We start from the raw sequence: 111,932 nt of genomic DNA, 5'->3' as shown, positions 1-111,932 counted from the left end.
CCAGCACACCCAGGTCCGCTACACGGGTGTTGGCACCCTGTTTCAGCTGGTTCGGGTCGGCCCCCATGGTGGCGGCTACCGAACGCAGGCGGGTGAACATCTCGCTGGGCGAGATCATGCCTTCGTTGGCGGCGTCCAGAATCTGCTTGAGTACGTCGCTCAAGTCGCTGAGCTGAGCTTTGGTCAGCAGCACACGCACATCGGTGGTCGGCAGATTCTGCTTGATCAGGTCACGGTCGCTGATCCAGGCCTGGAACACGGGGGGGGCCTGGGTTCCGGTGGTTTTACCGAGATAGGCGAGCTGCATGGCATGGCCGATCAGCGCGGCGTCTTCGAGCATCTTCTTTTCGCTCGGATCGGCTTTGGCATTGGTTGCACTGCCAATCGCGTCTTCGCCCATGTAGGCCGACTTCACCTGTTGGGTAATGGCGGCGGCGAGGCCGTCCACCTTGCGCCCGAACGCATCTACATCGCCAGCGTTAACCGGATAGTAGAGGGAGGTGTTGGTTCCCGGGTAGTTCGACAGTGCCCGGTACTGTGCCTCGGCGCTGCTGTGGTTCTTGGCACCGCTTGGGGTTTTCAGGTGCAGGGTATAGAGGGCGACACCAGGGTTGCTGGCCTCGATCTTCACCTGTTCCGCACCCAAACCAGTGCCCGACAGTTTGTCGCCACCGTCGATGGCGCCAGCATCGGTGATCAGCACCACATAACGGGCACCGAACTGGCTCCAGTCGACTTTGTCCACCGCGTGCATGACGCCGGAGTAGGCGTCTTCGTCGAAGGTGCTGCTGGAGACCTTGGCCTGTTTCAGGTCAGCGACCTTGGCCATGAAGTCGGCCCCGTCTTTGACGGTGTTTGGGTCGGCGTACATTTTACTCACGTACTCCAGGCCCGGTACCGCCTTGGTACTGGAACGGTAAGCGACCAGGCCAAACTTGACCTGCTGACCGAGGTTCTCCTTCTCGATCTGCTCATAGACGCGCTTGATCGCCTCACGGGTGCGATCAATGTACGGGTCCATGGAGATGGTCGAGTCGATGACGAACACCACCGCCGCGCTGAAGGCCTTGAGTTGGGTCTTGGCATTGCCTGGCGTATTCGTATTCGCCGCAGCGCTACTGCTGGCGTCTGCCTTGCTCACCGAGGCGACGTTGAGGATTCGCGTACGGAAACCTTCCTCGGTCATCACCTCTTCGCCGCTCAACACCGGCAGCAAGTAGAAGTTCTTCTGCAGGTCGATGAAGTACTCCGGCTCCTGAGCCAACACGCCGGGCGCCTCGCTGCCTTTCTTGAGCTTGGCCCGCAGTGGTGCGACGTGACTGACCGGATCGGGTGCGTCGAGAATCCCTTCGAGCTGATTGCGTTCCTTGAAGAACAGCAGACGGTCACGGTTGGCAGGGTTGGTGAACGCCAGCGTGAGCTGCATTTTCCACTCGACAGTACATTCGTCCGGTAACCAGCCGATGCTCTTACCCTGGGTGTCGGGGCCAACCCGCAACCACTCGCGGTTGTCGACCTGAGCTCGTTCATACACGTAAAAACGGCTGAACGCGGGTTGGGCGGCGCCGCTGGAAGCACCTGCCGCGTTACTGAGCTGGCAGCTAGGCGTGGTCAGGACGCGTTGGAACAGGGTTTTCTTACCCGCTTGCAGCAGAGGCTTGTCCGCTGCTTGCAAGGCCGGGCTGAGACTCAAGGCTAGCAAGGCAGCCGTCAATCCGCGCAGACGCATACTCATTGTTTGAGCTCCTCAAGACGCGCCTTGGCATCGGCATTGTTCTCGTCGAAGCTAAGGATGGTCTCGTACCAGTAGGCGGCAGTGGCGTTGTCGGGTGCTTTGAAACACTCGCTGGCCTGGTGGTACTTGGGGTCATACTCGTGGGCGTAGGCTGTGGCGATCTGTACGTCGCCGCCCTGAGCGCGGTTGGCGTACAGGCGCTGGGCGACGCCGCAAGTGCTATTGGCCTTGGCGACGTTGATCACTTCCAGCAGCGCAGTGCTGTCCGGCGCCTGCTGGATGCAGCTCTGCACGAAGGCCAGTTCCGACTGGCTCTTCATGCTTTCCAGCGTACAAGGCTGGGCTGTCACCGCGGGCTCGACCTGTGCAGGCTTCTCCGGCTCTGCAGGCTTGGGTGCGGCAGGTTCCGGTTGCTGTTTGAACCACCACCAGGCGCCTGCCGCGATGGCGGCCAGTAGCACCAGTAGCAGTACCGGCAACAGCCAGCGGTTCTTTGTTGTCGGCGTTGTGGCTGCCAGAGCTGGAGCCGGGGTAACCACTTCGGGTTCTGCCAGGGTTTCGGCCGGAGCGACCGTCGTCGCCTGGGCTGGCGCCTGCTCCACTACCGGCGCAGTTGCCGGTACGTCCAGCGTGCCGCCGTTTGCGCTTGTCGGGGTGCTCCCTTGCGACAACGAATGCTGCAGGTCCTTGGCCAGCCGCAGGACGGTTTCTTCGCTCAGGCCCGAGCCCTTCAGCTCAATGCGGAACATGGCGTTGTTGCTGAGTTCCAGCAAGGGGTCGAGCAACTCCGGCCCAATCCGGGTCTCGAAGGCTTGTGCGTCGTCTACGGGCTCCAACTGCGTGATTTGGAACCAGTAGGGGCTGCTACTCCACTGTGCTTCCTTCTGCAGGAAGTGTTGGCTTTGGCTGCTTTGCACCGAAAACTCGAGGCTGTCGGTGGTTTCGCTCCAGCCACTGACTCGAACGCGTGCGTGGCCTGGAACGTTGCTGCTCAATGACAGCACGTCAACTCTGATACCCATGGGTTAACTCGCTTCAAATGTGTTCAGCAGGACGGCCAGTTGGCGTCGCTGCTCGGTGGTAATTTCGGGGTCCGCGCCACTCTTGGCGTTTTCCTGGGTAAGCCAGGCCAGCCCCGACAACCAATCCACCAAATACAGTTGCTCTTGATGCGAGGGCTGTTCAGGCAGCACGGGCAGTTCGCCGACAGCCACCGAGCGGTAGAAGCTGAACAACGGCTCGCGAGCACCCAACAGGCTGTTGGGGCGTGCGCTTACGGGTTTGCTCAGCAGGCCGAACCAGGAGATGAAGTCGCGCATCACCAGTTGCACGGCCAATACCTGACGCTGCACCATCTGATCGCGTCGTGTGCCGCTTTGGGCGCGACGGGTCACGGCTTCGTCCAATTCAGTGAGGAAGCTTGGGCTTCGCACGGCACTGATCAGCTCCTCGGTGAGGCTGTCGACCACGCTTTTGTTCAGCCGCAGGCTATTGAGCAGCAGTGTGCGTGAACCCAGCTCGCGCATATGCTTGATCCAGGCTTTGAGGGCCGCCCGGGCAAAGCGTTGCTCTGAGGTGAGTCGCCGTGTCAGCGGCTTCGCTGGCGCTGCTACTGGCTCTGCGGCGGGGTTGGCAAACAGGTTGCCGAAATTGATCGCAGGGGCCTTGTTGGCCGGGGCCTTGGCGCTATGCTCCGGCTCTTGTTCCGCATCGTCGTCCAGCCCGTCGATGTCATACACACCGCCCAGGTACAGCTCGCGCAATTCGTCGACCGGCAGTTGGAGCTCATGGATCAACTCGCCCAATACATCGGGATCAGCGCCCAGCTGGTTGAGGAGCATCTGCGCCTTTTCGCGCTTCTTCTCCAGCACTTTCTCAAAGTCTTCTTCACGCCAGGCATACAGGCCGTTTTCAAGCAGCTCGGTACGGCACTCTTCCAGTTGTTCTTCGATCCGGGTGAGCTTGAAGTCGATGTTGGCAACGCCCTTGAAGCTGCTGCTGAAACGGCTGATGCCGCCATCATTGAGCTCAAGCATGGCTTTCCAGGCGGTGTCTGGGTCTTTCACGTGACGCTGCACTGAAGGGCTGGCGGCGAAGCACTGGCCCAACTGCTCCAGGCGCTGCGTATGTCGATCAGTGAATGCAGTTTCTTCACCGGTACCCGCGTCACGTTCGATGAAGGCCGTGTCCAGGCGAGGCTTGCGCACCAGGTAGGTGTTGTTGAACGGAGTACTCGACCAGTCCTTCATCCATTCCTGAGTTCCGAAGCGCTCGATCATTGTCAGTTTCATCATGTTCTCGCAGCCTTCGGGCAGTTGCCCTTCGCTCAGGCCGAGTGTGTTGCTGATGAAACCGTCGAGCATGGTCAAGGCCCAGATCAGACCTGGTTCACGCTGGCCGCGCTCTTTCGGTGTACGGCCTTGGGTGCGGTGAATCCAGCGGGTGAGCACAGGACCAACGCTGACCACTTCGCTTTGCTTGAACGAGCTGGTGCAGAGCACCAGGGCATTCATTTGTTGCGAGTCGGTGTAGCGTTCAAACAGGTAGGCCACCTTGCCCCGAAGGATCAGGGTCGAGGCCGGATTGACCTGCTCGACCGCATCCGGGTCGGCCGCGTCCTCGATGCGTAGCAGTTTCTGCCGGGTGCGATAGCCTGGGAAATCGAGCAAGTCGACTTCCTCAACGACCGGGTCTTGCGGCCGATTGATCAGGCGGAAGGTCATCTCGGCGGTCAGCGCGGCGAGTTGGGCGATGCTCAGGCCTACGCTGCTCTGCAGTTTGCCGTCGCACAGTGGCAACACGTTTACCGGCAGGTCACGATTAGTGCCCAGGCGCCCCAGGATATCGACGTTCATGATGCTGTTGGCTTGGGTGTAGACGCCGTTGTCGTCTTTCACCAGTACGCTCAACGGTGCGAACACGGTCTCGGGGAAGCCCATTTTGTGCAGGCCGCCTACCAACTGTTCGTAGACTTCAGTGAGCAGGTGCTGCTCGCCCCACAGCACGGAAAACAGCTTGGCCCGCTGACGGTAGTTCAACCGTGGTGCCAGCTTCATTACGCGCGGCCAGTAAAGCTCACTGAGCTTGCGCACGGACTTTTCGTAATTGCCTTTCAGGTAGTCCCACAGGGCCACCACATCGTCGGCGGTGACCCCAGGCTGTACCTGTTCATGCTCCTGGCCTTCGAAAGCCTTGAGTACATCCTGAATGCGGGCGTCAGTGAAGGCGTAGTCGAGCTTTTCTTGATCAAAGTCCTCGAACCAGGCGTTAGCCAGAATCTTCGCCACTTCGATCTCACTGAACAGCTTCAGCTCTACCGGAAAATTGGCATCGGGGCTCGGTTTGGCCCAGCGACTGAAGCGTGTCACAAGCCCGGTAGCCTCTTTGCCGAGGCCCGTGGGGTTTACGTGCTCGATGAAGTCGAGGGTCTTGCCGCCGAAGTCGGTTTCCAGGCGGCCACGGCTGTCGGCTGCCAAGGCGGAAATCAGGTACGACTTGCCGGCCTGAGACAGGCCGAAGAAGCCGATCACCATCGGCGTGCCTGCCGCGCGTTGCAGGTCTTTGGCCCGGTTGCGTGCCTGGTGCAGCCGGAGGTTGAGGGCATCGCCCTCGGCCTCGACGCTGGCGGCATTGCCGCGCACCTGTTGAATCCACTCCAGCGCCTCGTTCGCACCTTTGTGAACGGCACCCCAGGCACCCATCAGCTGCTGTTGCTTTGGCGTTAGATTACTCATTTTCCTTTGACGTTCCCGCTGTCGAGCCAATAGTCACTGTCACTCAGGCTCATGGTCGGCATGGTGTTGAGTGAGAGCTCAAGATCCCTTTCAAAATCGAAATCGGCATCCTGGATATTCGATTGCAGCTCAGCGATGACCAGCTTGTCGCTGATCAGGCCCTGCTCCAGCAGTTGGTCCGAAGGCTCGTCCACGGCCAGGCGAATACGCAGCACTGGCGTTTCACCGCCCTTGCCGATGGCGCTTGAGAAGTTACGACTGCCTCTGGGGGTAAAGCGCAGTGTGTAGAGTGGCGATGCGGACCAGCGCTCAGCGGCCAGTTGGCGGTAGCCCAGGTGCATGTCGCCGCGCATCTCCAGCCATGGCGTACCGCGTTGTTCACCTTCGCCCACAATCGGCAGTTGAATGCGGCCTTTGTCGGAGGTCAGGTTGTGGTAGAGCACATCACCGTGTTTGATCGTGCCGGCGTTATCAATCTGGCCGAAGTGCTTGATGGTCGAATACGGTTTGAGTGCCGCCGTGCGGAAGTAGAAGTTCGGCACACTGTGCTTGGAGCACAACAGGCAGATCATTGCACCCACCGAGGCGGTACTTTTCGGGTCGTCGATCAGGCCATTTTTGTGGAATGGGTACCAACCGCCAGTGCGGTAGTTCTGCAGCGGCAGAATGCGCCCTGGTGGCAGAGGCAAACGCTGGCGAATGAAGGCTTGAATGCCCGGCAGGCGCGAAGGGCGGCCCGTCAGCAACAGCGCGTCACAGGGGTAGTGGAAGATCACTTCGCACAGTTCGGCGAGGATCTTGGTGATGTTGATCTGGCCACCGAGGAACGCCGTATGCACCTGTTCGAGATCAAAGGCGATAGGGGTTTTCAGCAGGTCCAGGGTGCCATCACGGCCAACATCACGGCGCACGGCGGCATACACGTACTCCAGCACGCTGTCGTTTACCACGGCATCGCCCAGTACTTCTTGCCATGAGCGCTCAACAACCTCCACTGGGGTTTCAGGGTCATACTGCTCATAGGCTTTAAGCAACGCCAGACCCAGCGGCATGAACACCTGCAGGTTGAGCTGCTGACGCAGAATCCGCTCCTGGGCGCTGGCATCGCCGTTGCCGCACAGGCGCGACATCAGGGCATCCGGGGCGTACACCCCGGCGTTCTGCAGTGCCTGCTTGAAACTGGGCAGGATGAACTCTTGAATCACGTCCAGCAGGATATCGTCGCCTGCGATCTTGAATCCGTCGCGGAAACGCTGGTTGGGCACAATGTGCACGTTACTGCCTGTGCCGCCGTTGCTGCCACGGTCCAGGTGGTAGTCGGTGATCACCAGATCTGTGGTGCCGCCACCAATGTCGATGGTGGCCAGGGTGATTTGCTCGGTTTCACTTTTGTCCGGACGCGCCAGGGCTGCGAAAAATTCTTCCGGGTGCCCGGCGAAGTTCTCGTTGACCTCGTTGTACAGGTACACCAGTTGCCCGCAGCTGGCCTCGTCCCATTCAACGCGAATGCTCGGCAGCGGTGTGAGCGGTTTGACCGACTTGTCCTTGAACGGGTTGCTCTCGCCCTCATGCCAGCCAAGGCTCTTCCACACCAGGCCGACGGCCTCGTTCATGCGGTTGTTGAGGATGCTGCGTTCAGCCTGCGGCATGCCTGGCGGTACGGTAAGGGTGATGCTGTTGAGCTGGCGCGGGACCCGCGCATGACCCTGGCGTGAACGCTGGGCCGGGCTGTTGATCTGCGACAGCGCCTGGGTGACCACTTCGGCCAGCATGAACGTCATCAGGCTGCTGCGTGAATAGCGCGGTGTGAACACCGGCATGTCGTTCTTTGGCGGCAGGTACAGCGCCTGGCCGAGGTCGTTGATCAAGTGCGAGAAAGGTGCGGCGGTCGCCAGCGGCTCCTTGTCGGTTTTGACGTACGAGGCGTTGAAGCGCCAGCCATGACCATAGGCCTTCTCATCCCACAGGTAGCGTTTCGGGCTGGACAGACCGGTGGAACCTTCGGTGCCGCGACGGCGGCTGGCCAAGCGTCCGGCCTCGCCGCCTACGCGGGCAATCGTGGCCCACTGGAAGGCATTGTGACGGCCGCTCTTGACCGAAAAATGGTCCTTGCCGAAATAAGCCTGGGCAAACTCGACGCGGCTCTCAAAGGCCTGGTTGTAGATCTTCTCGGGTTCACTGAGGTCGCGCAGCTCCAGCACATAGTTGTGCTTCATGCCCGAACCCGACTGGCCATGATCTTCAATCAGAATGCCGCAGGTGCGCGAGTTACCGACGTCCAGCACCAGGTCCACCGGAATCGGACGCACGACGCCCAGGGCGTCATTGGCGACGACCTTGATCTCGGGGATCTCGACCTTGGGCTTCTCTGTGCTCTGCTCGGCAGGTGTCGGGCGGCGCAGCAAGCTCAGCAGGTTCAGGTAATGCCCGAGGTGGCGGTTGCCCTTGAGGTCTTTGTCCAGGCGCTCGCGGGTCCAGTCTGCACGGGCTTCGGCGTACAGCTCACTGAGCCATTCGCGGATCCAGCTGTGAGTCAGGAACCAGCCGTACTCACGGGCGCTGCAGGCGATCTTGAAGGCTACACCGGAGCGCACGTCTTCTTCGTTTGGCGCCAGGTAGGCGGTGCCGCTGACGGACGGCATGATACGGCTATCAAAGGCCAGCGTGAGACGGTGCGTATTGCCGTCGATATCGGGCTCGGCCAGTTTGACCAAGCGCATCCGCGACCAGTTGTTCGGCCCCTCGTCGAAGCGATAGGGCGGCATGAAGCGCAGAAACGGAATGGGCAGCCAGATACCGTCAAACAGTTTCAGGCTCTCTTCCATACTCAGCCGGAAGTGGTTGTCTTCGCTGGAATCGAACTCTACCGGCACGACTTTGTCGGGCTCCGGTTCGTAGAAATCCTTGTATTCCTTGGACCACAACAGGCGCGTAGGCACCAGGCCGTTGTTGAGCTGCACGAATTTGCCGGCTTGCTCGCCATCCGGGCCCAGGCGCAGGGCGAAGTCCATAAACTGAATGCCGGTATCGCTGATCAGCGTGACCGTTTCTTCGAACTGGGTGATTTCAGGCAACATCTTCTGCGCTTCTCGTGTTATTGGCCGGCTTGCTTCATCAGCATCGGGAACGCTTCGGTGCCGTAGCTACCGCTGCAGTCGGCGATGTGCTTGGCGCCTGGTTTGCAGTTCACTTGGGGCAGGTCATAGCTGCTGCCATCGGCACAGGCGGCCTGACCATCGCTATTGATCGACAGATTGCCGCCGTTCATTGCCGCGACCACCGGGGCGCTGCAGCGCACGCCGTCGGAGCGGCTGACCGTGGCGTTACCCTTGCCGTCCTGGAAGTCATACTTCAGGCGCAGCGGCTTACCGGTGCCGACCTCCTGGATGCCGGCACCGCTCCAGTCGCCGTTGAGGAAGTTGGCTGTGCCGTCTGCGGCATCTGCGGGAATACTCAATAACGGCGAAGGCTGGGTGCCCTCCACAAGCGCTGGCGGTTGTGTCGACGAGGCGTTGGCTGGGCCACCTGCGCTTGCGGGCGGCGTTTGCGCCGCACCGGCGGGCGCCTCGTTTGGCGCTGCTGGCGGTGTAGTGGTGGGCTCCGGCGCGGTGTTGGCGGCAGGATCTGTACCGGCACCCTCGTTGGCTGGCGCCGCTACGCTACCTGGCGCGGTAGTCGGCGTGCCCGCTGCGCTACCGGAAACGTTCAGCCCGCTACCTGGTAAGGCTGCGCCGCCAGGCAGGGTGACGCCGGGTTGCCCGCTCAAGTAGGGCGTATTCATAGACGGCACTTCAACCTGCGGCATACCCGGCAAACCTGGCAGCGTAGCGTTGGGCAGGCAGCCACGCAGGCCAAACAGCAGCAACAGCAGGAGCAACAGCAACAACGGCAGTAGCCACCACCAGCGGCGCCACCAGGAGGGTTTGGCTGCCTGGCTGAGCAACGGCGCTGCGGCGGGTGCTGCCAGCGGTGCGACCGGTGCGGGCGGCACGAGTGGTGCCGGTTCGGCAACTTTGGCTGTGCTTGGGTAGAGGCAGTGCAGTGGCTGGCGGCTGCGCTCGGCACCGGCGTGGACGAAGCCCCAGAACGTCAGGACTGGCCGACCATCCACCAAGTACACGAAATTTTCGTCGGGGAACGGCACCACGCAGGTCAGCAGCTTGCCGAATACCGTCCGATCACCCTGGGCGCCTGGCTTGCTGCCGGGAAGCGGCTGACCATTGGCATCCAGGCCCAGCAGGTCATTGCTGAGCTCATCGATCTTGCGCTGCAGCACTTCCAGTTGCGCACGGGCGGGCCCCCGTTCTTCTTCGGTGGCGCTGCTCCAGGGGATGACATCACCCGGCCGATCGCTGTACCAGTCGATGGTACTGCCGCGCTCGTCGGTTTGCGGAATGGCGAGGTGCTCGACCAACTCAGGTTGGCCGGGGTTCTTGCGGCGGATGGCCTCGCGCAATTGCAGCGCTGCCCGGTACACCGGTTGGCCTGTTTCTCCTAGTGCGGTGAAATCTTCACTTTTGCCGCTACGTAGCAGTACTCCGCGCATCATCCCTACCTTGGTCACTCATCCATAAGTATTGAGTGCCTCCATTGCTGGCACCCAAAAAGTGCAGCCACACTAACGGCAAACTCGACATGCCGTCAATTCAAATGGGTGGCAATGTGCTATTGGCTTGTCTAATGGGTGAACCTTCGCTGGAAGGCACGGTTTTCGTGGCTTGGCGCACACCGACAGTGCGTCAGCCTGATCGTGTGGCGCGGATCGCCGCGGTCCATGAGTACCTGTAGACTGCCCGGCATACCCTCAGGTTGACGGTTACGGTTGACCGGTTGCCAGGTCGTCTGTGGACGGCCTTTTCATTGATGAAGAGTTAAAAAAGGGATAGACGATGAGTCTCTGGGATGAGCTGAAGCAAAAAGCCGTCAACGCCAACCCTGAACTGGCCGCCAAGGCTGCTCAGGCACTGAACAAAGCCAAGGATCTCGCTGTTGAAGCAGGGCAGAAGGCCGCGCCGGTGCTGAAAGAAGCTGGTGAAAAGGCTGCGGCCTATGCTCAGGAAAAAACACCGGTACTGAAGGCTCAAGCACTCAAGGCCATTGATGATGCCAAGGTCCGGCGCGCCGAGCTTCAAGAGCAGGCCAAGCACGACAAGGCAGCCCGCGATGAAATGATCCGGACCATGTACGACATCAGCTTGTCACCCGAAGAGGTGAACTTCATCGACGAACCGTTCAACCACTATGGGCGTCAGTTCTACTTCTTTGTCGTGACCGGGCGGGTACTGGACACCCAGAAGCGCAATCAGGTGCACTTGGCTGCCGGCCACTCGCATCATTCCAGCGGTGGTTATCTCATTAATGGCTACGGCTCGACCGGGAGTAGCTCGTCATCGTCCTACGTCAGCAGCCGTAACGTGCAAGAGCACGAGTTCTGGGTGAAGTTGCGCGATGGTAAAGAGGCCTGCTTCCAGTTCGCCGACAAGGCGGTTCGGATACGCGAAGGCCAGGACATTACCATGCTGTTTGCTCGACCAGCGGAGAGCCAGACCGGCGAAATGGTTGCGCTCTACAACCACAGCTCCGCTGAAAACTTCATCATCGCCGCACCGGCGGAGATCAATCAGATGTTCAACATCTATACGGTTGAGCCCGGTTTCTTCAACAAGAGCGAAGTACTGAGCACACGCAATCGGCTGCTGCTTGAGCTGGAGCGGCGCCTGCAGCAACTTGGCACTTATTCGGCCATACATGGTAAAGCGGCAATTCAGGCCCAGGCTATCGAAGGCGAGCACGAAGCCTGAGTATTGCCCCGCATGAGGCCGCCCGTTCAGACAGTATCTGCACCACGGCCAAGGCGGGTTTCTACCGGTGCCCCCAGCATGCGTTTCATCCGCCACTCAAATGCCAGGGTCAGGCAGATCGCGGCGCATGCCAGCCCCAGTGCCAGGCCCCACCAGACACCGACGGCACCGCCGTCGAGTGGGAAGGCGAACAGCCAGGCGGCGGGTGCACCAATCAGCCAATAGCAGACAAAGCCGATCAGGAAGGTAGTCTTGGCGTCCTTCAGGCCGCGGATCGAACCCATGGCAATGGTCTGGGTGCCATCGAACAGCTCGAACCAGGCGGCAACCATCAGCAGGCTGACCGCCAGTTGAATGACCTCGGCAAACGCCGGGTCACCCTGGTCGAGGAACAGTCCGATCAAGGCCTCTGGCAGCAGCCAGAACAACACCGCAAACGCCAGCATCAGCGAGGCACCAAAACCGATCCCGACCCGGCCGGCATGCCGTGCAGCAAGCAGGTTATCGGCACCAAAATGCAGGCCGACCCGCATGGTCACGGCATAGGACAAGCCCGCTGGGATCATGAAGGCGGTCGACACGATCTGCAGGGCAATCTGATGCGCTGCCAGCTCGGTACTGCCCATGGTGCCCATGCACAGCGCCGCAAAGGCGAACAGCCCGACCTCTACCGTGTAGGTGCCGCCAATCGGCAGGCCAAGCCGCCACAACTCGCTCAAGGCAGGCCAGGATGGTCGGCTCAGCCGGTGACGGATGGCATAGGCGTCATAGGCCGGGTGCCAATGAATATGCAGGGCCAGCGCCACCGCCATGCCAGTGGCGACGATGGCCGTGACCAACCCGATCCCTACCAGCCCGAGTTTTGGCAGGCCAAAGAGGCCTTCGATCAGCGCATAGTTGAGCAGGAAGTTGAGCACGGTACCGACCAGGCTGATGACCATCACCGGCGCCGAACGCCCCAACGCACTGGTAAAGCCGCGCAAGGCCATAAAGGTCAGGTAGCCGGGCAGGGCAAAGGGCAACAACAGCAGGAACTGGCTGGCTGCCTTGACGTTGTCTGGTGTCTGGCCAAGCAGCAACAGCACTGGCGACAGGTTCCACAGCACCAATGCGGCAACCAGCGCCATGACCCAACCGAGCCACAAGCCCGCCTGGGTCAGGCGCGTGGCGCCTTCGGTATCGCCAGAACCTTTGCGAATGGCAACCAACGTGCCGACTGCGGCAATCACGCCCAGACAGAAAATCGACACAAAGGAATAGCTGGCTGCGCCGAGCCCACCACCGGCCAGGGCTTGTGGGCTAATCCTGGCCATCATCAGGGTGTCGGTGAGCAGCATCAGCATGTGTGCCAACTGAGAGGCAATCAGCGGCCCGGCCAGCCGTAGCAACGCCTTGAGTTCTTTAGATGGCACGGCTTGCATGGTGATCGTCCTGGTCGCGAGCAAGGTAAGGTGAAGCCATTGATTCTCGTGCTTTGGACGATGTTGCACAAAAGGATAATAACGATCATTGGCATGATTAAAACTCATGCGAGTAAGATCACTCATCACGTATTGGGGCGTTGTCGGGAGTAGGGTCATGTCAGGTCGTTTACCGCCGCTGTATGCACTGCGTGCGTTCGAGGCGGCAGCCCGCCATAGCTCGTTCACCCGGGCGGCACAGGAACTCTCGATCACCCAGAGTGCCGTCAGTCGACACATTCGTACGCTGGAGGATCACTTCGCTTGTCGGCTGTTTGTGCGCAATGGCCGCACGTTGCAGTTGAGTGAAGCCGCCCGATTACTGTTGCCTGGCGTGCGTGAGGGGTTCGCCGCGCTGGAGCGCGCCTGCAACACACTGCGCACGGAAGACGACATCCTGCGCATGAAAGCACCATCGACCCTCACCATGCGTTGGCTACTGGCCCGCCTGAGCCGCTTCCGCCATTTGCAACCCGGCAACGAGGTGCAACTGACCAGCGCCTGGATGGATGTCGATCATGTGGATTTCAATCAGGAGCCGTTCGATTGTGCCGTGCTGTTGAGTGATGGGCGTTTCCCTCCGGACTGGGAAGTCAGTCGGCTGTTCTCCGAGCTGCTGGTGCCGGTCGGTGCGCCCGGGCTGCTCAATGAGGGCCCCTGGGACGTGCAGCGTCTGGCATCGGTGGAGCTGTTGCACCCGACCCCGGATAAGCGCGACTGGCGCAGTTGGCTGGCCTGCATGCACCTTACCGAGCAGATCTCGCTCAAGGGGGGCCAGGTCTTCGACACACTGGAGTTGGGCATGATCGCTGCAGCGCGTGGTTATGGCGTATCGATGGGCGACCTGCTGATGGTGGCCGAGGATGTGGCTCAAGGACGCTTGAGTCTGCCGTGGCCGACGGCGGTGGCCAGTGGTCTGGATTACTACCTGGTATGGCCAAAGACTCGCCCCGGTGGCGAGCGGCTGCGGCGGCTCAGCGATTTTCTGCAACATGAAGCCCGCGTCATGAACCTGCCGGATGTGCAGGTACTGAATGCGCGTGAAGCGACGCCGCCAGGCTGACCAGCATCGCTGGCAAGTCTGCCCCCGCGAATCCCGTACCTAGGCGGTCTTCGTGGGGGTAGACAAGGCTGTTCAGCGGCTTACAACGAGGTCAGGTTCAACGCTTCGGCACACGCCTGCAGCGAGCGACGCTCACTCTGTGCGTACAGCGCCAATTCATCCTGGACCGACTTGCCCAACGCCTGTTCAAACGCGTCGCGGTTGGCGTTGCTGCCGTACTGGCTATGGCTGTCATCACCCAGATTGGACTGGAAGATGCCTGCGGCACTGACCGGCAGGAAGTCCTCGTAGACCAGCGCTTCAAAGTGAATGTGCCCGGCTTCGATCAACGCGTCCAGCGAGGTCGGTCGTTGCGCGGCGTCACGTGCGGCCATGCCCTGTTTAGTCGGGAAGTAGCGGAAGTAGGCCAGGCCTTGTTGACGCATTTGCCCCAAATCGTCCGGGAAGGCCTGGAACTGTTCTGCCAACAGGCTCATGTAGCGCTCAGCGTTCGCTTCTGCGGGGACACCGCCCAGGCGTTCGCGTGTGGCATCGAGCAGGTGGTCATACAGTGCACGCCCTTTGGGTGTCAGTGCGGCGCCGCGTTGTTCAATTTCACCGAAGCGGGCGGTATGGCTGCCACCCGCCGTGGCGTCCTGGTCACTAAAGGCAACCTGCTCCTGAAGAGCCTTGAAGCTGGTCTGGCGCAGCAGGATCGGGCAGCGCCGACGGGGTGGGCCTTCGATGACCGCCTTGGGTGGAATGCCCTTGGCAGGCATGCCGACCTGAATGGCATCGATGTCCAGTGTGCGCGGGGTCAGGTGGTTGATGTGCGGGCCTTTGAAGGCCACCACATCGGCGATCAAGCGGTGTTGATCATGCAACTGACGGTACTGCTCGGCGGTGACCGTGGCGGTGTTGTGCCAGCGGAAGGTATGCAGTGCCTGCTCGACAAACTCGCGGGCATCGACTTCGTTCAGACCACCATCACGCTCGAACTGCTCGATCAGGCTCAGCGCACGTGGGGTGAAGATCTGCCGTTTGGCGAGGATGCCGCGGGCCAGTTCGCGCAACTCCGGATTGTCGATCAGTTCCAGGCGCAGCAACGAGGTAAAGACGCGGAACGGGCTGACATGCAGCGACTGTTCGTGGACGGCCCGGAAAGCTGTGGAGTGCACCGGCACACCGGCGGGGCTGAGGTCGTAGTAGCCCACCGGTTGCATGCCCATGACCGCAAACAGACGACCAATGGTGGCCAGCTCTTCAGCCGTGCCCACGCGGATGGCGCCGTGGCGCTCCTGGTCGAGGCGTTCGATTTCGCCGGTCCAGCGCAGGGCTTCGGCGATGTCGGGATGCTGTTGCATCACCTGGTGATTGGTCTCGCTCACCAACTCCAGCAGCGTGCCGTACAACGGCACCTCCTGCTTGTACATCTGCGACATGGCGGCCGAGAACTGTGCGCGAATACTATCCGGGCTGACGAAATCTTGAGCGGTCATCGAAAGCTTCCTGGTGAAAAGTGCAGGCTTACATGAAAGCGAGGAATGCTGTTCCGACACAAGCGAAAAAAAGTCGAGCCATCATTCCTGAAATTCAGGAATCGTCGTTGCTCACACGTGTTCGCGAATCCACTCCACCAGGCTGCGTACCTTGGGCACTTCTGCAGCATGTTCGGAGAACGCCAGGAAATACGCGCCGTTGCTTTTCATCGCATGCTGCCAAGGGACGACCAGCTTGCCTTCGGCCAACTCTTGAGCCACCAGATAGCGCGGCACCAAGGCTACGCCGCAACCGGCCTGGGCGGCACTCAGGCACATGTAGAACGTGTCGAAGCGCGGTCCGTGATAGCTGTTCGCCGAATGCAGGTCCTGCTCAAGGAACCACTCGTGCCAGGCTTCCGGGCGCGAGGTGGCTTGCAGCAGCACCAGGTCGGCCACTTCACTGGCATCGTTCAGGGTGCGCCCCTGTAACAGTTCCGGCGAGCAGACCGGCACCATCTCCTCACCGAACAGCTCGATGCAGGTTGCGCCGGGCCACGTGCCCTGGCCAAAGAAAAACACCACATCGGCATTACCCTGGAGCAGGGCGAAGGGTTCCATCTCGTTGCGGATATCCAGGTGGATGTTCGGGTGGCGTTTGCCGAAGCCCTTCAGGTTCGGGATCAGCCAGCGCACGCCGAAACTTGGCTGGGTGGCGACCTTGAGCACTTCGGTCTGTTCGCCATAGGAGAGGATGTAGCGGCTCGACATGTCGACCTGGGTGAGAATCTTGTTCACTTCGGCCAGGTACAACGCACCGGCCGGCGTCAATTGCAGGCGTCGCCGTATACGCAGGAACAGGTGATGGCGCAGCATGTCCTCCAGCTGTGCTACTTGTTTGCTGACAGCGCTTTGAGTCAGGTGCAGCTCCTCGGCCGCGCGGGTAAAGCTCAAATGACGGGCGGCCGCTTCGAAGCATTGCAGGGCGGCCATCGAGGGCACGAGGCGTTTGGACATGGCGATCTCGTTAATCATTACCTGGCGGAATGATGTGCTGAGTAAAGGTCGTTTGTTGTGCCAGAGTAATCGGATTAATACTGACCTCCGTCATTGAAATCAACTACTCATCGTATGCAGGAGAACAAAAATGGTTGATGGACTGCTTGATCGCCTGGGTGTACCGGCCAGTGCCTACACCAATGGCAACCATCCCATTCACACCCCCATCGATGGCAGCGTCATTGCCTCGGTTCACCTGGAGAGCAAAGCCCAGGTCGTGGGCAAGATCGACCAGGCTGAAAAAGCCTTCCAGGCCTGGCGCAATGTCCCAGCGCCACGCCGTGGCGAGTTGATTCGTCTGTTCGGCGAAGTGCTGCGTGAGCACAAGGCGCAGCTCGGCGAACTGGTGTCTGTCGAAGCGGGCAAGATCACTCAGGAAGGTCTGGGTGAAGTACAGGAAATGATCGACATCTGCGACTTCGCGGTTGGCCTGTCGCGTCAGCTGTACGGTTTGACCATCGCCTCCGAACGCCCTGGCCACCACATGCGTGAAACCTGGCACCCGCTGGGTGTGGTCGGTGTGATCAGCGCGTTCAACTTCCCGGTTGCCGTGTGGGCGTGGAACACCGCGCTGGCCCTGGTCTGCGGTAACGCCGTGGTCTGGAAACCGTCGGAAAAGACGCCACTGACGGCCCTGGCTTGCCAAGCGCTGTTCGAGAAAGCCCTGAAAGCCTTCGGCGATGCACCGGAAGGCCTCAGCCAGTTGATCGTTGGCGACCGCGAAGCGGGCCAGGTACTGGTCGACGACCCACGCGTACCGCTGGTCAGCGCCACCGGCAGCACCCGCATGGGCCGTGAAGTCGGCCCACGTGTGGCTGCACGCTTCGGTCGCAGCATCCTCGAGCTGGGTGGCAACAACGCCATGATCCTGGCGCCAAGCGCCGACCTGGACCTGGCTGTGCGTGGCATCCTGTTCAGCGCCGTCGGTACTGCCGGCCAGCGTTGCACCACCCTGCGCCGCCTGATCGTGCACCGCTCGATCAAGGACGAGGTCATCGCCCGTGTCAAAGCCGCCTACGGCAAAGTACGCATCGGTGACCCACGCAAGGACAACCTGATTGGCCCGCTGATCGACAAGCAATCCTTCCAGGCCATGCAGGACTCCCTGGCCCGTGCCCGTGACGAAGGCGGCATTGTGTTTGGTGGCGAGCGCCAATTGCAGCAGGACTACCCGAACGCCTACTACGTGGCCCCGGCCATCGTCGAAATGCCGGCCCAGACTGAAGTCGTGCGTCACGAAACGTTCGCGCCGATTCTCTACGTGCTGGCCTACGACGAGTTCGAGGAAGCCCTGCGTCTGAACAACGAAGTGCCTCAAGGCCTGTCGTCATGCATCTTCACCACCGACCTGCGTGAAGCCGAGCGCTTCCAGAGTGCAGCCGGCAGTGACTGCGGCATCGCCAACGTCAACATTGGCACCAGCGGTGCGGAAATCGGTGGCGCCTTCGGTGGCGAAAAAGAAACGGGCGGTGGCCGTGAGTCGGGTTCCGATTCCTGGAAGGCCTACATGCGTCGTCAGACCAACACCGTGAACTACTCGCGTGAGCTTCCGCTGGCGCAGGGTATTGTGTTCGACTGATAGCCACTCAGGCCCCCATCGCCGGCAAGGCCAGCCCCTAATGGGCGCTGGCGTTGCCGGCGATGGGGTTTCCACCGACTAAAAAGATCAATAAAGCGGAGCCGACCATGACCGACCTGCGTCAAGAGTGTCTATGGGAGTTCGTTACACCGGCGGCGGCCCCGTCTGCCGAGTTGAGCGCGGACATCAAGGCCGATGTGTGCATCATCGGCGGCGGTATTACCGGCTTGTCCGCTGCGATCCATTTGCTGGAACAAGGCAAGCGCGTGGTGCTGCTGGAGGCCTGGAAGATCGGCCACGGCGGCTCGGGACGCAACGTTGGCCTGGTCAACGCCGGCACCTGGATTCGTCCGGATGACGTTGAAGCGACCCTCGGCCAGCAACAAGGCAGCCGCCTGAACAAGGTACTGGGCGAAGCCCCGGCTGAGGTGTTTGCCACCATCAAGCGTCTGGGCATTGATTGCCAGGCCCGTAACGAAGGCACGCTGCACATGGCACACAATGCCAGCGGTGTGGCCGACCTTGAAGCCCGGCATGCCCAATGGAGCCGCCGTGGTGCCGACGTCGAGCTGCTCACGGGTGCTCGTTGCCAGGAATACTGCGGTACCGACAAGATTTCCGCCGCGCTGCTCGACCGCCGCGCCGGCACCATCAACCCGATGGGTTATACCCGTGGTCTGGCCGCTGCCGTGCTGCGCCTGGGCGGGCAGATTCATCAGCAGTCCGCGGTTCAGGGATTGGTGCGCGAAGGCCGCGCCTGGCGGGTCAAGACCGCCAAGGGTTCGGTCTGCGCCGACAAGGTCATCATCTCCACCGGTGCCTACACCGAAGGTGACTGGACCGACCTTCAGCGCAACTTCTTCCGTGGTTACTACTATCAAGTGGCGTCAGTGCCGCTGAGCGGTGCCGCTGCGGACAACGTGCTCAAGCATGGTCAGGGGTCCTGGGACACACGCACCGTGCTCAGCAGCATTCGTCGTGACGATCAGGGCCGCCTGCTGCTGGGCAGCCTGGGGCGGGTCGACAACAAACCGACCTGGTTTATCCGCAGTTGGGCTGACCGCATCCAGAGCCATTACTTCCCGCAACTGGGCAAGGTTGAGTGGGAAATGCACTGGACCGGTTGCATCGACTTCACCCCTGATCACCTGATGCGGCTGTTCGAACCTGCTCCGGGCATTGTGGCGGTGACCGGTTACAACGGGCGTGGCAATACCACCGGTACAGTGATTGGCAAGGCCTTTGCCGAGTACCTGCTCAGGGACAACCCGGACGAACTGCCGATTCCATTCTCGCCGATGAAACCGGTGACGGGTGCTTCGCTGCGTACTGGCTTCTACGAGACCGGCTTCTCGCTGTACCACGCCGGTCAGTGCCTGCGAGTCGTGCTTTAGTGCGGCTTTAGCCAGCTCAGGAAGCCGCCTTTCTTGACCGCAGCCGGTCGCTGTAACAACAGCGACTGGCTGGCTTGCTGACGATGGCGCTGCAACTTGCTCAGCGCGCTTTTCACCTCTTCGCGTTGCTCCAGGCAACTGCGTACGGCCGTTTTCTCGATCCGGTAGAGCAGGCAGGTAGTCAGGCTGCGGAACTCCACATTGGAGTCATTACCGTCCAGCAGGCCCTCGACACCGAGAATCTCCCCCGGCCCCATCCGCCCCGCTTCGACACTACGTTCCCCGTCGCGAATTGACGCCGAGACCACCCCTGTACCGATCACCAGCAGGAAATCAGAGGCCTCATTGAGCCCCAGAATCACCTGGTCGGCCAGGTACTCAACCGGCATCATGCGTTGGCTCAGGCTGTCCTTTTCTTCATCGCTCAGCGAGCGAAAAATGCGCACATCTTCCAGCAAACTGCGCTGACGACTCCAGGGCTTCGGCACGGCGTCCGGGTTCCAGTTGACCCCTGCTGCCTCCAGATGGCGGTGGGCGAGGTCGAACAAGTAATTGCGCGTCTCGGTTTTCGTACCCATGGCCGCGACGAAGCCACTGGCCTCGTACTCCACCGATTCCAGGCTGACGCTCTTTACCGTGGCCTTGGCTTTGGGGTTGGCGAGTAGGGCGCTGGTGCCCTGCAGGGCCTTTTCCAAGGCATCGAGGACGCGTCGCGGGCGAATCTGCGAGGGCACCACGACACTGATCGATACCCCGTGAACATCGTTCGGGCGACTGAAGTTCAGCAGTTTGGCCTTGGCCGCTACCGAGTTCGGAATCACCGCCATACTGCCGTTGGCCGTGAGCAAACGGGTTGCCCGCCAGTCGATATCCAGCACCTTGCCTTCGGTGCCGTCGATGGAGATCCAGTCATCGATTTGATAGGGCCGGGTGGTGTTCAACACAATCCCGGAGAACACATCGCTCAGGGTGCTCTGCAAGGCCAGGCCGACGATGATCGCCATGGCGCCTGAGGTGGCCAACAGGCCTTTAACCGGCAACTGCATGACGTAGGCGGCCGCCGCGACGATAGCAATCAGGAAAATGATCGCTCCCAGCACATCCTGCAACAGCCGACCGGTATGCCCGCTACGAACAATCAACATCAACCCGAGCACAACCGTCAGCGTACGTGCGGCGAACAGCCACCAGACGATTTCCAGTACGGTTGCCAGTAAATTGCGCGGTACATCCTCAACCCAAGGGGCCGGTTGCAGCGGGCTCATCCCCGCACTGATCAACACCCAGCTGAACAATAGAAAGGCCAGCAAGCGTGCCGTGATGCGCGCATTGCGCCGCTCTGCCGGAATCGCGCGCCAAAGCAGCAGGTCGATCAGCAGCAGGGTCGCACCGATCAGCAAAGGCCAGTTGTGGATAAGTTCAAACATGCGCGTCTCGGCTCGGTGAGCTGCTGAAAGTAAAGAGCAGAATCCGGGGAAATCCAGAGTGATCCGGGGGAAGCCATCTTGCCTGCGAGGGTATCAGTGAAGTGTGCGGTGGTGTGTGGCTTCTGCAGGGCTGTAGCTGTTTTCTGTCAGAGGCTTCTGAATCATGTCCTGCGGGCCATTACTCGGTTGCGGCAACCTTGTTCGCTGCCTACTCTGCGATCACTGTCGCCGACGCGACGACCAGATGGAGTCGCCAAGCGAGTAACTGAGTGCGCCTATTTTTCGGTCCTTTCTTCACCGCGTCATGGCGGTTGTACGCAGGGCACTTTTGGGTGCGCCGGTTCCTATGCCCGGTCTGCTAACCCGCGTACGGCCGCCACCCATTTCGTTTCGCAGCAAACGTTACAGCGAACATGCATTGATGCAGGCCAATAGGTTGCTCGCCTGAGTTTGAACACAGGACGTTGGTGATGAGCGCGATGCTCCACGATCTGTATGGTGAGCAGGCTTGCCTGCGAGGGTATCAGTGAGGTCTCCGAAGCTGTGCCGCATCTGCATGGCGACTGCTGTCGCAATGACCAGATTAAGCGGCCAGGCGGGTAACTCAGCGCCCTTACTTCTTGGTCTTGTCATCACTGTGTTATGGCGGCGGTACGTGGGGCACTTTCGGGTGCGCCGGTTTCTATGCCCGGTCTGCGAACCCGCGTACAGCCGCCACCTTTTGTGCTAAAGCTCAGCCGCTAACAGCAAATCGGAAGGCCTGCACTGCATGGCAACTGCGATGCGGACGATGTTCAGGAAGGTGACGTTCCGCTCTCCGCGTTCGATTTTCCCCATGTGCGCACGATCAATCCCTGCTGCATCAGCGAGGGCTTCCTGGGACAGGCCGAGTGCTTTGCGTCGAGCACGCACCGCAGCACCCAATCTCATGAGACTGCTGTCTTTATCGTGTTCTACCGAGATTCTTGCCATGCCTTCGAGGGTGTCGTTATGATGCTTAAAGGACCACGGTATTTACGACCCATAGGCGGGTGCGGCGAAGACGCATTGATGCATGCCAGTGTGCTGCTCAGCGTTGTCGAGGCCACCGCCAGCGACGCCGCCGACCACTTGAGTTTGAACGATAAGGCGTTGGTGTTGAGCATTGCCCAACACGCGGAAATGGCGCGAGCGCTGGTGAATGCGGTGTTGGAGGGGGCGGGCTCGGTAGGGGTGTAGTGCGGTGGTTGGCAAGGCCGGCTTTTCACGATCTATGTGGTGAGCAGGCTTGCCTGCGAGGAGATCCGTGAGGTGTCCGGCGGTGCACGGTCTCTGCATCGCTGGCAAGCCCGCTGGCCTTACTGCGTTGCCGGACGATACTGCAGGGCTTCGGCCAAGTGTGCGCGGCTGATGTGTTTGGCCTGCTCCAGGTCTGCGAGGGTGCGCGCCACCTTCAGCAGGCGGTGGGCCGAGCGTAATGACAGGGTCAGGCGTTCGCACGCGCTTTCCAGCCAGCGTTCGTCGGCTGTGGATAACGGGCAATGCGTGCGCAGGCCGGGCAGGTCGAGGAAGGCATTGGCGCAGCCTTGGCGTTGTTGCTGCAGTGTGCGGGCGGCGGCGACGTGGGCGGCGGCGTTGGCGCTGTTGTCGTCACTGCGGGCCGTTGGTGCCAGCGCCGTGGCTTCGCGGGCAACGGTCAGGTGCAGGTCGATACGGTCCAGCAGCGGGCCGGAGAGTTTGTTGCGGTAACGCTGGACCTGCTCGCTGCTGCAGCGACAGCGCCCATTCGGGTCGCCCAGGTAGCCGCAGGGGCAGGGGTTCATCGCCGCCACCAGTTGAAAGCGCGCCGGGAAACGAATTTTGTCACGGGCCCGGGCAATCACGATTTCGCCTGACTCCAGGGGCTCGCGCAGCACCTCAAGTACACGCCGCTCGAACTCCGGCAGTTCATCGAGAAACAACACGCCATGATGGGCTAGGGTGATTTCACCGGGTTGTGGTCGACTGCCACCGCCCACCAGTGCCGCTCCGGAGGCCGAGTGATGTGGGTGGCGAAACGGGCGCTGCGGCCAGCTGTTCAGCGGCACTGGGCTGGCCACCGACTGGATCGCCGCCACCTCCAACGCCTCTCGCTCGTCCAGCGGTGGCAGCAGGCCAGGCAAGCGGCTGGCGAGGAGCGTCTTGCCGGTGCCGGGCGGGCCGCTGAACAGCAGGTTATGCGCCCCGGCTGCGGCCACCAACAATGCGCGTTTGGCAGCAATCTGGCCTTGCACTTCACTCAGGTCGGGGTAGGGCCGGCTTTGCAGGATCAGGCCGTTGGCGCGGTAGGGCGAGAGCGGCTCCTGAGCGTTGAAGTGTCCGACCAGCTCCAGCAGGTGTTCGACGGCGAATACGGTCAGCCCGGAGGCCATGCAGGCTTCTTCGGCATTTTCTTTCGGTACCACCAGCGCCCGCCCGGCATCACGTGCAGCCAGCGCGGCCGGGAGCACGCCTTGCACCGGGCGAATCGCCCCGGATAACGCCAGCTCGCCAAGGCACTCCACGTCATGCAGTGCCATGATGGGGATCTGCCCGTTGGCAGCGAGAATGCCCAGTGCGATGGCCAGGTCGAAGCGCCCGCCATCCTTGGGCAAGTCGGCAGGGGCGAGGTTGAGCGTGATTCGTCGGGCAGGAAACTCCAGGCTGGAGTTGAGTATCGCGCTGCGTACCCGGTCCTTGCTTTCCTTGACCGTGGCTTCGGGTAGCCCAACCAGGGTGAGTGTGGGCAGGCCGTTGGCCAGGTGCGCCTCGACGGTAACGGCTGGAGCCAGTACGCCAACCTGGGCGCGGCTGTGAACGATAGCAAGAGACATGTTCGCTCCATGATCAGTACGGGGCCGCGTCCTGCGGCTAAGGCAAGGATAGTGGTGCAGGGCGGGGATGCCGTCGGCAGAGTGATGCTGGAGATTGCGGCGTAGGGTGCGGTCCATGGCTGATACCGGCCCCAAAAGACAACGAAGGCCGTGCACTGCTGCAAGGCCTTCGTTTTTGAGCGCATCAAGGCACTACTTTTTGTGTAGCTCCCATGCATCGGCAAACGGCGCCGTGCCTTTGTCGTATGGCTTGAACAGGGTCATGTAGAGCAAGCCGAAGACGATCACGACGGCGGCGGTCAGCAAGATGCCGTAGTTGCTGTACCAAGGCGCATCCGGGGTGCGTGGCCAGGACATGTTGGCGACCGCCAGCAAGCCGTAGATCAGCGCCAGGATGTTCACGATCCAGCCCCAACCGCCCAGGGTAAACTGACCTGCCGGTTTCCAGCCGCGGATTCGCGCGAACAGCGCCCCGCCCACGATCATCTGGAAGGACAGGTAAATGCCGATAGCGGCGAAGCTGACGATGATTGCGATGGCATTTTCCAGGAAGAACCCTGCACAGACGATGAGTGCCGGGATCACGCCGCAGGTGATCAGTGCGGCCGTTGGCACACGTGTTGTCGGCGAAAGACGCTTGAGTACACTGCTGCCCATGACCATTTCGTCCCGTGCAAAGGAGTAGAGCAAGCGGCTGGCGGCAGCCTGCAAGCTCAGTACGCACGACACGAAGGAAATGGTGATGACCGCAGTCACGACGCGCCATCCGGTTGGCCCGAACGCATTGGCCATGATGGTCGACATCGGGTCCTTGTCATCGCCCGAGAGCACCTTGGCGATGTCCGGGACCGCCAGAATCAGTGCCAGTGCCGCAAAAATCGCTGCGCCACCACCAATGTAGATGGTCATGCGCATGGCTTTGGGAATGCGTTTGCTCGGGTTCGGTGTTTCTTCCGCGACGTCACCGCACGCTTCGAAGCCGTAGTAAAGGAACATGCCTGCCAGCGACGCGGTCAGGAATGCCGGCCAGTAGCTGCCGTCGATGCTGATGTCGAAGGTGTTGAACAGCACCGAGAACGGTTGGTGACGCTCGAAGATCAACAGGTAACCACCGATGACAATGGCGCCCAGCAGTTCGCAGATGAAACCGAACATGGCGACTTTCGCCAGCAGGCTGGTCCCGCTCAGGTTCAATACGGTGGCCATTGCGGTGAGTGCCAGTGCGATCAGGGTGTTGGTCACCGGGCTGGGCTCAAAGCCCAGCATGGCGGCAATGTAGGGCCCTGCGCCCAGCGATACGGCGGCAATGGTCACGCACAGTGAGACGGAATAGATCCAGCCCACCATCCAGGCCCAGCGCTTGCCCACCAGACGACGCGCCCACGGATAAACACCACCGGAAATCGGGAATTGCGAAACGACCTCGCAGAAGATCAGGCACACCAGCATTTGCCCGAGACCGACCAGTAAATACGACCAGAACATTGGCGGCCCGCCCGCCGCCAAGCACAGGCCGAACAGCGTATAGACGCCGACCACCGGGGAGAGGTAGGTGAAGCCCAGGGCAAAGTTTTCCCAGAGGCTCATGCTTCTTTCAAAGTTGGACGTGTAGCCAAGCGCCCTTAACTGGGCGGCATCGCTATCAGCCATGGAAAATTCAGAGCTGTTCATGTTGTTGTCCTGAAAAGTGTGTCCTGCCGGCTGTTTTTTGCTGTTGTCGTGCTGCCTTACAACTTGATCCAGGTCGCCTTCAGTTCGGTGTACTTGTCGAAGGCATGCAGCGACTTGTCACGGCCATTGCCCGACTGTTTGAAGCCGCCGAATGGTGCGGTCATGTCACCGCCGTCGTATTGGTTGATCCAGACACTCCCCGCGCGCAAGGCCTTGGCGGTCAGGTGAGCCTTGGAGATATCGGCGGTCCAGATGGCTGCTGCCAGGCCGTACGGGGTGTCATTGGCGATCCGGATGGCATCGTCGACGCTATCGAAGGCGATCACCGACAGTACCGGGCCAAAGATCTCTTCCTGAGCGATCTTCATGGCGTTGCTGACGCCGTCGAAGATGGTCGGTTCAACGTAGGTGCCACCGGTTTCCTGCAGGATGCGCTTGCCGCCGGCCACCAGTTTGGCGCCCTCGGTATGACCCGACTCGATGTAGGACAGCACGGTGTTCATCTGCTGGGTGTCGACCAGCGCGCCCACAGTGGTCGCCGGGTCCAGTGGGTTGCCTGGCTTCCAGTACTTGAGGGCCTCGATCACCAGCGGCAGGAAGGCGTCCTTGATCGAGCGCTCTACCAGCAGGCGTGAGCCGGCGGTGCAGACTTCGCCTTGGTTGAAGGCGATGGCACCGGCGGCAGACTCGGCAGCGGCTTGCAGGTCCGGGGTATCGGCAAAGACGATGTTCGGGCTTTTGCCGCCAGCTTCAAGCCAGACGCGTTTCATGTTGGACTCGCCAGCGTAGATCATCAGTTGCTTGGCGATTTTGGTTGAGCCGGTGAACACCAGTGTGTCCACATCCATGTGCAGGGCCAGCGCTTTGCCGACGGTGTGGCCGAAGCCTGGCAATACGTTCAGCACGCCTGCCGGAATACCTGCTTCAATCGCCAGCTGGGCAATGCGAATGGCGGTCAGCGGTGATTTTTCCGAGGGTTTGAGGATCACCGAGTTACCGGTGGACAACGCCGGGCCCAGCTTCCAGCAGGCCATCATCAGCGGGAAGTTCCACGGCACGATGGCGACCACGACACCGACGGGTTCGCGCGTTACCAGGCCCAATTGATCATGGGGGGTTGCCGCCACTTCGTCGTAGATTTTGTCGATCGCTTCGCCGCTCCAGCTCAACGCTTGCGCTGCTTGCGGTACATCGACTGCCAGTGAGTCGCTGATTGGCTTGCCCATGTCCAGGGTTTCCAGCAGCGCCAACTCGTCGGCGTTGGCCATCAGCAGGTCGGCGAAGCGAACCATGATCTGTTTCCTGTCCGCTGGCGCCATGCGCGACCAGACGCCAGAATCGAACGTGGCGCGGGCAACGCTGACCGCATGGTCGGCGTCGGCGGCGGTGCAACTGGCGACTTTGGTCAGCAGCCGACCGTCGACCGGGCTCAGGCAGTCAAAGGTTCCGCCTTCGATCGCGTGGGTGTAGTCCCCACCGATAAAGGCCCGTCCTTCTATCTTCAGTTCTCGCGCTCGGGTTTCCCATGTGCTTAGCGTTGGATTCGTCATGATCTGCCATTCCTCTGTGTCGATGCCAATTGCCCCTCAGCGCTATCGGTGAGTCGCGGAGCCGGGCTGCTTGTTAAACATTTAAAACCATATCTTATGAATTTATGTCTGCCAATTGACGTGTCGTTTTTGCCAAAAAACGACATTTGCGCGACTGGTTTTTGTTTGGCTCGTGCATTTCTGTTGAGTTTTTGAGCAGATATGGATAAAAGAAATCTAGTTCCATATTTTTAACGGCGAGTAGATGACTCAACTGAATAAAGTGAACCGCCTATCCCTGCTGCAGGTCAGCCAGGAAGGCAAACCCGAGGAAGTGGCTCGCCGATTGATCGAGGTCATTGAGCTGGGGCTGATTGGCGAGGGTGAGCAGTTACCCAGTGAAAATGAGCTGGCGACGCGCTTTGGCGTGGCGACCGTGACATTGCGCGATGCGTTGGCCATTTTGCGTCAGCGGGGTGTTGTCGCAACAAAGCGCGGCAGAAACGGCGGCAGTTTTGTCTGTGCACCCGTGGAGGTTTCCGAGGACTTCCTCAAGGCCAGGCTGACGGCAATGAGCTCACTGGAGCTTCGCGACTTGTGTGACGAGCAGATCGCTATTTCAGCTACGGCTGCGGGTTTGGCGGCGAGTCGATCTTCCAGTGCCCAGCATCAAAGGCTGGAGCATTTCGTGACGGCACTCCAGGAGGCCACGACCCGACGTGAGCTTCGACGGGCGGATGCACGGTTCCATATCGAGGTTGCGGTTGCCGCGCAGTCGGTGCGCTTGACGCATGCAGAAATGCGTCTGCAATCCCAAATAGGCGAACTGCTATGGATAGCCATGACGGATGTTCAAAAGAGCACGGTCATTGCTGAGCACCGGGCGATTCTGCAGGCCGTGATGGCCGGGGAATCGAACCTGGCCAGTGCCCTGACAGAAGCCCACGTCAAAGAAGGCATAAAGCGTCTGATGGATTTGCGTTTCGCCCTGCTGGGGCTGCAAGAGGCTACATCACCATGATCACCGTAGAACAAACCGACGAGCTTCATCAGTGCACCCAGCGACTGGAAGCAGTCCTCAGCACGCTGTTCGAGCAACTCAACACACTGGCCGCAGAGGTGGTGACCGTGTGGGAGGCGTTGGATGCCGAAGGCAGAAAGCCGACGTCCAAAGACCTCGCTTTCCTTCAGGCCACCATTGAAGCGCGACTGTTGGCAAACGACAACTACATCCACGGGACGGGTGTGGTGCTAGAGCCGGGCGAACTCGCGGATCAAGAGCTGTTTCTTGAATGGTTCTACCGTCCCTCCAGCGGCAAAATCGCCCCGATGATGCTGAACTTCAATCGCCAGAGTGAGAGTTTCTACAATTATCAGGGCATGCCTTGGTTTACGCGTCCCAAACTGACGGGCGAAGCGTCGGTGGAAGGACCGTTCGTGGACCTCTACGGGACAGAGCTTTACATACTGGCGTTTTCTGTACCGATTTTTGCCAAGGGGCATTTTGTCGGCGTTGCCGCAGCGGATATCGCCTTGCATGAGTTCGATCAACTGCTCACCCGGTGCCTGCTACGGATGAAAAACGAGGCATTCATCATCAACGGTGAAGGTCGAATCGTTGCAGCCAATTCGGCCAACTGGTTCGTGGGGAACATCGCCAGTCGCCCTGCTGCCGCCCGCGTGCACAAGCTCAAACCGTTATCGATCGAGTGGTCATTGGTTGAGCTGCCGGTTCCGCGATAAGCCCTGGCGTACGTCGCTGTCGCCACGGCTACCTGTTTCCGTCTCTACCACAACAGCAACAAACGAAGAGGAAATACCATGCGTCGACTATCGATACGTCTGATTAGCTTCCTGACCGTTCTCTTGTTCGCCCAGTTGTCGATTGCGGCGGAAAAACAGAACACCCTGAGCATCGTCAACGCGTACATGAGTGCGTGGAACAAACACGACCCTGACGCGGCGGCGCAATACTTTGCCGAAAATGGGGAGTTTCTGGACGCGTCCGTTGGGATCCCTCAGGTCGGTAGGGAGACGGCCAGGGACAAAGTCATCAAGCTGTTTATCGATGCGGTGCCTGATTTGAAGTGGCAAATGGTGGGTCAGCCCATCATTGAGGGCGACAACATTGCTTTTGAATGGCAGTTCGACGGCCACAACACCGGTGCCTGGGCACCTGAGACCCCTGCGACCAACAAGCCGTTGAGCTTTAAAGGGGTCAGCTTTATCCGCCTGAAGGACGGCAAGATTGCGACGCAGCATGATTACTATGATGCGTTGTCCTTCAACAAGCAGTTGGGCTGGTAACCGGACAGGGAACAAGGCTGGTCAGCGCAGGCACTGCGTACTTAATGCGCCTCGCGTAGGTACTATCGCAGGCAAGTCTTGTTCCCTCGTCCCACGCAGTTCGCTCGGTATCAGCCGCTGCGTGTGGGTGATTACTGCTCGGAAGCCGTTTCTACCGGCGGTGTCATCCGCGCTTCCAGTTCCAGCACTTTGGCCTCCAGCGCCTCCAGGCGGGCGCGGGTGCGGGCCAGTACCACCATCTGGCTGTCGAACTCTTCGCGGCTGACCAGCTCAAGCTTGCTGAAACCGCTTTGCAGCAGAGCCTTGAACTGGCTTTCCAGTTCGCTGCGAGGTTGCGAAGTATCGCTGCTGAAAAGGCGCGAGGCCTGGTCGCTCAGGGCATCGAGAAAGGCTTTGGGCGCGAGCATGGGCAGTATCCAGAAAATTCCACAAGGCCCGCAGTGTATCACGCAAGGAAACCGGGCTCGCATTGCACACTTTTTGCGCATCGCGGCGCAATGCCGCGCACCGTAGTTGTGCGTCCGTACCTTGCTGGCGAATGGCCAAACTGACCGGATTGCCGTAAGTCTTTGTAATTGGTGAATTTGTCGGACATGGCAAGGTTTCTGCTTAGACCAACGTGACCCATGCACCGATGCTGCCGCTGTGACGATGCAGTGCGCAAACGGAGCGAAGGACGTGTTTCGTAAGACGTGGTTTGTGGCGTCGACATGAGGATGAATGGTCGACGACGCGTTACAAAGCCAGGCGCTGCGCTTAGACTTGAGTCGGGTTTGTTTTCCTGGGGCAAGTCCACCAATTCGGGAGAAAGTTTCATGAAGCTAGTCACTGCCATCATCAAGCCGTTCAAATTGGACGACGTGCGCGAGTCGTTGTCTGAAATCGGCGTGCAGGGCATTACCGTCACCGAAGTCAAAGGTTTCGGTCGGCAGAAAGGCCATACCGAGCTGTATCGCGGTGCGGAGTATGTGGTCGATTTCCTGCCAAAGGTGAAGATTGATGTCGCCATTGACGACAAGGATCTGGACCGGGTCATCGAAGCCATCACCAAGGCAGCCAATACCGGCAAGATCGGTGACGGCAAGATCTTTGTGGTGAATCTGGAACAGGCTATCCGTATTCGTACCGGCGAAACCGATACCGACGCGATCTAACAAAAAGCCGCCCCAAACCCAACGCCCCAGGAGATAACATCATGACTCTGCGTCAGTTCGCAGGGCTAGGAGCCCTTTTGTCCCTCATAATGCCTGGCCTCGCCCTGGCAGAGGACGCAGCACCTGCGCTCAACTCTGGCGATACCGCCTGGATGTTGACCTCTACAGCTTTGGTGCTGTTCATGACCATCCCCGGCCTGGCGCTGTTTTACGGCGGCATGGTGCGGTCCAAGAACGTACTGTCGGTGATGATGCAGTGCTTTGCGATCACTGGCCTGATCAGTATTCTCTGGGTCGTTTATGGCTATAGCATGGCGTTCGATACCACCGGTATGGAACAAGGCGTAGTCAACTTCCATTCATTCGTCGGCGGCATGTCCAAGGCGTTTCTCGCCGGTGTGACGCCTTCCAGCATGACCTCTGCGACGGCCTTGTTCCCGGAATCCGTGTTCATCACCTTCCAGATGACCTTCGCGATCATTACCCCCGCACTGATTGTCGGTGCCTTTGCCGAGCGTATGAAGTTCTCGGCCATGCTGATCTTCATGGCTATCTGGTTCACCGTGGTCTACGCACCGATTGCCCACATGGTCTGGAGCGGCAACGGCGGCCTGTTGTGGGATTGGGGCGTACTGGACTTCGCGGGCGGCACCGTGGTGCATATCAACGCTGGTATCGCGGGCTTGGTGGCGTGCCTGGTCTTGGGCAAGCGTAAAGGCTTCCCGATCACCCCAATGGCGCCCCATAACCTGGGTTACACCCTGATGGGTGCGGCCATGCTCTGGGTCGGCTGGTTTGGCTTCAACGCCGGTTCTGCGGCCGCCGCCAACGGCACCGCCGGTATGGCCATGCTGGTCACCCAGATTGCCACTGCCGCCGCTGCGCTGGGCTGGATGCTTTCCGAGTGGCTGACGCACGGTAAACCAAGCGCCCTGGGTATCGCTTCGGGCGTGGTTGCAGGCTTGGTAGCCATTACCCCTGCCGCAGGTACCGTAGGCCCGATGGGGGCGCTGGTGATCGGTCTGGTTGCTTCGGTGATCTGCTTCTTCTGCGCCACCAGCCTCAAGCGCAAACTGGGTTATGACGACTCGCTGGATGCCTTCGGTGTACACGGCATCGGCGGTATTGTCGGCGCGCTCCTGACTGGTGTGTTTGCCGCGCCCTCCCTGGGTGGTTTCGGCACCGTCGAGGACATCGCCGCACAAGTCTGGATTCAGGCCAAGGGCGTAGGCTTCACGGTTATTTACACTGCAATCGCCACCTACGTGATCCTCAAGGTTCTGGACCTGATCATGGGGCTGCGGGTCAACGAAGAAGAAGAGTCGGTCGGCCTCGACCTGGCTCAGCACAACGAGCGTGGTTACGCGCTGTAATCGCCACGAAAAAATCTGCCCGGTTCGCCGGGCATTTTTTTGCCTGCGATTTGAGCGGGAAATTACACGCAAACGGTTTCCTCAAATACTTGCACAGCTACTGCCAGAGATCGTTTGCCCTAAAGCTCAAGGCTTACAGCGATGAAGGATATTTAGACACTTTGTTTTTTCCCACAGCACGCTAGAATGCGCGCCGAAGGGTGCTTATCAGTGGTCCGCACACTTCGGTACCCTTTGCTAGGCTTGTCAGTGGGCATGCCCATGACGCCAGGGTAGGCCGGCGCGGTTTTCGCCGGTAGCTCTTTACTTTTTGTCGGGCTCGGTGTTTGTCGGGCTCGCACGGCGTTTGCCTGTAGGGCGAGCGTTTCGGGTGATGGGTTACCCATCATTCTTGAATTTTACCCAGCGGCTTCGCTATTGGCGCCGCGGGTCTATAACTAACGTGCTTTTCGCAAGTCATGAGGTAGAACATGAGCGACGACGATCTGGAAAATGATGACCTCGAAGTAGGCGACGAAGACGAAGGCGACGAAGGCCTGGAAGCAGCAGCCGAAGACGTGGCAGACGACGGTGACGACAGTCCCGTACCGGTCGCCAAAGGCAAATCCAAGGCGGCTGTCTCGGTTGACGAGATGCCGAGCATGGAAGCCAAGCAGAAAGAGCGTGATGCCTTGGCCAAGGCCATGGAAGAGTTCCTGGCTCGTGGTGGCAAGGTGCAGGAAGTTGAGCCGAACGTGGTCGCTGACCCGCCCAAGAAGCCGGACAACAAGTACGGTAGCCGCCCTATCTGAGTGGTTGTTGCAACAAAAAGCCCGCTGTCGCTGCGGGCTTTTTTGTGTGCGGGCTCCTAGCGCCAGCGGGACAGGATTTCGGGTAGCTGCGACAGGCGCCGGATTTCAGCATCCGGGTGTTGTTCGGCCTCCCAGGTCTTGCCTTGGGGGTTGAACCAGATCGCCCGCAAACCTGCCTGTTGGGCGCCCGCGATATCGTCGCCGGGGTGATCGCCAATATGGACGGCTGCACTGGCTTCCACCTGGCCACGGCGCAGGGCTTCCAGGAAGGGCTGCGGGTCGGGCTTGCCTATCCCCAGGTCCTCTGCGCACAAGGTGAACTTGAAGTAGTCGGCCAAGCCCAGGCGGCGTACATCCGCATTGCCGTTGGTGACGACGCCCAGGCTGTAGTGACGGCAGAGCAACTCCAGCACCGGCTGCACTTCCGGGAAAATGTCGATTTGATGGCGGGCATGCAGGAAGACTTCAAAGCCCTCGTTGGCCAGTTCCCGGGCGTGCGCTTCGCTGTAGCCAACCTCTTCCAGTGCATGGAACAGCACCCGGCGCCGCAGTGCGCTGATGCGGTGCTTGAGCCCCGGTTCGGCCTGCACCACGCGCTCGCGAATGGCATACAGGTGCTCGACCGGCACAGGCCCCAGGTTGGGTGCATTGGCCGCCAGCCAGTCTCGCAGGACGGCTTCGGCGCTGACGATAACCGGAGCGGTGTCCCACAGGGTGTCGTCCAGGTCGAAGGTGATCAGCTCGATACTCATGTGTCGCTGTCCTTACTGCGCTTGGCCCGTGGATGGGCGCTGTCGTAAACCGCAGCCAAGTGTTGGAAGTCCAGGTGAGTGTAGATCTGCGTGGTGGCGATGTCGGCATGGCCGAGCATTTCCTGGACGGCGCGCAGGTCTTGGGAGGACTCCAGCAGGTGGCTGGCAAAAGAGTGCCGCAACATGTGTGGATGCAGGTTCTGCCCCAGTTCCCTTACGCCAGCCGCCTGTACCCGCAGCCGGACCGCCTGGGGTCCAAGGCGGCGACCCTGGCGACTGACAAACACTGCGCCATCTTCAGGCGCGCTCATGCCGCGCAGTTTGAACCACTGCTGCAGGGCCTCGCGGGCTTTGCGGCCCACCGGCAGTACGCGGGTCTTGCTGCCTTTGCCGTGTACCTGTACCAGGCCAGCGGCGAGGTCCAGTTGTTCCATGTTCAGGCTGGTCAGCTCTGACAGGCGCAGCCCGGAGGAGTAGAACAGTTCAAGGATGGCCTGATCGCGTCGGCCGATAAAGTCGTCTTCAACGGCACCGTCGAGCAGTTGCAGGGCGCGGTCGGTGTCCAAAGTCTTGGGCAGGCGCCGCTCGCCCTTGGGGGCTGACAGGCCGTTGGCTGGGTCGTGGCTGCACAGCCCTTCACGGTTGAGGTACCGATAGAAGCCGCGCACGGCCGAGAGCATGCGCGCCAGGCTGCGCGAGGATTGGCCGTGCTGATGCTGGCGGGCGACGAACTGGCGCAGTTGTTGAATCTGCAGGGCATCCCAGCTGTCGATACCAGCCTTGGCGCAATACGCCAGGACATTATCGAGGTCGCGCCGGTAGGCCTGTTGGGTATGTGGCGACACCTGGCGTTCGTTACGCAGGTGCGCACAGAACGCCTCCAGCTGGCGCTGCATGGCTAGCGTACCGAACGCAGGGTTTGCGTGAAGCGTGGAACGACACGGCCCAGGACTTCGGCAATGTAGCCCAGGAACAGGGTGCCGACACTGCTCTTGTAGTGCTGCGGGTCACGGCTGCCGATTGCCAGCACACCGTGCAGGCCCTGATGGTTGAGTACGGCGACAGCGCTGGAGCCAACTTCTTTGCGCTGTTCTTCGCCAAACAGGAAATCCAGCTCATGGTCACGCAGCGAGCCGCTGACCGTCTTGCCGCCACAGAGCAGCCCGCCAATGGCTTGCTGGGCCTCGGTGCTGTTGACCCAGCGGCCTACCGAGGTAGCGTTGTCGCTGAACAGGATTAGGCTGACAAACGGTACCTTGAACTCCTGGCGCAGGCTGTCTTCGACGGCCATGACTACTTCCTCGAGGCTGTTGGCATCGAGCAGGTCAAGGATCAAGCGACGGGTCTTGTCGAACAGGCGGTCGTTGTCGCGGGCGACGTCCATCAGTTGCGACAGGCGATGGCGCATCTCGATGTTGCGATCACGCAGGAGCTTGAGCTGGCGCTCGACCAGCGAGACGCTATCGCCACGCTGGTGAGGGACGTGCAGCTCTACCAACAGTTCATCATGCTCGGCGAAAAACGCCGGGTTGGCGCGCAAGTAGGCGGCCACGGCCTCGGCCCCAAGGGCCGGTGTCATGCCCTGATCACTCGGGGCGGGGTGTTCGACGGGGGCCTGGGGCTGATCGGTCATGGCTGATACTCACTCATAGACGAACCTGTCCTTCGAAAACTCGAACGGCCGGCCCGGTCATCATTACCGGGTGGCCAGGCCCTGCCCATTCGATCGACAGGCGCCCGCCTGGCAGGTCGATAAGCAGGGGGGAATCCATCCAGCCTTGGCTGATCGCGGCCACGGCAGCAGCGCAGGCGCCGGTACCGCAGGCCTGGGTTTCCCCGGCGCCCCGTTCCCAGACCCGCAGTTGTGCGCGGTGCCGATCAATGACCTGGATGAAGCCGACATTCACACGCTGAGGGAAGCGTGGATGGTGTTCGATCTTCGGCCCCAGCGTGTGTACCGGTGCCTGGTTGATGTCGTCGACGCGCAGCACGGCATGCGGGTTGCCCATGGAGACAGCCGCCATCTCGACGCTCTGGCCGTCGACATCCACTGAATAGCTCAGGGCCTGCTCGGGTGCCTGGAACGGGATATCCGCCGGGATCAGGCGCGGTGGACCCATGTCGACGCAGATCTGCCCATCGTTGCGCACATTGAGCTCGATGACGCCGCTACGGGTTTCGACGCGGATACGTTTCTTTGCGGTCAGGCGCTTGTCCAGCACGAAGCGGGCAAAGCAGCGTGCGCCGTTACCACACTGCTCCACTTCGGAGCCGTCGGCGTTGAAGATCCGGTAGCGAAAGTCCACGTCCGGATTGCTCGGTGCCTCGACGATCAGCAATTGATCGAAGCCGATACCGGTATGCCGGTCACCCCATTGCTTGGCGTGCTTGGGCAGAATATGTGCATGCTGGCTGACCAGGTCGAGGACCATGAAGTCATTGCCCAGGCCATGCATTTTAGTAAAACGCAGCAGCATGGGGTTACTCCGGCAACTGGCTTTCGCCTGCGAACAGTTCGGCTACGGTCTCGCGACGACGCACTTCAAAGGCCTGGTCGCCATCGACCAGAACTTCGGCGCAGCGGCCACGGGTGTTGTAGTTCGAGCTCATGACAAAGCCATAGGCACCCGCAGAATGCACGGCAAGCAGGTCGCCTTCGGCCAGGTTCAGTTGGCGCGATTTGGCCAGGAAGTCGCCCGTCTCGCAGATCGGCCCGACCACGTCATAGGTGCGTGGCTCGCCGTCACGTGGCTGCACGGCCGTTACGTCCATCCAGGCCTGGTACAGGGCTGGGCGGATCAGGTCGTTCATCGCCGCATCGACGATGGCGAAGTCCTTGTGCTCAGTGTGCTTGAGGTATTCGACGCGGGTCAGCAGCACGCCGGCATTGGCGACGATGTAACGACCCGGTTCAAAGACCAGGGTCAGGTCACGTCCGCCGATACGCTCGCGTACGGCCTTGATGTAGTCGGCGATCAGCGGTGGCTGCTCGTCGTTGTAGCGCACGCCAACACCGCCACCCAGGTCCAGGTGACGCAGGTGGATGCCGCATTCGGCGAGGCGGTCGATCAGCGCCAGCAGGCGATCGAGTGCGTCCAGGAACGGGTCGAGGGTGGTCAGTTGCGAACCGATATGGCAGTCGACACCCACCACTTCCAGGTTCGGCAGCTGTGCCGCTCGCACATAGACAGCCTCGGCATCGGCGATGGCGATGCCGAACTTGTTTTCTTTCAGGCCGGTGGAAATGTACGGGTGGGTACCGGCATCGACGTCGGGGTTGACCCGAAGCGAAATCGGCGCACGTACGCCCATTTCGGCGGCGACCACCTGCAGGCGTTCCAGTTCGTCGGTGGACTCGACGTTGAAGCAGTGAACACCGACCTCCAGGGCCCGACGCATGTCTTCACGGGTCTTGCCGACGCCGGAGAACACCACGCGGTCGGCTCGTCCGCCAGCCGCCAGAACGCGTTCCAGTTCACCGCCGGAAACGATGTCGAAGCCTGCGCCCAAGCGCGCAAGCACATTCAGCACCGCCAGGTTGGAGTTCGCCTTGACCGCAAAGCAGACCAGGTGCGATACGCCTTTCAGCGCATCGGTATAGCTGCGGTAGCGCTCTTCGATGTGCGCGCGCGAATAGACATAAGTAGGCGTTGCGAAGCGCTCGGCGATGGCTGACAGCGCTACGCCTTCCGCGAACAGTTCACCGTCGCGGTAGCTGAAAGCGTCCATTGGATTCCCTTACTGGTGCTGGTGCGATTGCGATTTTTTGCCATCCTTGCTGTCGTCAGGCAGGTACAGAGGACCCTTTTGACCACAGGCGGAGACGAGGCAGGCAACCGCGACGAGCGCCGCGAGGGAGGAGATCAGGCGCTTCATGGCGAAATCCTTTGAAATAAGCAGTATTGCGCCCGAGTATACCGAGCGCTCAGCGCCTTGCCTATGTAGCTCGCCCGCCATCGGGCGGGGGCGAGGCTACACCGCAGCGGCAGTGGTCGGTATCCTTTGCATTCGCCGCGCCGGCCTCGTATCGTGCCCGGCTTGCGCGTGAGCAGAAATTTTCGAGGTTCTTGCAATGAGTTTGAGCGAAGCACGTTTTCACGACTTGGTCGATGCCACCCAACAGGCACTGGAAGACCTGTTCGACGAGAGCGACCTGGACCTGGATCTGGAAAACTCGGCCGGTGTCCTGACCGTCAAGTTCGACAACGGCAGCCAGTTGATCTTCAGCCGACAGGAGCCATTGCGTCAGTTGTGGCTGGCGGCCCGTAGCGGCGGTTTCCATTTCGATTACGACCAGGAAAGCAAGAAGTGGATGTGTGATACCACTGACGAGCTGTTGGGCGAAATGTTGGTGCGCATTGTCTCCGAGCAGTCTGGCGAGAAGCTCGACTTCGACGAGATTTGAAATGAGTGTTGCCAGCAAGCCGGCCAAGCCGCTGTACAGCAATGTCAGCCCGGCGGTGGCTTCACCGTGTATCAGCCTGTGCCGACTCGACGAGCAGAAGGTCTGCCTGGGGTGTTTTCGGCACGTCGAGGATATCCGCCAGTGGCGTTCGGCAGATGACGAGCAGCGCCGTCAGATCTGCCGCGAAGCACTCGCCCGACGTACTCAGGCCGAGGTCCGCTGAGCCACGGCTGTCCGCCACCGCCTCTTGTGTATTTACCGGGCTGTGGTAGTGTCCAACGTATATCGGCACTGCCGAGTTCCTGAAAACCCCGCCCTTGGGCGGGGTTTTTCTTTATATCGCCCATAAAAGGAGTCTGACTGGATCATGAGCACCAAGCCTTCCCTTATCCTCACCCGATTGGACGTACAGCGTCTTGAGCGTTTGATCGATAGCCTCGACGAAAACGTGCCGGGTGTGCTCGCCTTGCAGGACGAGCTGGACCGCGCCGAGCAGGTCGTCGGTCACGAGGAGGTCCCGGCCGGTGTGGTGACCATGAACTCCCGCGTGCATTGCCGTGAGGAAGCCAGTGGCAAGGACTATCACCTGACCCTGGTCTACCCGAAGGATGCCGGTTCCGAAGGCAGCGTCTCGATCCTGGCGCCCATTGGTTGCGCCTTGCTGGGCTTGTCGGTAGGCGAGCAGATCGATTGGCCGGCACCGGGCGGCAAGACCCTAAAGCTCAAGCTGCTGGAAGTTGAATACCAGCCAGAAGCTGCCGGTGACTTCGACCTCTGAGCCTGGTTTAGAGCAGGGCCAACGCCTCGTTCAAGCGCGCTTCCAGTTCGTCTTTGTAGCGCAGGTAGCGGATGCTTGAACCCGGGCTTTCAGTGAGCAGGTCGGACAGGTCCAGGTCGGTGATGTAGCAGCGGTAGTGCGCGGTCTCACGGCGCTGCTCAATGATCTCCCGCGCGACCATGGCATACAGCTGGTCGCCATGGTCGAGTGCGGAAAATTCCTTTTGATTACAGTACAGCGTGACCTGGGCTGATGCGGTTGCGCCCGTCTGTATGATGGCCTGTACGTCATAGAAGGACCTGCCACTGCTGTCCAGTGGTGCAGGGCGAGGCTCGATCCGACGTGCGCGGCCTCCACCGGATGACATGATCTGATAGTAATGGATGGCCAGGGCGCCGTCGGCCAGAGGCTGGCGAGCGTTCTGGCGAAACGCCACCGCTTGTAGAAAGCGCTGCAAGGGCAATAGCAGGCTGCTCTCGTCATGCAGCGGCAGGCGCTGCTGCCACAAGACGTTGTGTTCATCCAGGACATAGACATCGGCCCAGTCATCCCACAGACGGTAGAACACTTGAAGGGCGTGTGGCTGGCCGAGCGCAAGTACCTGCGCCAGGTCATGTTCCTGCAGTGCGTTGGCATCCAGGTGCAGGTGGCTGTAGTGGCCTCGCTCCTGGCCCAGATACGCCAGAAGGGTGGCGTGGTCGTTCAGCGTGACCATATCGGTTGCGCCAGGTTGCAAGTCGAGCACGTGCGTATGCTGCTGCACCTGGATCATGTAGCGGTAACTGAGCGGTTGCTCCAGTAAGGCCTGAGCACACAAGAAGACTTCTTCAACGCGCAGGGCAATGGCCTGGGCGCGGTTATGACAGAAGCAACGTACCCTGAGGCGTGGCGCAGGTGCCTCGCGCTCAAGGCTGCTCAGGTAATCGCGCAGGCAGCGTAGCAGGGCATGTTCGCCTTCGTAGCGCTGAACCTGTACTTCGTTCCAGCTGTTGAGCGTGACCTGGTCGAGGGTCAGTACCAGATTCTCGCGCACACCGGCGTAGCTCAGCGAGTCGGTACGTTCGGTGGTCATCAGGATGTTCAGGTCGCGGTGGTGGCGCAGTGGGTCGATACCGACATTCACCAGTAACAGCACCTCGTCGGCCCCGCTGGGTTGCAGCAGGCGTTCTTCACTGACAGGGGCCAGTGGTAGTGCCACGCTGTGTTGCAGACTACCCAGCAGGTTGAACAACTCGTACTCGCTCAGGTTGCTGCTACCGGGATACAGGACCAGTCGCGTACTGCTGTCGATCACGCCATTGCGATGGGCCCAGGTCAGGAGTTCAATCACACTGCGGCACCGTTTGAGCGGGGCGAAGTGCTCCCACTCCTGCGGGCTCAGGTTGCCGCTGTACAGGGCCCACTGAACGTGCTCCGGTGCGTTGCCCGTACTCGATTGGACCAGCGTCAGCGTGTCTTCGGCCAAGTCTGGGGCTACCCCCGGATTGATGAAGTCGACCTTGCCGGCGCGGCGGCCGAACGCCGCATGCAAGCGTCGGCCAAGCACGCTCAGGTCGCGTTGGTCGATGCGACTACTGGCCTGTTGAGTGCGTGCGAACTGATTGAGAAAGCGGTAGCCATAGTTCAGTTCATCGACCAGCACACGTCGCTCGGCTTCGACCTGACGGACTTTCCATTGGCTGCGGCTGTCTAGCAGGGCCAATTGACGTTCGTCCCAACCCCACTCATCACACAGACGCGCGAGCTGCTCGCGTTGCCAGCCGCCAATACGCTGGCGGGCCAGGTTGCTGAGCTTTTTGTTGACCTTCAGGTACAGGCTGCGTCGCACCAGTTCTAACCGTTGACTGTCGCCACTGGCCTTCAGGTAGCGCTCGATGCGTCGGTAGACCATTACATAGGGGTCTAGCTCGTCCAGGTCCAGGCGGTTGGCGAATACGGCCTGCTTGAGCTGCAGGCTGAGGCAGCGTACGTGTGGGTGCTCGCTGGCGTAGACTTCGGTCAGTAGCAGCTTGAGCACTGACTTGTAGGGTGACTCAATGCCTTTATAGAGTTGCCAGAGCCCGGCACCGATGAACTCGCCGGAGGGGATATGGGCCAGGTGGCCGAGGTCCAGAACGTCTTCGGCGCGGACAAAGCGTTTGGACAGCAGGGTGCTGGTGAATTCGGCATAGCGCGCTTCCTCATGCACGGGTACCAGCCACCAAAGTGGTGTGCGGCCAGCCAGCCAGATCGCTGTGCGGTAGAACTCATCAAGCAGCAGGTAATGCTGGGTGGTGCCGCAATCTTCCGAACTGAGCCGGGTGTTGCGTTCGCCCTGAACGAATCGCTGCGGGTCGATCAGGAACATGTGTGCTTCGGTGCCTTGGCTGGCAGCCCAGATCTCCAGCAGTGTGCATTTTTTGCGCAGTTCGGCCAGTGCGGTGTCGCTCAGGTCGGAAGCGTGGCATACCCACACATCCATGTCGCTTTGTTCGGCCTGGGCCAGGGTGCCGAGGCTACCCATCAGGAACAGTCCATGAATGGGGCTCGGCGGGTTGCCGTGGCGAGGCCGATAGGCAAACGAGCGTGTCAGGCGCTGCGCTTCAGCCAATAGCTGCGCGTCGGGCTCGTAGCAGGAAACACCTGCCGGCGTGGTACCCGAAACGTAGCCGGGAAACAGGGGGTGATTGACGTGGAAGAGCAGTGGTAACAGGTTCAGTACACGTTGTTGTCGGCTGGACAACCCGTCTACGGCGCGTGCCAGACGGCCTTCGTTGAGGCGAAGAAAACGCGCGCGCAACTGGCTGAGCACCTTGCGGTCGATGCCAGCGTCCAGGTCCGGGCGGATTTCATAGGGGTGGTTCATTATGGGTTCAAACCGGCCTACAGGCTCGACAAGGGAACGTCAGTTAGCACTGGCGAGTTTAGCCCTAGTAATGCAGTCGGTTTAAGCCGTATTTGGTTTTTGACGCCATTTTTTAGTAGGCGGGGCATGGTCTTGTGCGGCCAAGGGCCGCGCAAGACCATGGTGCGGGAGCAGGCTTGTCTACGACGTGTTGGTCGATGCTCAGGCCGCTTTGGTTACCGCAAGGATCGTCAGCAGCAGCTGTGCATTCTGGGCGGCGTCCAGGCCCAGGCTGGTCAGGTAACCGCCGTCGGCTTGGGTGATCAGCCCCTTGTCATGCAGGCGTTTCGTGGCAGCAATCGCCTGGGGCGCCGCCGTCTTGGTGTGAATTTTCAGGCCCTCCTGGGTATTAGCCAGGTTGAACAGTGCAAGTATTTCCAGTTCGGCAACCAACTCGGGGGTAAACGACATAGATACTCCGACATTTCCTGAATTTTCGGTTGGCACCTTGGTAGCGGATGCCTGGCCTTGGAGTGTAGTTCAGTCTTTTTCTGGCGGTAGTTCGGGTAGTGCGCGCAGTGCAGTCTCGTACCATTCGGTGTTGAATGCACGGTCCTCATCGAGCATGGCGTCAATTTCGATAGCCAGAACATGAGCCATCAGGTTAAGGATGTCTTCGCGCTCATAGCCTACCAGCGTCAGCTTGTTGAAAGCAGCCTTTGCGGCGGGTGGCTCACCGGACTCGATCTGGTTCTCGATGGCTTGGGTCAGTGTCGCTTCGGCGAAGGTCTCTTCGTCGTCGTTGTCGATTTGGTTCTGTTCGCTCATGGTGATTCCTCGCGTTGAGCCTGCAGTTTGCCATGAGCGTACGGGCCATGTCGCAGTATCGACACTATCCATGATGCTGGTCAGCCCAGGCCATTCGTTCTATAACACCCCGGGCCAACTCCTTACGGCCTGGAGGCTGTTTTCATGCTCAAGCTTCATGGTTTTGCAGTCAGCAACTACTACAACATGGTCAAACTGGCACTGCTGGAAAAGGGCCTGCCATTTGAAGAGGTGCCGTTCAACGGCGGCCAGAGCGACGACGCTCTGCAGGTCAGCCCGCGCGGCAAGGTCCCGGTACTGGAAACCGAGCACGGTTTTATCAGTGAGACCAGCGTGATCATCGAGTACATCGAGCAGGTGCATCCTGAGCATGCCTTGCTGCCTGCCGAGGCCTATGCGCGTGCCAAGGTGCGCGAACTGGCCAAGGAAATCGAGCTGTATATCGAGTTGCCGGCGCGGGCCTGCTATCCCGAGGCGTTTTTCGGCATGCAGGTGGATGCGGTCATCAAGGAAAAGGCCAAGGGCGAACTGTTGGCGGGGTTCGATACCCTCAAGCGCAACGGCGTGTTCTCACCTTACGTTGCCGGTGACACGCTGACCCTGGCCGACCTGTACTTCTTCTACAGCGTCGATCTGGCGCGCGGCGTCGGTCTCAAGTTGTTTGGTCAGGATTTGCTGGAAGGCTTCCCGCAGGCCAAGGCGCTGTTTGCCCTGATCAAAGAGAACCCGCACGTGCAGAAGATCGCAGCGGACAAGGACGCGCAGATGCCAGCTTTCCTCGAGATGATTCGCAGCGGCAAGCGCTGAATTGAAACAGGCTCGCCGTGCTGAACGGCGAGCCTGTGTCGGGGCTTAGCGGCTGGCCAGCAGGGCCTTGCCGCGTTGTACGGCAGCGCGTACCTGGGCTGGAGCGGTACCGCCAATGTGGTTACGGGCGTTGACCGAGCCTTCCAGGGTCAGGACGGCAAACACGTCTTGCTCGATCTGGTCGCTGAACTGGCGCAGTTCGTCCAGGCTCATTTCGGCCAGGTCCTTGCCGGTGTCGACGCCGTATTTCACCGCATGGCCGACGATTTCGTGGCAGTCACGGAACGGCAGGCCGCGCCGTACCAGGTAGTCGGCCAGGTCGGTGGCGGTGGAGAAACCGCGCAGTGCGGCTTCGCGCATGATCGCATGACGCGGCTTGATGGCCGGGATCATGTCGGCGAAGGCCCGCAGCGAGTCGCGCAGGGTGTCGGCGGCGTCGAACAGCGGCTCTTTGTCTTCCTGGTTGTCCTTGTTGTAGGCCAGTGGCTGGCCTTTCATCAAGGTCAGCAGACCGGTCAGGGCACCGAATACGCGGCCGCTCTTGCCGCGCACGAGCTCTGGCACATCCGGGTTTTTCTTTTGCGGCATGATCGAGCTGCCGGTGCAGAAGCGGTCAGGCAGGTCGATGAACTGGAACTGCGCACTGGTCCACAGCACCAGCTCTTCGGAGAAGCGCGACAGGTGCATCATCGCCAGGCTGGCGGCGGCACAGAATTCGATAGCGAAGTCACGGTCGGAGACGCCGTCCAGCGAGTTGCCCGCTACAGCCTCAAAGCCCAGCAACTGGCAGGTCAGTTCACGGTCGATCGGGTAGGTGGTACCGGCCAGGGCGGCGCTGCCCAGGGGCATGCGATTGGTGCGTTTGCGGCAGTCGACCAGGCGCTCGTAGTCACGGCTGAGCATTTCGAACCAGGCCAGCAGATGGTGGCCGAAGGTAACCGGTTGCGCGGTCTGCAGGTGCGTGAAGCCCGGCATGATGGTTTCCGCTTCGCGCTCGGCCTGTTCCAGCAGGCCTTGCTGCAGTCGGGTGATCTCCGCGAGGATCAGGTCGATCTCGTCACGCAGCCACAGGCGGATATCGGTGGCGACCTGGTCGTTACGGCTGCGCCCGGTGTGCAGCTTCTTGCCGGTGATGCCGATGCGATCGGTCAGGCGCGCCTCGATGTTCATGTGAACGTCTTCGAGGTCGATGCGCCAGTCGAAGTTGCCGGCCTCGATTTCGCTCTGGATGGTTTTCAGCCCGTCGATGATGCTGTCGCGCTCGGCATCGGTGAGAACGCCGACCTTCGCCAACATGGTGGCGTGGGCGATCGAACCCATGATGTCGTGGCGATACAGGCGCTGGTCGAAATTGACGGAAGCGGTGAAGCGGGCGACGAAAGCGTCGACGGGCTCACTGAAGCGGCCGCCCCAGGACTGGTTGGTCTTGTCAGTGCTCATGGATTCGCTCGTTGAAGGCGTGAACGGGAAAAGTGGCGCCGATAATAGCAGGATTGGCAGCATTGACGGCGTTCGGCGGTCGGCATAAATGGGCTATTGGGGTTCTGGCAGGCGCTGTTGAAGGTGTGTTCTTGACAGGATATTTGGCGAATGAACGGCAGTGTTCCGGCAACCGTCTACAGTTGGACTGAGGATTGGCATCTTTACTGCCGACCCAGTGAATTTTTAGCCATCGTGCGAGTCTGAGCGTGGATCGCCGTGACGGTCGTCACTTCACCTGTCTACGCTATCCTTGTGCGAGACTCACGCAGGAATCCAGCGCAATATGAATGTCCTGATCGTTGATGACGAACCCCAAGCCCGCGAACGCTTGAGCCGTATGCTCGGCGAGCTTGAGGGCTATACCGTGCTGGAGCCTAGCGCCACCAATGGTGAAGAGGCCCTGGCCCTGATCGACAGCCTTAAACCCGATGTCGTCCTGCTCGACATTCGTATGCCAGGCCTGGACGGCCTGCAGGTGGCAGGTCGCCTGTGCGAGCGTGAAGCACCACCAGCGGTGGTGTTCTGTACGGCGGATGACGAGTTTGCAGTGAATGTATTCAAAGACAGCACCCTGGGCTGCCTGATCAAACCGGTACGTGCCGAGGAGTTGCGTGACAGTTTGCGCAGGGCCGAGCGCCCCAGCCGGGTGCAACTGGCGGCACTGACACGGCCAGCCGCCGAAAGTGGCAGCGGGCCTCGCAGCCATATCAGTGCGAGAACCCGCAAAGGCATCGAAATGATCCCGCTGGATCAGGTCATTTACTTCATCGCCGATCACAAGTACGTCACCCTCCGTCACGAATCCGGCGAAGTGCTGCTGGATGAACCGCTCAAGGCCCTTGAGGATGAGTTCGGTGACCGCTTTGTCCGTATCCACCGTAATGCATTGGTCGCGCGCAACCGTATTGAGCGTCTGCAGCGCACGCCGCTGGGGCATTTCCAGCTCTACCTGAAAGGGCTCAATGGTGATGCGTTGGTGGTCAGCCGTCGGCACGTGGCGGGCGTACGCAAGATGATGCAGCAGCTTTAGAGGGCAGCGCTGGAGCCAATTGGGCCAGGGATGGCGACCATTTCCGATGATTTAGATCTGCTAGCGTGTTCGACTGAGCTGTTATCATCCGTAGCATCTCTCTCGTACGGATCGTTCCATGTCCACTCGCGAAATCCGCATTGCCACCCGCAAAAGTGCCCTTGCCCTGTGGCAGGCTGAATATGTCAAAGCCCGTCTAGAGGAAGCCCATCCCGGCTTGCTGGTGACGCTGGTGCCAATGGTCAGCCGCGGTGACAAGCTGCTTGATTCGCCGCTGTCGAAGATTGGCGGCAAGGGCTTGTTCGTCAAGGAGCTGGAAACCGCACTGCTTGAGCGCGAAGCCGATATCGCGGTGCACTCGATGAAAGACGTACCCATGGACTTCCCTGAAGGCCTGGGCCTGTACTGCATCTGCGAGCGCGAAGACCCGCGCGACGCATTTGTTTCCAACACCTTTCCAAACCTCGAAAGCCTGCCAGCGGGCAGTGTGGTCGGCACCTCCAGCTTGCGCCGTCAGGCACAGCTGCTGGCGCGTCGCCCCGACCTGCAAATCCGCTTCCTGCGGGGCAACGTCAATACCCGTCTGGCCAAGCTCGATGCTGGCGAGTACGACGCGATCATCCTGGCCGCTGCCGGCTTGATCCGTCTCGGCTTTGAAGACCGTATCAGCTCCACCCTCAGTGTCGATGACAGCCTGCCGGCCGGTGGCCAGGGCGCCGTGGGTATTGAGTGCCGCAGTGCCGACAGCGAAATCCATGCGTTGTTGGCGCCGCTGCACCACCGTGACACCGCCGACCGGGTGAGTGCCGAGCGTGCGTTGAACAAGCACCTCAACGGTGGTTGCCAGGTGCCGATTGCCTGTTATGCCGTGCTGGAAGGCGATCAGCTATGGTTGCGGGGGCTGGTAGGCCAGCCCAGCGGCGGCACGTTGCTCAACGCCGAAGCGCGCGCGGCCCGTGCCGATGCCGAGGCGCTGGGTATTCGGGTCGCCGAAGACCTGCTCAAACAGGGTGCCGGTGAGATCCTCAAGGCTGTTTACGGCGAGGCCGGTCACCCGTGAGTAGCTGGCGTCTGCTGCTCACGCGGCCGGCCGAAGACTGTGCAGCGCTGGCGCAGACGCTAGCCGAGTGCGGTGTCTTCAGCAGCAGCCTGCCTTTGCTGGAAATCGAACCGTTGGCGCTTGATGCCGAGCAGCGTGGCAGGGTGGTTCGCCTGGATCGCTACTGTGCGGTTATTGTCGTGAGCAAGCCAGCGGCGCGCTTGGGGTTGGCGCAGCTTGACCGTTACTGGCCGCAACCACCTCAGCAAGCCTGGTTCACGGTCGGCGCCGCCTCGGCTCAGATTCTGGAAGACCATGGCCTGCAGGTGCATTATCCCCGCACCGGCGATGACAGCGAGGCGCTGTTACAACTGCCCGCGTTACATGATGCGATTCACCGGCCCGATGCGCGCGTACTGATCATGCGCGGTGAGGGCGGGCGTGAGTTGTTGGCCGAGCGTTTGGCCGAACAAGGTGCTAGTGTCGACTACCTCGAATTGTACCGACGCTGCCTGCCTGTCTATCCTCCGTCGATATTGCAGCAGCGTATCGAGGCGGAGCGCTTGAATGGCCTGGTGGTCAGCAGCGGCCAAGGGTTTGAACATTTGCAGCAACTGGCCGGCGATGACTGGCCACAGGTGGCGCGGTTGCCGCTTTTTGTGCCGAGCCCGAGGGTGGCGGCACAGGCCCGGGCAGCCGGCGCCCTGAATGTAATAGATTGTCGCGGTGCCAATGCCGCGGCCTTGATGGCGGCGTTGCAGGAGACTCCTGCACCTGCCCTCTAAGGCGCTAAGCTGATTGGCGACGTGCCCCAATGCGAAGGATGGATACGTGAGCGAAACTGTCTTGCCCAACGATGAAGTGCAGTCGGCGCCCGAAGCGCCTGAACAAACGCCTGCCGCAGCAGCAAAGCGCGGCGGCAATGGCCTGGCGATTTTCGCACTGTTGCTGGGTGCCGCCGGTGTGGCCGTTGGTGGTTGGGGCGCATGGCAGGTGCGCCAGCTCCAGGGCGCTGATCAGGCCCAAGGCGAGCATTTGCAAGCGCTGAACACCTTGGCCGAGGCGCTGCAAACACGTGAGCAGCAGCTATCGGCACAGCTTGCCGGGCTGCCACCGGCCGCCGAACTGGAAGACCGTCGCCGTTTGGTTGCGCAGTTGCAGGGCGACCAGCAACGCTTGAGTCAGCGCCTGGAAAGTGTGTTGGGTGCGAGCCGCAAAGACTGGCGCTTGGCTGAGGCCGAGCACCTGCTGCGTCTGGCCAGCCTGCGCTTGTCTGCATTGCAGGACATTGCCAGTGCCCGCGCTCTGGTTCAGGGTGCCGATGAGATTTTGCGTGAGCAAAGCGACCCAGGTGCCTTCGCTGCCCGTGAGCAGTTGGCCAAGAGCCTGGCCGCGCTGCACAGCGTCGAGCAGCCGGACCGCACCGGGCTGTTCCTGCAATTGGCAGCATTGCGCGACCAAGTGGTGCAGTTGAGTGCGCTGGCACCCGATTTCCAGGTCAAGGCGGACGGTGAGTCGGCTTTGATCGCGGATGGCGATGGCGCGAGCCGTTGGTCACAGTGGTGGGACAAGATTTCCCGTTACATTCGCATCGATTTCAATGCCGATGAAAATATCCGGCCATTGTTGGCCGGGCAGGCGCTGAACCAGGTGCGTCTGGCCCTGAGCCTGACGCTTGAGCAAGCCCAGTGGGCCGCGCTCAACGGCGAACCGAACGTGTATGCCCAGGCGCTGGCAGAAGCGCGTAGCGTGCTGCTGGCCAACTTCAACCCCGATCATGCACAAAGCCGGATCATGCTTGAACGCTTAAAGGCCCTGGCTGACGCACCGGTATCGGTTGTCACACCGGATCTTGCGCAAAGTTTGAGTGCGGTTCAGGCGTATATCGAGCGTCGTCATCTGCCGGCTGAAGAGGCGCCCACCGGCAAGGCCACCGAGGAGGCACGCCCATGAAGCGTGTCTACCTGTTGACGTTCGTGGCGATTGTGGTCGCCGCGTTGGTGGGTATCGGCATGGCGCACCACAGTGGCTACGTGCTGATTTCCTACGGCAACTTCTTCCGCTATGAGTCCAGTGTGTGGGCAACGTTGGCGGTGTTGCTGGGTTTATGGTTGCTGTTCTTGCTCGCTCGCTACCTGCTCAGTGTGGTGTTCGTTTCGGGTGGGGTGGTCAATCCGTGGTCTCGCCGCAACCGCGACCGGCGTACCCGTCTGGCCATTGAACAGGGACAGCTGGATTTGGCTGAAGGCCGTTGGGCCAGCGCCCAGCGCAACCTCCACCGTGCTGCCGAGGCTGAGCGTCAGCCCTTGCTCTACTACCTCGGTGCCGCCCGTGCTGCCAACGAGCTCGGTCGTACCGAAGACTGCGACAATCTGCTTGAGCGCGCCCTGGAGCGTCAGCCCCAGGCCGAGCTGGCCATCGCCCTGAGCCATGCCCAGTTGCAGACTGACCGAGGCGACCTCGATGGCGCGTTGGAAACCCTGCAAGCCATGCATGATCGCCATCCGCACAGTGTCCAGGTGTTGCGCCAGTTGCAGCGCCTGCATCGGCAGCGCGGTGACTGGTCTGCGTTGATTCGTTTGTTCCCGGCTTTGCGCAAGGAAAAAGCCCTGCCAGCTGCTGAGCTGAGCGAGTTGGAGCAGCGTGCTTGGGGCGAGAACCTGTCGTTGGCAGCCCGTCGCGAGAAAGACGATCAGACCGGGCTTCAATCATTGGAGCGTGCCTGGGAGCAGTTGACCTCGGCACAGCGCCAGGAGCCGCAACTGGTGCTGGCCTACGCCGAGCAACTGCGCCAGTTAGGTGCGCAGGCACTGGCCGAAAAGGCTTTGCGTACGGCGCTCAAGCGTCAATACGAGAGCCATCTTGCCCGTCTATATGGACTGGTTCGGGGGGACGACCCCGTGCGCCAGTTGCAGACTGCCGAAGGCTGGCTGAAGCAGCATCCCGATGACCCAAGCCTGTTGTTGACCCTCGGTCGTCTGTGTCTGCAGAACCGCCTGTGGGGCAAGGCGCGCGACTATCTGGAAAGCAGCCTGACGTTGCAACGCAACCCCGAGACCTGTGCCGAGCTGGCGCGCTTGCTGGCGGGACTGGGTGAAACGGATCGCAGTAACCAGTTGTTCCAGGAAGGCCTGGTGCTGTTGGATGAGCGTCTGCTGGCGCTACCCCTGCCTGAGGCTGTTCGCAGCTAACAATGCGGAGTGCAGGCCTGCGTGTCACAGCGGGTCTGCATGACCGGGTAATTGTTCCTACGGCATGTATTCTGTTAACCCTTCAGCGGCCTCTCGCCAGTCCGTTCTGGTTTACCGTACTTTCCGCTTCCTGTTGGCGAAGAGTCCCGAAGGGCTCGTATTGAAAGGGATTGCGGCTTTCCTCTACCGTTGACGCCCGTTCATTCCACCCTTGGAACTTCCATGCCGTTGGTTCGTTTGCGCTCCTTGTTCCTCCTGGTCTTTGTGGCATCGTTGGCCATATTGGGGGGGACGTTTTACCTGGAGCTAGGTCTCGGTCTGGTGCCGTGCCCCTTGTGCTTGAGCCAACGCATCCTGTTGTCGGTGTTCGCCATTATCTGCCTGGGGGCGCTGCTGCAGCGGCCGCGGCTGCGCGGGTTGTGTCGCTATGCGGCAGTGGCCTTGGTGTGTGCCGTGCTTGGCGTCTTGCTGGCGGCTCGGCATGTCTGGCTGCAAAGCGCTTCGTTCGTGCCTGAGATGGAATGCCATCCGCCCTTGGGTTACCTGGTGTACACACGGTCCTGGAGCCAGGTGCTTGAGGCCATGCTACTGGGAAGCCCGGACTGCGTGCGTATCAACTGGACCTTCATGGACCTGAGTGTTCCGGAATGGAGCCTGCTGGCGTTCATGGGGATGGCGCTTTCGACCCTGGCGGTGATTGTTGTTGGCCTGCGTGTACGCATGGCCCGCACGCGAATGCCCCGCCTCTGAGCCATGACAGGGTGCATTCTGGTGCCGCAAGTCGCTGATTTGATTGATCTGCCGCAGCTTTGTAGATGAGTGGCGCTACGTCGCAGGATTAAACACTTGTATGAACTTTGTCGCCTGCGTACCTTGAAGGCATGAGCGCACGGGAATAATCTCCCCAGCACGCAGACAAAAAAACTACGCTATGCCGGTTTGCTGCTTTCAACCGGTCACAACAATGCGTGACGCGGTGTAGTGCAGCACGACCCAGAAGGGAAGAGATCGCCATGCTCGATAGTTGTCAGAATGCTCAGGAACGCTGGGGTGGGGTTCATCGGCTGATCGACCGCTGGCTGCAGGAGCGAGAGGAGCTGGTGCAAGCCTTTCGTAATCTGCGCGATGCAAAGCCGGCTTTCGCCGACAAAGACACGAATCGGGACTTCTGCGCGGTGCTGGTCGACTATGTCTCGGCTTGGCACTTCGAAGTGCAGGAGCAGTTGGTCAGCGAGGCCAAGGCTTTTGGCGATGACCGTAGCCTGGAGCTGGCTGAACAGATCAGCCCGCGCATCGACGACATTACCCAAATTGCCCTTGCCTTCAACGATCACTGCGATAAAGGCAACTGCAACGATCCCGAGCGTTTCGCCAAGAAGCTCCAGGAACTGGGCAGCCTGTTGCATGAGCGCTTTGAGCTGGAAGATTGCCTGATCGAGGTGTTGCACAACGCGCACAAGGAAGAGGGGGCGGTTCAGGCCTGAACCGTCAGTTCGCCACGCCGAGCAGTTCAATCTCGAACGTCAGTGGTGTGTACGGCGCAATCAAGTCCCCTGCACCTTCAGCGCCATAGGCGAGCGCTGAAGGAATCACCAGCCGCCATTTTGAGCCTGTCGCCATCTGCGGCAAGCTGACCTGCCACCCTTCAATCACACTGCCCAGGCTGAACCACTGCGGTTGTTCGCTCTGGTCGAAGACCGTGCCGTCTGGCAGTTTGCCGACATAGCGAACCTGAACCTTGCCGCCGCTGGCGGGCTTGGCCCCAGTACCTGCTACCAGTTCGCTGACCAGGACACCTTCCGGCAACTCTCGTACGCCGGCCTTGGCACGCTCAGTGGCCATGAAGCGGCGCTCGACACCGAGCAACTGTTCGCTCTGCGCTTGCGCTGCGGCGTCGTTGGCCTGGGCATCATGCTGGCTGAGCAGTGCCTCCATGCGTGCTTTGCTCAGGGCCAGCGGCTTGTTCTGATAGGCCTGCTGCAGGCCGTCGATCAGTGCCTTGAGCTGCAGGTCCGGGACCTCTTCGCGCAGCCGCTCTCCCAGGCTTGCGCCCAGGCTGTAAGCGAGGTCATGTGCATCGTTGGTATCGCCACTTGCCTGCGCCATGGTCGGTGAAAGCAACACAAGAAGCGGCAGTAGAAAATAGCGCGACATGGCAATGTTCCAGATTTCAGGAAAGCGTGATTATGCCAGCCTGCCCGTATTGTCCAAGGCTTTATCGGCAGTGTTTCCAGCAGCATCTACACTTGCCTCCAGCGGCAACGATACGCACTTTGCCCAGGCATGCAACGCGGCGCATCCATTACGGTCAACATGCCCTAGCGGCGATAGCAGCAGAAGACTAGTATGAGCCGCAAACATATCAGCCAGGAGGTAAGCCATGTCGGCCAATAAGAAGCCAGTAAGTACGCCGTTGCACCTGCTCCATCAACTCTCCAGCAGCCTGCTTGAGCATTTGGAAAACGCCTGCTCGCAAGCGCTGGCTGATGCAGAAAAACTGTTGGCCAAGTTGGAAAAACAACGTGGCAAGGCACAGGAAAAACTGCATAAAGCCCGTCTCAAACTTCAGGACGCCGCTACCGCAGGCAAGGCCAAGGCCCAGAACAAGGCCAAGAGTGCCGTGGCGGAACTTGAGGAATTGCTCGATGCGTTGAAGGAGCGTCAGGCACAAACCCGCACCTATATCCTGGAGCTCAAGCGCGACGCTCAGGAAAGCCTGAAGCTTGCTCAAGGCGTGGGCAAGGTGAAAGAGGCTGCCAGTAAAGTCCTGACCCTGCGTAGCGACAAGGCAACTGCTACCGCCGCCAGCAAACCGACCGCTGCCAAAGCGGCTGCCAAGCCGGCTGCAACCAAAGCCCCGGCCAAACCTGCAGCCAAACCTGCTGCTGCCAAGCCTGCTGCGGCCAAAGCACCAGCCCGCGCTGCTGCCAAACCAGCCGCCGCTGCGAAGGCCCCTGCCAAGCCAGCGGCTAAACCTGCTGCGGCCAAGGCACCAGCCCGCGCTGCTGCCAAGCCAGCCGCTGCTGCGAAAGCCCCGGCCAAGCCAGCGGCTAAACCTGCTGCGACCAAGGCCCCGGCCCGCGCTGCTGCCAAGCCAGCCGTCGCTGCGAAATCCCCCGCCAAGCCGGCAGCCGCCAAGGCTCCAGCCCGAGTGGCTGCGAAACCAGCAGCCAAAGCCCCTGCCAAGCCTGTAGCTGCCAAGCCTGCAACCCCGGCTGCGCCAGCACCAGCTGCCGCCGCACAACCGGCTGCCTCTGCAAGCCCGGTAACACCTGCTACTCAGTCGCCGTCGACCGCGTCCTGAGTGCCTGCCGCCGCGACGCGTAGCTTATGCAGCGCGTCGCGGTACGCTGTTACGCCGTCAGGCGCCAATCGTTCCAGCCAATCCGACACCGTCACTTCTGCAACTGGCCACACCGATGAGGCCGTTTGCAGGCGCTCCAGCAGCTCGCGTTCAGCCGTCAACTCCAGTGCCTTGAGTTGCTCGCGCAGACGCGCCTGAGCCGGATCCACGCTAGCCGCCTTGCGCCATTGCTGACGCAGTACACGCAGTGGGGTCACTACCTGCCGGTGCCAGGGTTCGGCCAACTGTTGCAGGTGTTCCACGCGAGTGGCGTCGGGTTTTACGCCACGGGTTTCCAGCCACGCGCCACACAGCAGCAGGCAGACATTCCCGCCCTGATCCTGCATGTCCAGGCAGGCTGCTTCCACGCCTGGGCGAGCATAGAGGCTTACGGCAAAATTCCACAGGTCGGTGTTCATGGTCCCACTCGCGCCAGTTGGCAGCGAAGCTGGTAGACTTCGCGGCCATTATGATCAGACTATCGAACCTCACTTTACAGCGTGGTCCACAGCGCCTGCTAGAAGGCGCTGAGCTCACGCTGCACCCCGGCCAGAAAGCCGGCCTGATCGGCGCCAACGGTGCCGGTAAATCCAGCCTGTTCGCATTGCTGCGCGGTGAGCTGACGCCCGACGCCGGTGACTGCCAACTGCCTGGCGATTGGCGCATCGCGCACATGCGCCAGGAGGTCGATACCCTCGAACGCCTGGCCGTGGACTATGTGCTCGACGGTGATGAGCGGCTGCGCTCCATCCAGCGCGATCTGGAGACCGCGGAAGCGGCTCACGACGGTACCGCGGTGGCCCGCCTGCACATCGAGCTCGACAGTGCTGATGGTTACACGGCTGACGCCCGTGCCCGCAAGTTGCTGGCAGGCCTTGGCTTCAGCAATGAGCAGATGGAGCGTCGCGTCGGTGACTTCTCCGGCGGCTGGCGGATGCGCCTGAACCTGGCACAGGCACTGATGTGTCCGTCCGACCTGTTGCTGCTCGACGAACCAACCAACCACCTTGATCTGGACGCGATCCTTTGGCTGGAGGACTGGCTCAAAGGGTATCCCGGTACCTTGCTGTTGATTTCCCACGACCGCGATTTTCTGGATGCGGTGGTTGACCACGTGGCGCACGTCGAGCAGTGCAAGCTGACCCTCTACCGGGGTGGTTACAGTGCATTCGAGCGTGCCCGTGCCGAGCGGCTGGCGCAGCAACAACAGGCCTATGAAAAGCAACAGGCCCAGCGTGCGCACATGGAGAAGTACATCGCCCGGTTCAAGGCGCAGGCTACCAAGGCCCGCCAGGCCCAGAGCCGGATCAAGGCACTGGAGCGGATGGAGGAACTGTCGGCGGCCCATGTCGACTCGCCGTTCGACTTCACCTTCCGTGAGTCGGAGAAAATCTCCAGCCCCTTGCTCGACCTTTCCGAAGCTCGTCTGGGCTATGGCGACAAAACCATTCTGGAAAAGGTCAAGCTGCAACTGGCGCCAGGCGCACGCATTGGTTTGCTTGGCCCTAACGGTGCGGGTAAGTCGACCCTGATCAAGAACCTCGCAGGTGAACTTGAGCCGTTGGCCGGGCGCCTGGTGCGCGGTGAGAACCTGGTGGTGGGCTACTTCGCCCAGCATCAGCTCGACTCGTTGGACAGCAAGGCCAGCCCATTGCTGCACCTGCAACGTCTGGCCCCAAGCGAGCGTGAACAGACCCTGCGCGACTTCCTGGGTGGTTTTGACTTCCGTGGTGGTCGCCTCGACGAGCCAGTGCTGAATTTTTCCGGTGGCGAGAAAGCCCGCTTGGCGCTGGCGCTGATTGCCTGGGAACGGCCAAACCTGTTGTTGCTCGACGAACCGACCAACCACCTGGACTTGGAAATGCGCCTGGCGTTGACCATGGCATTGCAGGAGTTCAGCGGTGCAGTGTTGGTGGTATCCCACGACCGTCATCTGCTCAAGAGCACCACCGACGAGTTCCTGCTGGTGGCCGACGGCAAGGTTGACACCTTCGACGGTGACCTGGACGACTACACCCGTTGGCTGGCGGAGTACCGTCAGCGCAATGCACCGGCCAGCAGTGCGCCGGTCAACACCGACAAGACTGACAAAAAGGCCCAGCGCCAGGCGGCGGCGGCGCTGCGTCAGCAGTTGGCGCCACACAAGCGCGAGGCGGAAAAGCTCGAGCGTGAGCTCGGTACCGTGCATGAGCAGTTGGCGAAAGTCGAAGCCAGTCTTGGCGACAGTGCCCTCTACGAAGCTGCACGCAAGGAAGAGCTGCGTGAGCTGCTGGCCCGCCAGGCCCAACTCAAGGGCCGCGAGGCCGAGCTTGAGGAGGCCTGGATGGAGGCGTTGGAAGTACTGGAGACCATGCAGGCGGAGCTGGAGGCACTGTCGTGATGGCGGTGTTGCGACAGTTGCTACCGGTGGAGTGGATCGAGCCCTTGTGGCTCGGTTTGCAGATCCTGCTGATTCTGGTCGCGGCCTTTTTTCTGCAGCGTGTGGTCGCACGCTGTTTGAGCCGGCTGGCGCAACGCTACCCGTTGCCGCCAGAGTTGATAATGCCGCTGCGCGGTGGTCTGCGCTGGCTGATCATGGGCAGCGCACTGATTGTTGTGCTGGAGCGCCTGGGGGTGTCGGCCACCGTACTCTGGACCGCACTGTCGGGGTTTGTCGCAGTCGCGGCGGTCGCGTTTTTCGCCATGTGGAGTGTGTTGTCCAACCTGCTCTGCGCGGTGCTGATCTTCACCGTTGGGCCTTTCCGCCTGGGCGATGTGGTCGAGTTGGTAGACACCATCGACAAACCGGGTGTCAAAGGCCGTGTCATCGCCATCAACCTGTTGTTCACGACGCTGGTCGAGCTACCCGAGACTGGCGGTGCACTGGTGCAGGTGCCCAATAGCCAGTTCTTCCAGAAGTCAGTACGACGTTGGCGCGGTGCCGATGCGCTACCGCTGGTGGGTGAGGACACGCCGAAGGGCAACTGATTGGCGGTCAAAAAAACCGTGGCGTTTTTTCCGGCGGCGCATTAGCGTTGGGCTTTGTATTAGAGTTCCCCGCTGAGGTGTGTCATGTCGCTAGAAACATGGTTGGCGTTCTTTGTTGCATGTTGGGTTATCAGCCTGTCTCCGGGCGCTGGCGCCATTGCCTCCATGTCTTGTGGCCTGCAGTATGGCTTTTGGCGGGGGTACTGGAACGCCCTGGGCCTGCAACTGGGGCTGATCATGCAGATCGCGATTATCGCGGCCGGTGTGGGGGCCGTGCTGGCAGCCTCGGCCACGGCTTTCCAGTTCATCAAGTGGTTCGGGGTCTGTTATCTGGTCTACCTGGCCATCAAACAATGGCGAGCGCTGCCCGCTGACCTCAGTGACAACGCCGCAGTGCGGCCGATTGGCAAGCCACTGAGCCTGGTGTTCCGTGGTTTCCTGGTGAACATCAGCAACCCCAAGGCGTTGGTTTTCATGTTGGCAGTGCTGCCGCAGTTCATTAACCCGCATCTGGACCTGCTGCCGCAGTACCTGATCATCACGGCCACCATGGTGGCGGTCGATCTGCTGGTCATGGCGGGTTACACCGGCTTGGCGGCCCGCGTATTGCGCTTGCTGCGCACGCCCAAGCAGCAGCAACGGATGAACCGTACCTTTGCCGGGTTGTTCGTGGGGGCTGCCGCACTGTTGGCGACTTTGCGTCGCGCGGCGGTCTGAGTTTCTGGCGGCAACTGTCCCGGTAAAAACAAGAAAGGCGACCCCAGGGTCGCCTTTCTTGTTGTTTAGCGCAGGATCTGCGCCGGTTCGTCCGGCGGCAGGTTATTGCGCATCGGGCGTCGCTCGTGCTCCGGCATTGCCTGGCCAAGCTGCTCGCTCAGTTGCCGAGCCACATCCATGCCCAGCTCCTTGGAGACTTCACGGACCACACGCGGCCGGTTCAGGGTAACGCGCACATCGTCACCATTGACCAGCTTGGTGTCCTGACCTTCGCCCATGGCGGTAAACGCCGAGGTGATTTCGAAGGTTTTGGTGTTGATCAGGCTGAAGTCGGCGACCAGCGTGAGGCCGAGCACCGCGGAGTAACTGTCGGTACGGTCCAGCGAGTTGATATCGCGCTGGAAGTCGATATCCGACAGGGTGCCGAACAGCACATAGTCAGCACCCTTGAAGTTACCGTTCTTGATCCGCTTGATGACGTCATAGACGTCTTCCTTGGCCTTGGCGGTATAGGGTGTGCCTTGTACCAGCTGAAACATTCCGGTCTTGAGAATCTCGCCCTTGATGTCACCGCTGAACTTGCGCAGTTCGGTCTGCTCGACGTAGCTCTGGCTGCTTTCGTACTCGTTGTAGCTCGATGAGCTGTTGGCCGAGTACATGCTTGCGTGCGAGTTCTGTTGCGAAGAAACCGTGTGGATGTACTCCTCCACGCGTTCCTGGTAGGCGAGGTCGGTGACCGCGACTTTAGGGGCCGCGTGTGCGCCGAACGCACACGCCAGGCCGACGACTGCAATCCATGCACGCATTGCTTAGCGCTCCGTGGTCTTACGGATTTCTTTTTCGTCCATCCACTCGGCCAGACCGCTTTCGACGTCGATCAGTTGCAGGCTGAATTTGTAGAAGACGTCCTTGTAGTCGCTGCTGCGTTTGACGATCGAGCTGATCGAGCCTTCTAGGCGGTACTTGGCCGCGATCATGTTACCGGTCTTGGCCACGGTGTTTTTCTTGTACAGACCGCTCTGGTTCTGCAGCTTCAACTGGTCGACCTGGCTTTGCATCTGGGTATTGTCGCTGGCAAAGCGCGCAGTGCCGGACTTCATCAGCTGGGTCTTGATCGACGTGGTGATTTCGCGGGTATCAATGTACTCGCTGGTCTTGTTCTTCACATCGTAGACCTGCACCACAGGGCGACCCTGAAGAATGCCGGACTGGGCCAGTGAGCGGGTCATGCTCTCGGCGATCATTTGCAGGTCGGTGGAACCGAACTCGTTGGTGACCAGTTCGACGGCCTTGCTGTCACCGTAGCCAATGTTCTTGCCACCCAGAACAGGGGAGTTGTTGGCGCAACCGCTGGCCAGGGCGACGACAACGGCGAGGATCGAAAAACGTGCGAACATAAAAAGGATCTCCTGAAAATCGAATTATTGCGACTGGACTTCGAGGCGGAAGTCAGTGGCCTGTGTGACGGGGGCGATGGCCGGCAGAATGCTGGATTGCGACCCGTATAGGGTCAGGGTTTTCCAGCCTTCTTCGTCTGCTACCGGGAAGCCGTCATTACCTAGCCAGGCAAAGCGGTAGAACATCGCCTTGTTGCTGCTACTGGTGTTGTTCAGTGACACCTTGACGGTGAGAAAGCCGTTCTCGCGGGCAACCCGCATCGGGCCTACCTCAATGTTTTTCAGCTTGCCCATGACCACGACTTTACTGGCGGCGCTGCCTGGCGCTGGTGGCGGCGGGGTCGCGCAGCCGGCCAGCAGGGCCACGGTCAAGGCTGCGAGGAGTTTGATTCGCATGACGCTTCCTTTGGGTTATTTGAGGCTGGCGACAGCCTGGACAGTCGTGTTCGGGATGACCTGGATAGCGGGGCCACCGGCATAGACCTGGCTGCCGATCACGCGCAGGGTCACCACCTGATAAGGGCGGTCGATTTTGACGTTGACCCGTGTACCGCCCAGGTTCGACGGCAGGCTCAGGGTGTGCTCGCCCTGGCTCATGCGTACGCGAACGACTTGGGTGTCGTCGGGCAGTGTGCGCCAGGTACGGGTGTCGGCGCCCTCGACAACGGCAGAGGCGATGCCAACGGCCAGACCGGCCAGCGGGTTGCTGTCGTTGAGCTGCTTCTGGGCGACGCCGCGGCTGATCGCACGCACACTGGTGCGCAGGATGATACCGGGCATGTCGTCGCGCAGAGCGCGGCGGGACATGGCGGTGGTGCTGTTCAGAGCGGTCAGCTCGAGGGTGCTGTGGTCCAGCCCGATTTGCGAAAACCGCGGCGTGGAAGTGTCTTCCTTGATGATCGGAAAGGACAGCGGGGTGATCACCAGATTGCCGCTGATGGGCAGTGGCAACGGCACGCGAATCGAGTCACGGGCTGGCGCCAGGCCGCTTTGCACCACGATCAGTACGTCACTGTCGCTGTTTTTGGCGGCGGGCTTGTCCAGGTCAAGAAGGGCCTGCTCCAGCAATGGGGTGTTCGGGCGCAGTTCGGCCGCCTTGCGGTAGCCAGGCGCCGCCAGGCCGCGTTCGCCCAGGGCCTCATAGACGTAACCGGACAGGTAGTGGCTGAACGCACTCTGGTAGCTGTTTTTCAGGCCGATCACTTCTGGAGCGTCCAGCGCTGCAACCGGGTAACCCTGCAGGTCCTTGTACTCGGTCTTGATGCCTTCTTTCTCGGCGTCCTCTTCGCGCTTGAGGTATTCCTTGTCGCGCAGTTCGGCAATGACCGCTTCACGTTCGTGGGTTTTCTTGATTTCGGTACGGGCGGCATCGAAGTCATTCAGGGCCAGCAGGTTCAGCGCCATCTGGGTGCTGAGCATGACCTTCTCGTAGTCGTAGCCTTCATAGCGCCGTACCTTGTCATTGGCCAGGTAGCTGCCGAACTGAGCCAGGTACTTGCCGGTGTCCAGTTTTACCGACTCTTCCCATTTGAACACGACATTGTCGGCCTGGTGCCACGCCTGCTGGCTGGCCGCCAGATCACCCTTGGAGCGCAGCAGTTCGCCTTTCTCGAAGTAGTAGAGCAGGTCCTTGTCTTCGCCTTTATTGTTTTTTTCCAACAACGCGAGCGCCGCATCGACGTTGCCACTGCTCAAGTGTTGGTTGGTCTGTTGGAGTTCACTGTCGTAGTTGCGAAAAACCGCGCAACCAGTGAGTTGGACGATCGCACACAGTGATGCGACGGTAAGGACACGGGATGCCATCTGAAACCTTCTTCCCTGATAAATGAAAAGCCACAACAGGCGGGAGGCTGTTATCCCTTTGAACGGTTAGTTCCAAACCCTCATAAGCAGAGGGGCCTAAATTTCCATTCGCTATATGAAATGGCGCGGCATTATAAGCGCAATTTGCTGGCTAATTAGTGGCGTTTTGATTCGGGAACTTCTGGTTTTGCCATCAGAGAAAACCGCCCGACGGATGGCTGATTACACGCAGAGCGTTTATCACCTGATTTTGTGACATTTTTTTTCAAGGCAGACCTTAGCAAGCCTTGAGTACCGCTCAATGGAAGTGAACAATGTAATGCCACGCATTCTTGTTCGAGATTCGCTCATGACTTCCCGCTTCCGTTTACTTGCCTGGCTGCTCTGGCCAGTGTTGGCGTTGAGTAGCACCTCTTTGTTTGCGAGTACGGTTGAGGGCGCCGCCCAGGCATTGCACCTGCTCGATTACATCGGTGCCGACTACCCGGCAACGGTTGAGGCGGGGAAGGTGGTAGACCCGTCGGAGTACCGTGAGCAGCTTGAGTTCCTGGGGGTGTTGCAGGGCCTGATCAGCGCGCTGCCGCCGCGTGCCGAGCGCCAGACGCTGGAGCAGGGCGTCGCTCAGTTGCGCCAGGCGGTGAGTCAGCGAGAGGAAGCGACTGTGGTGGCCGCACAGGCCAGGCAACTGGGGGCTCAGTTGGCGGCGGCATATGAGGTGAGCCAGGCGCCGGTCATCACGCCTGACCCTGCTCGTGGCGCCCCGTTATACGCTCAGCATTGTGCCGTCTGCCACGGTGACAAAGGTGTCGGTGACGGCCCGGCAGGTGTTGGTCTGACCCCGCCGCCTGCCAACCTTACCAACAGCGAACGGTTGGACCGGTTGAGCCTGTTTGACCTCTACAACACCCTTGGCCTGGGCATCGAAGGCACTGACATGCCGTCGTTTGCCGATCAGCTTGATGAGCGTCAGCGTTGGGATCTAGCGGCCTACATCGCAGGTTTCACCGCCGACCCTGCCAAGGCCAAGCATGACAAGACATTCAATCTCGCAGACCTGGCGCGCCATACCCCATTGGAGGTCCAGTCGACTGACGGGGCCGAGGCCGTTGCTGCGTTCCGCGCCCAACGGGCTCAGCCGCCGCAGGTGCAGCGTGGCGCCTCACAACTGTTGGGTTACACCGCTAGCACCCTGGACAAGAGCCTGGCTGCTTACCGGGCCGGTGATCGAGAGCAGGCCTATGACCTTTCCGTCGCCGCCTATCTGGAGGGCTTCGAGCTGGTCGAAAGCTCGCTGGATAACCTCGACACCAATGCGCGCAAGGACACCGAACGGGCGCTGATGGCCTACCGGCAGTCGTTGCAGGACGGTTTGCCCGTGGCCCAGGCCGCCCAGAAGCTTGAGGTCGCCAAAAGCAAGCTGGCCAAGGCAGAAGAATTGCTCGGTGGCGGTGGTCTGAGTCAGTCGCTGAGTTTCATATCCGGTCTGTTGATCCTGCTGCGCGAAGGCCTGGAAGCGATTCTGGTGTTGGCCGCGGTCATTGCCTTTTTGCGCAACACCGGTCAGGCCGCAGCGGTACGTGGGGTGAACATCGGCTGGGGGCTGGCGTTGCTGGCAGGGCTGGCAACCTGGGCGTTGGCCGCCTATGTGATTGATGTCAGTGGTGCCCAGCGCGAGCTGCTCGAGGGCTGCACGGCGCTGTTCGCCAGTGTCATGGTGCTCTGGCTCGGCGTATGGATGCACGACCGCCGTCACGCGGCCGCCTGGCAGGACTACATCAAGAGCAGCCTGGTCAGTGGCGGCGGGCGTTTTGGCTTCGCCTTGCTGGCGTTTTTCTCGGTCTACCGTGAGCTGTTCGAGGTCGTGCTGTTCTACGAAACCCTCTGGCTGCAGGCGGGCCCGGCGGGCCACAACGCGGTGCTGGCCGGTGGGGCTACTGCATTGGTGCTGTTGATCGGATTGGCGTGGGTGATTCTGCGCGGCTCGGCAAAGCTGCCGTTGGCACTGTTTTTCAGCATCAATGCCGGCCTGCTCTGCGCCCTGTCGGTAGTGTTTGCCGGGCATGGGGTCAAGGCGTTGCAAGAGGCGGGCGTCTTCGGTACCCGGCCTGTGGCGTTCTTTGAGTTCGACTGGTTGGGCATTCACGCGGATGCCTACTCGCTGGCTGCCCAGGTTGTGGCGCTGATAGCCGTGGCGACCCTGTACGGGCGCAGCCGCCTGGCGGAAAAGCGCCGGGTGCAGGTGAGCTGATTTGAAGCCGGATGGGCGAGCAGGGATACTGCTCGCCTGTTCTTCCTGGAAGTTAAACCATGCGTGTCTGGATCGATGCCGATGCCTGCCCCAAGGCAGCCAAGGATCAGGTCGTCAAATTCGCCCTCAAGCGTCAGTTCGAGGTGGTGCTGGTGGCTGGGCAAAGCCAGATCAAGCCAGCGTTTGCGTGTGTGAGGTTAATTGTGGTGCCCAGTGGGCCAGATGCCGCTGACGATTACCTCGTAGAGCATGCGGTACCCGGCGAGCTGGTGATTTGCAGCGATGTGCCGTTGGCGGATCGCCTGATCAAGAAGGGTGTCGCCGCGCTCGACCCACGTGGGCGTGAGTTTGATCCACACAACATGGGTGAGCGCCTGGCGGTACGTAACCTGTTTACCGATCTGCGTGAGCAGGGCCAGGTGGGCGGTGGCCAGGCGCCATACGGCGAACGCGAGAAACAGGCATTCGCCAACTCGCTTGACCGCATTCTGACGCGCCTGGCGCGCGAGTTTCCGGGCTAGGGCAACTCAGTCGTCCTGGGAGGCCAGCTCCAGTACCCGGTCTACCAGCTTGTTGATACCCGCGGCGGCTTCGCTGATTGACTGGGCCAGCATGTAGGCCGGAGTGCTTACCAGTTTGCGCGCAGGGTCTTCGACGATCTCGTCGACCGGGCACTCCTGGTGTGTGCCACCCATTTTTTCGATTGCTGCGCTGGTGCCAGCATCGTTGCCGATGGTGCAGACCACACCCGGGCCATAGATCTTGGCGGCCAGGGCCGGTGAAATGCAGATCAGCCCTACCGGTTTACCGGCTTCGGCGAATGCTTCCGCCACTGCCAGCACGTCTGGGTGCACGCTGCAGCCTGCACCTTCAGTCGCAAAATTCGACAGGTTCTTCGCGGCCCCGAAACCACCGGGCACGATCAGTGCATCGAAGTCCTTGGCATCGGCCTCTTGCAGGTCCTTGATATTGCCGCGAGCGATGCGAGCCGACTCCACCAGTACGTTACGCGACTCGGGCATTGTTTCGCCGGTCAGGTGGTTGATCACATGCATCTGGGCGATGTTCGGCGCAAAGCATTGCACCTGGGCGCCGCGCTGATCAAGGCGCAACAGGGTGATCACGCTCTCGTGGATTTCCGCACCGTCGTAGACGCCGCAGCCGGACAGAATTACTGCAACTTTTTTAGTCATGCTGACTCCTCCCGATTCGAGACGCTAAATGTCCCCTAGTTTGGCAGTTGTCGCCATAGGGATTCCAGCGAACCCGGCCATGCTATTGGCCGGACGGGTAGGGCTATGGCCGGTTAATGCGCCGGGGTGGCTCATGTTGCTCGTTTACAGCCTGCTCAGGCTGGTCGGCCTCCACATCGGTCGCCACCTCGGCTTCTGCGGCGCTGGCTGCTTCTTTCCTGGCAATACGCGCAGCCCTGAATCGCCGACGCAGCCACAACAGGCCGCCAAGCAGCAGCAGGCCGCCAAGTACCCAGAGCTCGTATCGTTTTACGTTGCCCAGCAGGCCTTCGAGAATGGCTCCGAAGTGGTAAGCGGCCGCACCCAGCGCGGCAGCCCAGATCGCGGCGCCGAGGCCATTGAGCAGCAGGTAGCGACGTGGTGGATAGCCAGACAGGCCAATGGCTACGGGCATGACGGTGCGTAAGCCGTAGACAAAACGGAAGCTGAGTACCCAGATGTCGGGATGGCGGCGAATATGTTCCAGGGCACGGTCGCCCATCAGTTGCCAGCGTGGCTTGCGTGCCAGCAGCTTGCGTCCGTGCCTGCGGCCCATGAAATACCAGAGCTGGTCGCCGGCGTAGCTGCCGAAGAATGCAACCAGCACCACCAGATTGATGTCCATGTATCCGCGGAACGCAAGGAATCCGGCAAGCACCAAAATGGTCTCACCTTCAAAAAAGGTACCGAGAAAAAGGGCAAAGTAGCCGAAATCCTGTAGGAATTGTTGGAGCATTTTCTGGGAGCTGGGCGAAATGAACGCGCAGCCTACCCCTTCGAGCGCATTCGGGAAAGTGTCGAAATGTGTCTCGACGTGAACATTTCCTACAAGGACAATGTCTGCGTCCTCAAGTCGCAGGGTTGCCCACAGCTGTCATACACGCGTCATAATGGCCGCTTATAACTGTCGCGCTCGCCCGCCTGCGCGGGCTCAGGAGTCTGCCGTGAGCTTTACCCCCGCTAACCGTTTGTTTCCTGCCACCCGCCTGCGTCGCAACCGCCGCGATGATTTTTCCCGTCGTCTGGTTCGCGAAAATGTTCTGACTGTCGATGATTTGATCCTTCCGGTGTTCGTGCTGGACGGTGAAAATCGCCGCGAAGAAGTCGCGTCGATGCCCGGCGTTGAGCGCCTCTCCATCGACTTGCTGCTCGAAGCCGCGCAGGAGTGGGTCAAGCTGGGAATCCCGGCGCTGGCGTTGTTCCCGGTCACCCCGGCAGAGAAAAAGTCACTGGATGCCGCCGAGGCCTGGAATCCCGAAGGTATTGCCCAGCGTGCAACCCGTGCACTGCGCGCGCGCTTTCCTGAGCTGGGAGTGATTACCGACGTGGCGCTGGACCCGTTCACCACCCATGGTCAGGACGGCATCCTCGACGATGAAGGCTATGTGCAGAACGACATCACCGTCGATGCGCTGGTGCGTCAGGCGTTGTCCCATGCCGAGGCGGGTGCACAGGTGGTGGCGCCCTCTGACATGATGGATGGTCGCATTCAGGCAATCCGCGAGGCGTTGGAACTGGCCGGTCACGTCAACGTGCGGATCATGGCCTATTCGGCCAAGTACGCCAGTGCCTACTACGGCCCGTTCCGCGACGCGGTCGGGTCGGCGCTGAACCTGGGCAAGGCGAACAAGGCCTCCTACCAGATGGACCCAGCCAACAGTAACGAAGCCTTGCACGAGGTGGCTGCCGATCTGGCCGAAGGTGCTGATATGGTGATGGTCAAACCCGGCATGCCGTATCTGGATATCCTGTGCCGGGTCAAGGAAGAGTTCAAGGTTCCGACCTTCGTCTACCAGGTCAGTGGCGAATACGCCATGCACATGGCAGCCATTCAGAATGGTTGGCTCAGCGAAGGGGTTATTCTTGAGTCGCTCACCGCTTTCAAACGAGCAGGTGCTGATGGCATTCTCACTTATTTCGCTGTTCGCGCTGCTCAATTGATGAGAGGGCAGTAATGCCCTTCAGGAACGCTAGATGAATAACGAAGTGCTTAATGATGCTGCCATGAAGGATGCCCAGCCGGTGTCTGAGCCGATGGTGGAAACACCGCCAGAGCCATTGGTGGCTGCGGCACCGGTGGTGGAGGCCCCAGTGGCGACCGCGCCGGTGATCGCGGTTCCAGGCCTGGACGACAGCAGTCTGTATATCCATCGTGAACTGTCGCAGTTGCAGTTCAACATCCGGGTATTGGAGCAGGCGCTGGACGAGTCCTACCCACTGTTGGAGCGGCTCAAGTTTCTGCTGATCTTCTCCAGCAACCTGGATGAGTTCTTCGAAATTCGTGTAGCGGGCCTGAAGAAGCAGATTACCTTTGCCCGTGAACAGGCCGGTGCCGATGGCCTGCAGCCGCATCAGGCGCTGGCGCGGATTAGCGAGTTGGTCCACAGCGAAGTCGAACGCCAGTATGCGATTCTCAACGATGTGTTGTTGCCGGAGCTGGAGAAGTACCAGATCCGTTTCATCCGTCGTCGCTACTGGAACACCAAGCTCAAGACCTGGGTGCGGCGCTACTTCCGTGACGAGATTGCTCCGATCATCACTCCGATCGGTCTCGATCCGACGCACCCGTTCCCGTTGTTGGTGAACAAGAGCCTGAACTTCATCGTCGAGCTTGAAGGGATTGACGCCTTCGGCCGCGATTCCGGCCTGGCGATCATTCCGGCACCGCGTCTGTTGCCGCGAGTCATCAAGGTGCCTGAAGACGTCGGCGGCCCCGGCGACAACTATGTGTTCCTCTCATCGATGATTCATGCCCACGCCGATGACCTGTTCCAGGGCATGAAGGTAAAGGGCTGCTATCAGTTCCGGTTGACCCGGAACGCCGACCTGGCGCTGGATTCCGAGGACGTCGAAGACTTGGCGCGTGCCCTGCGCGGCGAGCTTTTCTCGCGTCGTTATGGCGATGCCGTACGCCTGGAAGTGGTCGATACCTGTCCCAAGCACCTGTCGGACTACCTGCTCAAGCAGTTCAGCCTGAGCGAAAGCGAGCTGTACCAGGTCAATGGTCCGGTCAACCTGACCCGACTGTTCAGTATTACCGGCCTGGATAGCCATCCAGAATTGCAATACAAGCCGTTCACCCCGGCTATCCCCAAGCTGTTGCAGAACAGCGAGAACATTTTCAGCGTGGTGAGCAAACAGGACATCCTCCTGATGCACCCCTTCGAGTCGTTCACGCCGGTGGTCGATCTGTTGCGCCAGGCGGCCAAGGACCCTCATGTCCTGGCCGTGCGCCAGACGCTCTACCGCAGTGGTGCCAACTCGGAAATCGTTGACGCGCTGGTCGATGCTGCGCGTAACGGCAAGGAGGTCACCGCAGTGATCGAATTGCGTGCGCGTTTCGATGAAGAGTCGAACCTGCAGATGGCCAGCCGCCTGCAAGCGGCGGGTGCCGTGGTGATCTATGGCGTGGTCGGATTCAAGACCCACGCCAAGATGATGCTGATCCTGCGCCGCGAAGCCGGCGAGATCGTTCGCTACGCGCACCTGGGCACGGGTAACTACCATGCTGCCAACGCCCGTCTGTATACCGACTACAGCCTGCTGACCTCTGACGATGCCCTGTGCGAAGACGTCGGGAAACTGTTCAGCCAGTTGATCGGTATGGGTAAGACACTGCGCATGAAGAAACTGCTGCACGCGCCGTTTACCCTGAAGAAGGGCATGCTCGACATGATCGCGCGTGAAACCCAGTTCGCCCTCGACGGCAAGCCCGCGCACATCATCGCCAAGTTCAACTCGCTGACCGATCCGAAGATCATCCGCGCGCTGTACAAGGCCAGCCAATCCGGGGTGCGTATCGATCTCGTGGTGCGCGGCATGTGCTGCCTGCGTCCAGGCATTGCCGGGGTGTCGCATAACATTCAGGTGCGCTCGATCATCGGTCGCTTCCTGGAGCACACGCGGGTGTTCTACTTCCTTAATGGCGGAGAAGAGCAGATGTTCCTCTCCAGTGCCGACTGGATGGAGCGTAACCTCGACAAGCGAGTGGAGACCTGTTTCCCGGTCGAGGGCAAGAAGCTGATCCTGCGGGTGAAGAAGGAGCTGGAAGGCTACCTGACCGACAACACCCATGCCTGGATTCTGCAGTCGGACGGCCGCTACGTCCGCAGCACGCCAACCGGCAACCAGAATCCGCGCAGTGCCCAGGCGACTCTGCTCGAGCGCCTGAGCAACCCTGTCCTCAGCGTACGCTGAGGACGAAGCCGACCCGGGCCAGCCACTCCGCCTCAAGGGCGAAGTCGGCCTGGGTCAGCTGGTTCTGCTCCAGCCAGCCCTGTGGGAATTCCACGTCGAGGCTGTCGCCAGCGGCGTGCAGGGTGACTTGTGGCATCTGTTGGGTACCACGGATGTGGTGGAACAGGATGGCAAAGCGCAGCAGGACGCACAGGCGGATCAGTTTGACCCCGTCGTCGCCGAACTCGGCAAACTTGTCCTTGGGAATATTGCGTCGGTGGCCGCGTACCAGCAGCGCCAGCATTTGCTGGTCTTCGCGGGAGAACCCGGCCAGGTCGGAGTGTTCGATCAGGTAGGCGCCGTGCTTGTGGTAGTGGTAGTGGGCGATATCCAGGCCCACCTCATGTACCTTGGCAGCCCAGCCCAGCAATTCACGCCAGATGCCGTCCTCCAGGTCCCAGGCTGCAGCGACCTGATCGAAGGCATGCAGGGCCTTGCGCTCGACGCGCGCGGCCTGCCCCTGGTCGACGTGGTAGCGCTCCATCAGCGAGCCGAGCGTGCGTTCACGCACGTCTTCGTGGTGATGGCGACCCAGCAGGTCGTACAGCACGCCCTCGCGCAGCGCGCCGTCGCAGTGGTCCATGCGCTGCAGTTCCAGGGCATCGAAAATGGCTTCGAGGATGGCAAGGCCCGCCGGGAAAATGGTCCGGCGGTCTGGCTTGATCCCTTCAAAGTCGATTTTCTCGACATCGCCGAGCTTGAACAGTTTGCGCTTGAGCCACGCCAAGCCTTCAGCGTTGACCTCGCCCGTGCCTTGTCCGCCTGATTTGATGGCCAGGCCAATGGCGCGGATGGTGCCGGAGGAGCCAATGGCTTCATCCCAGGTGAGGCGATGCAGCGCATTCTCGATGCTCATCAGTTCCAGCCGTGCCGCCGTGTAGGCCTGGGCATAGCGGGCCGGAGTGATCTTGCCGTCGCGGAAGTAGCGTTGCGTGAAGCTGACGCAGCCCATCTGCAGGCTTTCGCGCAGCAGTGGCTCGAAACGCTGGCCAATGATGAACTCGGTGCTGCCGCCGCCGATGTCGGCGACCAGGCGCTTGCCCGGTGTGTCGGCCAGGGTGTGGGAGACACCCAGGTAGATCAGGCGGGCTTCTTCGCGGCCGGATATGACCTCGACCGGGTGCCCGAGAATGGCCTCGGCGCGGCGGATGAACTCGCCACGGTTGCGGGCTTCGCGCAGGGCGTTGGTGCCAACGATGCGCACGGCGCCATCAGGCATGCCGTTGATCAGTTGGGCAAAGCGCTTGAGGCAATCGAGCCCGCGCTGCATGGATTCTTCGCTGAGCTGGCGTTCTTCATTGATGCCGGCGGCCAGCTGAACCTTTTCACCGAGCCGCTCAAGAATGCGGATCTCGCTGTGGATGGCCTTGGCTACGACCATATGAAAACTGTTGGAGCCCAGGTCGATAGCAGCGATCAAGGACAGGTTCTTGGCTGTGGTTTGCGGCATGATCATGGGTTCTCGGTCTTTAACCCGCCAATCCTGACATGATCCATCGCTGACGCCAACGCGCAGTGTAGGAAGGCTTGATATGGCGCAGGTTGCACAAAGGAATGTGACGTTGTTGTGACAGATCGATATGCAAAGTCATCCACAACTATAGTTACACTCAATCGCCCGCGACTTCCTGTCCGCCATTTGGACGGCTATGATGGGCGACGTTTTTTAGCTTACGACCTTGGAGACTTCCATGAGCAGCGATCTTATCAAACACGTCACTGACGCCAGCTTCGAGCAGGAAGTGCTGAAAGCTGAAGGCCCAGTGTTGGTGGACTACTGGGCTGAATGGTGCGGCCCTTGCAAAATGATCGCTCCAGTGCTGGACGACATCGCCGCCACTTATCAGGGCAAACTGACCGTCGCCAAGCTGAACATCGACGAAAACCAGGAAACACCAGCCAAGCACGGCGTACGTGGTATTCCTACCCTGATGCTGTTCAAGAACGGTAACGTCGAGGCCACCAAGGTCGGCGCACTGTCGAAATCTCAGCTGGCGGCTTTCCTGGACGCCAATATCTGAGTCAAAAAAGCCCCGCATTTGTCGGGGCTTTTCTTTGTCTGGTGACTAGACGCCAGAAAATGCAGGTGGTACATTCGGCCTCGCACTGTTTCTTCGGTGCCCTCTGCACGCCGTCGCCGACGCATCCCCAATTCGAATCAGTACGCGATCCTGTCGCCTTCTTTGCGGCGCGGCTTCATTAAGCCAGAAGCTTAATTCTCCCTTCTTACATGATTACGTCACTCCCCTTATGAACCTGACTGAACTCAAGCAAAAGCCGATTACCGATCTGCTCGAAATGGCCGAACAGATGGGCATAGAAAATATGGCCCGTTCGCGCAAGCAAGATGTGATTTTCTCCCTGTTGAAAAAGCATGCGAAAAGCGGCGAGGAAATCTCCGGTGATGGCGTGCTGGAGATCCTCCAGGACGGTTTCGGTTTCCTGCGTTCGGCGGACGCCTCTTACCTGGCCGGCCCCGACGATATCTATGTCTCGCCTAGCCAGATCCGCCGTTTCAACCTGCGGACCGGCGACACCATCGTTGGCAAGATCCGTCCACCGAAAGAAGGCGAGCGTTACTTCGCACTGTTGAAAGTCGACACCATCAACTTCGACCGTCCAGAAAACGCGAAGAACAAGATCCTGTTTGAAAACCTGACGCCGTTGTTCCCGAACGTGCGCCTGAAGATGGAAGCCGGTAACGGTTCCACCGAAGACCTTACTGGCCGGGTCATCGACCTTTGCGCGCCAATCGGTAAAGGTCAGCGCGGCCTGATCGTCGCTCCGCCGAAAGCGGGCAAGACCATCATGTTGCAGAACATCGCGGCCAACATTACCCGTAACAACCCCGAGTGCCACCTGATCGTCCTGCTGATCGACGAGCGCCCGGAAGAAGTGACCGAGATGCAGCGCACTGTGCGCGGCGAAGTGGTTGCCTCGACCTTCGACGAGCCGCCAACCCGCCACGTGCAAGTGGCTGAAATGGTGATCGAGAAGGCCAAGCGCCTGGTTGAGCACAAGAAGGATGTAGTCATCCTGCTCGACTCCATCACCCGTCTGGCCCGTGCCTACAACACCGTCATTCCGAGCTCCGGCAAGGTTCTGACCGGTGGTGTCGATGCCCACGCCCTGGAGAAGCCAAAGCGTTTCTTCGGTGCTGCGCGTAACATCGAGGAAGGCGGTTCGCTGACCATCATCGCTACCGCGCTGGTTGAAACCGGTTCGAAGATGGATGAAGTGATCTACGAAGAGTTCAAGGGCACCGGTAACATGGAACTGCCTCTGGACCGCAAGATCGCCGAAAAACGCGTCTTCCCGGCCATCAACATCAACCGTTCCGGTACTCGCCGCGAAGAGCTGCTGACTGCCGACGACGAACTGCAGCGTATGTGGATCCTGCGCAAGCTGCTGCACCCGATGGACGAAGTCGCGGCCATTGAGTTCTTGATCGACAAGCTCAAGCAGACCAAGACCAACGACGAGTTCTTCCTCTCGATGAAACGCAAGTAAAATCGAGCAGGTCGCAAGAGCCGGGGAAACCCGGCTTTTTGCTATCTGCACATTGGCTATTCTGGCTGACCGGGTATGAGGCTACACTTTGCCACCCCGTCCGGTACGGCCAACACGAGGCTTACGCATGCAGTATCGCGATTTGCGCGACTTTATCCGTGGTCTGGAACAGCGCGGCGAACTCAAGCGCATCCAGGTTCCGATTTCTCCTGTCCTGGAAATGACCGAAGTCTGTGACCGCACCCTGCGTGCCAAAGGTCCGGCACTGCTCTTCGAGCGTCCTACCGGGCATGACATTCCGGTGCTCGGCAACCTGTTCGGTACACCTGAACGCGTGGCCATGGGCATGGGTGCCGAGTCAGTTAGCGAGCTGCGCGAAATCGGCAAGTTGCTGGCTTTCCTCAAGGAGCCAGAACCGCCGAAAGGATTGAAGGACGCCTGGTCGAAACTGCCGATCTTCAAGAAGGTCGTGTCGATGGCGCCGAAAGTCGTCAAGGACGCCGTCTGCCAAGAGGTGGTCATTGAGGGTGACGATGTCGACCTGGGCATGCTGCCGGTACAGACGTGCTGGCCGGGAGACGTCGCGCCGCTGATTACCTGGGGCTTGACGGTTACCCGCGGCCCTAACAAGGATCGCCAGAACCTCGGTATCTATCGTCAGCAGGTGATTGGCCGCAACAAGGTCATCATGCGCTGGTTGAGCCACCGTGGTGGCGCGCTCGACTACCGTGAGTGGTGCGAGAAGAACCCGGGTAAACCATTCCCGGTGGCAGTGGCCCTGGGGGCTGACCCGGCAACCATCCTGGGCGCCGTGACCCCTGTGCCTGATACCCTCTCCGAATACGCCTTTGCCGGCCTGTTGCGGGGCAACCGCACCGAACTGGTCAAGTGCCGTGGCAGCGACCTGCAGGTACCTGCGAGTGCCGAGATCATCCTGGAGGGGGTGATTCATCCCGGCGAAATGGCGCCGGAAGGCCCCTATGGCGACCATACGGGCTATTACAACGAGGTGGACAGCTTCCCGGTGTTCACCGTCGAGCGAATTACCCACCGGACCAAGCCGATCTACCACAGCACTTACACCGGGCGGCCGCCGGATGAGCCTGCGATTCTCGGGGTGGCGCTCAACGAAGTCTTCGTACCAATCCTGCAAAAGCAGTTTCCAGAGATCACCGACTTCTACCTGCCGCCGGAAGGCTGTTCCTACCGCATGGCCGTGGTCACCATGAAGAAGCAGTATCCGGGGCATGCCAAGCGGGTGATGCTGGGTGTGTGGTCGTTTTTGCGACAGTTCATGTACACCAAATTCGTTATCGTCACTGATGATGACATCAATGCCCGCGACTGGAATGACGTGATCTGGGCCATCACCACGCGCATGGACCCCAAGCGCGATACGGTGATGATCGACAACACGCCAATCGATTATCTGGATTTCGCCTCGCCGATCTCCGGGTTGGGTTCGAAGATGGGCCTGGACGCGACCCATAAGTGGCCAGGCGAGACCACCCGCGAGTGGGGCCGCGTCATCGTCAAGGATGAGGCTGTCACACGGCGAATCGATGAGTTGTGGAACCAGTTGGGAATAGACTGATGCAGGTAACGTTGCAGCCTTCCGGGGCGGTATTGACGATCAAGCCCGGAGAACGGATTCTGGAAGCGGCGCAGCGTCTCGGCTACGACTGCCCACAGAGCTGTCGCAATGGCAACTGCCATGTCTGCGCCGCGCTGCTGGTTGACGGTCGCGTGCGCCAGGAAGGTCAGGTGCGTGATCACGGCGAACTGTTCACCTGTATTGCCGAACCCCTTGAGGATTGCACCTTGCTCTGGGACGGTGTGTTGGCGCTGGGCGAGCTGCCGGTGCGCAAGCTGGCTTGCCAGGTGAGTGAGTGCGTTGCGCTTGGCGGTGACGTCTGGCGGGTGCGCCTGCGTGCGCCGGCTGGAAAACCCCCGCGCTATCATGCAGGGCAGTACCTGATGATCGAGCGGGAAAATGGCGAGAAATCGGCCTTTTCCCTCGCTTCGGCACCGCATCGTGGGCGTGACCTGGAATTACACGTGCTGGCCCGTGAAAACAGTGCGCGCGCACTGATTGACCAACTGCAGCGCCAAGGCATCGCCCGTGTCGAATTACCGTTCGGTGATACACACCTGGCCGAGCTGCCGGAGGGCCCGCTGGTGCTGATCGCTGCGGGCACTGGCATGGCGCAGATGCACAGCCTGATCGAGCATTGCCGCGCGCAAGGTTTCAAGTACCCGGTGCACCTGTACTGGGGCGTGCGTCGTCCGGAAGACTTTTATTCACTTGAGCACTGGGATGAGTGGCAGCAGCTACCCAACCTGTACCTGCACAAGGTGGTCAGTGACCTGTGTGGCTGGGAAGGGCGCTGCGGCCTGTTGCATGAAGCCGTGTGTGAAGACATTACCGAGCTGTCTTCGGTGCAGGTTTATGCCAGCGGTTCGCCGGCCATGATCTATGCCACGCTCGATGCCCTGGTCAGTGCAGGCATGGATGCGCATCAAATGCGTGCCGATGTCTTCGCTTATGCCCCGCGAAATGGCTAACAGGATTAAGGCGCGCCGCAACAGCGCGCCGAACTAACGAACCGTCAGGGTTGATTTTCATTATGAGTGGCCATTGTTGCAGGTGCTGAAATTAACTTTCGCGGCACTTGCAAGTGTCAGCCATTACTTGCTGAAACACGCGTGAAACGGCCTGTTCAGGCCGTTCATGGGCTTGTTTTTCCTGGGCCACCTGCCGTACGGTAACTGCACGGACTGTGTATTTGTTTTAGAGTGAGTTATGTAACTAACTCACGGGGAATTCTGGCGACGACTATGTCGGCAATTGAAACTGCATCTCTGAATGTGGCATATCCTCCCTTGCTTGATTTCGGGTCGCAATTGACTCAAGAGCAACTTCTGCACTCGGTTCATCGCACCATGGCCTTGCATCAAGGGGGACCGGTCTGGCTGTTTGCCTACGGCTCGTTGATCTGGCGCCCGGAGTGCTCCGCCGAGGAGCGTCGTCGGGCGCGGGTGCATGGTTATCATCGTGGCCTCTATCTATGGTCCCATGAACACCGTGGCACGCCGGAGTGTCCCGGGCTGGTCTTTGGCCTGGACCGTGGCGGTTCCTGCAGCGGGTTTGCCTATCGTCTGCCGGAAGCGCATCTGCACGATTCGTTGCTGGCGCTCTGGCAGCGTGAAATGCCCTATCCGGCCTATCGGCCGCATTGGCTGAGTTGTCGGTTGGATGACGGCAGCAAGGTGCAGGCGCTGGGTTTTGTCCTGGAGCGGCACTTGCCGTGTTACGCCGGCAATCTGCCGGATACGTTGCTCAGTCAGATCTTTGCCCAGGCCAAGGGACGTTATGGCAGCACCCGCGACTATGTCGAGCAGACCCTGAACGCCCTGCGTAGCCATGCCATGCCCGATCGCAATCTGGAAGCACGGTTTCGTCGCTGTCATTCCCGCGAGGTGTAGAGGCCAGCAAGGCTGGCCTCGGCAGATTTGCTGGCCGCAGGGCTGTCAGGGCTCGGGTGTCAGGTGCAATATGCTCTTCGCCGGGATCACCCCCATTTGCGCCCGCTGGTATTTTCCGTCCATGTAGTCTCGAGCCTGGTCGGCGTAGTGGGTATCGAACAGCACACCACTTTGCCCAACCGGGTTGATGCTCAGGGACTGTCCGGCATCGGCAAAGTCGATCAGGCGACGTGTCGAGGGGCCATAGGTCACCGGCCATGGTGCCGGGCCGATCTTCGCCGAGAAGTTGTTCGGCACCTCATGGCTGCCAGGGGCATTGAAAGGCCCGACGTTGAACAGCCTGTCCAGCGGTTTCTGCTGGCCCAGCGGGTGACCGTGGGTCAAGGTATGCGCTTTGCCCCACTGCCAGCTTGCCGGGTCTTCGCCAAGGGTTTTGCGCAGGTGCGCCAGGCTGTTGCGCCAGGCTTGGGCAACGACATCCTTGCGGTTGCCATGTTTATTGCTGCCTCGTTGCTCCCACCACGGCGAGTCTGGGTCGGCTGCCAGGCGCGGTAGGGCTGCATCAATCACACGGGTCGAGATCAGGGTGTCAAACCATGGATCGCCCAGTTCATCGTGCAGGGCCGCACGGCTCAGTTCATAGAGGAACTGGTTGAACACGGTGGCGCTGATCGAGTCCAGTGGGTAGTCGCCAGGCCAGGCGGCCAGTTGCTCGACCAGCTCCTTTTCCTGTTCGCCTTCGGCCACCTCTCGCAGCACCGACAACAGCGGTGCGAGGGTACGCGGGCCATAGCCGGTGGTGGTGCCTAACTGCAGCGCCTGGCTATTGTGTATATCCCATTGGACCTGATCGGTTGCGAGGTGATGGGCCAACTGTTGGCCTCGGTCGGCCAGGTTGTAATAGCCGGGAATGGGCATGCCGGTCGGTGACTGTGGTTGGGCGTTGGCCGAGACGATGTAACCGCTGGCTGGGTTTTCCTGTTGTGGGTTGGCGCTGAACGGATAGAAACCGAGTTTGTCGGCTTGTGTGCTGCTGCCATCGAGGATGAATGTCGGGTTGACGCCCTCCGGACGGATCGGTAACCGGGCGGCCGCCCACCAGCCGATGTCGCCGCGGGCATTGGCCCAGACCAGGTTCAGGCCAGGGGCGTGGATCTTCGCGGCCGCACTGCGCATTTTTTCTCGGGTGTTGGCGCGGTTGATTTCGTAGAAACCGTCCAGTATCGGGTTCTCACTATCGAGAAACGTCCACCACATGGCGATCGGCGTTGTGCTGGCGGTCTTGCCCAGCACGTCGTTGACGATTGGACCGTGCGGTGAGCTACGGAGCGTGAGGGTAACCGGTTTTTCACCCTTGACCAGGATCTGCTCTTCGCTGCGCCTCAGTGACTGCCACTGACCCTTGATACGAACCTCATCAGGCTTTGCCGGGTTGACCTGCTCGGCGATCAAGTCGAGATCGTCGTTCTGGAACATGGTCAAGCTCCAGCCGAACTCACGATTGTGTCCCAGCGAGGCGAACGGATTCAGTGCCTGATGGTAGCCGTACAGATTGAAGCCGGGTGCGGACAGCTCGGCTTCATACCACACGGCCGGCACGGCAAAGCTGATATGCGGGTCACCTGCCAGCAGCGGCATACCGCTACGGGTGTGGTTACCGGCCACCGCCCAGGCGTTACTGCCTTCAAATTGCGGTATGCCTGCGTCAAACAGTGCCTGCTGGCTGCGCTGGGCTAGCAGATTGAGGCTTTGCCAGTCGGCGGCCGCTAATTTCGGCGCGGCCTGTACTGCGCCTTCGGGGTGCCAATCCAGGTCAAATATGTTCAGGTACTCCGGGCCCAGTTGGTCGCGGATGTAGGTAAGCACCGGTTCGGTTCTGAAGGCGGCGGCAAAGCTGTAGGCCATGTAGCCGGCGATGCTCAGGGTGTCTTGCGCCGTGAAGGGGCGTGGCGTGATGCCTAGCACGTCGAACTCCACCGGTTCAGGGTGCGAGGCCTGCCAGGCGTTCACGCCGTCCAGGTAGGCTTGCAGGGCTATCCAGGCGGGCGATTGCTTATCCTGGCGAGCCACCATCAGCTCGGCCTGGTCACGGATGCGCAGGCTGCGGAACAGGGTGTCGGTCGGCACCAGTTTGGGGCCGAGAATCTCGGCCAGTTCACCTCTGGCCAGGCGACGCATGATCTCCATCTGGAACAGACGGTCCTGGGCGTGTACGTAGCCCAGTGCGCGGTACAGGTCAGTCTCGTTGCGCGCCTGTATGTGCGGTACGCCGCGGGCATCGTAGCGTACGCTGACGGGGGCTTGCAGGTTGGGCAGGGTGACCTCGCCCTCACGCTGCGGCAATTTGCTCTGCACATACCAGAAACCACCGGCGGCCAGTGCTGCGAGGGTGACGGCGAGCACGCTCAGGCTGCGTTTCATCGAGACTCCTTGTGTGAGGCGTACGATCTTTCCAACGACTGGAACCTCGGTTTTCGGACTGAGGATAGATGCTGCAAACGTAACCCATCGGCAACGCGTGGGTGTGAAATCAATCGGGTGCTAGTCAGCCCATGGGCAGTAGCAACCGACGGCCAAGGTATGCGTGGCACTGACCGACCGTCCCTGGCTCAGGGCGTCCAGAATGGGTTCGATAAAACTGTTGCCTGAGTTGCAGGTTGCACCTTCGCTGTAGGGGCCGAAATAGGCCAGTTTGCCGGCTTGGTCCCAGATCGCCACTGCTGGGCTGGCAGGTAGGTGTTCGGCGCCGGGCAGTGTTGGCAAGGGCTTCAGGGCGCTCAGGTTGGGCGGGAGTTGGCCATGGCTGCCAGGTTTCTGTACCGCATAGAAGACTACACCTTGAGGCGAAAAGTGACCGATCAGCTCACTCAGGTGCTGCTGGTTGCCAACATTGCACGGGCAGGCCGGGTCCCAGAAGTGCACCACGCGGATCGGCCCGGGGCCGGCGAGGTCGGCGGGCAGTTGCAGGTTGTCACCGGAGAACAGCGCGGTCTGGTTGTCGAAGGTGCGCAGGTAGCGACTCTGGAAACTGTCATAGGCCCACCACAGGGTGGCCGCGCACAACAGCAAGGTCAGGCCGGCTAACAGCGTTTTTCCACGTGGTCGAGGCATATCCATGGGTCCACAAAAGGGCGCATAGCTTGCCATGCCGCTGCCGACAGATGAATATCGTGGATCAATCCTTTGATTTGGTGTCTGGATGCCCGCTATGTCCGCTCCGTTCCAGCCAGACGCTTTGCGCGCCAGCCTGCAGCCGCTATCGGCTCGCCAGCCATTGTCAGCACAGGCGCAGGCATATCAGCGCTTCTACGGCCTGGACCTGCCGATGCGCCCGGTGCCGGTAGAGCGCTGGTTGGGGCGTTTTCAGGTAGCGGGCTTCGAGGTGGTGGGTCAGGTGTGGTTGGCGCCGACCCCGGTGGCGACTTTGATTTTGTTGCATGGCTTCTACGACCATATGGGCTTGTATCGGCATGTCATCGACTGGGCCCTGGACCAGGGTTTCAGCGTGATTGCCTGTGATCTGCCGGGTCATGGCCTATCCAGTGGCGAGCGGGCCAGCATTGATGATTTTGCGGTGTACCAGAAGGTACTCCAGGCTTTGTTCGCGCAAGCGACCGAGCTGGGCCTGCCGCAGCCCTGGCACCTGTGCGGGCAGAGCACGGGCGGGGCCATCGTGATCGACCACGTGCTGAATCATGGTGATGACAGCCCGATCCAGGGCCGGGTGATTTTACTGGCACCCTTGGTGCGGCCGCGTGCCTGGGGCTGGTCGAGGTTCAGCTATTACCTGCTGCGACCGTTCGTGAAGGGGATCGAGCGGCGTTTCAGCGAGAACACCAACGACCCGACGTTCCTGCCATTTCTGCTGGCAGACCCCTTGCAACCAAGGCGCTTGCCCACGGCCTGGGTCGGTGCGCTGATCAAGTGGGTCAAACGCATCGAGGCGGCACCGCCGAGTACGCGTCGGCCCCTGATCATCCAGGGGCAGTCGGACATGACTGTCGACTGGCCGCACAACCTGCTGGTATTGCGGGAGAAGTTCGCGCAACCCCAGGTATTGATGCTACCCGAGGCGCGACACCACCTGGCCAATGAACTGCCGACAATTCGCCAGCGCTACTTCGCGTTTCTTGGTGAGCACCTTACTTGAGGTCGGCGCTGTTCTGGCCGACGGCAAGACCGGCCCGGATCGCCGCCAGGGCGGCCTTGTAGTAGGCCTGACCTTCTGCGGACTCGGCGAAGCTGGCAAATTCTTCCAGCTCCGGGTCCGACAGGTCGCGATAGACGTAGAGCAGGGTGTTGTTCAGGTCGTTGCCGATCTGTTCCATTAACCGTGTGCGCTGGCCATCCAGCACGCCCTGAGCCTGACCACCACCGAGCAATCCCGGGATCATCTGACTGAGGCTGTCCGCCGCCACGCCAGCAATTGCCAGGCTCACTTCGGCGCCGGCTTCGCGAGCTGGCAGGGCCTTGGCCAGGTGACCAATGATCAGCAGGCGGGTATCGCTGGCCTGAATGCGCGGCAAACCCTTGGCATTCTTGGCCAACTGGTCGCGACGGGTGGCCAGTAGCTCGGCGGCGACGATCTTGCGCCCAAGCGGTGACTGGAAAAACGCCAGGGCCGGTGCCGGATTGCTCAGGTTGGTGCGCAACTGGGCTTCGGCACGTGCATCTACGGCCTTTGGCTCGAAGCGCTGGTTGCTGTTGTTCACCAACGCCTGAAACACCGCAGGCGGCAAGCTGTTTTGGTAGCGCTGCTGTGCAGCATCCAGGGCATCAGTAAAATGGGCGCGCTGCTCAGGCCAGCCGGCGACCTTGTAGAGTTGGTCGAGGCTGTCTGCCCAGACAGGCATGGTGCAGCTCAATAGCAGCAGAAAAAACAAACGACGCATTAAAGACTCCTGTCGGCAGAGCGCTATTGTCCTTGCCTTGGCGGGCCTTTGTCGAGACACGATGTGTTCTGTCAGCCAAGTGGCGCTGTCGATTTTTTTGGCAGATAGATACTATGCGCGCCATGCACATACCTTCTGATCACCCTCTGTTGTTACGTATTGTCGATGATCTGGCCACTCATGGCTGGTCGCAGCAAAACATCTTCCTGCCAGAAGCCCTGACGCGGGCGCTGGCGGCTGAGTGTCGCAAGCGCGAGGCCGAGGGCGACCTGGCCCCGGCTGCGGTTGGGCGCGGTGCTACCCAGGAGGTTCGCGAGGGCATTCGCGGTGATCAAATTCAGTGGATCGAGCCTGGTGAATCCGAGGCCTGCGATCAGTATCTGGCGGTGATGAATAGTCTGCGCGAAGCAATCAATCGCGGTCTGTTCCTCGGGCTTGAGGATTTCGAGTGCCATTTTGCGTTCTATCCGCCGGGGGCGTTCTATCGTCAGCACCTGGATCGCTTCCGCGACGATGACCGACGCACGGTGTCGGCGATTATTTACCTCAATGAGGCGTGGTTGCCAGAGAACGGCGGGCAACTGCGTATGAGCCTTCAGGGCGGTGTCGAACACGATGTACAGCCAACCGGCGGTTGTCTGGTGGTGTTCCTCTCCGGGGATATTCCCCATGAGGTACTGCCGGCCAATCGCGATCGCCTGTCCCTGACTGGTTGGTTCCGCCGGCGCGGCAACGAGCCTTTCTGACATGCACAAGGTGTTGGTCAGTGCCTGCCTGCTCGGTCAACCGGTGCGTTATGACGGTCGTGCCAGCGGGCATCCGGATTGTCTGCAGCAATGGCAACGGCAAGGTCGTGTAGTGCCCTTGTGCCCTGAAGTGGCGGGCGGCTTGCCGACCCCACGGCCACCTGCGGAAATCCCCGGAGGCCAGGGGGCTGCAGTACTTGAGGGGCGTGTAGCGGTGGTGAATGTCGATGGCGAGGATGTCAGTGCGGTATTCCTGGCCGGTGCCGAGCAGGCGTTGCAGCTGGTACGGCAACACGGTATCCGCATTGCCGTGCTCAAGTCCGGCAGCCCCTCCTGCGGCAATGTCCAGGTCTATGACGGTACGTTCAGTGGCCTCAAGGTGCCGGGCGAAGGGGTCACCACGGCACTGCTGCGCCGTGAGGGCGTTCAGGTCTTCAGCGAACTGCAGCTGGACGCCGCATTACAGGCATTGAATGCGCTCGAGGCTTAAGGCTTCGGCGGTTTGCTGGCGTCTATTCCAAACCACTTTTCCGACATCGCGCTCAGCCTGCCATCGTTCTTGATGCGTTGCAGTGCGCTGTCCAGTGCACTGTGGAAGGCCGGGTTGCCCTTCTGGAAGGGAATCGCCAGGTTACGGATCGGGCCGACGGTTGCGCCTTCGGTGACGGGCAGTTTGCTGTCGCGTACGGCATAGGGCACCAACAGGCGATCACTGATGACCGCGTCGATCTGATCCTCGGCCATGTCCTTGATGGGCTGGTGCGTATCCGGGTAGCTGCGCAGGTCGACGCCTTCAATGACGCGCGCCTGTTCGGCAAATTGGCTGCCTTGAACGAAACCCAGGGTGTGCCCTTTCAGGGCTTCAAGGGTTGTCAGTGGGCGTTTTTCTTCCTTGCGCACGATAAGTTGGGCGCTGGAGTAGCTGTAGGGCGTACTGAAGTCCAGGCGATCCTTGAGCTCAGGGGTGGCGCTGATCTGATTGAGGGCGATGTCGTACTTGCCGCTTTCCACGCCCATGATCAGGTCGGTGGCGTCGGTCACGATAAACGAGGCGTTGACGTCCAGCTCATTTGCCAGTGCGCGCCCCAGTTCGATCTCGAAGCCGCTCAGCTGGTCATTGTCCTTGAAATTGAACGGTGGGTTGGACGCCTGGACGGCAATGCGCAGTTCGTTGCGGTCGTTAACGTCGTCGATCAGTTCCGCGTGCGCTGCTGTACTGAGCAGGGCTGCAAGCAATACCCCTATGGTCAAACGCATTGTTGCCCCTGTTTTATTTGGCAGTTGAAGAGCTGTTCGCCGCGACTTTATTCAATTGCCGGGGTCGAACGCCACCTAGGACCGTGGCTGATGGTGGATGTTAGACGTTTCCTACAAAATATTTTGTAGGAAGACAGACAAACACGGATCGTTCCAATTGATCTATGGTTACTGGCTGTTGCCGCGCTATTTTGCAGCCTCGGTTATTGAAGTAAATCACAGGAGTAGTGAATGAAAAGCCTGATTTCGTGTGCAGCCATTGCAGGTCTGCTGATGGGCGTCTCCGTTATGGCGGCTGCCGAGGGCCTCAAAAGCCAGGAGCCACCTGCCGGGGCCAAGGTTTCCATTCTGTCCCCTGCCGATGGGGCCACGGTGGACAAGACCTTTACCGTCAAGTTCGGCATCGAGGGCATGGCGCTCAAGCCGGCCGGCGATGATACCCCGCACACCGGTCACCACCACCTGTTGGTCGACGTGAGTAAAGAGCCAGCTGCCGATCAGGTACTGCCCGCCACGGTGTTGCCGGCCGACAACCAGCCGCTGCCGCCAGGTGAACATATTGTTCACTTTGGCAAGGCTCAGACCGAAACCCAGATCACCCTGACCCCAGGCAAGCACACCTTGCAACTGGTGTTGGGCGACAAGTTCCACGTGCCATTCAAGCCGAGTGTCGAGTCGAAGAAGATCACTGTGACCGTCAAGTAAGACAGGCACACAAAAAAAGGGAGGCCATCAAGGCCTCCCTTTTTTATGCCACAGGGTACTTAGAACAGAACGCGGGAACGGATAGTGCCCTTGATCTGTTGCAGTTTTTCCTGGGCGAGGTCGGAGTACTCGGCATCCACATCGATCACCACGTAACCCACTTTCTCGTTGGTCTGCAGGAACTGACCGGAGATGTTGATGGCGTTTTCGGCGAAGACCTTGTTGATCTCGCTGAGGACGCCCGGGATGTTTTCGTGGATGTGCAGCAGGCGGTGCTTGCCTGGGTGCGCCGGCAGGGCCACTTCAGGGAAGTTGACCGAGGAGACCGACGTACCGTTGTCGCTGTACTTGACCAGCTTCTCGGCCACTTCCAGGCCGATGTTGGCCTGGGCTTCGGCAGTGGAACCACCGATGTGCGGGGTCAGGATGACGTTGTCCAGGCCGCGCAGCGGGCTTTCGAACTCTTCATCGTTGGAGCGTGGCTCCACCGGGAACACGTCGATGGCAGCGCCGATCAGGTGCTTGTCCTTGATCGCGGCAGCCAGGTGGTCCAGTTCGACCACGGTGCCACGGGCGGCGTTGATCAGGATGCCGCCTTTCTTGATGGCGCGAATTTCCTTCTCGCCGATCATCCATTGAGTCGCTGCGGTTTCTGGAACGTGCAGCGAGACGATGTCGCACATGCCCAGCAACTCGTGCAGGTTGTTCACCTGAGTAGCGTTACCCAGTGGCAGCTTGGTGATGGTGTCGTAGAAGTAAACCTGCATGCCCAGGCCTTCAGCCAGGACCGACAGCTGGGTGCCGATCGAGCCGTAGCCGACAATACCCAGTTTCTTGCCACGGATCTCGAAGGAGTTGGCCGCGCTCTTGATCCAGCCACCACGGTGGCAGGAAGCGTTCTTCTCCGGGATGCCGCGCAGCAGCAGGATGGCCTCGGCCAGTACCAGCTCGGCAACGGAGCGGGTGTTGGAGTACGGTGCGTTGAATACGGCGATACCGCGCTCACGGGCCGCATTGAGGTCGACCTGGTTGGTACCGATGCAGAAACAGCCGACAGCGACCAGTTTCTTGGCGCAGTCGAAAACCTCTTCGGTCAATTGAGTGCGCGAGCGGATACCGATGAAGTGGGCATCGGCGATCTTTTCCTTCAGATCGGCGTCGGGCAGAGAGCCGGTGAGGTACTCAATGTTGGTGTACCCGGCGGCCTTAAGGACGTCCACGGCAGTTTGGTGGACGCCTTCGAGGAGAAGGAACTTGATCTTGCTCTTATCGAGAGAAGTCTTGCTCATCTGCGTAAACCTGTGTCCCGGAGAAAAAATGGCAGGGAAGAGAAGCTGTCGCAGATCGGCCTTAAGCACGATTAGCGGGGGGCATATGCTAGCATAACGACCCCTTGATACGCCCATCCCTGGTACGTGAAGAGTCCTCAGGGTGACTATGAATTGTTCGAGAGTTCTGTCGATGACCAATCCTGCGCTGATTGATGAGCTGTTGACTCTGGTTGAGCCTGGCAAGGTACTGACCGACGCCGCCTCCCTCGATACGTACGGCAAGGATTGGACCAAGCATTTTGCGCCGGCACCGCTGGCCATCGTGTTCCCGAAAACCATCGAACAGGTGCAGGCCATCGTCCGCTGGGCCAATCAGCGCAAGGTCGCGCTAGTGCCGTCGGGCGGGCGTACCGGGCTTTCCGCCGCCGCCGTGGCAGCCAATGGCGAAGTGGTGGTGGCCTTCGACTACATGAACCAGATTCTTGCGTTCAACGCAGGTGATCGTACCGTCGTCTGTCAGCCAGGGGTCATTACTGCGCAACTGCAGAATTTCGCGGAAGACCAGGGGCTGTACTACCCGGTTGACTTCGCTTCAGCAGGATCAAGCCAGATTGGCGGCAATATCGGCACCAATGCCGGCGGTATCAAGGTCATTCGCTACGGCATGACCCGAAATTGGGTGGCAGGCCTGAAAGTTGTCACCGGTAAGGGTGATCTGCTTGAGCTGAACAAGGATTTGATCAAGAACGCGACCGGCTACGACTTGCGCCAGTTGTTCATTGGTGCTGAAGGTACCCTGGGCTTCGTGGTTGAAGCCACGATGCGCCTGGACCGCGCGCCGAAGAACCTCACCGCGATGGTTCTGGGTACCCCGGACTTCGACTCGATCATGCCGGTGCTGCATGCGTTCCAGGGCAAGCTGGACCTCACTGCCTTCGAGTTTTTCTCCGACAAGGCCCTGGCCAAGATCATGGGGCGTGGTGATGTGCCGGCGCCCTTTGAAACCAACTGCCCGTTCTATGCCTTGCTCGAGTTCGAGGCGAGTACCGAGGACGTGGCCAACGATGCCCTGGCGACGTTCGAGCACTGCGTGGAGCAGGGCTGGGTGATCGACGGTGTGATGAGCCAGAGTGAGCAGCAGTTGCAGAACCTCTGGAAGCTGCGTGAGTACATCTCCGAGACCATCTCGCACTGGACGCCCTACAAGAACGACATTTCAGTCACCGTGTCGAAAGTGCCAGCGTTCCTGAAAGATATCGACGCGATTGTCGGCGAACATTACCCTGATTTCGAAGTGGTCTGGTATGGCCACATCGGTGACGGTAACTTGCACCTGAACATCCTCAAGCCGGAAAACCTGAGCAAGGACGAGTTCTTCGCCAAGTGCGCTGCCGTCAACAAGTGGGTTTTCGAAACGGTAGAGAAGTACAACGGCTCGATTTCTGCTGAGCACGGCGTCGGCATGACCAAGCGCGACTACCTGGCCTACAGCCGTTCGCCCGTGGAAATCGAGTACATGAAGGCGGTGAAGGCCGCATTCGACCCGAATGGGATCATGAACCCGGGCAAGATTTTCCCGGTCGAGTGATGCGTTACCCCAAAGTGATCAACAGCGCCAGGAGTCGGCAATGAGCTACCAGCACCAGTATCTAGACGGCACGCGTATTCACTTCCCGTTGGGCAAGGTGGTGTGCATTGGCCGTAATTACGCCGAACATGCCAAGGAGCTGAATAACCCGGTACCGACCGAACCCTTGTTGTTCATCAAGCCCGGCAGTTGTGTCGTGCCGCTTGAGGGTGGTTTCAAGATTCCGACCGAACGGGGTTCGGTGCACTACGAGGCGGAAATCGCCGTTTTGCTGGGCAAGTCACTGTCGACCCAGCCCGACGAAGAAGAGGTGCTCGATGCGATCTCCGGCTTCGCTCCGGCACTGGACCTGACCCTGCGCGACGTTCAGGCCAAGCTGAAGGAAAAGGGCTTGCCTTGGGAGTTGGCCAAGTCGTTCGATGGCGCCTGTGTGTTGCCGCCATTTGCGCCAGCCGGTGCATTTGAGGACCTGACCGATATCGGCATTCGCCTGAGTATCAATGGCGAGGTGCGTCAGGATGGCAACAGCGAAATGATGCTGAACCCGATTATCCCGATGATCCAGTACATGGCGGCACAGTTTTCCCTGCAGGCCGGTGATGTGATCCTTACCGGTACGCCAGCAGGCGTTGGCCCGCTGAATTCGGGAGATGAGTTGCTGCTGGAGTTGCCTGGCGTCAGCCGTTTCGAAAGCAAGGTGCTCTGAGCGCCGGTACGCTGTGTCTGTGTGGCAGTCGCAATGGCTGCCACTTGCTTTATCGTTAAAGTAGCCCTGCTTTTACCGTTTTTTCACAAGTCATCCGGATAATGCCTGCGCAATAGTTCATATGAACCTGCCGGTGCTGTGTTAATTAATCGGTTAAAAAACAAGCAGGAATCCTCGATGACCACACCGTTCCCTTCCGGCGGCTCTCTGCCGCCTGTGCGCAAGCGCCCTTTTATGCTGCGGTGGTCGACCTGGTTGGCAGCGGCGGCAGTCATTGGTTATGGCGTAGCCTATTCCATGCATTGGGATGACCGTGGCCTGCTTTGGGTCAAGGAACGTTTCGAGAGCCCTGCAGAGCAGCGGGCAAGCGTCTGGCTGCCGGACTACCACGCCGACATTGATGCCAAGGCGTTGCCTGGCATGGAAGATGACGAAGCTTCTGACCTGTCCTACGACCCGCAGACCAAGACCTTGTTCGCGGTGATGGGCAAGCACCCGTTCCTGGTTCAGCTGACGCTGGACGGTGACGTGCTGCGCAAGATGCCCCTCAACGGCTGGAGCAACCCTGAAGGTGTTGCTGTGCTGGAGGGTGGGCGCATGGCCATTGTCGATGAGCGCGATCATACAGTGACCATCGTCCGGGTCGATGCCGATACCAAGGCATTGAACAGTGCCGACTTCCCGCAGTATGACCTGGGACCGTCGAAGAATCAGAACAAGGCGTTCGAGGGGGTTGCCTGGGAGCCAAAGCGCCAGCGGCTGGTGTTCGGTGAGGAGCGACCACCGAAGTTGTTCACCTGGAGCAGCGACAGTTCGGGCCAGTTGAGTGGCCAGAAGCAGGTGCTGTCCAGCGACGAGCTCGATTTGCGCAACCTGTCGGCGTTGGGTATCGATCCGCGCACAGGTCACATGTTGGTGCTATCGGCTGATTCCAACATGCTGCTTGAGCTGGACCAGCAGGGCCAGCAGGTCAGCTTCATGACCCTGCAGGGCGGTTTCAACGGTTTGAACAAGCGCATTCCACGGGCTGAAGGGGTTGCGATGGATGAGCAGGGCGCGCTGTACATGGTCAGCGAGCCGAACCTGTTCTATCGCTTCCGCAAGGACTAGGTGCTGACGGGCGACCGTTGAACAGCTTGTCTCTGCGCAAGAGCTTTCAAGGGCTGCAGCAGAGCGTGCCGCCAGCAGAAGGCATTGCCCTGGGCGATGCCGGGGCCCTCTACCTGGTCAGCAAACCCAACCTGTTCTACGTCTTCAAGAAACAGCCGACCCCATAAGCAACCATCGTTGGGGCCGGCTTGCCTGCGATTGGCCGGTGTATCAGTTACGCAGGGTTTTTACGCCTTCCGGGGTGCCCAGCAGCAGCAGGTCGGCAGGGCGCGCGGCGAACAGGCCGTTGGTGACCACGCCAACGATGGCGTTGATCTGGCTTTCCAGTTCCACCGGGTTGGTGATCTGCAGGTTGTACACGTCGAGGATGATGTTGCCGTTGTCGGTCACCACACCTTCGCGGTACACCGGGTCGCCGCCCAGTTTCACCAGTTGGCGGGCCACGTGGCTGCGAGCCATCGGGATGACTTCCACCGGCAATGGGAAGGCGCCCAGTACGGGAACCAGTTTGCTGGCGTCGGCGATGCAGATGAAGGTCTTCGCCACGGCCGCAACGATCTTCTCGCGGGTCAGTGCGGCGCCGCCGCCCTTGATCAGTGCCAGGTGCTCGTTGCTTTCGTCGGCACCGTCGACATAGAACTCCAGTTCGCTGACCGTGTTCAGCTCATACACCGGAATGCCATGGCCTTTCAGGCGTGCGGCGGTGGCTTCGGAGCTGGCAACGGCGCCGTCGAACGCGCCCTTGTGCTTGGCCAGGGCGTCGATGAAGCAGTTGGCAGTCGAACCTGTGCCGACGCCGACGATGCTCTTGTCATCGAGCTTGGGCAGAATGAAATCGACAGCGGCCTGGGCGACAGCCTGTTTGAGTTGGTCCTGGGTCATGCGGGCTCCGAAGCGGGGAGGAGTATCTGAGGTTGCCTAGTATAACGGCTAAAACCCCAGGCTGGCGGTGGTCGCCCGACAGGGCGCTGGGGTAGACTCCCAGGCCTTGTCCCAGCCGCCCAGTGATGCTTTCCCGATGCTCGAACAGTACGTCAAGAAGATCCTCACCTCGCGCGTCTATGACGTCGCTGTTGAAACGCCATTGCAACGTGCCGGGCAGCTGAGCAAGCGCCTGGGCAATACCGTGCTGCTAAAGCGCGAAGACCTGCAGCCGGTGTTTTCCTTCAAGATTCGTGGTGCCTACAACAAGCTGGCCCAACTGACCCCGGAAGAACTCGCGCGTGGCGTGGTCACCGCGTCGGCGGGTAACCATGCTCAAGGTGTCGCGCTTGCGGCGAAGGAGCTGGGCATCAAGGCAACCATCGTCATGCCCAAGACCACCCCTGAGATCAAGGTCGAAGGCGTGCGCTCGCGTGGCGGCAAGGTCGTGTTGCATGGTGACTCCTTCCCGGAGGCGCTGGCCTATTCGCTGAAACTGGTCGATGAGAAGGGCTTCGTCTACATCCACCCTTACGACGACCCGCACACCATCGCAGGCCAAGGCACCGTGGCCATGGAGATTCTGCGTCAGCACCCGGGCCAGTTGGACGCGATCTTCGTCCCGGTCGGTGGTGGTGGCCTGATTGCCGGTATTGCGGCCTACGTGAAATACCTGCGCCCGGAAATCAAGGTGATCGGTGTCGAGCCGGATGACTCCAACTGCCTGCAGGCGGCCATGGCTGCGGGTGAGCGCGTGGTGTTGCCGCAGGTTGGGTTGTTCGCCGATGGTGTGGCGGTTGCGCAAATCGGCCAGTACACCTTTGAGATCTGCAAGGATTACGTCGACGAGGTGATTACCGTCAGTACCGACGAGATCTGCGCCGCAATCAAGGATATCTACGACGATACCCGCTCGATCACCGAGCCTGCCGGCGCCTTGGGCGTAGCGGGCATCAAGAAATATGTCGACTTGTACGGTGCCAGCGGCCAGACGCTGGTGGCCATCGACTCTGGCGCTAACGTCAACTTCGATCGCCTGCGCCATGTCGCCGAGCGTGCCGAGCTGGGTGAGGGGCGTGAGGCGATCATCGCCGTGACCATCCCTGAGCAGCCAGGCAGTTTCAAGGCGTTCTGCGAAGCCATTGGCAAACGTCAGATCACCGAATTCAACTACCGTTACCACGCCGAGGGCCAAGCCCATATTTTCGTTGGCGTGCAGACCCATCCTGACACCGATCCGCGCAGTGCCTTGCTGCAAAGCCTGAGTGAACAGGGCTTCCCGGTTCTCGACCTGACCGACAACGAACTGGCCAAGCTGCATATTCGGCACATGGTCGGTGGCCACGCAGCCGGTGTCAGCAACGAAATGGTGCTGCGTTTCGAGTTCCCGGAGCGTCCGGGCGCGCTGTTCAACTTCCTCAACAAACTGGGCGGGCGCTGGAACATCTCGATGTTCCACTACCGTAACCACGGTGCGGCCGATGGCCGCGTGGTTGCAGGCTTGCAGGTGCCGGACGAAGAGCGCCATCTGGTCCCCGCAGCGTTGGCCAAGATCGGCTACCCCTACTGGGATGAAACCGAGAACCCGGCGTACCGGTTGTTTCTCGGCTGAGGCTGCTACGCTCAAAACGGTGCTTTGATGGGTTGGAATGCTTGCGTATGGAAACTTTAAGCGTGATGAAAATGTTGCATGGCCTGGCGACGGCGTTGTCGCTGGGTTGTGCACTGGGCCTTGTGTTCCGGGCGTGGCGTCAGCGCGCCAGTGCGGTAGCTGGCCAGGCGACGAGTCTGCAGCGGCCTTGGCTGTTCGTCTGGATTCTGATGGGCTTGAGCCTGTTCAGCCTGCCTTTCAGTGGCTGGTGGCTGGTGCACCTGGTGGGTTGGCCGCTAGGGCAGACCTGGCTGCTTGGCGGTTCGGTGCTTTATCTGCTGGGAGGCGTGTGTTGGCTTTTGCTGGTTGGCCGATTGGGCAAGGCAACCGCCAGTCGGCGTTCGGTGGTGATACTGGCGGGGCTGAGTGGGCTGATTTTCCTCGGCATCATCGGCCTGATGGTCGCTAAACCGGTGTAATCGTCTCGTCTGTCGCCAGTACAGCCTGCGCCACTGGGGCGCAGGACGTGCTGGCGATTGCCTTCAGCCCTTAGCCGCGCAGGCTGATGACCCGCCAGCCACGTTTTTCGGCTTCGGCACGCAGGTTCGGGTCCGGGTCGACCGCAATCGGGTGCTCGACCGCTTCCAGCAGCGCCAGGTCATTCATCGAGTCGCTGTAGAAGTGGCTGCCTTCCAGGCTGAAACCATTTTCCAGCAGCCAGCGATTCAGGCGTGTCACCTTGCCTTCACGGAAACACGGTATATCCGTACTGCGGCCGCTGTAGCGGCCATCAATCATTTCGCACTCGGTCGCCAGCAGGGTTTGTACACCCAGGCGCTTGGCAATCGGGCCGGTGATGAAACGGTTGGTGGCAGTGATGATCACCAGCTTGTCGCCCGCGGCCCGGTGCTCTTCCAGCAGGCTGAGGGCCTTGGGCAGAATGATCGGCTCGACGCAGTCACGCATGAAGTCGCGGTGCCATTCGTCGAGCTGGGCCATTTCGGTCTTGGCGAGGATTTCCAGGCTGAAGTTCAGGTAGTCGTTCAGATTCAACTTGCCGGCCAGGTAATCCTGGTAGAAGGCATCGTTGCGGTTCTGGTACTCGACAGGGTCGAGAATGCCGCGCTCGCAGAGGTAATCGCCCCAAGCGTGATCGCTGTCACCGCCAAGGAGAGTATTGTCCAGATCGAATAAAGCCAGGCGCATTGCAGTCACTCGCATAACATCTGAAAAGACCTTAAGAATACGGACTTTTCACATCGATGCACATAAGGTCAGCAGGCGCGTTGCTGGCCTTGTGGGCTTTGTGGAACAATGCGGGGACATGCGTTTGCGAGGTTGCTGCCGTGATCGACCCCGATGGTTTTCGCCCCAATGTCGGGATCATTCTGACGAATGATGCCGGGCAGGTGCTATGGGCTCGTCGTATCAACCAGGATGCCTGGCAGTTTCCCCAGGGCGGAATCAATCCCGAGGAAACGCCAGAAGAGGCCTTGTACCGCGAGCTGAACGAAGAAGTGGGGCTTGAACGACATGATGTTGAAATTCTTGCCTGCACCCGTGGCTGGTTGCGTTATCGTTTACCCCAACGCCTGGTACGTACCCACAGCCAACCGCTGTGTATCGGCCAGAAACAGAAATGGTTTCTCCTGCGCCTGGTTTCCAATGAGCAGCGAGTGCGGATGGACTTGACCGGCAAACCGGAGTTCGATGGCTGGCGCTGGGTCAGTTATTGGTACCCGCTGGGCCAGGTGGTGACATTCAAGCGCGAGGTTTACCGCCGCGCTCTCAAAGAGCTTGCACCGCGCCTGTTGGCGCGCGACTGACGACGGAGTTCGACCCCGAGCCATGCTCAATACGCTGCGCAAGATCGTCCAGGAAGTTAACTCCGCCAAGGATCTGAAAACGGCGTTGGGGATCATTGTCTTGCGCGTCAAAGAGGCCATGGGCAGTCAGGTCTGCTCGGTCTATTTGCTCGATCCGGAGACCAACCGCTTTGTCCTCATGGCCACCGAGGGCCTGAACAAGCGCTCTATCGGCAAGGTCAGCATGGCCCCCAACGAGGGCCTGGTCGGCCTCGTGGGTACCCGTGAAGAGCCGCTGAACCTCGAAAACGCCGCCGATCACCCCCGTTACCGCTACTTTGCCGAAACCGGCGAAGAACGTTTTGCCTCGTTCCTCGGGGCACCGATCATCCACCACCGTCGGGTGGTCGGGGTTCTGGTTATCCAGCAGAAAGAGCGCCGCCAGTTCGACGAAGGCGAAGAAGCCTTCCTGGTGACCATGAGCGCACAACTGGCCGGAGTTATTGCCCATGCCGAGGCTACCGGTTCGATCCGTGGCCTGGGTCGTCAGGGCAAAGGCATCCAGGAAGCCAAGTTCGTCGGTGTGCCGGGTTCGCCGGGTGCAGCAGTCGGTACGGCTGTGGTCATGCTGCCACCGGCTGACCTTGATGTTGTGCCGGACAAGACCGTCACCGATATCGACGCCGAGCTGAGCCTGTTCAACAGTGCCCTTGAAGGCGTTCGCAACGATATGCGGACCCTCTCGGCCAAGCTGGCAACCCAGTTGCGTCCGGAAGAGCGGGCACTGTTCGACGTCTACCTGATGATGCTTGAAGACGCCGCCCTGGGGGGTGAAGTCGTGCAGGTCATCAAGACAGGCCAGTGGGCCCAGGGCGCCCTGCGCCAGGTGGTCGGCGAGCACGTCAGCCGTTTCGAGCTGATGGACGACGACTACCTGCGGGAGAGGGCTTCCGACGTGAAGGATCTGGGCCGGCGGCTGCTGGCCTACCTGCAGGAGGCCCGCCAGCAGACGCTGGTCTACCCAGACAACACGATTCTGGTCAGCGAAGAGCTGACCCCGGCCATGCTCGGCGAAGTGCCTGAAGGCAAGCTGGCAGGCCTGGTCTCGGTGCTGGGCTCGGGTAACTCCCACGTAGCGATCCTGGCCCGGGCCATGGGCATTCCAACGGTCATGGGCCTGGTCGATCTGCCGTATTCCAAAGTCGACGGCATCCAGATGATCGTCGATGGCTACCATGGCGAGGTCTACACCAACCCCAGCGAGGTGTTGCGCAAGCAGTACGCTGAGGTGGTGGAGGAGGAGCGCCAGTTGGCCCAAGGGCTCGACGCCCTGCGTGAGCTGCCGTGCGTAACCACCGATGGCCACCGCATGCCGTTGTGGGTCAACACCGGTTTGCTGGCCGATGTCGCCCGTGCCCAGCAGCGTGGCGCCGAAGGTGTCGGCCTGTACCGCACCGAAGTCCCGTTCATGATCAACCAGCGCTTCCCTAGCGAAAAGGAACAGCTGGCGATCTACCGCGAGCAACTGGCCGCGTTCCATCCTCAGCCGGTGACCATGCGCAGCCTGGACATCGGCGGCGACAAGGCCTTGTCCTATTTCCCGATCAAGGAAGACAACCCCTTCCTCGGCTGGCGTGGTATCCGCGTGACCCTCGACCACCCGGAAATCTTCCTGGTGCAGACCCGTGCCATGCTCAAGGCCAGCGAAGGCCTGAACAACCTGCGCATTCTGCTGCCGATGATTTCCGGTATTCATGAGCTGGAAGAGGCGTTGCACCTGATTCACCGTGCCTGGGGCGAAGTGCGCGATGAAGGCACCGACGTGCCGATGCCACCGGTGGGGGTGATGATCGAGATTCCTGCGGCGGTCTACCAGACCCGCGAACTGGCACGCATGGTGGACTTCCTGTCGGTCGGCTCCAACGACCTGACCCAATACCTGTTGGCCGTCGACCGCAATAACCCACGGGTTGCCGACCTGTACGACTACCTGCACCCGGCGGTGCTGCAAGCGTTGCAGAACGTCGTCAACGACGCTCACGCCGAAGGCAAGCCCGTGAGTATCTGCGGTGAGATGGCCGGTGATCCGGCGGCAGCAGTGCTGCTGATGGCCATGGGCTTTGACAGCCTGTCGATGAACGCCACCAACCTGCCCAAGGTGAAGTGGATGCTGCGTCAGATCAGCCTGAGCCAGTCCAAGGACCTCTTGGCCCAGGCCATGAAGATCGACAACCCGCAGGTTATCCACAGTTCGCTGCAATTGGCCCTGAAAAACCTGGGCTTGGCACGGATGATCAACCCGGCGTCGCCGAAGACCCTGTAGGTTCTTGTACGCCGCGTCACCGCTACAACCTTGCGCGGTGCCTGTCTGTCAGGCACCGCGTCGCTCACACGTCCAATGCCACCTCGCCCAAATGCCCGCCAAAGGGCCCGAAGCTTCGCTCCACCAACTGCCGTGAGCCATCCGCCGACACCAGCAGCACGGTACTGGCCCGTGTGCCATAGCTCTGGCTGGCAATAAATACGCTTGATAACAGCCGCTCTGTGGCCAGGCCTACGCCGGTTTCCGGCAGTTCGCCATCCGCGGCCTGTTGGCCGTCTGCCAGTAACGCCAACAGTGCGTCGGGTTGAGGTTCATGCAGCTGTGCCTGCAGTGCAGCACGTGCCTTGAGCAACTTGGGCCAGGGCGTGTCGAGCCCGGCATTGGACAGGCCGTAGACGCCTGAGTCCAGCAGGCGGGGAGTTGGCGCTCGTGCACTCAGGTATGCCAACTGTTGCCGATCCCCAAGCAGCAGGTTGAAGCCGCTGTATTCCGAGGCACGGCTGGCGACTTGATCCAGATAAGCCTCGATAGGCTGCGCCCCGGTCAGAAACGCCGACACCAACTCGCCTCGCGAGCGCTGGCCCAGCGGCTGGCCGGGGTCGCGGATGTTGGTCAGCGCAGCGAAGCGGCCTGCGGGGCCGACGCCCAGCCAGGTACCACCAGCCTCCAGGTCGCGGCCGGCATACACCCCCGGCGCGTCGGCCCAATGGCCGAGCGGTTGGGCAGGCCGGGCATAGAACTCGTCGCGGTTGGCCGCGACGATCAGCGGCAGGGGATGCCCCGGTCGCCAGGCAAAAACGATCAGGCACATGGCAGGTTTTCCCTGTGTTTTCGCTCACTCTAACAGAGCGCGCCGTGCGCGCCACTGGAGCCATTACCCCGGCTTCCGTTACCATGCCGGACTGATTTTTCCGGGGGCGACAATGGAATTTCTGCTCTATCTAGTGCTGGGCGCCTGTGCGGGCGTGCTGGCAGGGCTGTTCGGCGTTGGTGGCGGTATCATTATCGTGCCGGTGTTGGTCTTCAGTTTCACTGCGCAGGGTTTCGATGCTTCGGTGTTGACCCACCTGGCGGTCGGCACGTCACTGGCGACCATTGTCTTCACCTCGGTCAATGCCATTCGCGAACACCATCTCAAACGCGCGGTGCAATGGCCGATCTTCATCTGGATGGCCCTTGGGATCCTCATCGGCGCTGGCATTGGTGCGAAAACCGCCTCGGCGATCCAGGGCCCTAACCTGCAAAAGATCATTGGTGTGTTCGCCTTGATCATTGCCTTGCAGATGGCGCTGGATCTCAAGCCCAAGGCCAGCCGCAGCATTCCCGGGAAAGCCGGCCTTACCGCTGCCGGCAGTGTGATCGGTTGGGCCTCGGCGATCTTCGGAATCGGTGGCGGCTCGCTGACTGTGCCGTTTCTGACCTGGCGCAGCCTGCCGATGCAGCAGGCGGTGGCGACGTCATCGGCCTGCGGCTTCCCGATCGCCTTGGCCGGTGCTCTAAGTTTCATGTTTCTGGGCTGGCACGACCCGTTGTTACCAGCGCATAGTCTCGGGTTTGTGTATTTGCCGGCGCTGTTGGGTATTGCCCTGACCAGTATGTTTTTTGCCCGTTTCGGTGCGCGCTTGGCTCACAAGCTGTCGCCCCGCCTGCTGAAACGGCTGTTTGCCGCACTGTTGTTCTGTGTCGGCCTGAGCTTTTTGCTTTAAGAAAGAGGACGTTTGATGCTGCCTTATCCGAATATCGACCCCGTGGCCGTGGCCATCGGGCCGCTGAAAATCCACTGGTACGGCCTGATGTACCTGATCGGCATCGGCGGCGCCTGGCTGCTGGCATCGCGCCGGTTGCACCGCTTCGACCCGACCTGGAGCCGCGAAAAGCTTTCCGACCTGGTGTTCTGGCTGTCCATGGGCGTGATTGTCGGTGGTCGCCTGGGGTATGTGCTGTTCTATGACCTGAGTGCGTACCTGGCCAATCCCGCGTTGATTTTCGAAGTCTGGAAGGGCGGCATGTCGTTCCATGGCGGCTTTATCGGCGTCATGCTGGCGGCTCTGTGGTTCGGCAAGCGCAACAACAAGTCGTTCTTTGAGCTGATGGACTTCGTCGCACCACTGGTGCCGATTGGCTTGGGGGCCGGGCGTATCGGTAACTTCATCAACGCCGAATTGTGGGGCAAGGCGACCGATGTGCCATGGGCCATGGTCTTCCCAGCGTTCAGTGATCCGGCACAATTGCCGCGCCACCCGTCGCAGCTTTACCAGTTTGCACTGGAAGGTGTGGCATTGTTCCTGGTTCTCTGGCTGTATTCGCGCAAGCCACGGCCGACGATGGCCATTTCCGGCATGTTCGCGCTGTTCTATGGCATCTTCCGGTTCATCGTCGAGTTCGTCCGCGTGCCCGATGCGCAATTGGGCTACATCGCGTTCGGTTGGTTGACCATGGGCCAGTTGCTCTGCGTGCCAATGATCCTCGGTGGTATCGGGTTGATCTGGCTGGCCTATCGCCGCGCGCCGACCTCCAAGGGCGCTGCGCTTTAAATGTGTAAGGCAGGGGTACGCCCCTGTCTGTTTTGAAACAGGTAAGTCATGAAGCAATATCTAGATCTGGTCGCCCACGTGATCAAGCACGGCACCCTGCAGGGCAACCGTACCGGCATCCGCACCATCAGTTTTCCGGGTGCCATGCTGCGTTTCGACCTGCAGGAAGGCTTCCCGGCCATCACCACTCGCCGGCTGGCGTTCAAGTCTGCCATTGGCGAGATGGTCGGTTTCCTGCGCGGGGTGAAAAACGCCGCGCAGTTCCGCGAGCTGGGCTGCAAGGTGTGGGACCAGAATGCCAACGAAAATGCCCAGTGGCTGGCCAACCCGTTCCGTCAGGGCGCTGATGACCTGGGTGAAATCTATGGCGTGCAATGGCGCCAGTGGCCGGCGTACAAGCGCATTCCGCTGAGTAACCCGGCTGCTATCGCACTGGCTCAAAGCCAGGGTTTCCAGGCAATCGCCGAAGCTGAAGAAGACGGTGAGGCGTTCGTGGTGCTGTACAAGGCCATTGACCAGATTCGTCAGTGCGTCGACACCATCATCAATGACCCAGGCAGCCGACGCATCCTGTTTCACGGTTGGAACTGCGCTCAGCTTGACGAAATGGCCTTGCCGCCGTGCCACTTGCTGTACCAGTTCCACCCGAATGTCGAGACCAAGGAAATCTCCCTGACCCTCTACATCCGCTCCAACGACCTGGGCCTTGGCACGCCGTTCAACCTCACCGAGGGGGCTGCACTGCTGTCGCTGGTAGGCCGTCTGACCGGTTACACGCCGCGCTGGTTCACTTACTTCATCGGCGATGCGCACGTCTATGAGAACCACCTGGACATGCTCAACGAGCAGCTCAAGCGCGAACCACTGGCCGCGCCGAAGTTGGTGATCTCTGACCGTGTGCCGGAATTCGCCAAGACGGGCGTTTACCAGCCTGAGTGGCTGGAGCTGATCGAGCCGAGCGACTTCAGCCTTGAAGGCTATGAGCACCACGCGCCGATGACCGCGCCGATGGCGGTCTGATTTACTGCATCTGGGGTAAACCTGCATACAGCCACGGTGTGCAGGTTCATCCCACGATGAGGCCTTAGGCCTTCTTCATCCCCAGCCCCACATCATCGATGATCGCCTTGGCGAATCCGCTGAGGTAGTAGGCTGCCCAGATCGCGGCACTGTCTTCCTCCATAGCACCCGTCAGGATCAGCCTGTGTACACATCCGAGCACGGTTGATGCTTGTTCCAGCGCGTAGTCGCAGGGGACGCCAGGTGAAATACGAAACAGGTCTACAGGTGGATGCTGGCTTTTGATGAAGCTTGCGACACCCGCCGTCTCGCCAAGCGCTGCTTGTGAGTCTTTGTTCATACCATCACTCCCTTATCCATGGATTGCAGCGTGGTCAGCGATGCAGAAGTGCGGGGCGGTAATGTAACTGGTGGGTCTGGGACAATCTTGTTCATCGTGTAACTCCTAGGATCAGACAGGAGCCACCTCCCAGTCCCTCTCACAGGAGTAGGGTGGCAGCCGTACGTGGGGTGAGAGACCGGAGACCTAGGAACCCGGCCAGACCGAAGTCTGCCCACGCACGGCTGCCATGACAAAGCTGCCATTAGATCAGACGGGCTCTCACACCCGGTCGCGAAAACGACGACCCGAGGAAGCTAGACCTAATGAATCTTCGCAACAATATAGAAAATACGGCAGCGTGCGTAGGGTAAATCCGAAAGAGCGTAAACCTGAAATTTTACAACTGATATCAGGAGTATCAGGGCTCATCCCTTCGCGCCTGAAAGACTCAGTTTCGAAGGTTCCGAGCGCCATGCCGCTGATGACCGCGCCGATGGCGGTCTGATCAGGGCATCACAACACAGGCCATTGCGGCCTGTGTTGTGTTTGGTTACAGCCTCAGGCGTCCAGTTCAAGCGCCAGCAACGACTCAAGGCTCTGGCGTTTGCGGATCAACCGGCTGTCCTCTCCGTCGATCAATACTTCAGCAGCATGCCCGCGACTGTTGTAGTTCGACGACATCGACGCGCCATAGGCCCCGGCGGTATGGAACACCAGGTAGTCACCCACCTTGGCCGACGGCAGCAGACGCGATTCGACGATGCCGCCTTCACGTTGAGTAAACACATCACCGGATTCGCACAGCGGGCCTGCTACTACGGTGGCGCGTGGAGGGCGTGGTGCCTGCTCAGTGCCGGGTTGTGGGATCAATGAAATTTCATGGTAGCTGCCGTACATCGAGGGCCGCATCAGGTCATTGAAGCCAGCATCGACCAAGGTGAAGTGGTTGCTGCCCATCGGCTTGGTCCCGCGTACTTCAGCGACCAGCAGGCCGGATTCGGCCACGAGGAAGCGGCCCGGCTCGATTTCCAGGCGTACCGGGTGACCCAATTGATGTTCGATCTGCTGTTTGGCTTCACGCCACTGTGTAAGGTAGTGCGCGATATCTACGGCCTGTTCGCCGTCGCGGTAAGGCACCGATAGCCCGCCACCGGTAGAGATCGCTTCGATGTCGTGGTCCAGGCGGCCAATCAGCTCCACCATGGCGCTGCATACGCGCTGCAGGTGGGAGTAGTCCACGCCCGAGCCGATATGGAAATGCAGGCCGACCAGATGCAGCTGATATTTGCGAACCTGGGCCAGCGCCTCTTGCAGCTGCTCGTGCCAGATCCCGTGTTTGCTGTTTTCGCCGCCGGTGTTGGTCTTGTTGCTATGGCCGTGACCGAAGCCAGGGTTGATGCGCAGCCAGACCCGGTGCCCAGGGGAGCGCTCGCCCAGTTGCTCAAGCATGTCGATCGAGCCTACGTTGACCTCGATCTGTGTTTCTACCACACGGTTCAGGGTGGCCCGGTCGAACAGGTCGGCGGTGAACACTACTTCGGCTGCGCCCGAGGTACGACCGGTTTTGAAGCCGGCTTTAAGTGCGCGTTCGATTTCCCCGAGTGATACGGCATCAACCGCTACCCCTGCTTCGCGCATCAGGCGCAGTACATGCAGGTTCGAGCAGGCTTTCTGAGCGAAGCGGATCGTGTCGAAGCCCGCCAGTTGCTGGATGCGTTGGCGAATCACCTGAGCGTCATACACCCACAGAGGGGTGCCATGTTCGGCGACCAAGCGGGTCAGCGTGCTGTCGGTGATGGCGGTGGTCCGGCATGGGCCTGGACGTTGTGCGGCGGCGTGTTCCAATGAGGTTCTCCCTGGGGTGTGGCGCTGCCCCGGCGTGGCGGGGCATGGATGGCCTGCATCATGGAGAAAGGTTGAAGCCACATAAAATATCAATTTGCCGTGAGGTCATTCATTTATGATATGGCTTTCGACCTCCCGAGCAGCCCATGTCCATCTCCTTGCGTCACATTGAGGTTTTCCGTGCGGTCATGACTTCGGGTAGCGTCACCGAGGCGGCCGTCATGTTGCACACCTCGCAACCGACCGTCAGTCGAGAATTGGCCCGTTTCGAGCAATTGTCCCGTCTGAAGTTGTTCGAGCGGGCTCGTGGTCGGTTGCGGCCTACCTCACAAGCACTGGCGTTGTTCGAGGAAGTACAGCGGGCCTATTTCGGCCTTGATCGCATCCTCAACACGGCTGAAGCCCTGCGTGAGTTCGAGCAGGGGCAGTTATCGATTGTTTGCCTGCCGGTGTTTTCCCAGTCGCTGTTGCCCAAGACGTGCCAACGCTTTATGGCGCAGTTTCCCAAGGCCAGCGTCACCATCAGCCAGCAGGAGTCGCCGCTGCTGGAAGAATGGCTCTCCGCGCAACGGCACGATATCGGCCTGACCGAAGTGAGCAGCACGCCACCTGGCACCACGTTATCGCCGCTGATGACGGTGGATGAGGTCTGTGTCTTGCCCAACGGGCATCCGTTGCTTGAGAAGCAACGGCTGGCGCCTGCCGATTTTTCCGGGCAGCCCTTTATCAGCCTGTCCACGCTGGACACCTACCGGCAGCAGATCGACGAAATCTTCCGGCAGGCGCAGGTTGAGCGACGGCTGGTGCTGGACACCCACAGTGCGGCATCGGTGTGTTCGATGGTGCGCGAAGGGATTGGCCTGGCGATCGTCAACCCGCTGACCGCCCTGGACTTCGTGGGGCAGGGTGTACAGATCCGCCCTTTCACGGTCTCGATTCCTTTTACTGTGAACATCGTCAAACCCCTGCATCGGCCACCGTCGCAGTTGGTCAGCCTGTTCGAGGACGCCCTGCGCCAGCAAGCAGAGGCGGTCAAGGCGCAGTTGGCAGCTTATCCCTAGGCACCGTTAGGGATGTCAGTGGCCGTGGCTGCGGCCTACGTGTGAATGCTCTGCATCCGGTGCGGTTATCGCCCCGTTCACCTCAAGATGCTGCAGGATCGAGCACTGTACCTCCTGGGCATGGCAACGCTGGCGCAGTTCCAGTAATTGTTCCTGCAGGGCCAGTAGCCCATCGATTCGGGCCTTGACGTGCAGGATGTGTTCGTCAATCAGCGCGTTGACGCTTTCACACTGGTCCTCCGGACTATCGCGCAGGCGTAGCAGGCTGCGGATTTCATCCAGGGTCATGTCGAGGGTGCGGCAGTTGCGGATGAAGGTCAGGCGCTCGACATGAGCCTGGGTGTAGAGCCGGTAGTTACCCTCACTGCGCGCGGGCTCCGGCAGCAGGCCTTCGCGTTCGTAATAGCGGATGGTTTCCACTGGGCAGTCGGTGGTTTTCGCCAGTTCACCGATTTTCATCGCACATTCCTCGGCAGATTGCTTGACCCTATAGTGGCTACAGGGTGTGTACTTGGCAACAGGACCTTTAGGGATGAACCGTATGAACCCGCCTGTCAGCCACAATCACGCCCAGCATGCGCATGATGATCACGGCCATGACCACGATCATGGTCATGAAGCGCACGCCCACGCCTGCTGCTCGGCCGCCGAGGCACCGGCGCTGATTCAACTGAGCGAGGCGAGCAGTGCTCACGCTCGCCTGAGTCGCTTCCGTATCGAGGCCATGGATTGCCCGACCGAACAGACCCTGATCCAGAATGCACTGGGTAAGCTGGCAGGGATCGAGCAACTGGAATTCAACCTGATCAACCGTGTGCTTGGCGTGCGCCATACCCTGGCTGAGGCAAAGGTTATCGAACAGGTTATCGCTGGCCTGGGCATGCAGGCCGAACCGCTGGCAGAGAACGCCGAGGCGCAGGATGAACCGCATGTAGCGGCGAAGAAGCCCTGGTGGCCGCTGGCGCTTTCTGGCGTCGCAGCACTGGTGGCGGAAGTGATTCACTTCACGGCGGTCGCGCCGAACTGGGTGGTTGCGCTGGTTGCGCTGGTGGCGATCCTCAGCGGTGGCCTGGGTACGTACAAGAAGGGCTGGATCGCCCTGAAAAACCGCAACCTGAACATCAACGCCCTGATGAGCATCGCGGTGACGGGTGCGGTGTTGATTGGTCAATGGCCGGAAGCGGCGATGGTGATGTTCCTGTTCACGCTGGCCGAGCTGATCGAGGCGCGCTCGCTGGACCGTGCGCGCAATGCCATCGGCAGCTTGATGCAGTTGAGCCCTGACCGCGCCACTGTGCAGCAGGCGGATGGCCAGTGGCTTGAGACGGAGGTCAAACAGGTGCTGCTGGGCGCTCGTGTACGGGTTCGTCCCGGAGAGCGCATCGGGCTGGATGGCGAGGTGCTGCTAGGACAATCCAGCGTCGATCAGGCGCCGATCACCGGCGAAAGCCTACCGGTCGAGAAGCGGCCGGGTGACAAATTGTTCGCCGGCACCATCAATCATGCCGGCGCCCTGGAGTTCCGCGTGACCGCACCTGCCGGTCAATCGACCCTGGCGCGGATCATCAAGGCAGTGGAGCAGGCACAAGGCGCACGGGCGCCGACGCAACGCTTCGTTGATCAGTTCGCACGCATTTACACCCCGGTGGTGTTTGCCCTTGCCCTGCTCGTAGCAGTAGTGCCGCCATTGTTTACCGGGGCGGCATGGTTCGACTGGATTTATCGGGCCTTGGTCTTGCTGGTGGTCGCGTGCCCCTGCGCCCTGGTGATTTCTACCCCGGTGACCATTGTCAGCGGCCTGGCCGCGGCTGCGCGCAAGGGCATTCTGATCAAGGGTGGCGTTTACCTGGAGGGCGGCCGCACGCTTGATTTCCTGGCCCTGGACAAGACCGGTACCATCACTCACGGCAAGCCTGTGCAAACTGATTTCCAACTGCTCGATCCACTGTTCGAGAGCGCAGCGCAGCGTATCGCCGCCAGCCTCGCCGCACGCTCCGACCACCCCGTATCCCGTGCGGTAGCGCAGCAGGCTGAACAGCAGGGTGTCGTCGTGCACGAGGTTCATGACTTCCAGGCCCTGCCGGGGCGAGGCGTTCGTGGGCAGGTCGAGGGTACCTTGTACCATTTGGGCAACCATCGGCTGGTGGAAGACCTCGGCCTGTGCTCGCCGCAACTGGAATCCCGCCTCGACCATCTGGAGCGCCAAGGCAAGAGTGTGGTGCTGTTGCTCGACGGTTCTGGCCCGTTGGCGCTGTTTGCCGTGGCCGACACAGTCAAGGACAGCAGCCGTGAGGCCATTGCCCAATTGCATGAGCTGGGGATTCATACCGTCATGCTGACCGGCGACAACCCGCACACCGCCGAGGCCATTGCTGCCCAGGTGGGCATTGATCGGGCCTACGGTAACCTGTTACCCGCCGACAAGCTCAAGACGATCGAAGACCTCTACGACAAGGGCCATCGGGTGGGTATGGTCGGTGACGGGATCAACGATGCCCCGGCACTGGCACGGGCCGAAATCGGCTTCGCCATGGCGGCAGCCGGTACCGACACTGCCATTGAAACGGCTGATGTGGCGTTGATGGATGACGACTTGCGCAAAATTCCGGCCTTCGTCAGGCTCTCGCGCGAAAGCGCGGCGATTCTGAAGCAAAACATCGTGCTGGCCCTGGGGATCAAGGCGATTTTCCTGGGCATCACCTTTGCTGGCATGGCGACCATGTGGATGGCCGTGTTTGCCGATATGGGTGTCAGTTTGTTGGTGGTCTTCAACGGCCTGCGCCTGCTGAGAAAATGAGGATGTATGTTGAGTGCCGAGTTGAAAGCGTTCTACATGGTCGCGCGGTTGGGCAGCATTACCCTGGCGGCGAAGAAGCTTGGGCTCAGCCAACCGACCGTGACCACGCAGATCCGCAACCTGGAAAGTCAGTATGGTGTTGAGCTTTTCTACCGTGGAGGTCGACGCCTGACCTTGAGTGACGATGGGGTGCGCTTGTTGCCCATGGTCAAGGTGCTGTTGCAGCAGGAAGCGGATATCGAGTTCTTTCTGCGTAACAGCGGCCAGGCTCAGGGCACCTTGCGTGTCGCCGCGACAGCGCCGTACTACATCCTCGATCTGGTGAAAATCTTCCGTGAGCGCTTGCCGCAGGTTGAGGTTTCGGTAGAAATCGGCAACTCCCAGCAGGTGCTGGAGTTGCTGGAAGACTACCGAGTGGACCTCGCGGCCTCCTCGCAGTTACTTGAAGATGCCCGGCTGGTACGGCGGGTGCTCGGCACCGACCCGCTGGTGGTGGCGGTGCACCGCAATCATCCGTTGGCCAATCGTGAGTCAGTGCCGCTCAGTGCCTTGAGCGGGCATTGCCTGCTGATGCGCGAGCAGGGTTCGACGACTCGCCGCCTGACCGAGCAGATGCTGGCCGATGCCGGGGTGAAGGTCGGCTCGTTGTTGGAGATCGGCAGTCGCGAGTCGATTCGCGAGGGCGTGCTGCGCAACATCGGCATCAGCATCATTGCCCGCCATGAAGTGCCGCATAACCCGGAGTTGCGTGTGCTCACCCTGGAAGGCGCCCCGCACATGTACGAGTACCTCTACTGCCTGAAAGAACGGCGCCAGGCCCGTTTGCCTGCGGCATTTCTTGGCCTTGCCCAGGAAGTCGCTGCCTGCGACCTGTAGATCAAGGCCACGTATGAGCCTTTGTATCGCAGGCAAGCCTGCCACAGAACGGTCTTTACGCTTCGTTTTGTAGACAGGTTCTTTTGAGCATGGGGTCGCGGGTGATGGCAGGTAACCCAAAACTGCCTATACCACTATCGGTAGCTTTTGCCTGCGCGCCACAGAAGCTTCGCATTCGCCTCCTAGCATGGCCCTCATCTGCTCGGTGAGGCTCTGCCATGAACAACCCGCTCGTAAACCCTGGCGCACAGATGAAGGTGCGCGGTATCCACAAACGTTTCGGCGCCTTCACGGCCCTGCAGGATGTATCCCTGGATGTCGCCGCAGGCGAACTGGTCTGCCTGCTTGGTCCTTCCGGTTGCGGCAAGACCACGTTGTTGCGTTGCATCGCCGGGCTGGAGCGTCAGGACCGTGGCACGTTGTACATCGGTGATCGTGATATTTCCGACCTGCCACCGCAGGCGCGGGACTACGGCATTCTGTTCCAGTCCTATGCGCTGTTTCCCAACCTGACAGTCGAAGCCAACATTGCCTATGGCCTGAGCGGCAGTGGCCGTGATGAAGTGCGCCGACGGGTGGCGCAGATGCTCGAACTGGTGGGCCTGTCGGGCAGTGAGAAAAAGTACCCCGGTCAACTCTCTGGCGGGCAGCAGCAGCGCGTTGCCTTGGCGCGTGCCCTGGCGCCAGCCCCGTCATTGTTGCTGCTCGATGAACCGATGTCGGCGCTCGATGCCCGTGTGCGTGAACACTTGTGCAGCGAGCTACGCCAGTTGCAGCGCCAGCTTGGCATCACCACCCTGATGGTGACTCACAATCAGGACGAGGCCATGCTGATGGCCGACCGCATTGCCGTGATGAACAACGGGCAGGTCGAGCAGTACGCCGCCCCGCAGGCGATATATGACAAGCCCGCCACCCCGTTTGTGGCCGAGTTCGTCGGCCAGGGAAACTGGCTTCCGTTCCAGCGCAGCAGCGACAGCCATGCTCAGGTCGGTTCGATGAACATGCGCCTCGACCAAGGAGTTAGCCAGGCCCGCAGCGGTCGGTTGTTCTGCCGACCCGAGGCGATCAGTGTCAACCCGCCGACCCACGAAGAAAACCTGTTTCCGGCGCGGGTGCGGGAAATCACGTTCCTCGGCAACCGCTGTCGCATGAGCTTTGAGTTCAACGAACTGCCTGGCCATCCGCTGTTGGCGGAAGTCGCTCCGGAGGCCATGCCACGCTTGGGCTCACAGGACATCTGGGTGGCCCTGCCTCCGCGCAGCCTGCAGGTGTTTGCCTGAGATGGCTGCGCCAATCGCACTGCCGGGCGCCCAGGCGTCCCGCACTCAATCGGCCCGCATCGCACGGGGTGATCGCCTGTTCGTGGTCGGCGGCAAGGTGGTGTTGCTGCTGCTTTTGACCATCGCTGTCCTGTTGCCGCTGCTTGCGATCTTCTGGCGTGGTTTCAGCAGTGAGGCCGGGCAGGGCGGCGGCCTGACGGCGGCCATTGAACTGGTGACCAGCGCCAACTTTCATTGGCTGCTGGGTAACAGTCTCAAGGTATCGCTGAGCGTGGCCGCCATTGTCGTGCCCGTGGCCTACCTGTTCGCCTATGCCCTGCAGCGTACGCTGATTCCGGGCAAGTCGATCTGGCGCGGGATCTCGCTGTTGCCGCTGCTGGCGCCGTCGATGTTGCCAGCCATTGCACTGGTTTACCTGTTCGGGAACCAGGGGCTGCTGCGCGGTCTGCTCAACGACAACATCTATGGCTTCTGGGGCATTGTCCTTGGCGAGGCGATCTACACCTTTCCCCATGCCCTGATGATCCTGCTGTCGGCGCTGTCACTGGCCGATGCGCGGCTGTTCGATGCCGCCTCCAGCATGGGCGCAGGACCTTGGCGGGCTTTCCACAGCATTACCTGGCCTGCAACCCGGCAGGCGGTATTCGCTGCGTTCTGTCTGGTATTCACCCTGACCATCACGGACTTCGGTGTGCCGGTCGTGGTGGGCGGCGACTATCAGGTGTTGGCACTGGAAGCCTACAAGGCCGTGGTGGGGCAGCAGCAGTTCGGTCGCGGGGCACTGATCGGTATGGTGCTGTTGCTGCCGGCGCTGTTCAGTTTCGCGGTCGATGCCTGGTTGCGCCGCCGTCAGGGCGATGCAATGAGTGGTCGGGCGCAGGTCTTCCTGCCGGCAGCATCGCGGCAGCGCGATGGCTGGTTCCTGGCGCTGGTGCTGCTGGTGTGCGCGATCCTGTTGCTGGTAGTGGGCATGGCGGTGTACTCGTCGCTGGTGAAGTTCTGGCCTTACAACCTGTCGCTTTCACTCAAGCACTACCAGTTCGACGACACCGCCGGTGGCGGCTGGCTCGCTTATCGCAACAGCCTGAGCATGGCCCTGGGCGTGGCACTGATTGGCAGTGTGCTGATCTTCACCGGTGCCTACCTGATGGAGAAAACCCGCGGCCAACGCAGCCTGAACCTGCTGTTGCGCCTGCTCAGCTTTGTGCCGATGGCCGTGCCGGGGCTGGTGCTGGGTCTGGGCTATGTCTTCTTCTTCAACCTGAGTGGCAACCCGCTGCACGTGTTCTACGGCAGCATGACGCTGCTGGTGGTGTGCACCATTGCTCATTATTTGACCACCGCCCAGATGACCGCGACCACCGCGCTACGCCAACTCGACAGCGAGTTCGAGGCCGCTGCGCTGTCGCTCAAGGCGCCGCTGTACCGGCATTTCCTGCGGGTCACTGTGCCGATTTGCCTACCCGCACTGCTGGACATCATTCGCTACCTGTTCGTCTCGGCGATGACCACGGTATCGGCGGCGATCTTCCTCTACAGCCCCGACACCATCCTCGCCGCCGTTGCCGTGTTGAACATGGACGATGCCGGCAACGTCGGCGGCGCGGCGGCCATGTCCACCCTGATTCTGCTGACCAGTGCGAGCGTATCGCTGCTGTTGGCCTGGGCTTCGCGCGGCCTCCTGCAACGTTCCCAGGCCTGGCGCCAGCGCGCGCCAGGCCACTGATTACCCTCTAACCTGTACTGCTCAAGGAACCGCACCATGTTCAAGCCATGTGCTCTTGCCGCTGCCCTCCTCACTGCCATGACTGTGCAGGCCCAGGCCGCTACGACTCAACTGACGGTGTACACCGCACTGGAAGCCGAGCAGTTGAAGACCTACAAGCAGGCGTTCGAGAAGGCCAACCCGGATATCGAGATCAAATGGGTACGTGACTCCACTGGCATCATCACCGCCAAGCTGCTGGCGGAAAAGGATCGTCCGCAAGCCGATGCGGTCTGGGGCCTGGCAGCCTCCAGCCTGGCGATCCTCGACCAGCAGGGCATGCTGCAACACTATGCCCCGCAAGACCTGGAAAAAATCGGCGGCAACTACCGCGACGCGGCCAACCCACCGGCCTGGGTTGGCATGGACGTCTGGGCGGCGACCATTTGCTTCAACACCATCGAGGCCGAGAAGCAGGGCCTCAGCAAGCCCGTGAGTTGGCAGGATCTGACGAAGCCGGAATACAAGGGCAAGATTGTCATGCCGAACCCAGCGTCCTCCGGTACCGGCTTCCTGGACGTGAGCGCCTGGTTGCAGACCTTTGGCGAGCCGCAGGGCTGGGCGTACATGGACGCTTTGCACCAGAACATCGGTCAGTATGTCCACTCCGGTTCCAAACCGTGCAAGTTAGCCGCGGCGGGTGAATTTCCGATAGGTATTTCCTTTGAGTACCCAGCGGTTCAACTCAAGCGTCAAGGCGCGCCGCTGGAGATCGTCTTGCCGAAAGAAGGCTTGGGCTGGGAGATCGAGGCAACGGCCGTGCTCAAGGGTAGCCAGCATGAAACGGCCGCCAAGCGTTTAGCGGACTTTTCTGCCAGCCCGGCGGCAATGGAGCTGTATAAGGAAAACTTTGCGGTACTGGCCCAGCCGGGCGTCGCCAAGCCACAGACCGAACTGCCCGCCGACTACGAACAGCGCCTGATCAAGAACGACTTCGGCTGGGCTTCGAAAAACCGCGACAGCATCCTGGCTGAATGGCGCAAGCGCTATGACGGAAAGTCGGAAAAGGTGGCGCAGCAGTAAGCGACAGGGCCTACAACTCTTGCACCAGGGCTTCAAGCTGCTCCTGGCGCTCGGCCTGGCTCAACCTCGCCCCCGCATTGAGTGACGACCATTGCGGGTGCGCCCGCGCCTTGTTGAGCGCCTCGGGCAGCTTGCCGTCACGCCAACTGTTGTCCTGGGGCGTGCCCAGTTTGATGCGGTCCTGCGCCGCGTGCCCACGGCTGTCCAACGCGTGGGCCAGTTGGCGTTGACGCAAGGCGAGCAGGCGCAACACGCCATCGTCCACCGTCAGTTCGCGTTGCCCTTTGAGCTTGCCCAGCAAGCGCGAACCATAGTTGCGCGCGGTCTGCAGTGCGCCGCCGGCAATGGCACCCGCCAGTGCCGCCGCACCCAGGGTCAGGCCTCCCACCAGCAAGTCAACGCCGGCGCCTGCGGCGGCTCCCGCTGCTACGCCGCTACCCAGGCGAACACCCAGCAGCTTGAGGGTTTCCGGGTTGAACAGGTCATCACCCCAGCGTCCGTCGAGCAATGGCAGATCTTCGGCGCTGGCATCCTGGCTACGGAAGGCATAGAGCTTGAGCAGGGCGTCGACGCAACGTTGCTCGCGTTGGCGTATGGTTTGGCGCAACTGCTCGATAGCTGCCGCTTCCTGTGCGGGTTCTGCCACCACACTGCGGCGACAGGCTGCGCAATCGAGCAGCAGCTCGGCGATCAGTTGGCGGGCGCTGTGCCGTCGCGCTTCGCGCTGCGCCTGTTGGTCTTCGATCAACCGCTGCAGGGCCGGGCGAGCACTTTCCAGCAGAATGCCAAGGCTCTCATAGAGCCTGCGTTCGCCATCTTCCGGCGGGGCCACGCTGTCGAAGCGCACCAGCGCATGCAGCCCCAAACGGGCCAGTGCTTCGCGCCAGTCCGGCTCACGGTGGTTGCTGCTGGCAACGAAATTGAGCACCGGCAGCAACGGTTTACCGCAACCTGCCAGCACTTCCAGTTCATCGCGGTACTTGGCCAGTACCGGCTCGCGGGCGTCGATCACGTATAGCCCGGCATCGCTGGCCAGTAGCTGGCGCAGCACCTTGGCTTCCTGTTCAAAACGCTGTCGGGCTTCGCTGCCCTGAAGAAACCGCTCCAGTCGTGCCGGGCCGTCGAGGCGTTCGCCGGGCCGCTCCAGGCGTTCGAGGTAGTCGAGCAGGGCGATGGCGTCTTCCAGGCCGGGTGTGTCGTAAAGCTCCAGCAGGGGCTCGCCCGCCACCGACAGCCGTGCACCTTCCACGTGGCGGGTGGTGCTGGGGCGGTGCGAGACTTCACCAAACCCCACGTCACGGGTAAGGGTGCGCAGCAGCGAGGTCTTGCCGACGTTGGTGTGGCCGACCACGGCCAGCTTCAAGGGCTCAGTCATGGCCATGCTCCAGCCAGTGCAAGGGGGCCGTGTCGGCGAACGTCAGGTCCAGTTTTTCCAGGGCCTGATGCCAGTCGCTCAGGCGCTCGCTGTCCAGTGCTTGCCCTGGGGGAGCCGGCATCAGCCAGACTCGCGTGGCCCCGGCGCTGCGCGCCAGTTCGGCGATCAAGGCCAGGCTGCCTCGGTCAGGCGAGCGGCGTGGGTCGCAGGCTATCGCCAAGCGTGCAGGAGGGAAGCGGCTCAACTGCTCGAGTAGCCGGTTGCGCGACTCGCGGCTATCGAGGACGCCGGCATCCACGACGGTGGCGGGTAGCGCCGGGGGCCACGGGCGCTGGTCGTCCAGCTCAAGACCCACCAGCAGGGCGCCTGCGCTGTGTTCCGCGTCGGCCAAGCGGGTGACCTCGGGCATGGCTGCGGGTTCTGGGTCGTTGATGCCCAGGCGTTCGCTACTGGGCATCAGCGCCTCACGCAAGGTGCTGTAGCCGGGCAGGTCCAGGCTCAAGTGCTGACGACCACGCCGCCAGCGCCACAGGCAGGTAGCGGCCAGCAGCAGGCGCGGCAGCAGGCCGTAAACCACCAGCACGCCCAGCAACCAATCCGCCCAGGCCTGGCGGGCCAGCTCCAGCACCGGTTGGCTGACGCCGCTGGCGCGGATCATGTCCACGTCAGGTACGCTGAAACCCAGCAGTGCCGGCAAGGCGCCCAGTGCCTGGGTCAGGTCAATGAAGGTCTGGTCGCCGAGAATGGTGGTCTCCCAGACAAAGCCATAACGACGGGTTGCCAGCAGCACCAGCAGCACCAGCAGGGCGCTGCCCAGTGCCAACAGCCAGAGACCGTTGACCAGTGTCCCGAGCAGCCAGCGGTTGAGGCGCTGGCGTTGCAACAACAGGAGTAAGGCCGGCGCCAGATGCACCGCCTGAGCGTCACGGGCGAGCTTTTCGCTTAGCCATAGCCACACACGGCCCAGGCTTGCACCTTGCTCGCCGGCCAAGGAAAAACTCATCGCCCAGCTCAGCAATAGCAGCAGGTTGACCCCAAGCAGGCTGCCCACGGCCCAGAACACGTTCACCGGTCGCTGGCCGTCGCCCAGTGCGGCAAAGGCCAAACCGGCACCGCTCAGCGCGGCCGCCACCAACAGCACCAGCAGGGCCAGTCGCGCCCCCTGTTTCCAATGCAGCAGTGCGGCACGCATGCCGTCGCGCTCTGCCAGCCAGAGCGCACGGTTTTCGATCCGCGTTGCGAGATCACCCCCCAGTTGGCGGGCACGGCGATTAGCCTCCTGATCGTCCAGGTGGCCGGCGTGTTCTTCGCGCAAGCGCACCGCTTCGGTCAGCCAGCGCTTGTCCAGGTCTGTCAGTCCAGTCACGCAAAAGTCCATTGATCACGTCAGCGCAGAGCATAACCCAGGCGTGGCACAGCGGGCTTTGCTATCCTCGCCGACATGAAAACATCACTTCCCCTCAGCCTGATCGCGGCCCTCGCCGAGAACCGTGTGATCGGCATCGACAACCGCATGCCCTGGCACCTGCCGGGGGATTTCAAGTACTTCAAGGCCACCACCTTGGGCAAACCGATCATCATGGGGCGCAAGACCTGGGATTCGCTCGGTCGGCCATTGCCGGGCCGGCTCAACCTGGTGGTTAGCCGCCAGCCCGGGCTGACGCTGGACGGCGCCGAGGTGTTCGATTCGCTGGAGGCGGCCATCGCCCGTGCCGACGCCTGGGCACGTGAGCAGGGTGTGGACGAACTGATGCTGATCGGCGGTGCGCAGCTCTACACCCAGGCGTTGGCGCGTGGCCTGGCAGATCGCTTGTACCTGACCCGTGTTGAGTTGAACCCGGAAGGGGACGCCTGGTTCCCTGAGTTTGATGCTGCGCAATGGCGCTTGGCATCCACCCAGGAAAACCCGGCCAATGAACAGACCCCGGCCTATCACTTCGAGGTCTGGGAGAAGGCCTTGTAGGCGCTGACGCCGAACTCAGGTATGTGACAGCGCCGCGTGTTCATCCGCCGCCAGCAGTGCCTTGTCGGTCTGCTGCATCATCTGGCTGGTAATCACGCCCGCTGTCATGGAGCCGCTGACGTTCAGTGCCGTGCGGCCCATGTCGATCAGCGGTTCTACCGAAATCAGCAGCGCCACCAGCTCCACGGGCAAGCCCATCGCCGGTAGCACGATCAGCGCGGCGAACGTTGCCCCGCCACCCACGCCGGCAACACCGGCCGAACTCAGGGTCACAATCGCCACCAAGGTTGCGATCCAGAGCGGGTCGAGTGGGTTGATGCCCACCGCAGGTGCAACCATGACCGCCAGCATTGCCGGGTACAGGCCGGCACAGCCGTTCTGGCCAATGGTGGCGCCGAACGAGGCAGCGAAGCTGGCAATCGACTGCGGCACGCCCAGGCGCTGGGTTTGCGCTTCGATGCTCAGCGGAATACTGGCTGCACTGGAGCGGCTGGTGAAGGCGAAGGTCAGCACCGGCCAGACCTTGCGCAAGAAACGCAGCGGGTTGATGCCGCTCAGCGACAACAACAGGCCATGTACCACGAACATCAGCCCCAGGCCGATGTAGGACACCACCACGAAGCTGCCCAGTTTGAGGATGTCGTCCAGGTTCGAGCTGGCCACCACCTTGGTCATCAGTGCGAGCACGCCGTAGGGGGTCAGCTTCATCACCA

The 111,932-nt window shown here is 60.7% G+C and carries 105 protein-coding genes and 1 pseudogene (2 of these 106 cut by a window edge); 59 read left to right on the top strand and 47 right to left on the bottom strand.

Annotated features, from left to right (window positions below; translation table 11 throughout):
* The 5 genes in view from IE038_RS09850 to IE038_RS09830 are tightly spaced (at most 17 nt apart) and all read right to left on the bottom strand, a layout consistent with a single transcriptional unit that may run on beyond the window.
* A protein-coding gene (locus IE038_RS09850) for a vWA domain-containing protein (RefSeq protein ID WP_189395546.1) crosses the window boundary here: on the bottom strand, positions 1-1,729 show its 5' portion. It extends 227 nt beyond the left edge of the window; only the first 1,729 of its 1,956 coding nucleotides appear in the window; the start codon lies at positions 1,727-1,729; its stop codon lies off the left edge, out of view.
* A gap of 2 nt (positions 1,730-1,731) precedes the next feature.
* Entirely contained in the window at positions 1,732-2,757 is a 1,026-nt protein-coding gene (locus tag IE038_RS09845) for a hypothetical protein (protein WP_189395532.1), read from the bottom strand.
* Positions 2,758-2,760: 3 nt separating this feature from the next.
* Positions 2,761-5,469 (bottom strand): putative virulence factor, encoded by a 2,709-nt coding sequence (locus tag IE038_RS09840; protein WP_189395531.1) that lies wholly within the window; start codon positions 5,467-5,469, stop codon positions 2,761-2,763.
* A complete protein-coding gene (locus IE038_RS09835) occupies positions 5,466-8,546 on the bottom strand; it encodes a virulence factor SrfB (protein WP_163938187.1) in 3,081 nt (1,026 codons plus the stop codon). Before IE038_RS09835 ends, IE038_RS09840 begins: the two co-directional genes overlap by 4 nt.
* Positions 8,547-8,563: 17 nt before the next feature.
* Positions 8,564-10,015, bottom strand: a complete 1,452-nt coding sequence (locus IE038_RS09830; protein WP_189395530.1) for an SrfA family protein — start codon at positions 10,013-10,015, stop codon at positions 8,564-8,566.
* Positions 10,016-10,104: 89 nt separating this feature from the next.
* Between IE038_RS09830 and IE038_RS24475 the strand changes: the two genes are divergently transcribed.
* On the top strand, positions 10,105-10,257 hold the full coding sequence (locus tag IE038_RS24475) for a hypothetical protein (protein WP_163938190.1): 153 nt from the start codon (positions 10,105-10,107) through the stop codon (positions 10,255-10,257).
* Between the two features lie 101 nt (positions 10,258-10,358).
* On the top strand, positions 10,359-11,270 hold the full coding sequence (locus IE038_RS09825; RefSeq protein ID WP_163938194.1) for a hypothetical protein: 912 nt from the start codon (positions 10,359-10,361) through the stop codon (positions 11,268-11,270).
* A gap of 26 nt (positions 11,271-11,296) precedes the next feature.
* Here the strand turns inward: IE038_RS09825 and IE038_RS09820 are convergent, their stop codons facing one another.
* The gene (locus IE038_RS09820; RefSeq protein ID WP_163938197.1) at positions 11,297-12,691 is read right to left on the bottom strand and encodes a NorM family multidrug efflux MATE transporter; all 1,395 of its coding nucleotides are present in this window, start codon (positions 12,689-12,691) and stop codon (positions 11,297-11,299) included.
* Between the two features lie 157 nt (positions 12,692-12,848).
* On the opposite strand from IE038_RS09820, the gene IE038_RS09815 reads away from it, so the two are divergent.
* Positions 12,849-13,793, top strand: coding sequence for a LysR substrate-binding domain-containing protein (locus tag IE038_RS09815; protein WP_163938200.1), 945 nt, complete (start codon positions 12,849-12,851; stop codon positions 13,791-13,793).
* A gap of 80 nt (positions 13,794-13,873) precedes the next feature.
* Here the strand turns inward: IE038_RS09815 and hglS are convergent, their stop codons facing one another.
* Both hglS and IE038_RS09805 read right to left on the bottom strand, forming a co-directional pair.
* Positions 13,874-15,271 (bottom strand): 2-oxoadipate dioxygenase/decarboxylase HglS, encoded by a 1,398-nt coding sequence (hglS, locus tag IE038_RS09810; protein WP_189395529.1) that lies wholly within the window; start codon positions 15,269-15,271, stop codon positions 13,874-13,876.
* 111 nt (positions 15,272-15,382) lie between these two features.
* Positions 15,383-16,267: a LysR family transcriptional regulator gene (locus IE038_RS09805; RefSeq protein ID WP_065759791.1), complete on the bottom strand. Its 885-nt coding sequence runs from the start codon at positions 16,265-16,267 to the stop codon at positions 15,383-15,385.
* Positions 16,268-16,397: 130 nt separating this feature from the next.
* Between IE038_RS09805 and amaB the strand changes: the two genes are divergently transcribed.
* On the top strand, positions 16,398-17,888 hold the full coding sequence (gene amaB / locus IE038_RS09800; RefSeq protein ID WP_163938203.1) for an L-piperidine-6-carboxylate dehydrogenase: 1,491 nt from the start codon (positions 16,398-16,400) through the stop codon (positions 17,886-17,888).
* Between the two features lie 107 nt (positions 17,889-17,995).
* Positions 17,996-19,282 carry an L-pipecolate oxidase gene (amaA, locus tag IE038_RS09795; protein ID WP_189395528.1) on the top strand — a complete coding sequence of 429 codons (1,287 nt, stop codon included), beginning with the start codon at positions 17,996-17,998 and terminating at the stop codon, positions 19,280-19,282.
* Here amaA and IE038_RS09790 read toward each other — a convergent pair.
* Together IE038_RS09790 and IE038_RS09785 are read right to left on the bottom strand one after the other, a co-directional pair.
* On the bottom strand, positions 19,279-20,709 hold the full coding sequence (locus tag IE038_RS09790; protein ID WP_163939284.1) for a mechanosensitive ion channel family protein: 1,431 nt from the start codon (positions 20,707-20,709) through the stop codon (positions 19,279-19,281). The two genes, amaA and IE038_RS09790, sit on opposite strands and share 4 nt — an antisense overlap.
* A 726-nt stretch (positions 20,710-21,435) precedes the next feature.
* A complete protein-coding gene (locus tag IE038_RS09785; RefSeq protein ID WP_163935847.1) occupies positions 21,436-21,681 on the bottom strand; it encodes a helix-turn-helix domain-containing protein in 246 nt (81 codons plus the stop codon).
* Positions 21,682-21,759: 78 nt separating this feature from the next.
* Between IE038_RS09785 and IE038_RS09780 the strand changes: the two genes are divergently transcribed.
* Positions 21,760-21,927 (top strand): DUF6124 family protein, encoded by a 168-nt coding sequence (locus IE038_RS09780; RefSeq protein ID WP_189395527.1) that lies wholly within the window; start codon positions 21,760-21,762, stop codon positions 21,925-21,927.
* Positions 21,928-22,046: 119 nt separating this feature from the next.
* On the opposite strand, the gene IE038_RS09775 is transcribed toward IE038_RS09780, so the two are convergent.
* The 3 genes from IE038_RS09775 to IE038_RS09765 all read right to left on the bottom strand — a co-directional run bounded on the left by IE038_RS09775 (position 22,047) and on the right by IE038_RS09765 (position 26,761).
* Complete coding sequence (locus tag IE038_RS09775; RefSeq protein ID WP_163935853.1) at positions 22,047-23,540, bottom strand: YifB family Mg chelatase-like AAA ATPase; 1,494 nt, start codon at positions 23,538-23,540, stop codon at positions 22,047-22,049.
* Between the two features lie 192 nt (positions 23,541-23,732).
* Positions 23,733-25,211, bottom strand: coding sequence for an APC family permease (locus tag IE038_RS09770; protein WP_163935856.1), 1,479 nt, complete (start codon positions 25,209-25,211; stop codon positions 23,733-23,735).
* Between the two features lie 56 nt (positions 25,212-25,267).
* The gene (locus tag IE038_RS09765; RefSeq protein ID WP_163935860.1) at positions 25,268-26,761 is read right to left on the bottom strand and encodes an aldehyde dehydrogenase; all 1,494 of its coding nucleotides are present in this window, start codon (positions 26,759-26,761) and stop codon (positions 25,268-25,270) included.
* A 244-nt stretch (positions 26,762-27,005) separates the two neighbouring features.
* Between IE038_RS09765 and IE038_RS09760 the strand changes: the two genes are divergently transcribed.
* From IE038_RS09760 to IE038_RS09750, 3 genes are all read left to right on the top strand, one after another.
* Complete coding sequence (locus IE038_RS09760; protein WP_163935863.1) at positions 27,006-27,761, top strand: FadR/GntR family transcriptional regulator; 756 nt, start codon at positions 27,006-27,008, stop codon at positions 27,759-27,761.
* Positions 27,758-28,483: a cache domain-containing protein gene (locus tag IE038_RS09755; protein ID WP_163935866.1), complete on the top strand. Its 726-nt coding sequence runs from the start codon at positions 27,758-27,760 to the stop codon at positions 28,481-28,483. Before IE038_RS09760 ends, IE038_RS09755 begins: the two co-directional genes overlap by 4 nt.
* A gap of 78 nt (positions 28,484-28,561) precedes the next feature.
* A complete protein-coding gene (locus IE038_RS09750) occupies positions 28,562-29,047 on the top strand; it encodes an ester cyclase (protein WP_163935868.1) in 486 nt (161 codons plus the stop codon).
* A 131-nt stretch (positions 29,048-29,178) separates the two neighbouring features.
* Here IE038_RS09750 and IE038_RS09745 read toward each other — a convergent pair whose 3' ends face one another.
* The gene (locus tag IE038_RS09745; protein ID WP_163935871.1) at positions 29,179-29,454 is read right to left on the bottom strand and encodes an accessory factor UbiK family protein; all 276 of its coding nucleotides are present in this window, start codon (positions 29,452-29,454) and stop codon (positions 29,179-29,181) included.
* Between the two features lie 408 nt (positions 29,455-29,862).
* Between IE038_RS09745 and glnK the strand changes: the two genes are divergently transcribed.
* The 3 genes from glnK to sutA all read left to right on the top strand — a co-directional run bounded on the left by glnK (position 29,863) and on the right by sutA (position 32,365).
* Positions 29,863-30,201 (top strand): P-II family nitrogen regulator, encoded by a 339-nt coding sequence (gene glnK, locus IE038_RS09740; RefSeq protein ID WP_002555808.1) that lies wholly within the window; start codon positions 29,863-29,865, stop codon positions 30,199-30,201.
* Between the two features lie 41 nt (positions 30,202-30,242).
* Positions 30,243-31,574 carry an ammonium transporter gene (locus IE038_RS09735; protein ID WP_189395526.1) on the top strand — a complete coding sequence of 444 codons (1,332 nt, stop codon included), beginning with the start codon at positions 30,243-30,245 and terminating at the stop codon, positions 31,572-31,574.
* 470 nt (positions 31,575-32,044) lie between these two features.
* Positions 32,045-32,365, top strand: a complete 321-nt coding sequence (gene sutA / locus IE038_RS09730; protein WP_099773278.1) for a dormancy-specific transcriptional regulator SutA — start codon at positions 32,045-32,047, stop codon at positions 32,363-32,365.
* Between the two features lie 56 nt (positions 32,366-32,421).
* On the opposite strand, the gene IE038_RS09725 is transcribed toward sutA, so the two are convergent.
* From IE038_RS09725 to lptM, 6 genes are read right to left on the bottom strand one after another with little or no spacing between them, the layout of a single operon-like run.
* A complete protein-coding gene (locus IE038_RS09725; RefSeq protein ID WP_163935874.1) occupies positions 32,422-33,117 on the bottom strand; it encodes an HAD family hydrolase in 696 nt (231 codons plus the stop codon).
* Positions 33,114-34,013: a tyrosine recombinase XerC gene (gene xerC, locus IE038_RS09720; protein WP_163935877.1), complete on the bottom strand. Its 900-nt coding sequence runs from the start codon at positions 34,011-34,013 to the stop codon at positions 33,114-33,116. The genes IE038_RS09725 and xerC overlap by 4 nt, the downstream gene beginning before the upstream one ends.
* Before the next feature lie 2 nt (positions 34,014-34,015).
* The gene (locus tag IE038_RS09715) at positions 34,016-34,750 is read right to left on the bottom strand and encodes a DUF484 family protein (RefSeq protein WP_163935880.1); all 735 of its coding nucleotides are present in this window, start codon (positions 34,748-34,750) and stop codon (positions 34,016-34,018) included.
* A 13-nt stretch (positions 34,751-34,763) separates the two neighbouring features.
* The gene (gene dapF, locus IE038_RS09710; RefSeq protein WP_189395525.1) at positions 34,764-35,594 is read right to left on the bottom strand and encodes a diaminopimelate epimerase; all 831 of its coding nucleotides are present in this window, start codon (positions 35,592-35,594) and stop codon (positions 34,764-34,766) included.
* A gap of 4 nt (positions 35,595-35,598) precedes the next feature.
* A complete protein-coding gene (lysA, locus tag IE038_RS09705) occupies positions 35,599-36,846 on the bottom strand; it encodes a diaminopimelate decarboxylase (protein WP_163935884.1) in 1,248 nt (415 codons plus the stop codon).
* 9 nt (positions 36,847-36,855) lie between these two features.
* Positions 36,856-36,993 (bottom strand): LPS translocon maturation chaperone LptM, encoded by a 138-nt coding sequence (gene lptM / locus IE038_RS09700; RefSeq protein WP_009395706.1) that lies wholly within the window; start codon positions 36,991-36,993, stop codon positions 36,856-36,858.
* 196 nt (positions 36,994-37,189) lie between these two features.
* On the opposite strand from lptM, the gene cyaY reads away from it, so the two are divergent.
* The 3 genes from cyaY (at position 37,190) to rnk (ending at position 38,300) form a co-directional block, all read left to right on the top strand.
* Positions 37,190-37,522: an iron donor protein CyaY gene (gene cyaY / locus IE038_RS09695; RefSeq protein ID WP_163935887.1), complete on the top strand. Its 333-nt coding sequence runs from the start codon at positions 37,190-37,192 to the stop codon at positions 37,520-37,522.
* A gap of 1 nt (position 37,523) precedes the next feature.
* A complete protein-coding gene (locus tag IE038_RS09690) occupies positions 37,524-37,745 on the top strand; it encodes a DUF1289 domain-containing protein (protein WP_163935890.1) in 222 nt (73 codons plus the stop codon).
* A gap of 144 nt (positions 37,746-37,889) precedes the next feature.
* Positions 37,890-38,300: a nucleoside diphosphate kinase regulator gene (gene rnk / locus IE038_RS09685; protein WP_163935894.1), complete on the top strand. Its 411-nt coding sequence runs from the start codon at positions 37,890-37,892 to the stop codon at positions 38,298-38,300.
* Positions 38,301-38,307: 7 nt separating this feature from the next.
* Here rnk and IE038_RS09680 read toward each other — a convergent pair whose 3' ends face one another.
* From IE038_RS09680 to IE038_RS09670, 3 genes are all read right to left on the bottom strand, one after another.
* Positions 38,308-41,145 carry a class I adenylate cyclase gene (locus IE038_RS09680; RefSeq protein WP_163935897.1) on the bottom strand — a complete coding sequence of 946 codons (2,838 nt, stop codon included), beginning with the start codon at positions 41,143-41,145 and terminating at the stop codon, positions 38,308-38,310.
* Positions 41,146-41,346: 201 nt separating this feature from the next.
* Positions 41,347-41,595 (bottom strand): TIGR02647 family protein, encoded by a 249-nt coding sequence (locus IE038_RS09675; RefSeq protein ID WP_189395524.1) that lies wholly within the window; start codon positions 41,593-41,595, stop codon positions 41,347-41,349.
* Positions 41,596-41,664: 69 nt separating this feature from the next.
* Positions 41,665-41,952, bottom strand: coding sequence for a hypothetical protein (locus IE038_RS09670; RefSeq protein WP_163935900.1), 288 nt, complete (start codon positions 41,950-41,952; stop codon positions 41,665-41,667).
* A 144-nt stretch (positions 41,953-42,096) separates the two neighbouring features.
* Between IE038_RS09670 and IE038_RS09665 the strand changes: the two genes are divergently transcribed.
* Positions 42,097-42,759, top strand: a complete 663-nt coding sequence (locus IE038_RS09665) for a glutathione S-transferase family protein (RefSeq protein ID WP_163935902.1) — start codon at positions 42,097-42,099, stop codon at positions 42,757-42,759.
* Positions 42,760-42,804: 45 nt separating this feature from the next.
* Here IE038_RS09665 and argH read toward each other — a convergent pair whose 3' ends face one another.
* On the bottom strand, positions 42,805-44,199 hold the full coding sequence (gene argH / locus IE038_RS09660) for an argininosuccinate lyase (protein ID WP_065758043.1): 1,395 nt from the start codon (positions 44,197-44,199) through the stop codon (positions 42,805-42,807).
* A 221-nt stretch (positions 44,200-44,420) separates the two neighbouring features.
* Between argH and IE038_RS24470 the strand changes: the two are divergent.
* The 8 genes and pseudogenes from IE038_RS24470 to rsd form a co-directional block, all read left to right on the top strand.
* Positions 44,421-44,528 (top strand): annotated as a pseudogene (locus IE038_RS24470) (sensor histidine kinase); the annotation flags it as partial.
* Positions 44,525-45,271, top strand: a complete 747-nt coding sequence (locus IE038_RS09655) for a LytR/AlgR family response regulator transcription factor (protein ID WP_163935905.1) — start codon at positions 44,525-44,527, stop codon at positions 45,269-45,271. The pseudogene IE038_RS24470 and the gene IE038_RS09655, both read left to right, overlap by 4 nt.
* 118 nt (positions 45,272-45,389) lie before the next feature.
* The gene (gene hemC / locus IE038_RS09650) at positions 45,390-46,331 is read left to right on the top strand and encodes a hydroxymethylbilane synthase (protein ID WP_163935910.1); all 942 of its coding nucleotides are present in this window, start codon (positions 45,390-45,392) and stop codon (positions 46,329-46,331) included.
* Positions 46,328-47,095 (top strand): uroporphyrinogen-III synthase, encoded by a 768-nt coding sequence (locus tag IE038_RS09645; protein ID WP_163935913.1) that lies wholly within the window; start codon positions 46,328-46,330, stop codon positions 47,093-47,095. The genes hemC and IE038_RS09645 overlap by 4 nt, the downstream gene beginning before the upstream one ends.
* A gap of 46 nt (positions 47,096-47,141) precedes the next feature.
* Positions 47,142-48,263: a uroporphyrinogen-III C-methyltransferase gene (locus IE038_RS09640; protein WP_163935916.1), complete on the top strand. Its 1,122-nt coding sequence runs from the start codon at positions 47,142-47,144 to the stop codon at positions 48,261-48,263.
* Complete coding sequence (locus IE038_RS09635; RefSeq protein WP_189395523.1) at positions 48,260-49,501, top strand: heme biosynthesis HemY N-terminal domain-containing protein; 1,242 nt, start codon at positions 48,260-48,262, stop codon at positions 49,499-49,501. The genes IE038_RS09640 and IE038_RS09635 overlap by 4 nt, the downstream gene beginning before the upstream one ends.
* 222 nt (positions 49,502-49,723) lie before the next feature.
* Positions 49,724-50,251: a disulfide bond formation protein B gene (locus IE038_RS09630; protein ID WP_163935919.1), complete on the top strand. Its 528-nt coding sequence runs from the start codon at positions 49,724-49,726 to the stop codon at positions 50,249-50,251.
* A 263-nt stretch (positions 50,252-50,514) separates the two neighbouring features.
* The gene (gene rsd, locus IE038_RS09625) at positions 50,515-50,985 is read left to right on the top strand and encodes a sigma D regulator (RefSeq protein ID WP_163935922.1); all 471 of its coding nucleotides are present in this window, start codon (positions 50,515-50,517) and stop codon (positions 50,983-50,985) included.
* A 4-nt stretch (positions 50,986-50,989) separates the two neighbouring features.
* Here the strand turns inward: rsd and IE038_RS09620 are convergent, their stop codons facing one another.
* The gene (locus IE038_RS09620) at positions 50,990-51,655 is read right to left on the bottom strand and encodes an FKBP-type peptidyl-prolyl cis-trans isomerase (RefSeq protein ID WP_189395522.1); all 666 of its coding nucleotides are present in this window, start codon (positions 51,653-51,655) and stop codon (positions 50,990-50,992) included.
* A gap of 226 nt (positions 51,656-51,881) precedes the next feature.
* Here IE038_RS09620 and IE038_RS09615 point away from each other — a divergent pair, with 226 nt between their 5' ends.
* Positions 51,882-52,805 (top strand): AlgP family protein, encoded by a 924-nt coding sequence (locus IE038_RS09615; protein WP_189395521.1) that lies wholly within the window; start codon positions 51,882-51,884, stop codon positions 52,803-52,805.
* Here the strand turns inward: IE038_RS09615 and IE038_RS09610 are convergent.
* Positions 52,781-53,263, bottom strand: a complete 483-nt coding sequence (locus IE038_RS09610) for a TIGR02444 family protein (RefSeq protein ID WP_189395520.1) — start codon at positions 53,261-53,263, stop codon at positions 52,781-52,783. The genes IE038_RS09615 and IE038_RS09610 overlap by 25 nt on opposite strands.
* Positions 53,264-53,313: 50 nt before the next feature.
* Here IE038_RS09610 and IE038_RS09605 point away from each other — a divergent pair, with 50 nt between their 5' ends.
* The 3 genes from IE038_RS09605 (at position 53,314) to IE038_RS09595 (ending at position 56,528) form a co-directional block, all read left to right on the top strand.
* The gene (locus IE038_RS09605; RefSeq protein WP_189395519.1) at positions 53,314-55,224 is read left to right on the top strand and encodes an ATP-binding cassette domain-containing protein; all 1,911 of its coding nucleotides are present in this window, start codon (positions 53,314-53,316) and stop codon (positions 55,222-55,224) included.
* Positions 55,224-55,811: a mechanosensitive ion channel family protein gene (locus IE038_RS09600; RefSeq protein WP_189395518.1), complete on the top strand. Its 588-nt coding sequence runs from the start codon at positions 55,224-55,226 to the stop codon at positions 55,809-55,811. Before IE038_RS09605 ends, IE038_RS09600 begins: the two co-directional genes overlap by 1 nt.
* Positions 55,812-55,895: 84 nt before the next feature.
* The gene (locus IE038_RS09595) at positions 55,896-56,528 is read left to right on the top strand and encodes a LysE family transporter (RefSeq protein WP_163936478.1); all 633 of its coding nucleotides are present in this window, start codon (positions 55,896-55,898) and stop codon (positions 56,526-56,528) included.
* Between the two features lie 65 nt (positions 56,529-56,593).
* Here IE038_RS09595 and IE038_RS09590 read toward each other — a convergent pair whose 3' ends face one another.
* The 4 genes from IE038_RS09590 to IE038_RS09575 are packed head-to-tail and all read right to left on the bottom strand — an operon-like array spanning position 56,594 to position 59,728.
* The gene (locus IE038_RS09590) at positions 56,594-57,334 is read right to left on the bottom strand and encodes a penicillin-binding protein activator LpoB (protein ID WP_163936476.1); all 741 of its coding nucleotides are present in this window, start codon (positions 57,332-57,334) and stop codon (positions 56,594-56,596) included.
* A 3-nt stretch (positions 57,335-57,337) separates the two neighbouring features.
* Complete coding sequence (gene lpoB, locus IE038_RS09585; RefSeq protein ID WP_065758029.1) at positions 57,338-57,925, bottom strand: penicillin-binding protein activator LpoB; 588 nt, start codon at positions 57,923-57,925, stop codon at positions 57,338-57,340.
* A gap of 24 nt (positions 57,926-57,949) precedes the next feature.
* Complete coding sequence (locus IE038_RS09580; protein WP_163936473.1) at positions 57,950-58,321, bottom strand: YcfL family putative periplasmic lipoprotein; 372 nt, start codon at positions 58,319-58,321, stop codon at positions 57,950-57,952.
* 15 nt (positions 58,322-58,336) lie between these two features.
* On the bottom strand, positions 58,337-59,728 hold the full coding sequence (locus IE038_RS09575) for a COG3014 family protein (protein ID WP_189395517.1): 1,392 nt from the start codon (positions 59,726-59,728) through the stop codon (positions 58,337-58,339).
* A 349-nt stretch (positions 59,729-60,077) separates the two neighbouring features.
* On the opposite strand from IE038_RS09575, the gene IE038_RS09570 reads away from it, so the two are divergent.
* Positions 60,078-61,976: a cytochrome c/FTR1 family iron permease gene (locus IE038_RS09570; protein WP_163936470.1), complete on the top strand. Its 1,899-nt coding sequence runs from the start codon at positions 60,078-60,080 to the stop codon at positions 61,974-61,976.
* A gap of 59 nt (positions 61,977-62,035) precedes the next feature.
* Entirely contained in the window at positions 62,036-62,497 is a 462-nt protein-coding gene (locus IE038_RS09565) for a YaiI/YqxD family protein (protein ID WP_163936467.1), read from the top strand.
* Positions 62,498-62,503: 6 nt separating this feature from the next.
* On the opposite strand, the gene elbB is transcribed toward IE038_RS09565, so the two are convergent.
* Both elbB and IE038_RS09555 read right to left on the bottom strand, forming a co-directional pair.
* Positions 62,504-63,169: an isoprenoid biosynthesis glyoxalase ElbB gene (gene elbB / locus IE038_RS09560; RefSeq protein WP_189395516.1), complete on the bottom strand. Its 666-nt coding sequence runs from the start codon at positions 63,167-63,169 to the stop codon at positions 62,504-62,506.
* A gap of 103 nt (positions 63,170-63,272) precedes the next feature.
* The gene (locus IE038_RS09555; RefSeq protein ID WP_163936464.1) at positions 63,273-63,944 is read right to left on the bottom strand and encodes a DedA family protein; all 672 of its coding nucleotides are present in this window, start codon (positions 63,942-63,944) and stop codon (positions 63,273-63,275) included.
* A 208-nt stretch (positions 63,945-64,152) separates the two neighbouring features.
* On the opposite strand from IE038_RS09555, the gene hemB reads away from it, so the two are divergent.
* Entirely contained in the window at positions 64,153-65,163 is a 1,011-nt protein-coding gene (hemB, locus tag IE038_RS09550) for a porphobilinogen synthase (protein WP_163936459.1), read from the top strand.
* Between the two features lie 19 nt (positions 65,164-65,182).
* Positions 65,183-67,405 carry a polyphosphate kinase 1 gene (ppk1, locus tag IE038_RS09545; RefSeq protein WP_163936456.1) on the top strand — a complete coding sequence of 741 codons (2,223 nt, stop codon included), beginning with the start codon at positions 65,183-65,185 and terminating at the stop codon, positions 67,403-67,405.
* Here the strand turns inward: ppk1 and ppx are convergent.
* On the bottom strand, positions 67,392-68,894 hold the full coding sequence (ppx, locus tag IE038_RS09540; protein ID WP_189395545.1) for an exopolyphosphatase: 1,503 nt from the start codon (positions 68,892-68,894) through the stop codon (positions 67,392-67,394). The two genes, ppk1 and ppx, sit on opposite strands and share 14 nt — an antisense overlap.
* A gap of 241 nt (positions 68,895-69,135) precedes the next feature.
* On the opposite strand from ppx, the gene trxA reads away from it, so the two are divergent.
* From trxA to IE038_RS09515, 5 genes are all read left to right on the top strand, one after another.
* Entirely contained in the window at positions 69,136-69,465 is a 330-nt protein-coding gene (gene trxA / locus IE038_RS09535) for a thioredoxin TrxA (RefSeq protein WP_163938338.1), read from the top strand.
* Between the two features lie 229 nt (positions 69,466-69,694).
* Positions 69,695-70,954: a transcription termination factor Rho gene (rho, locus tag IE038_RS09530; protein ID WP_065758020.1), complete on the top strand. Its 1,260-nt coding sequence runs from the start codon at positions 69,695-69,697 to the stop codon at positions 70,952-70,954.
* A gap of 127 nt (positions 70,955-71,081) precedes the next feature.
* The gene (ubiD, locus tag IE038_RS09525; RefSeq protein WP_065758019.1) at positions 71,082-72,548 is read left to right on the top strand and encodes a 4-hydroxy-3-polyprenylbenzoate decarboxylase; all 1,467 of its coding nucleotides are present in this window, start codon (positions 71,082-71,084) and stop codon (positions 72,546-72,548) included.
* Positions 72,548-73,519, top strand: a complete 972-nt coding sequence (locus IE038_RS09520) for a CDP-6-deoxy-delta-3,4-glucoseen reductase (RefSeq protein WP_163938335.1) — start codon at positions 72,548-72,550, stop codon at positions 73,517-73,519. Before ubiD ends, IE038_RS09520 begins: the two co-directional genes overlap by 1 nt.
* Positions 73,520-73,792: 273 nt before the next feature.
* Positions 73,793-74,440, top strand: a complete 648-nt coding sequence (locus tag IE038_RS09515; protein ID WP_163938332.1) for a gamma-glutamylcyclotransferase — start codon at positions 73,793-73,795, stop codon at positions 74,438-74,440.
* Between the two features lie 45 nt (positions 74,441-74,485).
* On the opposite strand, the gene IE038_RS09510 is transcribed toward IE038_RS09515, so the two are convergent.
* Complete coding sequence (locus IE038_RS09510) at positions 74,486-76,861, bottom strand: penicillin acylase family protein (protein WP_189395515.1); 2,376 nt, start codon at positions 76,859-76,861, stop codon at positions 74,486-74,488.
* 120 nt (positions 76,862-76,981) lie between these two features.
* A complete protein-coding gene (locus tag IE038_RS09505) occupies positions 76,982-77,551 on the bottom strand; it encodes a DUF6436 domain-containing protein (RefSeq protein WP_189395514.1) in 570 nt (189 codons plus the stop codon).
* A 97-nt stretch (positions 77,552-77,648) separates the two neighbouring features.
* On the opposite strand from IE038_RS09505, the gene bipL reads away from it, so the two are divergent.
* Positions 77,649-78,590, top strand: coding sequence for a phospholipase BipL (gene bipL, locus IE038_RS09500; protein WP_189395513.1), 942 nt, complete (start codon positions 77,649-77,651; stop codon positions 78,588-78,590).
* Here the strand turns inward: bipL and IE038_RS09495 are convergent.
* On the bottom strand, positions 78,583-79,332 hold the full coding sequence (locus IE038_RS09495; protein WP_163938292.1) for a DUF2059 domain-containing protein: 750 nt from the start codon (positions 79,330-79,332) through the stop codon (positions 78,583-78,585). The genes bipL and IE038_RS09495 overlap by 8 nt on opposite strands.
* A 113-nt stretch (positions 79,333-79,445) precedes the next feature.
* On the opposite strand from IE038_RS09495, the gene IE038_RS09490 reads away from it, so the two are divergent.
* Both IE038_RS09490 and IE038_RS09485 read left to right on the top strand, forming a co-directional pair.
* Positions 79,446-80,078 carry a 2OG-Fe(II) oxygenase gene (locus IE038_RS09490; RefSeq protein WP_163938289.1) on the top strand — a complete coding sequence of 211 codons (633 nt, stop codon included), beginning with the start codon at positions 79,446-79,448 and terminating at the stop codon, positions 80,076-80,078.
* Between the two features lies 1 nt (position 80,079).
* Positions 80,080-80,568, top strand: coding sequence for a 2-thiouracil desulfurase family protein (locus IE038_RS09485; protein ID WP_163938286.1), 489 nt, complete (start codon positions 80,080-80,082; stop codon positions 80,566-80,568).
* Here IE038_RS09485 and IE038_RS09480 read toward each other — a convergent pair.
* The gene (locus IE038_RS09480) at positions 80,565-81,335 is read right to left on the bottom strand and encodes a transporter substrate-binding domain-containing protein (protein WP_163938283.1); all 771 of its coding nucleotides are present in this window, start codon (positions 81,333-81,335) and stop codon (positions 80,565-80,567) included. The two genes, IE038_RS09485 and IE038_RS09480, sit on opposite strands and share 4 nt — an antisense overlap.
* A gap of 231 nt (positions 81,336-81,566) precedes the next feature.
* Between IE038_RS09480 and IE038_RS09475 the strand changes: the two genes are divergently transcribed.
* A complete protein-coding gene (locus IE038_RS09475) occupies positions 81,567-82,040 on the top strand; it encodes a DUF4399 domain-containing protein (protein ID WP_189395512.1) in 474 nt (157 codons plus the stop codon).
* A gap of 59 nt (positions 82,041-82,099) precedes the next feature.
* Here IE038_RS09475 and serA read toward each other — a convergent pair whose 3' ends face one another.
* Positions 82,100-83,329, bottom strand: coding sequence for a phosphoglycerate dehydrogenase (gene serA / locus IE038_RS09470; RefSeq protein ID WP_163939332.1), 1,230 nt, complete (start codon positions 83,327-83,329; stop codon positions 82,100-82,102).
* Between the two features lie 172 nt (positions 83,330-83,501).
* On the opposite strand from serA, the gene IE038_RS09465 reads away from it, so the two are divergent.
* From IE038_RS09465 to IE038_RS09450, 4 genes are all read left to right on the top strand, one after another.
* Positions 83,502-84,899 carry a D-2-hydroxyglutarate dehydrogenase gene (locus IE038_RS09465; protein ID WP_163939330.1) on the top strand — a complete coding sequence of 466 codons (1,398 nt, stop codon included), beginning with the start codon at positions 83,502-83,504 and terminating at the stop codon, positions 84,897-84,899.
* 40 nt (positions 84,900-84,939) lie between these two features.
* On the top strand, positions 84,940-85,605 hold the full coding sequence (locus IE038_RS09460; protein ID WP_163939328.1) for a fumarylacetoacetate hydrolase family protein: 666 nt from the start codon (positions 84,940-84,942) through the stop codon (positions 85,603-85,605).
* 177 nt (positions 85,606-85,782) lie between these two features.
* Positions 85,783-86,715 carry an SdiA-regulated domain-containing protein gene (locus IE038_RS09455; RefSeq protein ID WP_163939326.1) on the top strand — a complete coding sequence of 311 codons (933 nt, stop codon included), beginning with the start codon at positions 85,783-85,785 and terminating at the stop codon, positions 86,713-86,715.
* Between the two features lie 17 nt (positions 86,716-86,732).
* Complete coding sequence (locus tag IE038_RS09450) at positions 86,733-86,882, top strand: SdiA-regulated domain-containing protein (protein WP_163939324.1); 150 nt, start codon at positions 86,733-86,735, stop codon at positions 86,880-86,882.
* A gap of 43 nt (positions 86,883-86,925) precedes the next feature.
* Here the strand turns inward: IE038_RS09450 and rpiA are convergent, their stop codons facing one another.
* Complete coding sequence (gene rpiA / locus IE038_RS09445; protein ID WP_099773307.1) at positions 86,926-87,597, bottom strand: ribose-5-phosphate isomerase RpiA; 672 nt, start codon at positions 87,595-87,597, stop codon at positions 86,926-86,928.
* A 136-nt stretch (positions 87,598-87,733) separates the two neighbouring features.
* Between rpiA and ilvA the strand changes: the two genes are divergently transcribed.
* Both ilvA and IE038_RS09435 read left to right on the top strand, forming a co-directional pair.
* Positions 87,734-89,248 carry a threonine ammonia-lyase, biosynthetic gene (gene ilvA, locus IE038_RS09440; protein WP_189395544.1) on the top strand — a complete coding sequence of 505 codons (1,515 nt, stop codon included), beginning with the start codon at positions 87,734-87,736 and terminating at the stop codon, positions 89,246-89,248.
* 47 nt (positions 89,249-89,295) lie between these two features.
* Entirely contained in the window at positions 89,296-89,706 is a 411-nt protein-coding gene (locus tag IE038_RS09435) for a DUF2269 family protein (RefSeq protein ID WP_163939554.1), read from the top strand.
* A gap of 70 nt (positions 89,707-89,776) precedes the next feature.
* On the opposite strand, the gene IE038_RS09430 is transcribed toward IE038_RS09435, so the two are convergent.
* Positions 89,777-90,433 (bottom strand): histidinol-phosphatase, encoded by a 657-nt coding sequence (locus IE038_RS09430; protein ID WP_163939556.1) that lies wholly within the window; start codon positions 90,431-90,433, stop codon positions 89,777-89,779.
* A 140-nt stretch (positions 90,434-90,573) separates the two neighbouring features.
* Between IE038_RS09430 and IE038_RS09425 the strand changes: the two genes are divergently transcribed.
* Positions 90,574-91,053, top strand: coding sequence for an RNA pyrophosphohydrolase (locus IE038_RS09425; protein WP_065757999.1), 480 nt, complete (start codon positions 90,574-90,576; stop codon positions 91,051-91,053).
* Positions 91,054-91,075: 22 nt separating this feature from the next.
* Positions 91,076-93,355 carry a phosphoenolpyruvate--protein phosphotransferase gene (gene ptsP / locus IE038_RS09420; RefSeq protein ID WP_189395511.1) on the top strand — a complete coding sequence of 760 codons (2,280 nt, stop codon included), beginning with the start codon at positions 91,076-91,078 and terminating at the stop codon, positions 93,353-93,355.
* 64 nt (positions 93,356-93,419) lie between these two features.
* Here the strand turns inward: ptsP and IE038_RS09415 are convergent, their stop codons facing one another.
* Complete coding sequence (locus tag IE038_RS09415) at positions 93,420-94,166, bottom strand: NRDE family protein (RefSeq protein WP_189395510.1); 747 nt, start codon at positions 94,164-94,166, stop codon at positions 93,420-93,422.
* A gap of 112 nt (positions 94,167-94,278) precedes the next feature.
* Here IE038_RS09415 and IE038_RS09410 point away from each other — a divergent pair, with 112 nt between their 5' ends.
* The 3 genes from IE038_RS09410 to IE038_RS09400 are packed head-to-tail and all read left to right on the top strand — an operon-like array spanning position 94,279 to position 96,909.
* Positions 94,279-95,061, top strand: a complete 783-nt coding sequence (locus IE038_RS09410) for a sulfite exporter TauE/SafE family protein (RefSeq protein ID WP_189395509.1) — start codon at positions 94,279-94,281, stop codon at positions 95,059-95,061.
* Positions 95,062-95,076: 15 nt separating this feature from the next.
* Positions 95,077-95,889, top strand: coding sequence for a prolipoprotein diacylglyceryl transferase (gene lgt, locus IE038_RS09405; protein WP_163937753.1), 813 nt, complete (start codon positions 95,077-95,079; stop codon positions 95,887-95,889).
* Between the two features lie 48 nt (positions 95,890-95,937).
* Complete coding sequence (locus IE038_RS09400) at positions 95,938-96,909, top strand: thymidylate synthase (protein ID WP_163937750.1); 972 nt, start codon at positions 95,938-95,940, stop codon at positions 96,907-96,909.
* Positions 96,910-96,973: 64 nt separating this feature from the next.
* Here IE038_RS09400 and IE038_RS09395 read toward each other — a convergent pair whose 3' ends face one another.
* Both IE038_RS09395 and lysA (IE038_RS09390) read right to left on the bottom strand, forming a co-directional pair.
* Positions 96,974-97,249 (bottom strand): DUF3077 domain-containing protein, encoded by a 276-nt coding sequence (locus IE038_RS09395; protein WP_163937747.1) that lies wholly within the window; start codon positions 97,247-97,249, stop codon positions 96,974-96,976.
* Positions 97,250-97,789: 540 nt separating this feature from the next.
* Positions 97,790-99,028 carry a diaminopimelate decarboxylase gene (lysA, locus tag IE038_RS09390; protein WP_189395543.1) on the bottom strand — a complete coding sequence of 413 codons (1,239 nt, stop codon included), beginning with the start codon at positions 99,026-99,028 and terminating at the stop codon, positions 97,790-97,792.
* 194 nt (positions 99,029-99,222) lie between these two features.
* Here lysA (IE038_RS09390) and IE038_RS09385 point away from each other — a divergent pair, with 194 nt between their 5' ends.
* Positions 99,223-100,137, top strand: a complete 915-nt coding sequence (locus IE038_RS09385; protein WP_163937744.1) for a LysR family transcriptional regulator — start codon at positions 99,223-99,225, stop codon at positions 100,135-100,137.
* Between the two features lie 15 nt (positions 100,138-100,152).
* Here IE038_RS09385 and cadR read toward each other — a convergent pair whose 3' ends face one another.
* Positions 100,153-100,596: a Cd(II)/Pb(II)-responsive transcriptional regulator gene (gene cadR, locus IE038_RS09380; protein ID WP_163937740.1), complete on the bottom strand. Its 444-nt coding sequence runs from the start codon at positions 100,594-100,596 to the stop codon at positions 100,153-100,155.
* 82 nt (positions 100,597-100,678) lie between these two features.
* Here cadR and IE038_RS09375 point away from each other — a divergent pair, with 82 nt between their 5' ends.
* From IE038_RS09375 to IE038_RS09355, 5 genes are all read left to right on the top strand, one after another.
* Entirely contained in the window at positions 100,679-102,934 is a 2,256-nt protein-coding gene (locus IE038_RS09375; protein WP_189395542.1) for a heavy metal translocating P-type ATPase, read from the top strand.
* A 6-nt stretch (positions 102,935-102,940) separates the two neighbouring features.
* Entirely contained in the window at positions 102,941-103,810 is an 870-nt protein-coding gene (locus IE038_RS09370; RefSeq protein WP_163937736.1) for a LysR family transcriptional regulator, read from the top strand.
* A 218-nt stretch (positions 103,811-104,028) separates the two neighbouring features.
* Positions 104,029-105,093, top strand: coding sequence for a putative 2-aminoethylphosphonate ABC transporter ATP-binding protein (locus IE038_RS09365; protein WP_163937733.1), 1,065 nt, complete (start codon positions 104,029-104,031; stop codon positions 105,091-105,093).
* A gap of 1 nt (position 105,094) precedes the next feature.
* Positions 105,095-106,819 (top strand): putative 2-aminoethylphosphonate ABC transporter permease subunit, encoded by a 1,725-nt coding sequence (locus IE038_RS09360; RefSeq protein WP_163937730.1) that lies wholly within the window; start codon positions 105,095-105,097, stop codon positions 106,817-106,819.
* Positions 106,820-106,855: 36 nt separating this feature from the next.
* Positions 106,856-107,881, top strand: coding sequence for a putative 2-aminoethylphosphonate ABC transporter substrate-binding protein (locus tag IE038_RS09355; protein ID WP_163937727.1), 1,026 nt, complete (start codon positions 106,856-106,858; stop codon positions 107,879-107,881).
* A gap of 10 nt (positions 107,882-107,891) precedes the next feature.
* On the opposite strand, the gene IE038_RS09350 is transcribed toward IE038_RS09355, so the two are convergent.
* A complete protein-coding gene (locus IE038_RS09350) occupies positions 107,892-109,256 on the bottom strand; it encodes a GTPase/DUF3482 domain-containing protein (protein WP_189395508.1) in 1,365 nt (454 codons plus the stop codon).
* Entirely contained in the window at positions 109,249-110,634 is a 1,386-nt protein-coding gene (locus IE038_RS09345; protein WP_189395507.1) for a DUF2868 domain-containing protein, read from the bottom strand. The genes IE038_RS09350 and IE038_RS09345 overlap by 8 nt, the downstream gene beginning before the upstream one ends.
* 63 nt (positions 110,635-110,697) lie before the next feature.
* On the opposite strand from IE038_RS09345, the gene IE038_RS09340 reads away from it, so the two are divergent.
* The gene (locus IE038_RS09340; RefSeq protein WP_163937724.1) at positions 110,698-111,219 is read left to right on the top strand and encodes a dihydrofolate reductase; all 522 of its coding nucleotides are present in this window, start codon (positions 110,698-110,700) and stop codon (positions 111,217-111,219) included.
* A gap of 15 nt (positions 111,220-111,234) precedes the next feature.
* On the opposite strand, the gene IE038_RS09335 is transcribed toward IE038_RS09340, so the two are convergent.
* Positions 111,235-111,932, bottom strand: the 3' portion of a protein-coding gene (locus IE038_RS09335; RefSeq protein WP_189395506.1) for an L-cystine transporter. It continues 694 nt past the right edge of the window; 698 of the gene's 1,392 nt are visible here — the last part of the coding sequence; its start codon lies off the right edge, out of view; its stop codon occupies positions 111,235-111,237.

Origin of the sequence: Pseudomonas laurentiana, assembly GCF_014648275.1 — a bacterium.
Classification (GTDB): Bacteria; Pseudomonadota; Gammaproteobacteria; order Pseudomonadales; family Pseudomonadaceae; genus Aquipseudomonas; species Aquipseudomonas laurentiana.
Note: the sequence above shows the minus strand (reverse complement) of the source record. Positions and strands in the feature narration are given on the sequence as shown.

What these genes read in the sequence shown, in the direction of transcription:
- IE038_RS09845 (WP_189395532.1), bottom strand. Translation starts at nt 2,757, where the DNA reads ATGGGTATCAGAGTTGACGTGCTGTCATTGAGCAGCAACGTTCCAGGC.
- IE038_RS09840 (WP_189395531.1), bottom strand. Translation starts at nt 5,469, where the DNA reads ATGAGTAATCTAACGCCAAAGCAACAGCAGCTGATGGGTGCCTGGGGT.
- IE038_RS09835 (WP_163938187.1), bottom strand. Translation starts at nt 8,546, where the DNA reads ATGTTGCCTGAAATCACCCAGTTCGAAGAAACGGTCACGCTGATCAGC.
- IE038_RS09830 (WP_189395530.1), bottom strand. Translation starts at nt 10,015, where the DNA reads ATGCGCGGAGTACTGCTACGTAGCGGCAAAAGTGAAGATTTCACCGCA.
- IE038_RS24475 (WP_163938190.1), top strand. Translation starts at nt 10,105, where the DNA reads ATGCCGTCAATTCAAATGGGTGGCAATGTGCTATTGGCTTGTCTAATG.
- IE038_RS09825 (WP_163938194.1), top strand. Translation starts at nt 10,359, where the DNA reads ATGAGTCTCTGGGATGAGCTGAAGCAAAAAGCCGTCAACGCCAACCCT.
- IE038_RS09820 (WP_163938197.1), bottom strand. Translation starts at nt 12,691, where the DNA reads ATGCAAGCCGTGCCATCTAAAGAACTCAAGGCGTTGCTACGGCTGGCC.
- IE038_RS09815 (WP_163938200.1), top strand. Translation starts at nt 12,849, where the DNA reads ATGTCAGGTCGTTTACCGCCGCTGTATGCACTGCGTGCGTTCGAGGCG.
- hglS (WP_189395529.1), bottom strand. Translation starts at nt 15,271, where the DNA reads ATGACCGCTCAAGATTTCGTCAGCCCGGATAGTATTCGCGCACAGTTC.
- IE038_RS09805 (WP_065759791.1), bottom strand. Translation starts at nt 16,267, where the DNA reads ATGTCCAAACGCCTCGTGCCCTCGATGGCCGCCCTGCAATGCTTCGAA.
- amaB (WP_163938203.1), top strand. Translation starts at nt 16,398, where the DNA reads ATGGTTGATGGACTGCTTGATCGCCTGGGTGTACCGGCCAGTGCCTAC.
- amaA (WP_189395528.1), top strand. Translation starts at nt 17,996, where the DNA reads ATGACCGACCTGCGTCAAGAGTGTCTATGGGAGTTCGTTACACCGGCG.
- IE038_RS09790 (WP_163939284.1), bottom strand. Translation starts at nt 20,709, where the DNA reads ATGTTTGAACTTATCCACAACTGGCCTTTGCTGATCGGTGCGACCCTG.
- IE038_RS09785 (WP_163935847.1), bottom strand. Translation starts at nt 21,681, where the DNA reads ATGGCAAGAATCTCGGTAGAACACGATAAAGACAGCAGTCTCATGAGA.
- IE038_RS09780 (WP_189395527.1), top strand. Translation starts at nt 21,760, where the DNA reads ATGCATGCCAGTGTGCTGCTCAGCGTTGTCGAGGCCACCGCCAGCGAC.
- IE038_RS09775 (WP_163935853.1), bottom strand. Translation starts at nt 23,540, where the DNA reads ATGTCTCTTGCTATCGTTCACAGCCGCGCCCAGGTTGGCGTACTGGCT.
- IE038_RS09770 (WP_163935856.1), bottom strand. Translation starts at nt 25,211, where the DNA reads ATGAACAGCTCTGAATTTTCCATGGCTGATAGCGATGCCGCCCAGTTA.
- IE038_RS09765 (WP_163935860.1), bottom strand. Translation starts at nt 26,761, where the DNA reads ATGACGAATCCAACGCTAAGCACATGGGAAACCCGAGCGCGAGAACTG.
- IE038_RS09760 (WP_163935863.1), top strand. Translation starts at nt 27,006, where the DNA reads ATGACTCAACTGAATAAAGTGAACCGCCTATCCCTGCTGCAGGTCAGC.
- IE038_RS09755 (WP_163935866.1), top strand. Translation starts at nt 27,758, where the DNA reads ATGATCACCGTAGAACAAACCGACGAGCTTCATCAGTGCACCCAGCGA.
- IE038_RS09750 (WP_163935868.1), top strand. Translation starts at nt 28,562, where the DNA reads ATGCGTCGACTATCGATACGTCTGATTAGCTTCCTGACCGTTCTCTTG.
- IE038_RS09745 (WP_163935871.1), bottom strand. Translation starts at nt 29,454, where the DNA reads ATGCTCGCGCCCAAAGCCTTTCTCGATGCCCTGAGCGACCAGGCCTCG.
- glnK (WP_002555808.1), top strand. Translation starts at nt 29,863, where the DNA reads ATGAAGCTAGTCACTGCCATCATCAAGCCGTTCAAATTGGACGACGTG.
- IE038_RS09735 (WP_189395526.1), top strand. Translation starts at nt 30,243, where the DNA reads ATGACTCTGCGTCAGTTCGCAGGGCTAGGAGCCCTTTTGTCCCTCATA.
- sutA (WP_099773278.1), top strand. Translation starts at nt 32,045, where the DNA reads ATGAGCGACGACGATCTGGAAAATGATGACCTCGAAGTAGGCGACGAA.
- IE038_RS09725 (WP_163935874.1), bottom strand. Translation starts at nt 33,117, where the DNA reads ATGAGTATCGAGCTGATCACCTTCGACCTGGACGACACCCTGTGGGAC.
- xerC (WP_163935877.1), bottom strand. Translation starts at nt 34,013, where the DNA reads ATGCAGCGCCAGCTGGAGGCGTTCTGTGCGCACCTGCGTAACGAACGC.
- IE038_RS09715 (WP_163935880.1), bottom strand. Translation starts at nt 34,750, where the DNA reads ATGACCGATCAGCCCCAGGCCCCCGTCGAACACCCCGCCCCGAGTGAT.
- dapF (WP_189395525.1), bottom strand. Translation starts at nt 35,594, where the DNA reads ATGCTGCTGCGTTTTACTAAAATGCATGGCCTGGGCAATGACTTCATG.
- lysA (WP_163935884.1), bottom strand. Translation starts at nt 36,846, where the DNA reads ATGGACGCTTTCAGCTACCGCGACGGTGAACTGTTCGCGGAAGGCGTA.
- lptM (WP_009395706.1), bottom strand. Translation starts at nt 36,993, where the DNA reads ATGAAGCGCCTGATCTCCTCCCTCGCGGCGCTCGTCGCGGTTGCCTGC.
- cyaY (WP_163935887.1), top strand. Translation starts at nt 37,190, where the DNA reads ATGAGTTTGAGCGAAGCACGTTTTCACGACTTGGTCGATGCCACCCAA.
- IE038_RS09690 (WP_163935890.1), top strand. Translation starts at nt 37,524, where the DNA reads ATGAGTGTTGCCAGCAAGCCGGCCAAGCCGCTGTACAGCAATGTCAGC.
- rnk (WP_163935894.1), top strand. Translation starts at nt 37,890, where the DNA reads ATGAGCACCAAGCCTTCCCTTATCCTCACCCGATTGGACGTACAGCGT.
- IE038_RS09680 (WP_163935897.1), bottom strand. Translation starts at nt 41,145, where the DNA reads ATGAACCACCCCTATGAAATCCGCCCGGACCTGGACGCTGGCATCGAC.
- IE038_RS09675 (WP_189395524.1), bottom strand. Translation starts at nt 41,595, where the DNA reads ATGTCGTTTACCCCCGAGTTGGTTGCCGAACTGGAAATACTTGCACTG.
- IE038_RS09670 (WP_163935900.1), bottom strand. Translation starts at nt 41,952, where the DNA reads ATGAGCGAACAGAACCAAATCGACAACGACGACGAAGAGACCTTCGCC.
- IE038_RS09665 (WP_163935902.1), top strand. Translation starts at nt 42,097, where the DNA reads ATGCTCAAGCTTCATGGTTTTGCAGTCAGCAACTACTACAACATGGTC.
- argH (WP_065758043.1), bottom strand. Translation starts at nt 44,199, where the DNA reads ATGAGCACTGACAAGACCAACCAGTCCTGGGGCGGCCGCTTCAGTGAG.
- IE038_RS09655 (WP_163935905.1), top strand. Translation starts at nt 44,525, where the DNA reads ATGAATGTCCTGATCGTTGATGACGAACCCCAAGCCCGCGAACGCTTG.
- hemC (WP_163935910.1), top strand. Translation starts at nt 45,390, where the DNA reads ATGTCCACTCGCGAAATCCGCATTGCCACCCGCAAAAGTGCCCTTGCC.
- IE038_RS09635 (WP_189395523.1), top strand. Translation starts at nt 48,260, where the DNA reads ATGAAGCGTGTCTACCTGTTGACGTTCGTGGCGATTGTGGTCGCCGCG.
- IE038_RS09630 (WP_163935919.1), top strand. Translation starts at nt 49,724, where the DNA reads ATGCCGTTGGTTCGTTTGCGCTCCTTGTTCCTCCTGGTCTTTGTGGCA.
- rsd (WP_163935922.1), top strand. Translation starts at nt 50,515, where the DNA reads ATGCTCGATAGTTGTCAGAATGCTCAGGAACGCTGGGGTGGGGTTCAT.
- IE038_RS09620 (WP_189395522.1), bottom strand. Translation starts at nt 51,655, where the DNA reads ATGTCGCGCTATTTTCTACTGCCGCTTCTTGTGTTGCTTTCACCGACC.
- IE038_RS09615 (WP_189395521.1), top strand. Translation starts at nt 51,882, where the DNA reads ATGTCGGCCAATAAGAAGCCAGTAAGTACGCCGTTGCACCTGCTCCAT.
- IE038_RS09610 (WP_189395520.1), bottom strand. Translation starts at nt 53,263, where the DNA reads ATGAACACCGACCTGTGGAATTTTGCCGTAAGCCTCTATGCTCGCCCA.
- IE038_RS09605 (WP_189395519.1), top strand. Translation starts at nt 53,314, where the DNA reads ATGATCAGACTATCGAACCTCACTTTACAGCGTGGTCCACAGCGCCTG.
- IE038_RS09600 (WP_189395518.1), top strand. Translation starts at nt 55,224, where the DNA reads ATGGCGGTGTTGCGACAGTTGCTACCGGTGGAGTGGATCGAGCCCTTG.
- IE038_RS09595 (WP_163936478.1), top strand. Translation starts at nt 55,896, where the DNA reads ATGTCGCTAGAAACATGGTTGGCGTTCTTTGTTGCATGTTGGGTTATC.
- IE038_RS09590 (WP_163936476.1), bottom strand. Translation starts at nt 57,334, where the DNA reads ATGCGTGCATGGATTGCAGTCGTCGGCCTGGCGTGTGCGTTCGGCGCA.
- lpoB (WP_065758029.1), bottom strand. Translation starts at nt 57,925, where the DNA reads ATGTTCGCACGTTTTTCGATCCTCGCCGTTGTCGTCGCCCTGGCCAGC.
- IE038_RS09580 (WP_163936473.1), bottom strand. Translation starts at nt 58,321, where the DNA reads ATGCGAATCAAACTCCTCGCAGCCTTGACCGTGGCCCTGCTGGCCGGC.
- IE038_RS09575 (WP_189395517.1), bottom strand. Translation starts at nt 59,728, where the DNA reads ATGGCATCCCGTGTCCTTACCGTCGCATCACTGTGTGCGATCGTCCAA.
- IE038_RS09570 (WP_163936470.1), top strand. Translation starts at nt 60,078, where the DNA reads ATGACTTCCCGCTTCCGTTTACTTGCCTGGCTGCTCTGGCCAGTGTTG.
- IE038_RS09565 (WP_163936467.1), top strand. Translation starts at nt 62,036, where the DNA reads ATGCGTGTCTGGATCGATGCCGATGCCTGCCCCAAGGCAGCCAAGGAT.
- elbB (WP_189395516.1), bottom strand. Translation starts at nt 63,169, where the DNA reads ATGACTAAAAAAGTTGCAGTAATTCTGTCCGGCTGCGGCGTCTACGAC.
- IE038_RS09555 (WP_163936464.1), bottom strand. Translation starts at nt 63,944, where the DNA reads ATGCTCCAACAATTCCTACAGGATTTCGGCTACTTTGCCCTTTTTCTC.
- ppk1 (WP_163936456.1), top strand. Translation starts at nt 65,183, where the DNA reads ATGAATAACGAAGTGCTTAATGATGCTGCCATGAAGGATGCCCAGCCG.
- ppx (WP_189395545.1), bottom strand. Translation starts at nt 68,894, where the DNA reads ATGCCGCAAACCACAGCCAAGAACCTGTCCTTGATCGCTGCTATCGAC.
- trxA (WP_163938338.1), top strand. Translation starts at nt 69,136, where the DNA reads ATGAGCAGCGATCTTATCAAACACGTCACTGACGCCAGCTTCGAGCAG.
- rho (WP_065758020.1), top strand. Translation starts at nt 69,695, where the DNA reads ATGAACCTGACTGAACTCAAGCAAAAGCCGATTACCGATCTGCTCGAA.
- ubiD (WP_065758019.1), top strand. Translation starts at nt 71,082, where the DNA reads ATGCAGTATCGCGATTTGCGCGACTTTATCCGTGGTCTGGAACAGCGC.
- IE038_RS09520 (WP_163938335.1), top strand. Translation starts at nt 72,548, where the DNA reads ATGCAGGTAACGTTGCAGCCTTCCGGGGCGGTATTGACGATCAAGCCC.
- IE038_RS09515 (WP_163938332.1), top strand. Translation starts at nt 73,793, where the DNA reads ATGTCGGCAATTGAAACTGCATCTCTGAATGTGGCATATCCTCCCTTG.
- IE038_RS09510 (WP_189395515.1), bottom strand. Translation starts at nt 76,861, where the DNA reads ATGAAACGCAGCCTGAGCGTGCTCGCCGTCACCCTCGCAGCACTGGCC.
- IE038_RS09505 (WP_189395514.1), bottom strand. Translation starts at nt 77,551, where the DNA reads ATGCCTCGACCACGTGGAAAAACGCTGTTAGCCGGCCTGACCTTGCTG.
- bipL (WP_189395513.1), top strand. Translation starts at nt 77,649, where the DNA reads ATGTCCGCTCCGTTCCAGCCAGACGCTTTGCGCGCCAGCCTGCAGCCG.
- IE038_RS09495 (WP_163938292.1), bottom strand. Translation starts at nt 79,332, where the DNA reads ATGCGTCGTTTGTTTTTTCTGCTGCTATTGAGCTGCACCATGCCTGTC.
- IE038_RS09490 (WP_163938289.1), top strand. Translation starts at nt 79,446, where the DNA reads ATGCGCGCCATGCACATACCTTCTGATCACCCTCTGTTGTTACGTATT.
- IE038_RS09485 (WP_163938286.1), top strand. Translation starts at nt 80,080, where the DNA reads ATGCACAAGGTGTTGGTCAGTGCCTGCCTGCTCGGTCAACCGGTGCGT.
- IE038_RS09480 (WP_163938283.1), bottom strand. Translation starts at nt 81,335, where the DNA reads ATGCGTTTGACCATAGGGGTATTGCTTGCAGCCCTGCTCAGTACAGCA.
- IE038_RS09475 (WP_189395512.1), top strand. Translation starts at nt 81,567, where the DNA reads ATGAAAAGCCTGATTTCGTGTGCAGCCATTGCAGGTCTGCTGATGGGC.
- serA (WP_163939332.1), bottom strand. Translation starts at nt 83,329, where the DNA reads ATGAGCAAGACTTCTCTCGATAAGAGCAAGATCAAGTTCCTTCTCCTC.
- IE038_RS09465 (WP_163939330.1), top strand. Translation starts at nt 83,502, where the DNA reads ATGACCAATCCTGCGCTGATTGATGAGCTGTTGACTCTGGTTGAGCCT.
- IE038_RS09460 (WP_163939328.1), top strand. Translation starts at nt 84,940, where the DNA reads ATGAGCTACCAGCACCAGTATCTAGACGGCACGCGTATTCACTTCCCG.
- IE038_RS09455 (WP_163939326.1), top strand. Translation starts at nt 85,783, where the DNA reads ATGACCACACCGTTCCCTTCCGGCGGCTCTCTGCCGCCTGTGCGCAAG.
- rpiA (WP_099773307.1), bottom strand. Translation starts at nt 87,597, where the DNA reads ATGACCCAGGACCAACTCAAACAGGCTGTCGCCCAGGCCGCTGTCGAT.
- ilvA (WP_189395544.1), top strand. Translation starts at nt 87,734, where the DNA reads ATGCTCGAACAGTACGTCAAGAAGATCCTCACCTCGCGCGTCTATGAC.
- IE038_RS09435 (WP_163939554.1), top strand. Translation starts at nt 89,296, where the DNA reads ATGGAAACTTTAAGCGTGATGAAAATGTTGCATGGCCTGGCGACGGCG.
- IE038_RS09430 (WP_163939556.1), bottom strand. Translation starts at nt 90,433, where the DNA reads ATGCGCCTGGCTTTATTCGATCTGGACAATACTCTCCTTGGCGGTGAC.
- ptsP (WP_189395511.1), top strand. Translation starts at nt 91,076, where the DNA reads ATGCTCAATACGCTGCGCAAGATCGTCCAGGAAGTTAACTCCGCCAAG.
- IE038_RS09415 (WP_189395510.1), bottom strand. Translation starts at nt 94,166, where the DNA reads ATGTGCCTGATCGTTTTTGCCTGGCGACCGGGGCATCCCCTGCCGCTG.
- IE038_RS09410 (WP_189395509.1), top strand. Translation starts at nt 94,279, where the DNA reads ATGGAATTTCTGCTCTATCTAGTGCTGGGCGCCTGTGCGGGCGTGCTG.
- lgt (WP_163937753.1), top strand. Translation starts at nt 95,077, where the DNA reads ATGCTGCCTTATCCGAATATCGACCCCGTGGCCGTGGCCATCGGGCCG.
- IE038_RS09400 (WP_163937750.1), top strand. Translation starts at nt 95,938, where the DNA reads ATGAAGCAATATCTAGATCTGGTCGCCCACGTGATCAAGCACGGCACC.
- IE038_RS09395 (WP_163937747.1), bottom strand. Translation starts at nt 97,249, where the DNA reads ATGAACAAAGACTCACAAGCAGCGCTTGGCGAGACGGCGGGTGTCGCA.
- IE038_RS09385 (WP_163937744.1), top strand. Translation starts at nt 99,223, where the DNA reads ATGTCCATCTCCTTGCGTCACATTGAGGTTTTCCGTGCGGTCATGACT.
- cadR (WP_163937740.1), bottom strand. Translation starts at nt 100,596, where the DNA reads ATGAAAATCGGTGAACTGGCGAAAACCACCGACTGCCCAGTGGAAACC.
- IE038_RS09375 (WP_189395542.1), top strand. Translation starts at nt 100,679, where the DNA reads ATGAACCCGCCTGTCAGCCACAATCACGCCCAGCATGCGCATGATGAT.
- IE038_RS09370 (WP_163937736.1), top strand. Translation starts at nt 102,941, where the DNA reads ATGTTGAGTGCCGAGTTGAAAGCGTTCTACATGGTCGCGCGGTTGGGC.
- IE038_RS09365 (WP_163937733.1), top strand. Translation starts at nt 104,029, where the DNA reads ATGAACAACCCGCTCGTAAACCCTGGCGCACAGATGAAGGTGCGCGGT.
- IE038_RS09360 (WP_163937730.1), top strand. Translation starts at nt 105,095, where the DNA reads ATGGCTGCGCCAATCGCACTGCCGGGCGCCCAGGCGTCCCGCACTCAA.
- IE038_RS09355 (WP_163937727.1), top strand. Translation starts at nt 106,856, where the DNA reads ATGTTCAAGCCATGTGCTCTTGCCGCTGCCCTCCTCACTGCCATGACT.
- IE038_RS09350 (WP_189395508.1), bottom strand. Translation starts at nt 109,256, where the DNA reads ATGACTGAGCCCTTGAAGCTGGCCGTGGTCGGCCACACCAACGTCGGC.
- IE038_RS09345 (WP_189395507.1), bottom strand. Translation starts at nt 110,634, where the DNA reads ATGGACTTTTGCGTGACTGGACTGACAGACCTGGACAAGCGCTGGCTG.
- IE038_RS09340 (WP_163937724.1), top strand. Translation starts at nt 110,698, where the DNA reads ATGAAAACATCACTTCCCCTCAGCCTGATCGCGGCCCTCGCCGAGAAC.